This is a genomic window from Pseudomonas cedrina subsp. cedrina (assembly GCF_001983175.1).
GTDB classification, from domain to species: domain Bacteria; phylum Pseudomonadota; class Gammaproteobacteria; order Pseudomonadales; family Pseudomonadaceae; genus Aquipseudomonas; species Aquipseudomonas cedrina.
On sequence record NZ_MNPW01000003.1, the window covers coordinates 57672 to 170974 of the forward strand.

108 protein-coding genes (2 of these 108 cut by a window edge) are annotated in these 113303 nt (G+C 62.6%); 46 read left to right on the plus strand and 62 right to left on the minus strand.

Features of this window, described 5'->3' with window-relative positions:
• From BLL36_RS06035 to BLL36_RS06060, 6 genes are all read left to right on the plus strand, one after another.
• Positions 1 to 766, plus strand: partial view of a sigma-54 interaction domain-containing protein gene (locus BLL36_RS06035; protein WP_076950565.1) — the 3' portion only. Its footprint begins 641 nt before the window's first position; only the last 766 of its 1407 coding nucleotides appear in the window; its start codon lies off the left edge, out of view; the stop codon is at positions 764 to 766.
• A gap of 287 nt (positions 767 to 1053) precedes the next feature.
• Positions 1054 to 2445 carry a GntP family permease gene (locus tag BLL36_RS06040; RefSeq protein WP_076950566.1) on the plus strand — a complete coding sequence of 464 codons (1392 nt, stop codon included), beginning with the start codon at positions 1054 to 1056 and terminating at the stop codon, positions 2443 to 2445.
• Between the two features lie 7 nt (positions 2446 to 2452).
• A complete protein-coding gene (locus BLL36_RS06045) occupies positions 2453 to 3226 on the plus strand; it encodes a 3-hydroxybutyrate dehydrogenase (RefSeq protein ID WP_076950567.1) in 774 nt (257 codons plus the stop codon).
• Positions 3227 to 3347: 121 nt separating this feature from the next.
• Positions 3348 to 5303, plus strand: coding sequence for an acetoacetate--CoA ligase (locus BLL36_RS06050; protein WP_076950568.1), 1956 nt, complete (start codon positions 3348 to 3350; stop codon positions 5301 to 5303).
• A 138-nt stretch (positions 5304 to 5441) separates the two neighbouring features.
• On the plus strand, positions 5442 to 7937 hold the full coding sequence (locus tag BLL36_RS06055) for a PAS domain-containing hybrid sensor histidine kinase/response regulator (protein WP_076950569.1): 2496 nt from the start codon (positions 5442 to 5444) through the stop codon (positions 7935 to 7937).
• A 44-nt stretch (positions 7938 to 7981) separates the two neighbouring features.
• The gene (locus tag BLL36_RS06060) at positions 7982 to 8257 is read left to right on the plus strand and encodes a peptidylprolyl isomerase (RefSeq protein ID WP_076950570.1); all 276 of its coding nucleotides are present in this window, start codon (positions 7982 to 7984) and stop codon (positions 8255 to 8257) included.
• Positions 8258 to 8422: 165 nt separating this feature from the next.
• On the opposite strand, the gene BLL36_RS06070 is transcribed toward BLL36_RS06060, so the two are convergent.
• The 8 genes from BLL36_RS06070 to BLL36_RS06105 all read right to left on the minus strand — a co-directional run bounded on the left by BLL36_RS06070 (position 8423) and on the right by BLL36_RS06105 (position 14988).
• The gene (locus BLL36_RS06070; protein WP_076950572.1) at positions 8423 to 9328 is read right to left on the minus strand and encodes a sugar kinase; all 906 of its coding nucleotides are present in this window, start codon (positions 9326 to 9328) and stop codon (positions 8423 to 8425) included.
• 118 nt (positions 9329 to 9446) lie between these two features.
• On the minus strand, positions 9447 to 10655 hold the full coding sequence (locus tag BLL36_RS06075; RefSeq protein ID WP_076950573.1) for an amino acid deaminase: 1209 nt from the start codon (positions 10653 to 10655) through the stop codon (positions 9447 to 9449).
• Positions 10656 to 10663: 8 nt separating this feature from the next.
• Complete coding sequence (locus BLL36_RS06080; RefSeq protein WP_076950574.1) at positions 10664 to 11428, minus strand: IclR family transcriptional regulator; 765 nt, start codon at positions 11426 to 11428, stop codon at positions 10664 to 10666.
• A gap of 138 nt (positions 11429 to 11566) precedes the next feature.
• Entirely contained in the window at positions 11567 to 11956 is a 390-nt protein-coding gene (locus BLL36_RS06085; protein ID WP_010210958.1) for a RidA family protein, read from the minus strand.
• 15 nt (positions 11957 to 11971) lie between these two features.
• Positions 11972 to 12754 carry an amino acid ABC transporter ATP-binding protein gene (locus BLL36_RS06090; protein ID WP_076950575.1) on the minus strand — a complete coding sequence of 261 codons (783 nt, stop codon included), beginning with the start codon at positions 12752 to 12754 and terminating at the stop codon, positions 11972 to 11974.
• Entirely contained in the window at positions 12751 to 13413 is a 663-nt protein-coding gene (locus BLL36_RS06095) for an amino acid ABC transporter permease (RefSeq protein ID WP_076950576.1), read from the minus strand. The genes BLL36_RS06090 and BLL36_RS06095 overlap by 4 nt, the downstream gene beginning before the upstream one ends.
• A gap of 11 nt (positions 13414 to 13424) precedes the next feature.
• A complete protein-coding gene (locus BLL36_RS06100) occupies positions 13425 to 14087 on the minus strand; it encodes an amino acid ABC transporter permease (protein WP_010564617.1) in 663 nt (220 codons plus the stop codon).
• Positions 14088 to 14139: 52 nt separating this feature from the next.
• A complete protein-coding gene (locus BLL36_RS06105) occupies positions 14140 to 14988 on the minus strand; it encodes a transporter substrate-binding domain-containing protein (RefSeq protein WP_076950577.1) in 849 nt (282 codons plus the stop codon).
• 322 nt (positions 14989 to 15310) lie between these two features.
• On the opposite strand from BLL36_RS06105, the gene BLL36_RS06110 reads away from it, so the two are divergent.
• Together BLL36_RS06110 and BLL36_RS06115 are read left to right on the plus strand one after the other, a co-directional pair.
• Positions 15311 to 15559: a hypothetical protein gene (locus BLL36_RS06110; RefSeq protein WP_076950578.1), complete on the plus strand. Its 249-nt coding sequence runs from the start codon at positions 15311 to 15313 to the stop codon at positions 15557 to 15559.
• Positions 15560 to 15626: 67 nt separating this feature from the next.
• Entirely contained in the window at positions 15627 to 16016 is a 390-nt protein-coding gene (locus tag BLL36_RS06115) for a thioredoxin family protein (RefSeq protein WP_076950579.1), read from the plus strand.
• Here BLL36_RS06115 and BLL36_RS06120 read toward each other — a convergent pair.
• Complete coding sequence (locus tag BLL36_RS06120) at positions 15949 to 17511, minus strand: TerC family protein (protein WP_076950580.1); 1563 nt, start codon at positions 17509 to 17511, stop codon at positions 15949 to 15951. The genes BLL36_RS06115 and BLL36_RS06120 overlap by 68 nt on opposite strands.
• A gap of 479 nt (positions 17512 to 17990) precedes the next feature.
• On the opposite strand from BLL36_RS06120, the gene BLL36_RS06125 reads away from it, so the two are divergent.
• On the plus strand, positions 17991 to 18998 hold the full coding sequence (locus BLL36_RS06125) for a substrate-binding domain-containing protein (protein WP_076950581.1): 1008 nt from the start codon (positions 17991 to 17993) through the stop codon (positions 18996 to 18998).
• Between the two features lie 68 nt (positions 18999 to 19066).
• Positions 19067 to 20182, plus strand: coding sequence for an MDR/zinc-dependent alcohol dehydrogenase-like family protein (locus BLL36_RS06130; RefSeq protein WP_076950582.1), 1116 nt, complete (start codon positions 19067 to 19069; stop codon positions 20180 to 20182).
• 288 nt (positions 20183 to 20470) lie between these two features.
• Here BLL36_RS06130 and sohB read toward each other — a convergent pair whose 3' ends face one another.
• The gene (gene sohB, locus BLL36_RS06135) at positions 20471 to 21496 is read right to left on the minus strand and encodes a protease SohB (protein WP_076950583.1); all 1026 of its coding nucleotides are present in this window, start codon (positions 21494 to 21496) and stop codon (positions 20471 to 20473) included.
• A gap of 207 nt (positions 21497 to 21703) precedes the next feature.
• Between sohB and BLL36_RS06140 the strand changes: the two genes are divergently transcribed.
• Positions 21704 to 22414 carry a histidine phosphatase family protein gene (locus BLL36_RS06140; RefSeq protein ID WP_076950584.1) on the plus strand — a complete coding sequence of 237 codons (711 nt, stop codon included), beginning with the start codon at positions 21704 to 21706 and terminating at the stop codon, positions 22412 to 22414.
• A 56-nt stretch (positions 22415 to 22470) separates the two neighbouring features.
• A complete protein-coding gene (locus tag BLL36_RS06145; RefSeq protein WP_076950585.1) occupies positions 22471 to 22785 on the plus strand; it encodes an SCP2 sterol-binding domain-containing protein in 315 nt (104 codons plus the stop codon).
• 187 nt (positions 22786 to 22972) lie between these two features.
• On the opposite strand, the gene BLL36_RS06150 is transcribed toward BLL36_RS06145, so the two are convergent.
• Positions 22973 to 25609 (minus strand): MGH1-like glycoside hydrolase domain-containing protein, encoded by a 2637-nt coding sequence (locus BLL36_RS06150; RefSeq protein ID WP_076950586.1) that lies wholly within the window; start codon positions 25607 to 25609, stop codon positions 22973 to 22975.
• 244 nt (positions 25610 to 25853) lie between these two features.
• Between BLL36_RS06150 and hglS the strand changes: the two genes are divergently transcribed.
• On the plus strand, positions 25854 to 27230 hold the full coding sequence (gene hglS / locus BLL36_RS06155; RefSeq protein ID WP_076950587.1) for a 2-oxoadipate dioxygenase/decarboxylase HglS: 1377 nt from the start codon (positions 25854 to 25856) through the stop codon (positions 27228 to 27230).
• A 126-nt stretch (positions 27231 to 27356) separates the two neighbouring features.
• Here hglS and BLL36_RS06160 read toward each other — a convergent pair whose 3' ends face one another.
• Positions 27357 to 27581 carry a DUF465 domain-containing protein gene (locus tag BLL36_RS06160; protein WP_076950588.1) on the minus strand — a complete coding sequence of 75 codons (225 nt, stop codon included), beginning with the start codon at positions 27579 to 27581 and terminating at the stop codon, positions 27357 to 27359.
• Positions 27582 to 27755: 174 nt separating this feature from the next.
• Between BLL36_RS06160 and tkt the strand changes: the two genes are divergently transcribed.
• Entirely contained in the window at positions 27756 to 29819 is a 2064-nt protein-coding gene (tkt, locus tag BLL36_RS06165) for a transketolase (RefSeq protein WP_076950589.1), read from the plus strand.
• Between the two features lie 206 nt (positions 29820 to 30025).
• On the opposite strand, the gene uvrA is transcribed toward tkt, so the two are convergent.
• From uvrA to lexA, 6 genes are all read right to left on the minus strand, one after another.
• Positions 30026 to 32545 carry an excinuclease ABC subunit UvrA gene (gene uvrA, locus BLL36_RS06170; RefSeq protein WP_076950590.1) on the minus strand — a complete coding sequence of 840 codons (2520 nt, stop codon included), beginning with the start codon at positions 32543 to 32545 and terminating at the stop codon, positions 30026 to 30028.
• Positions 32542 to 34254: an ATP-binding protein gene (locus BLL36_RS06175; protein ID WP_076950591.1), complete on the minus strand. Its 1713-nt coding sequence runs from the start codon at positions 34252 to 34254 to the stop codon at positions 32542 to 32544. The genes uvrA and BLL36_RS06175 overlap by 4 nt, the downstream gene beginning before the upstream one ends.
• A 107-nt stretch (positions 34255 to 34361) precedes the next feature.
• Positions 34362 to 37454, minus strand: a complete 3093-nt coding sequence (locus BLL36_RS06180) for an error-prone DNA polymerase (RefSeq protein ID WP_197678470.1) — start codon at positions 37452 to 37454, stop codon at positions 34362 to 34364.
• The gene (locus BLL36_RS06185) at positions 37430 to 38842 is read right to left on the minus strand and encodes a Y-family DNA polymerase (protein ID WP_076950593.1); all 1413 of its coding nucleotides are present in this window, start codon (positions 38840 to 38842) and stop codon (positions 37430 to 37432) included. The genes BLL36_RS06180 and BLL36_RS06185 overlap by 25 nt, the downstream gene beginning before the upstream one ends.
• 7 nt (positions 38843 to 38849) lie before the next feature.
• Positions 38850 to 39464, minus strand: a complete 615-nt coding sequence (imuA, locus tag BLL36_RS06190) for a translesion DNA synthesis-associated protein ImuA (RefSeq protein ID WP_076950594.1) — start codon at positions 39462 to 39464, stop codon at positions 38850 to 38852.
• On the minus strand, positions 39464 to 40081 hold the full coding sequence (gene lexA, locus BLL36_RS06195; RefSeq protein WP_076950595.1) for a transcriptional repressor LexA: 618 nt from the start codon (positions 40079 to 40081) through the stop codon (positions 39464 to 39466). The genes imuA and lexA overlap by 1 nt, the downstream gene beginning before the upstream one ends.
• Before the next feature lie 201 nt (positions 40082 to 40282).
• On the opposite strand from lexA, the gene BLL36_RS06200 reads away from it, so the two are divergent.
• Together BLL36_RS06200 and BLL36_RS06205 are read left to right on the plus strand one after the other, a co-directional pair.
• On the plus strand, positions 40283 to 45055 hold the full coding sequence (locus tag BLL36_RS06200; protein ID WP_076951001.1) for an RHS repeat-associated core domain-containing protein: 4773 nt from the start codon (positions 40283 to 40285) through the stop codon (positions 45053 to 45055).
• Positions 45052 to 45462 (plus strand): hypothetical protein, encoded by a 411-nt coding sequence (locus tag BLL36_RS06205; RefSeq protein WP_076950596.1) that lies wholly within the window; start codon positions 45052 to 45054, stop codon positions 45460 to 45462. The genes BLL36_RS06200 and BLL36_RS06205 overlap by 4 nt, the downstream gene beginning before the upstream one ends.
• A gap of 156 nt (positions 45463 to 45618) precedes the next feature.
• Here the strand turns inward: BLL36_RS06205 and BLL36_RS06215 are convergent, their stop codons facing one another.
• Positions 45619 to 46206, minus strand: coding sequence for an NUDIX domain-containing protein (locus tag BLL36_RS06215; RefSeq protein WP_076950597.1), 588 nt, complete (start codon positions 46204 to 46206; stop codon positions 45619 to 45621).
• Between the two features lie 182 nt (positions 46207 to 46388).
• Between BLL36_RS06215 and BLL36_RS06220 the strand changes: the two genes are divergently transcribed.
• Positions 46389 to 47315: an alpha/beta hydrolase gene (locus BLL36_RS06220; protein WP_076950598.1), complete on the plus strand. Its 927-nt coding sequence runs from the start codon at positions 46389 to 46391 to the stop codon at positions 47313 to 47315.
• 176 nt (positions 47316 to 47491) lie between these two features.
• Here BLL36_RS06220 and BLL36_RS06225 read toward each other — a convergent pair whose 3' ends face one another.
• From BLL36_RS06225 to BLL36_RS06240, 4 genes are all read right to left on the minus strand, one after another.
• Positions 47492 to 48667, minus strand: a complete 1176-nt coding sequence (locus tag BLL36_RS06225; RefSeq protein ID WP_076950599.1) for an alpha-hydroxy acid oxidase — start codon at positions 48665 to 48667, stop codon at positions 47492 to 47494.
• A 95-nt stretch (positions 48668 to 48762) separates the two neighbouring features.
• Entirely contained in the window at positions 48763 to 49485 is a 723-nt protein-coding gene (locus BLL36_RS06230) for a DUF72 domain-containing protein (RefSeq protein WP_162279234.1), read from the minus strand.
• A complete protein-coding gene (locus BLL36_RS06235) occupies positions 49482 to 49913 on the minus strand; it encodes a DNA methylase (protein ID WP_076950600.1) in 432 nt (143 codons plus the stop codon). Before BLL36_RS06235 ends, BLL36_RS06230 begins: the two co-directional genes overlap by 4 nt.
• A 2-nt stretch (positions 49914 to 49915) precedes the next feature.
• On the minus strand, positions 49916 to 50140 hold the full coding sequence (locus BLL36_RS06240; RefSeq protein ID WP_076950601.1) for a hypothetical protein: 225 nt from the start codon (positions 50138 to 50140) through the stop codon (positions 49916 to 49918).
• 194 nt (positions 50141 to 50334) lie between these two features.
• Here BLL36_RS06240 and BLL36_RS06245 point away from each other — a divergent pair, with 194 nt between their 5' ends.
• Both BLL36_RS06245 and BLL36_RS06250 read left to right on the plus strand, forming a co-directional pair.
• Entirely contained in the window at positions 50335 to 50838 is a 504-nt protein-coding gene (locus tag BLL36_RS06245) for a DUF4142 domain-containing protein (RefSeq protein WP_076950602.1), read from the plus strand.
• A gap of 30 nt (positions 50839 to 50868) precedes the next feature.
• A complete protein-coding gene (locus BLL36_RS06250) occupies positions 50869 to 51429 on the plus strand; it encodes a type 1 glutamine amidotransferase domain-containing protein (RefSeq protein WP_076950603.1) in 561 nt (186 codons plus the stop codon).
• 135 nt (positions 51430 to 51564) lie between these two features.
• Here BLL36_RS06250 and BLL36_RS06255 read toward each other — a convergent pair whose 3' ends face one another.
• Positions 51565 to 51771 carry a PLDc N-terminal domain-containing protein gene (locus tag BLL36_RS06255; RefSeq protein ID WP_076950604.1) on the minus strand — a complete coding sequence of 69 codons (207 nt, stop codon included), beginning with the start codon at positions 51769 to 51771 and terminating at the stop codon, positions 51565 to 51567.
• 266 nt (positions 51772 to 52037) lie between these two features.
• On the opposite strand from BLL36_RS06255, the gene BLL36_RS06260 reads away from it, so the two are divergent.
• Positions 52038 to 52514, plus strand: a complete 477-nt coding sequence (locus BLL36_RS06260) for a hemerythrin domain-containing protein (RefSeq protein WP_076950605.1) — start codon at positions 52038 to 52040, stop codon at positions 52512 to 52514.
• A 91-nt stretch (positions 52515 to 52605) separates the two neighbouring features.
• Positions 52606 to 52896 (plus strand): hypothetical protein, encoded by a 291-nt coding sequence (locus BLL36_RS06265; RefSeq protein ID WP_076950606.1) that lies wholly within the window; start codon positions 52606 to 52608, stop codon positions 52894 to 52896.
• On the opposite strand, the gene BLL36_RS06270 is transcribed toward BLL36_RS06265, so the two are convergent.
• The 13 genes from BLL36_RS06270 to BLL36_RS06330 form a co-directional block, all read right to left on the minus strand.
• A complete protein-coding gene (locus BLL36_RS06270; protein ID WP_076950607.1) occupies positions 52885 to 53094 on the minus strand; it encodes a DUF3079 domain-containing protein in 210 nt (69 codons plus the stop codon). The two genes, BLL36_RS06265 and BLL36_RS06270, sit on opposite strands and share 12 nt — an antisense overlap.
• A 297-nt stretch (positions 53095 to 53391) precedes the next feature.
• Positions 53392 to 55011: a methyl-accepting chemotaxis protein gene (locus tag BLL36_RS06275; RefSeq protein ID WP_076950608.1), complete on the minus strand. Its 1620-nt coding sequence runs from the start codon at positions 55009 to 55011 to the stop codon at positions 53392 to 53394.
• Between the two features lie 67 nt (positions 55012 to 55078).
• Positions 55079 to 55774 (minus strand): anaerobic ribonucleoside-triphosphate reductase activating protein, encoded by a 696-nt coding sequence (locus BLL36_RS06280; protein WP_076950609.1) that lies wholly within the window; start codon positions 55772 to 55774, stop codon positions 55079 to 55081.
• The gene (gene nrdD, locus BLL36_RS31465; RefSeq protein ID WP_076950610.1) at positions 55771 to 55926 is read right to left on the minus strand and encodes an anaerobic ribonucleoside-triphosphate reductase; all 156 of its coding nucleotides are present in this window, start codon (positions 55924 to 55926) and stop codon (positions 55771 to 55773) included. Before nrdD ends, BLL36_RS06280 begins: the two co-directional genes overlap by 4 nt.
• A gap of 31 nt (positions 55927 to 55957) precedes the next feature.
• Positions 55958 to 57958 (minus strand): ribonucleoside triphosphate reductase, encoded by a 2001-nt coding sequence (locus tag BLL36_RS06290; RefSeq protein WP_076950611.1) that lies wholly within the window; start codon positions 57956 to 57958, stop codon positions 55958 to 55960.
• A gap of 166 nt (positions 57959 to 58124) precedes the next feature.
• On the minus strand, positions 58125 to 59111 hold the full coding sequence (moaA, locus tag BLL36_RS06295) for a GTP 3',8-cyclase MoaA (RefSeq protein ID WP_076950612.1): 987 nt from the start codon (positions 59109 to 59111) through the stop codon (positions 58125 to 58127).
• A 1-nt stretch (position 59112) separates the two neighbouring features.
• Positions 59113 to 60018: a peptidylprolyl isomerase gene (locus tag BLL36_RS06300; protein ID WP_076950613.1), complete on the minus strand. Its 906-nt coding sequence runs from the start codon at positions 60016 to 60018 to the stop codon at positions 59113 to 59115.
• Positions 60019 to 60028: 10 nt separating this feature from the next.
• Positions 60029 to 60706: a respiratory nitrate reductase subunit gamma gene (narI, locus tag BLL36_RS06305; RefSeq protein WP_076950614.1), complete on the minus strand. Its 678-nt coding sequence runs from the start codon at positions 60704 to 60706 to the stop codon at positions 60029 to 60031.
• The gene (narJ, locus tag BLL36_RS06310; RefSeq protein ID WP_076950615.1) at positions 60699 to 61454 is read right to left on the minus strand and encodes a nitrate reductase molybdenum cofactor assembly chaperone; all 756 of its coding nucleotides are present in this window, start codon (positions 61452 to 61454) and stop codon (positions 60699 to 60701) included. The genes narI and narJ overlap by 8 nt, the downstream gene beginning before the upstream one ends.
• Positions 61455 to 61457: 3 nt before the next feature.
• Positions 61458 to 62996 (minus strand): nitrate reductase subunit beta, encoded by a 1539-nt coding sequence (gene narH / locus BLL36_RS06315; RefSeq protein ID WP_076950616.1) that lies wholly within the window; start codon positions 62994 to 62996, stop codon positions 61458 to 61460.
• A gap of 1 nt (position 62997) precedes the next feature.
• Positions 62998 to 66771 carry a nitrate reductase subunit alpha gene (locus BLL36_RS06320; protein ID WP_076950617.1) on the minus strand — a complete coding sequence of 1258 codons (3774 nt, stop codon included), beginning with the start codon at positions 66769 to 66771 and terminating at the stop codon, positions 62998 to 63000.
• A 54-nt stretch (positions 66772 to 66825) separates the two neighbouring features.
• Positions 66826 to 68223, minus strand: coding sequence for a NarK family nitrate/nitrite MFS transporter (locus BLL36_RS06325; RefSeq protein WP_076950618.1), 1398 nt, complete (start codon positions 68221 to 68223; stop codon positions 66826 to 66828).
• Positions 68224 to 68225: 2 nt separating this feature from the next.
• A complete protein-coding gene (locus tag BLL36_RS06330; RefSeq protein ID WP_076950619.1) occupies positions 68226 to 69476 on the minus strand; it encodes an MFS transporter in 1251 nt (416 codons plus the stop codon).
• 311 nt (positions 69477 to 69787) lie between these two features.
• Here BLL36_RS06330 and BLL36_RS06335 point away from each other — a divergent pair, with 311 nt between their 5' ends.
• Both BLL36_RS06335 and narL read left to right on the plus strand, forming a co-directional pair.
• A complete protein-coding gene (locus tag BLL36_RS06335) occupies positions 69788 to 71590 on the plus strand; it encodes a HAMP domain-containing protein (RefSeq protein ID WP_076950620.1) in 1803 nt (600 codons plus the stop codon).
• Positions 71587 to 72234, plus strand: coding sequence for a two-component system response regulator NarL (narL, locus tag BLL36_RS06340; RefSeq protein ID WP_076950621.1), 648 nt, complete (start codon positions 71587 to 71589; stop codon positions 72232 to 72234). Before BLL36_RS06335 ends, narL begins: the two co-directional genes overlap by 4 nt.
• 137 nt (positions 72235 to 72371) lie before the next feature.
• On the opposite strand, the gene ubiT is transcribed toward narL, so the two are convergent.
• The 8 genes from ubiT to BLL36_RS06380 form a co-directional block, all read right to left on the minus strand.
• On the minus strand, positions 72372 to 72839 hold the full coding sequence (gene ubiT, locus BLL36_RS06345; protein WP_076950622.1) for a ubiquinone anaerobic biosynthesis accessory factor UbiT: 468 nt from the start codon (positions 72837 to 72839) through the stop codon (positions 72372 to 72374).
• Positions 72833 to 73723 carry a U32 family peptidase gene (locus BLL36_RS06350; RefSeq protein WP_076950623.1) on the minus strand — a complete coding sequence of 297 codons (891 nt, stop codon included), beginning with the start codon at positions 73721 to 73723 and terminating at the stop codon, positions 72833 to 72835. Before BLL36_RS06350 ends, ubiT begins: the two co-directional genes overlap by 7 nt.
• Positions 73724 to 73733: 10 nt before the next feature.
• On the minus strand, positions 73734 to 74729 hold the full coding sequence (ubiU, locus tag BLL36_RS06355; protein WP_076950624.1) for a ubiquinone anaerobic biosynthesis protein UbiU: 996 nt from the start codon (positions 74727 to 74729) through the stop codon (positions 73734 to 73736).
• Positions 74730 to 74738: 9 nt separating this feature from the next.
• Positions 74739 to 75965: a molybdopterin molybdotransferase MoeA gene (locus tag BLL36_RS06360; RefSeq protein ID WP_076950625.1), complete on the minus strand. Its 1227-nt coding sequence runs from the start codon at positions 75963 to 75965 to the stop codon at positions 74739 to 74741.
• Positions 75962 to 76516: a molybdenum cofactor biosynthesis protein B gene (gene moaB / locus BLL36_RS06365; RefSeq protein WP_076950626.1), complete on the minus strand. Its 555-nt coding sequence runs from the start codon at positions 76514 to 76516 to the stop codon at positions 75962 to 75964. Before moaB ends, BLL36_RS06360 begins: the two co-directional genes overlap by 4 nt.
• 82 nt (positions 76517 to 76598) lie before the next feature.
• Positions 76599 to 77246 carry a pyridoxamine 5'-phosphate oxidase gene (gene pdxH / locus BLL36_RS06370; RefSeq protein ID WP_076950627.1) on the minus strand — a complete coding sequence of 216 codons (648 nt, stop codon included), beginning with the start codon at positions 77244 to 77246 and terminating at the stop codon, positions 76599 to 76601.
• 99 nt (positions 77247 to 77345) lie between these two features.
• Positions 77346 to 77765 (minus strand): hypothetical protein, encoded by a 420-nt coding sequence (locus tag BLL36_RS06375; RefSeq protein WP_076950628.1) that lies wholly within the window; start codon positions 77763 to 77765, stop codon positions 77346 to 77348.
• 9 nt (positions 77766 to 77774) lie between these two features.
• Entirely contained in the window at positions 77775 to 78965 is a 1191-nt protein-coding gene (locus BLL36_RS06380) for an NnrS family protein (protein WP_076950629.1), read from the minus strand.
• 220 nt (positions 78966 to 79185) lie between these two features.
• Between BLL36_RS06380 and BLL36_RS06385 the strand changes: the two genes are divergently transcribed.
• Together BLL36_RS06385 and BLL36_RS06390 are read left to right on the plus strand one after the other, a co-directional pair.
• Positions 79186 to 79902 carry a Crp/Fnr family transcriptional regulator gene (locus BLL36_RS06385; RefSeq protein ID WP_269458655.1) on the plus strand — a complete coding sequence of 239 codons (717 nt, stop codon included), beginning with the start codon at positions 79186 to 79188 and terminating at the stop codon, positions 79900 to 79902.
• Positions 79899 to 80090 (plus strand): protein DnrP, encoded by a 192-nt coding sequence (locus tag BLL36_RS06390; protein WP_076950630.1) that lies wholly within the window; start codon positions 79899 to 79901, stop codon positions 80088 to 80090. The genes BLL36_RS06385 and BLL36_RS06390 overlap by 4 nt, the downstream gene beginning before the upstream one ends.
• Here BLL36_RS06390 and BLL36_RS06395 read toward each other — a convergent pair.
• From BLL36_RS06395 to BLL36_RS06420, 6 genes are all read right to left on the minus strand, one after another.
• On the minus strand, positions 80084 to 81925 hold the full coding sequence (locus BLL36_RS06395) for a nitric oxide reductase activation protein NorD (protein WP_076950631.1): 1842 nt from the start codon (positions 81923 to 81925) through the stop codon (positions 80084 to 80086). The two genes, BLL36_RS06390 and BLL36_RS06395, sit on opposite strands and share 7 nt — an antisense overlap.
• A gap of 94 nt (positions 81926 to 82019) precedes the next feature.
• On the minus strand, positions 82020 to 83441 hold the full coding sequence (locus BLL36_RS06400) for a cbb3-type cytochrome c oxidase subunit I (RefSeq protein WP_076950632.1): 1422 nt from the start codon (positions 83439 to 83441) through the stop codon (positions 82020 to 82022).
• A gap of 3 nt (positions 83442 to 83444) precedes the next feature.
• Entirely contained in the window at positions 83445 to 83885 is a 441-nt protein-coding gene (locus BLL36_RS06405; RefSeq protein WP_076950633.1) for a c-type cytochrome, read from the minus strand.
• 643 nt (positions 83886 to 84528) lie between these two features.
• Positions 84529 to 84759, minus strand: a complete 231-nt coding sequence (locus BLL36_RS06410) for a cytochrome C oxidase subunit IV family protein (protein WP_076950634.1) — start codon at positions 84757 to 84759, stop codon at positions 84529 to 84531.
• A gap of 7 nt (positions 84760 to 84766) precedes the next feature.
• Entirely contained in the window at positions 84767 to 85330 is a 564-nt protein-coding gene (locus BLL36_RS06415; protein ID WP_076950635.1) for a cytochrome c oxidase subunit 3, read from the minus strand.
• Entirely contained in the window at positions 85314 to 86090 is a 777-nt protein-coding gene (locus tag BLL36_RS06420; RefSeq protein ID WP_076950636.1) for a CbbQ/NirQ/NorQ/GpvN family protein, read from the minus strand. The genes BLL36_RS06415 and BLL36_RS06420 overlap by 17 nt, the downstream gene beginning before the upstream one ends.
• A gap of 195 nt (positions 86091 to 86285) precedes the next feature.
• Here BLL36_RS06420 and nirS point away from each other — a divergent pair, with 195 nt between their 5' ends.
• Genes nirS through BLL36_RS06475 form a run of 11 tightly spaced genes read left to right on the plus strand, consistent with a single transcriptional unit; the run spans position 86286 to position 95191 of the window.
• Positions 86286 to 87959 carry a nitrite reductase gene (gene nirS / locus BLL36_RS06425; protein ID WP_076950637.1) on the plus strand — a complete coding sequence of 558 codons (1674 nt, stop codon included), beginning with the start codon at positions 86286 to 86288 and terminating at the stop codon, positions 87957 to 87959.
• 24 nt (positions 87960 to 87983) lie between these two features.
• Positions 87984 to 88298 carry a c-type cytochrome gene (locus BLL36_RS06430; protein WP_076950638.1) on the plus strand — a complete coding sequence of 105 codons (315 nt, stop codon included), beginning with the start codon at positions 87984 to 87986 and terminating at the stop codon, positions 88296 to 88298.
• Positions 88299 to 88314: 16 nt separating this feature from the next.
• Positions 88315 to 88632, plus strand: coding sequence for a c-type cytochrome (locus BLL36_RS06435; RefSeq protein ID WP_197678471.1), 318 nt, complete (start codon positions 88315 to 88317; stop codon positions 88630 to 88632).
• Complete coding sequence (locus tag BLL36_RS06440; protein WP_076950639.1) at positions 88629 to 89798, plus strand: cytochrome D1 domain-containing protein; 1170 nt, start codon at positions 88629 to 88631, stop codon at positions 89796 to 89798. Before BLL36_RS06435 ends, BLL36_RS06440 begins: the two co-directional genes overlap by 4 nt.
• A gap of 1 nt (position 89799) precedes the next feature.
• Complete coding sequence (locus BLL36_RS06445) at positions 89800 to 90258, plus strand: Lrp/AsnC family transcriptional regulator (protein ID WP_076950640.1); 459 nt, start codon at positions 89800 to 89802, stop codon at positions 90256 to 90258.
• Complete coding sequence (gene ahbB, locus BLL36_RS06450; RefSeq protein ID WP_090220005.1) at positions 90255 to 90770, plus strand: siroheme decarboxylase subunit beta; 516 nt, start codon at positions 90255 to 90257, stop codon at positions 90768 to 90770. The genes BLL36_RS06445 and ahbB (BLL36_RS06450) overlap by 4 nt, the downstream gene beginning before the upstream one ends.
• Entirely contained in the window at positions 90763 to 91206 is a 444-nt protein-coding gene (locus tag BLL36_RS06455; protein ID WP_076950641.1) for an Lrp/AsnC family transcriptional regulator, read from the plus strand. The genes ahbB (BLL36_RS06450) and BLL36_RS06455 overlap by 8 nt, the downstream gene beginning before the upstream one ends.
• Positions 91181 to 91681, plus strand: a complete 501-nt coding sequence (gene ahbB, locus BLL36_RS06460) for a siroheme decarboxylase subunit beta (RefSeq protein WP_076950642.1) — start codon at positions 91181 to 91183, stop codon at positions 91679 to 91681. The genes BLL36_RS06455 and ahbB (BLL36_RS06460) overlap by 26 nt, the downstream gene beginning before the upstream one ends.
• 12 nt (positions 91682 to 91693) lie before the next feature.
• Positions 91694 to 92872, plus strand: a complete 1179-nt coding sequence (gene nirJ / locus BLL36_RS06465; protein WP_076950643.1) for a heme d1 biosynthesis radical SAM protein NirJ — start codon at positions 91694 to 91696, stop codon at positions 92870 to 92872.
• A 43-nt stretch (positions 92873 to 92915) separates the two neighbouring features.
• The gene (gene cobA / locus BLL36_RS06470; RefSeq protein WP_076950644.1) at positions 92916 to 93740 is read left to right on the plus strand and encodes a uroporphyrinogen-III C-methyltransferase; all 825 of its coding nucleotides are present in this window, start codon (positions 92916 to 92918) and stop codon (positions 93738 to 93740) included.
• Complete coding sequence (locus BLL36_RS06475; protein WP_076950645.1) at positions 93737 to 95191, plus strand: nitrite reductase; 1455 nt, start codon at positions 93737 to 93739, stop codon at positions 95189 to 95191. Before cobA ends, BLL36_RS06475 begins: the two co-directional genes overlap by 4 nt.
• A gap of 81 nt (positions 95192 to 95272) precedes the next feature.
• On the opposite strand, the gene BLL36_RS06480 is transcribed toward BLL36_RS06475, so the two are convergent.
• From BLL36_RS06480 to BLL36_RS06490, 3 genes are all read right to left on the minus strand, one after another.
• On the minus strand, positions 95273 to 96613 hold the full coding sequence (locus BLL36_RS06480; protein WP_083735264.1) for an oxygen-independent coproporphyrinogen III oxidase: 1341 nt from the start codon (positions 96611 to 96613) through the stop codon (positions 95273 to 95275).
• A 77-nt stretch (positions 96614 to 96690) separates the two neighbouring features.
• The gene (locus BLL36_RS06485; RefSeq protein ID WP_076950646.1) at positions 96691 to 97134 is read right to left on the minus strand and encodes a hypothetical protein; all 444 of its coding nucleotides are present in this window, start codon (positions 97132 to 97134) and stop codon (positions 96691 to 96693) included.
• A gap of 210 nt (positions 97135 to 97344) precedes the next feature.
• On the minus strand, positions 97345 to 98367 hold the full coding sequence (locus BLL36_RS06490; RefSeq protein ID WP_076950647.1) for a zinc-dependent alcohol dehydrogenase family protein: 1023 nt from the start codon (positions 98365 to 98367) through the stop codon (positions 97345 to 97347).
• Between the two features lie 154 nt (positions 98368 to 98521).
• On the opposite strand from BLL36_RS06490, the gene BLL36_RS06495 reads away from it, so the two are divergent.
• On the plus strand, positions 98522 to 99448 hold the full coding sequence (locus BLL36_RS06495) for a LysR family transcriptional regulator (protein ID WP_076950648.1): 927 nt from the start codon (positions 98522 to 98524) through the stop codon (positions 99446 to 99448).
• On the opposite strand, the gene BLL36_RS06500 is transcribed toward BLL36_RS06495, so the two are convergent.
• The gene (locus BLL36_RS06500; protein WP_076950649.1) at positions 99403 to 99834 is read right to left on the minus strand and encodes a winged helix-turn-helix transcriptional regulator; all 432 of its coding nucleotides are present in this window, start codon (positions 99832 to 99834) and stop codon (positions 99403 to 99405) included. The genes BLL36_RS06495 and BLL36_RS06500 overlap by 46 nt on opposite strands.
• A 91-nt stretch (positions 99835 to 99925) precedes the next feature.
• Between BLL36_RS06500 and BLL36_RS06505 the strand changes: the two genes are divergently transcribed.
• Entirely contained in the window at positions 99926 to 100840 is a 915-nt protein-coding gene (locus tag BLL36_RS06505) for an aromatic alcohol reductase (RefSeq protein ID WP_076950650.1), read from the plus strand.
• Here BLL36_RS06505 and BLL36_RS06510 read toward each other — a convergent pair.
• Positions 100815 to 101336 (minus strand): putative natural product biosynthesis protein, encoded by a 522-nt coding sequence (locus tag BLL36_RS06510; protein WP_076950651.1) that lies wholly within the window; start codon positions 101334 to 101336, stop codon positions 100815 to 100817. The genes BLL36_RS06505 and BLL36_RS06510 overlap by 26 nt on opposite strands.
• A 62-nt stretch (positions 101337 to 101398) precedes the next feature.
• Positions 101399 to 101782 (minus strand): DUF2946 domain-containing protein, encoded by a 384-nt coding sequence (locus tag BLL36_RS06515; protein WP_076950652.1) that lies wholly within the window; start codon positions 101780 to 101782, stop codon positions 101399 to 101401.
• A 181-nt stretch (positions 101783 to 101963) separates the two neighbouring features.
• On the opposite strand from BLL36_RS06515, the gene BLL36_RS06520 reads away from it, so the two are divergent.
• Complete coding sequence (locus BLL36_RS06520; RefSeq protein WP_076950653.1) at positions 101964 to 102572, plus strand: SCO family protein; 609 nt, start codon at positions 101964 to 101966, stop codon at positions 102570 to 102572.
• A complete protein-coding gene (locus BLL36_RS06525; protein ID WP_076950654.1) occupies positions 102572 to 103039 on the plus strand; it encodes a copper chaperone PCu(A)C in 468 nt (155 codons plus the stop codon). Before BLL36_RS06520 ends, BLL36_RS06525 begins: the two co-directional genes overlap by 1 nt.
• Before the next feature lie 22 nt (positions 103040 to 103061).
• On the opposite strand, the gene BLL36_RS06530 is transcribed toward BLL36_RS06525, so the two are convergent.
• Complete coding sequence (locus BLL36_RS06530; RefSeq protein ID WP_076950655.1) at positions 103062 to 103391, minus strand: DHCW motif cupin fold protein; 330 nt, start codon at positions 103389 to 103391, stop codon at positions 103062 to 103064.
• Between the two features lie 127 nt (positions 103392 to 103518).
• Here BLL36_RS06530 and BLL36_RS06535 point away from each other — a divergent pair, with 127 nt between their 5' ends.
• Complete coding sequence (locus tag BLL36_RS06535; RefSeq protein ID WP_076950656.1) at positions 103519 to 104007, plus strand: HIT family protein; 489 nt, start codon at positions 103519 to 103521, stop codon at positions 104005 to 104007.
• A gap of 601 nt (positions 104008 to 104608) precedes the next feature.
• Here the strand turns inward: BLL36_RS06535 and BLL36_RS06540 are convergent.
• Positions 104609 to 106519, minus strand: a complete 1911-nt coding sequence (locus tag BLL36_RS06540; RefSeq protein WP_076950657.1) for a sigma 54-interacting transcriptional regulator — start codon at positions 106517 to 106519, stop codon at positions 104609 to 104611.
• A 195-nt stretch (positions 106520 to 106714) separates the two neighbouring features.
• Here BLL36_RS06540 and BLL36_RS06545 point away from each other — a divergent pair, with 195 nt between their 5' ends.
• The 3 genes from BLL36_RS06545 (at position 106715) to BLL36_RS06555 (ending at position 109735) form a co-directional block, all read left to right on the plus strand.
• Positions 106715 to 107581: an NAD(P)-dependent oxidoreductase gene (locus tag BLL36_RS06545; RefSeq protein WP_076950658.1), complete on the plus strand. Its 867-nt coding sequence runs from the start codon at positions 106715 to 106717 to the stop codon at positions 107579 to 107581.
• A gap of 9 nt (positions 107582 to 107590) precedes the next feature.
• Positions 107591 to 108295, plus strand: a complete 705-nt coding sequence (locus BLL36_RS06550) for an RraA family protein (RefSeq protein WP_076950659.1) — start codon at positions 107591 to 107593, stop codon at positions 108293 to 108295.
• Positions 108296 to 108373: 78 nt separating this feature from the next.
• Positions 108374 to 109735, plus strand: coding sequence for a CitMHS family transporter (locus BLL36_RS06555; protein WP_076950660.1), 1362 nt, complete (start codon positions 108374 to 108376; stop codon positions 109733 to 109735).
• Positions 109736 to 109838: 103 nt separating this feature from the next.
• On the opposite strand, the gene BLL36_RS06560 is transcribed toward BLL36_RS06555, so the two are convergent.
• From BLL36_RS06560 to BLL36_RS06565, 3 genes are read right to left on the minus strand one after another with little or no spacing between them, the layout of a single operon-like run.
• Positions 109839 to 110309 (minus strand): GNAT family N-acetyltransferase, encoded by a 471-nt coding sequence (locus tag BLL36_RS06560; protein ID WP_076950661.1) that lies wholly within the window; start codon positions 110307 to 110309, stop codon positions 109839 to 109841.
• Complete coding sequence (locus BLL36_RS30340; protein ID WP_130925942.1) at positions 110236 to 110940, minus strand: hypothetical protein; 705 nt, start codon at positions 110938 to 110940, stop codon at positions 110236 to 110238. Before BLL36_RS30340 ends, BLL36_RS06560 begins: the two co-directional genes overlap by 74 nt.
• Positions 110941 to 110946: 6 nt before the next feature.
• The gene (locus tag BLL36_RS06565; RefSeq protein WP_076950662.1) at positions 110947 to 111435 is read right to left on the minus strand and encodes a hypothetical protein; all 489 of its coding nucleotides are present in this window, start codon (positions 111433 to 111435) and stop codon (positions 110947 to 110949) included.
• Between the two features lie 212 nt (positions 111436 to 111647).
• Here BLL36_RS06565 and BLL36_RS06570 point away from each other — a divergent pair, with 212 nt between their 5' ends.
• Positions 111648 to 112937: a flavin-containing monooxygenase gene (locus tag BLL36_RS06570; protein WP_076950663.1), complete on the plus strand. Its 1290-nt coding sequence runs from the start codon at positions 111648 to 111650 to the stop codon at positions 112935 to 112937.
• Between the two features lie 26 nt (positions 112938 to 112963).
• On the plus strand, positions 112964 to 113303 hold the 5' portion of the coding sequence (locus tag BLL36_RS06575) for a RidA family protein (RefSeq protein ID WP_076950664.1). Its footprint extends 71 nt past the window's final position; 340 of the gene's 411 nt are visible here — the first part of the coding sequence; the start codon lies at positions 112964 to 112966; its stop codon lies beyond the right edge, outside the window.

The following is a 113303-nucleotide window of genomic DNA, read 5'->3' on the forward strand; positions in this document are numbered from 1 at the left end:
CAGCGCTGCCATCCCCGCCGACCTGCTGGAAGCCGAGTTTTTCGGCACCGCGCCGGGCGCGTTTACCGGCGCCGACCGCAAGGGCCGTCCGGGCAAATTCCAGATTGCCCAGGGCGGCACGCTGTTTCTGGATGAAATCGGCGACATGCCCTTGCCACTGCAAAGCAAATTGCTGCGGGTGCTGCAGGAAAAGGAATTCGAACCCGTGGGCTCCAACGAGATGCTGCACAGCGATGTGCGGGTGATCGCCGCCACGTCCATGGACCTGGAAGCGGCGATCAAGCGCGGCGAATTCCGTGCGGACTTGTATTACCGGCTGAACGTGCTGCCGATCCAGGTGCCGCCGTTGCGTGAGCGCCTGGATGATATTCCGGCGTTGAGCGAGGCAATCCTTGAAGAACTGCGCAGCCAGCACGAGTTGGATCAGGACGCCTTGACCTTGCTGGCGCAGCATGCGTGGCCGGGCAACATCCGCGAGCTGCGCAATGTGCTGGAGCGCGCAGCCTTGTTGAGCGATGACCTGGTGTTGGACGCCCGGGAGATCCGCGCAGCGATAGGTACGTTTACCCCGGTGGCGCGCAACCCGCTGCCAGCCGTCGAGGGTGAGTCGTTCAGCGCGGCACGGGAGCGGTTCGATCGCCAGGTGATTGGTGCGGCATTGGGCGCGAGCGGCGGGAACGTGGTGGAAGCGGCCAGGCGGCTGGGGCTTGGGCGGTCGACGTTGTACAAGAAGATGGTGGCGCTGGGCATTAGCGAGTCTCAATAAAGAGACGATAATCTCCAAACAAAGACGGTTCCCTGTGGGAGCTGGCTTGCCTGCGATGGCGGTATATCAGTCAGCGATTAGCCAGCTGACCCACCGCTATCGCAGGCAAGCCAGCTCCCACAGTGGATCCCCACCAGTCTCAAAATAGAGACAAACTTTAGAAGACTCTACATCAACCAATAATATATTCTTAATTATCAATGACTTAGATATTTGGCACGCATCTCGCTATAGCCCTCCCCGCAGCCACACCCCACAAAAATAACAATCCAACCTGGAGACACACCATGAGTGTGATCATTGCCCTGGCGGCCCTCGCGCTGCTGATGCTGGCCGCCTACCGTGGCTACAGCGTTATCCTGTTTGCCCCCATCGCCGCGCTCGGCGCTGTGCTGCTCACCGACCCGTCCGCCGTCGCACCCGCCTTTACCGGCGTGTTCATGGAAAAAATGGTCGGTTTCATCAAATTGTATTTCCCTGTATTCCTGCTGGGCGCGGTGTTCGGCAAGCTGATCGAGCTGTCGGGCTTTTCGCGTTCCATCGTCGCCGCCGCGATCCGTTTGCTCGGTACGCGCCAGGCCATGCTGGTGATCGTGCTGGTCTGCGCCCTGCTCACCTACGGCGGCGTGTCGCTGTTCGTGGTGGTGTTTGCGGTGTATCCGTTCGCGGCGGAGATGTTCCGCCAGAGCAATATCCCCAAGCGCCTGATTCCCGCCACCATCGCGCTGGGTGCATTCTCGTTCACCATGGACGCCCTGCCCGGCACGCCGCAGATCCAGAACATCATTCCCAGCACCTTCTTCAACACCACCGCCTGGGCCGCGCCGTGGCTGGGTTTGATCGGCACAATCTTCGTGTTCTGCGCCGGCATGCTGTACCTGGCGCGCCAGCGCAACAAGGCGCAACGAGCCGGTGAAGGTTATGGCACCGAGTTGCGCAACGAGCCGGAAACCGCCGAGAACCTTACGCTGCCCAACCCTTGGATCGCAGTGTCGCCGCTGATCCTGGTCGGGGTGATGAACCTGCTGTTCACCCACTGGATCCCGCAGTGGTACGGCAAGACCCACAGCCTCAGCCTGCCGGGCATGAGCGCACCGGTGACCACCGAAATCGCCAAGCTCACCGCGATCTGGGCGGTGCAGGCGGCGTTGCTGGTGGGCATTCTCATGGTGCTGGCGTTTGGCTGGTCGGCGATCAAGAGCAAGCTCGCCGAGGGCAGCAAAAGCGCGGTCAGCGGCGCGCTGTTGGCGGCGATGAACACCGCGTCCGAGTACGGCTTTGGCGCCGTGATCGCCTCTTTGCCGGGCTTTCTGGTGCTGGCGGACTGGCTCAAGGGCATCCCCAATCCGCTGGTCAATGAAGCGATCACCGTGACCTTGCTGGCCGGTATCACCGGCTCCGCGTCGGGCGGCATGAGCATCGCCCTGGCGGCGATGTCCGAGAGCTTTATTTCGGCCGCCCATGCGGCCAATATCCCCCTTGAAGTGCTGCACCGGGTCGCGGCCATGGCCAGCGGCGGCATGGACACCCTGCCCCACAACGGCGCGGTGATCACGCTGCTGGCGGTGACCGGCCTGACCCATCGCGAAGCCTACAAGGACATTTTCGGCATCACGATCATCAAGACCCTCGCGGTGTTCGTGGTGATCGGTACTTTCTACGCCACCGGCATTGTGTGAGGTGTTCATGACGACATTGAATGGCAAGACCGCCCTGGTCACCGGCTCCACCAGCGGCATCGGCCTGGGCATCGCGCTGAGCCTGGCCAAGGCTGGCGCCAATCTGATTCTCAACGGTTTCGGCGACGCCAGCGCGGTGGTCGCCCAGGTGCAGGCATTGGGCGGCAAGGTGGGCCATCACCCGGCGGATGTCAGCGACCCGGCGCAAATCGCCGAGATGATCGCCTATGCCGAGCGCGAATTCGGTGGCGTGGATATCCTGGTGAATAACGCCGGAATCCAGCACGTGGCCGCCGTGGAAGACTTCCCGGCCGAGCGCTGGGATTCCATCATCGCGATCAACCTGTCGTCGGTGTTCCACAGCACGCGCCTGAGCTTGCCGGGGATGAAGGCCAAGGGCTGGGGGCGTATCGTCAATATCGCGTCGGTGCACGGCCAGGTCGGTTCGGTGGGTAAGGCCGCGTATGTGGCGGCCAAGCACGGGGTGATCGGCTTGACCAAGGTGGTGGGCCTGGAAACGGCGACCAGCAATGTGACGTGCAATGCCATCTGCCCCGGCTGGGTGCTGACGCCGCTGGTGCAGAAGCAGATCGATGATCGCGCCGCCCATGGCGTCGACCCGCAGCAGGCGCAGCAGGAGTTGCTGGCAGAGAAGCAGCCGTCGCTGGAGTTTGTGACGCCGCCACAGTTGGGCGAGCTGGTGCTGTTTTTATGCAGCGAGGCCGGCAGCCAAGTACGCGGTGCGGCGTGGAATATCGATGGTGGCTGGCTGGCTCAATAGTGATCGTTCCCACGCTCCGCGTGGGAATGCAGCCCAGGACGCTCGGCGTCCCAAGAGCGGACGCGGAGCGTCCAAAGAGGCATTCCCACGCGGAGCGCGGGAACGAGAAGAGGCAACATCAATGTCCGACATCCTCTGGCAACCCTCCCCGGAACGCATCTGCAACACGCGGATGGACCAGTTCCGGCGTTACATCAACGTGCGCCAGAGCCTGCAGCTCAACGACTACCCGGCCCTGCACCAGTGGAGCATCGACCAGCGCCCGGCCTTCTGGCAGGCCATCGTCGAATACTTCGATGTGCACTTTCGCAGCCCGCCCACGGCGGTGCTGGTCGAAGGCACCGAAATGCCCAGCGCCCAGTGGTTCCCCGGCGCGACCCTGAACTTTGCCGAGCACCTGTTGCGCCGTCGCGACGATCACACGGCGGTGGTGGCCATTGGCGAAGACGGCCAGCGCGAACAACTCACCTATGCCGAGCTGGCCGCACACGTCGCCGGCCTGCAAAACAGCCTGCGCGCCGCTGGCGTAACCCAAGGCGACCGCGTCGCTGCGTGTATGCCCAACACCTGGCAAACCCTGGTGGGCATGCTCGCCACCACCAGCCTGGGGGCGATCTGGTCGTGCTCTTCGCCGGACTTCGGCACCCAGGGCGTGATCGACCGTTTCGGCCAGATCGAGCCCAAGGTCCTGATCACCTGCGCCGGTTACCGCTATGCCGGCAAAACCATCGACCAGAGCGCCAAGCTCAATGAAATCCTCGCGCGCCTGCCGTCCCTGGAGCAACTGATCATCGTGCCCTACGCACGGCCACAGGCGCGGGTCGAGGACTATCAGACACGGGCCAGCGTCACTTTGTGGCAGGACTTCTACTCACCCGGCGGCGAGCCGGATTTCGTCGCGGTGCCCTTCGATCATCCGCTGTACATCCTCTATTCCAGCGGCACCACCGGCGTGCCCAAGTGCATCATCCACGGCACCGGGGGCGTGTTGCTCACCCATCTCAAGGAACACGGCCTGCATGCCGACTTGTCCAGGGACGACTGCCTGTTCTACTACACCACTTGCGGCTGGATGATGTGGAACTGGCTGGTCTCGGTGCTGGCCATCGGCGCCACGGCGGTGCTGTATGACGGCTCGCCGTTTCATCCAGGCCCCGAGCGACTGATCGACCTGATCGATGCGGAACGCATCAGCGTGTTCGGCACCAGCCCCAAGTTTCTCGCGACCCTGGAAAAAGCCGGGCTGCAGCCGCGCCTGAGCCACGACCTGGGCAGCCTCAAGGGGCTGATCTCAACAGGTTCGCCGCTTTCGCCCCAGAGTTACGATTACGTTTACCGCGAGATCAAGCACGAGTTGTGCCTGTCGTCGATGTCCGGCGGCACCGATATCGTCTCCTGCTTTGTGATCGGCAACCCGGTGTTGCCGGTGCGTCGCGGCGAAATGCAGTGCAAGAGCCTGGCGATGGCGATCGAGGTGTGGGACGACAACGGCCAGCCGCTGGTCGGCGAAAAAGGCGAGCTGGTGTGCACCCGGCATTTCCCGGCCATGCCCATCGGCCTGTGGAACGACCCGGATGGCCAGAAGCTGCGCGCCGCATATTTCAGCCAGTTTCCCGGCGTCTGGGCCCAGGGCGACTATGCCGAACAACGCCCGAATGGCAGCCTGCTGATCCACGGACGCTCCGACGCCGTGCTCAACCCCGGCGGCGTGCGCATTGGTACCGCAGAGATCTATCGCCAGGTGGAAAAGCTGCCGCAGGTGCTGGAGAGCCTGGCCATCGGCCAGCGCTGGCAGGACGACGTGCGCGTGGTGCTGTTCGTGCGCCTCGATGACGGCGTGGAACTGGACGAAGCGCTGCAGCAGCAGATTCGCCAGGTCATCCGCGCCAACACTACGCCGCGCCATGTGCCGGCCAGGATCCTGGCGGTCAGCGATATCCCCCGCACCATCAGCGGCAAGATCGTTGAATTGGCGGTGCGCAATGTGGTGCACGGCGAACCGGTGAAGAACACCGATGCCCTGGCCAACCCCCAGGCCCTGGAGCAGTTTCGCGACCGCGCGGAGCTGGCTGAATAATGAAAGGTTTCAGCGCCGACGTACGGAGGTGAAGAAAAACCCCCAAGGCATGCTATTTTTTGGGGGTAGTCACCCATTCCCGGCTCACGAGCTAATGGGTGTTGTCATCTTTCAAAGCGTTACGCTCAGGGCTTTTTCATGAATGGAACATCCACCGGCAGCGAAACCGCCGCATTGATTGCGCGGTTGGACTGGGCGCAAAGCCCCCTCGGTGAGGCCAATGAATGGCCGCAAAGCCTGCGCACCGCAGTGGACATCGTCGTGCATTCGCCGATGCCGATGCTGCTGCTGTGGGGCAAGCAGCTCACGCAACTCTACAACGACGGCTTCGCCCTGCTCGCCGGCAACAAACACCCCGAAGCGATGGGGCAGCCGACGCACCAGACCTGGCCGGAGCTGGAGAGCTTTACCGCGCCGATCTACGACGCCGTGTTCAGCGGCCAGGCGCGCACCTTCAGCGAGCAGCGTTTCGTGCTGCAACGCCATAACCGCGACACCGAAATCTGGCTGGACCTGACCTACAGCCCGATCCGCGACGAAAGCGCCAACGTGGCCGGTATCCTGGTTACCGCCATCGAAACCAACGAGCGCCGCAAGGCCCAGCACAACACCGAACAACGCCTGCAGCTCGCACTGGCGGCCACCGACGCGGTGGGCACCTGGGATTGGGATATCGGCGAAGACCGCTTCATCGCCGACGCGCACTTCGCCTACCTGCATGGCGTGGACCCCAGCGACGCGGGCCGCCTGCCGATCAGCGACTACCTGCAAGGCGTGCACCCCGAAGACCGTGGCATGGTGGCGCGCAGCATCAAGCATTGCATTACCTTCGGCACCGAATACGCCGAGGAATACCGGCTCTTGCAGGCCGACGGCCAAGTGCGCTGGGTATTTGCCCGGGGCCGCTGCTACAAGGATCATCAGGGCCGCCCCGCGCGGTTCCTCGGTGCCGCGCTGGACCTTACCGAGCGCAAGAACACCGAGCAGGCCCTGCGCCAAAGCCAGACCGAACTGCAACTGATCATCAACGCCATGCCGGTGCTGATCGGCTATGTCGATCATGAGGAACGCTTTCGCCTGAACAACAGCGCCTACCTGGAATGGTACGGCATGACTCCTCAGGAGCTGTACGGCAGGACCATCCGCGACGTGCTCGGCGAGCAGGTGTACGCCGGCCGTGCCGACAAGATCGCCGCCGCGCTCAAGGGCAAGGCCTGCAGCTTCATGACCGTCACACCGCACCGCGACGGCCGGCCGCGCCATGCCTTGATGAAGTACCTGCCGCGCTTCAGCAATGACGGCTCGGTGAACGGGTTCTACATTTTTGTGATCGATGAAACCGAACGCAAACTCACCGAAGAAGCCCTGCGCCACCTCAACGAAAATCTCGAAGAGCGCGTGGCACAGCGCACCCAGGCACTGGCCGAGGCCAACCAGCGCCTGCAGAACGAGATGTACGAGCGCGAGCGCGCCGAAGACGCCCTGCGCCATGCGCAGAAGATGGAGGCCGTGGGCCAGCTCACCGGCGGCATCGCCCATGACTTCAACAATATGCTCACCGGCATCATCGGCAGCCTCGACCTGATGCAGCGCTATATCGCCGCCGGGCGCAGCGAAGAGATCGGCCGCTTTACCGATACCGCCGTGTCTTCGGCCCGCCGTGCCGCCGCCCTCACCCACCGGCTGCTGGCCTTCTCGCGGCGTCAATCGCTGGATCTTCGCCCGCTGGACCCGAACCAGTTGGTGGCGTCCCTGGAAGAGTTGTTCCGCCGCACCAAGGGCGCGCACATCGACCTCAAGGTGCGACTGGGGCGCGATATCTGGCCGGTCAACACCGACGCCAGCCAGCTGGAAAACGCCTTGCTCAACCTGGTGATCAACGCCCGCGACGCCATGCCCGACGGCGGTGAACTCCTGATCGAGACCGCCAACAGCTACCTGGACGGTAGCGACATCACCACCCTTGAACCGGTCAAGGCCGGCGACTACGTGATGCTTGGCGTATGCGACAACGGCACCGGCATGGCGCCGAAGATCCTGGCCAAGGCGTTCGATCCGTTTTTCACCACCAAGCCCATCGGCCAGGGCACCGGCCTGGGGCTGTCGATGATCTACGGGTTTGCCCAGCAGTCCGGCGGCCACGTGACCATCCAGAGCGAGCCGGGCCAGGGTACGTGCGTGCGCCTGTACCTGCCGCGCCTGTTCGGTACGTCGCTGGAAAACAACCTGCCCGCCCACTTGAGCGAGGCGCCGCTGGCCCTGGCCGGTGAGGCGGTGGTGGTGGTCGAGGACGATCCGGCGGTGCGCATGCTGGTGGTCAATGTGCTCGATGAACTGGGCTACACCGCGCACCAGGCGGCGGACGCACGGGCCGCGTTGCCGCTGCTGGAGTCGGACCTGCGCGTGGACCTGCTGGTGACTGACGTCGGCCTGCCGGGTATGAACGGCAGGCAGTTGGCGGAAATTGCGCGCCAGCACAGGCCAGGCCTCAAGGTGCTGTTCATGACCGGCTACGCTGAAAAAGCCGCCGAGCGTCAGGGTTTCCTCGAAGAAGGCATGGACATGGTCGCCAAGCCGTTTTCCATCGATCTGCTGGCCACGAAAATTCGCGGCATGATCGGCGGGGCGCAATGAGTTCAGGCATAATCGCGCGCCGTCGCCCACCCGGTAGAGATTTTATGAAAGCCCAAGCCCGTCATATCCTGGTGAAAACCAGCGAAGAAGCCGAACAACTCAAGCAGCGCATCGCCAAGGGCGAAGCGTTTGATGTACTGGCCAAGAAGTTCTCCACCTGCCCTTCGGGCAAGCGTGGCGGTGACTTGGGTGAAGTGCGGCCTGGGCAGATGGTGGGGGCGATTGATGCGGTGATTTTCAAGAAGCCGGTGAAGGTGGTGCATGGGCCGATCAAAAGCAAGTTCGGGTATCACCTGGTGCAGGTGTTTTACCGCGATTGAGGGATTGGCTGCGTGATCGTTCCCACGCTCTGCGTGGGAATGCCTCACCGGACGCTCTGCGTCCGCTTTTGGGACGCGGAGCGTCCCTGCCTGCATTCCCACGCAGAGCATGGGAACGATCAACTGTGGGAGCTGGCTTGCCTGCGAACCGCCGCAGGCGGCCATTCACCTGGGAATCAAGGCCCCCGGCAGCTGAATCACCCGACTGGCCAACCGATGCCCGGCCAAAGCAGCCTCTTGCGGTGAACCGCCTTTAAGCCGACCGGCCAAATACGCCGCACTGAACGAATCCCCCGCCGCCGTCGTATCCACCACCTTCTCCACCTTCAGCGCCGGCACCGCAAAGCGCTCGCCCCTGCAACGGATCAGACACGCATCCGCCCCGCGTTTGAGCACGACCTCTTCAATGCCTGGATACGCCGCAAACACCTGCTCACTGTCGGCATAGCCAAACAACGCACGCTCGTCATCTTCGGTGAGCAAGGCGATATCCACCTCGTCCAACACTGAGCGATAAGCCAAGCGCGCCGCCTCGACATCGGCCCACAGGCGCGGCCGGTAATTATTGTCGAAAGCCACCTTGCCACCACGCCTGCGGGTTTCGATCAGCGCCTGCAGCAAACGCTCGCGGCCGACTTCACCCAGCACGGCCAGGGTGATCCCGCTCAAATACACCATGTCATAGTTCGGCAAGGCCGCCAGGATCGGTTCGGCCGCCAGCGTGGTGAAACACTCACGCACGGCGGCCTCGTTGCGCCAGTAAAGGAATTTTCGCTCGCCCTTGGCATCCGTCTGGATGCAGTACAACCCGGGTAAACGGCCAGGCAGGCGCTGGACCCTTGACAGGCCCAGGCCTTCTTGCGCCCAGTGTTTGCACATGGCATCGCTGAAGCTGTCGTCGCCCAGGGCGGTGACGTAGTCGACGCTGCCGTTATCGCCCAGCTCGCGGCGCAGGTACACCGCCGCGTTCAAGGTGTCGCCGCCGAAACTCTGGTGCAGGCTGCCGTCGGCGCGGTGTTGCAGTTCGATCATGCATTCGCCGATGAGGGCGATGTGGGGCTTTGGGTTCATGCCTTGGGTCTCTCGGTGTGCTGGAAGGCCTCATCGCAGGCAAGCCAGCTCCCACATTCAGACTTGTGAATGCATTCAAATGTGGGAGCTGGCTTGCCTGCGATGGCAGCGACTCGGTTCAGAAGCAGGTACGCAAACTCTCAACCACCTGCATCTGCTCATCCACCAAACAACCCACCTGCCACTTGTCAAAGGTCAGGCAAGGGTGCGAAGTGCCGAACGAAATAATGTCGCCAATGCGCAGCTCAACCCCTGGCGCCACGCTCATGAATGCATGCTGGTCCATCACCGCCGTCACCTTGCACGCGCCCACATCATCGCCTTGCGCCGGCAGAACTCCGGCCCTGTAGCGTTTGAGCGGCACCGGCAAACCGGCGTCGTACGCGACGTCGCGCTTGCCCAGGGCGATCACCGCAAAGCCAGGCTCAGGCAGCGATTGCACATGAGCCCAGACTTCCAGGGCCGGGCGCAGGCCTTCGCTGAGATCGCTGCGACGCTCGAGTACGCAGCATTGCGCCTCTTTGTAGATACCGTGGTCGTGGGCCACGTAGCTGCCCGGGCGCAGCACGCTGAGGAAGCGGCCGGCGGCGTTTTGCGCCTCGAACGATTCGGCGATCAGGTCATACCAGGCCGAGCCCGAGGCGGTGACGATGGGCTTGGGCAAGTCGAAAGAACCATTGTTCTGCAGGTCCACCGCCAGGCGCACCAGGCTGGCGGCGAAGTCGCGGATGCCGCTGATGGCGTGCTCGCCATGGATTACACCTTCATAGCCTTCGATACCGGTCAGGGCCAAGGCGGGTTGGGCCTTGATCGCCTTGGCCAGGTCACGCACCTGCTGCTCGCTGCGGCAGCCGCAACGGCCGCCGACCACGCCGTATTCGATCATCACGTTCAGGCGCAGGCCACGGGCCGCGAAGAACAGGCCCAGGTCGGCGACGTTGTCCGGGTGGTCGACCATGCAGTGGAAGTCGAAATCCTGGTCGGCCAGCAGGTCAGCGATCAACGCCATGTTCGGCGCGCCCACCAGCTGGTTGGCCATCAACACGCGACGGACACCGCCAGCATAGGCGGCTCGGGTCTGCACCGCGTTGGCCAGGGTAATGCCCCAGGCGCCCGCGGCGATCTGGCGCTGGAACAGTCCCGGCATCATGCTGGTCTTGCCATGGGGCGCCAGCTGCGCGCCGCTCTTGCTGACAAAGTCCTGCATCCAGCGGATGTTGTGCTCCAGGGCATCACGGTGCAGCACCAGGGCAGGCAGGCTGACGTCGCGGACCAGGTGGGCACCGACGGCGGCGGCGCCCTTTTCAACGGCGTTGATGGCAGACATGGAAACTCCTATTCGTTGATGCGCCGGGCCAGGTTATTGGCGCTGTCGATCAACACCCGGCGATAGCTGCTGTAGTTTTTGAGCGCATCGGCCCGTGGGGCGACGATGCACAGGGTCGCAATGCTGATGCCTTGCGCGTCCCGCACCGGGGCGGCAAAGCAGTGGGTAAAGGTGTCGGCCACGCTGTCGAAGGAAAAGAAGCCATCGAGGCTGGCCTGACGGATTTGCGCCAGGAAGGTGTCCAGCGCCAGGCGCTGGCCGTCCGGCAGGATAAAGTCATCGGGGTCGATCAGGTCGACGATCTGCTCGTCGCTCAAGTGCCCCAGCAACAGGCGCCCGGAAGCGGTCCAGGGGATCGGCGCGTTTTCGCCGATGTCCGAAGAAATGCGGAAATGCCGCTCGCCTTCGCGCATCAGCGCCACCGTGTATTTGCGCCCGTTGAGCAGGCACATCTGCGCGGTTTCGTGGGTCTGGCTGACGATCTCCTGCAAAGCGTGGTCGGCTTCGCGGGTCAGGTCGAAATGACGCAGGTGCGCCTGGCCGAGAAAGTACAGCTGGCGACCGAGGTAGACGTGACCGTCCTTGCCCACCGTTTCCAGGATGCGGCGTTCGAGCAGCGACGCGACCAGTTCGTAGACCGTGGATTTGGGGCTGCCGATGCCGCTGGCAATATCATTCGGGCGCAGGGGCTGGCCGATCTCCTTGAGAAAATCGAGGATATCGAATGCACGGTCCAGGCCTTTGGCACGGCGTTTGATGGTGTCTTCGGTCATGGCAATCGTCGGTCCTGTTAGATCGTTCCCACGCTCTGCGTGGGAATGCATACGGTGACGCTCTGCGTCACAACAGCGGACGCAGAGCGTCCAGGCGGCGTTCCCACGCGGAGCGTGGGAACGATCGATTTGGGGCATTTAGCCTTTTTTCTTGTAGGCCACGCAATCGATCTCCACCTTGCAATCGACCATCATGTTGGCCTGCACACAGGCGCGCGCCGGGGCGTGTTCCGGAGTGAAGTATTCGCCGAATACTTTGTTGAAACTCCAGAAGTCCCGCGGGTCTTCCAACCATACGCCAACGCGCACCACGTCCTTGAGCTCGTAGCCGGCCTCTTCAAGGATCGCCACCACGTTGCGCATGGTCTGGCGGGTTTGCTCGATGATCCCGCCGGTGATGATTTCGCCGTCCACCGCAGGCACTTGGCCTGAGACGTACAACCAACCGTCCGCTTCCACCGCACGGGCAAAAGGACGTGGCTGGCCACCGCCGGCTGTACTGCCGGCACCGTAACGCGTAATGCTCATACAATAGCTCCTTAATTAAAAACGAATGTTCTTGAGAAATTCCGCCAGCCGCGGCGACTGCGGGCGTTCGAAAATAGCCTTGGCGCTGCCCTGCTCTTCAATGCGGCCCTGGTTCATGAACACGATCTGGTCCGACACTTCATAGGCAAAGCGCATTTCATGGGTGACCAGCAACATGGTCATGCCCTCTTCCGCCAGGCCTTTGATCACGCTGAGGACTTCGCCCACCAACTCCGGATCCAGGGCTGAGGTGACTTCATCGAACAGCATCAGGCTGGGGTTCATGGCAATGGCGCGGGCAATCGCCACGCGCTGTTGCTGGCCGCCGGACAGTTGACCGGGGAAGTGATTGCGGCGCTCTAAAAGTCCTACACGATCGAGCCATTTTTCCGCCAATGCCACCGCCTCGTCCTTAGGCACTTTCTTAACTTTCAACAAGCCCAGGGTAACGTTCTGCAATGCCGTCAAATGCGGGAACAGGTTGAACTGCTGGAACGCCATGCCGGTCATCGCGCGGTGCTGGGAAATCACGCGTTCAGGATGACGCACGCGCTTGCCGGCGATGTCGCTGTAGCCGATGGACTCGCCGTCCAGGGTGATCTGCCCGCCCTGGAATTCCTCGAGCAGGTTGACGCAGCGCAGCAGCGTGGTCTTGCCCGAGCCGCTGGAGCCGATCAAGGTCACCACATTGCCGCGCTGCATGGACAGGTCGACGCCCTTGAGCACTTCGACCTCGCCGTATTGCTTGCGCAGGCCACGGATGTCCAGCAGCGGTGGGTTGGTTTGAGGTTGGTTCATGGCAAGGCCACCCGCTTTTCAATGTAACGCCCGAATAACTCGATGGCGTAGTTGATGACAAAAAACAGAAACCCGGCAAACAGATAGAACTCCAGGGTCATGAAGGTACGTGCGATCACTTGCTGGGTGCTCAGCAGCAACTCGGCCACGCCGATCACCGAGAGCAAGGTGGACGCCTTGACAATTTCCGTGGAGGAATTGACCCAGGTCGGCAGGATCTGACGCAGCGCCTGGGGCAACAGCACGTAGCCCAGGGACTGCGCAAATGTCAGGCCGATCGCCTTGCCCGCTTCCAGTTGCCCACGGGGAATGGCTTGCAGCGCACCGCGCACGATTTCGGCCACGTGGGAGCCGCAAAACAGCGTGAGGCCCACGGCGCCGGCCTGGAACGCGCTGATCTGCCAACCGAGCGCCGGCAGCATGTAGAAACACGCCAGCACCAGCACAAACACCGGCGTGCCACGGATCAGGTCGACATACAACCGGAACGGCGCGCGCATCCAGAACTTGCCGTAGGTCAGCACCAACCCGGCGACGATGCCGATCAGGGTGCCAAAGATAATCGCCAGCGCGGAGACGTACACGCTGGCTTGAAACCCCGCCCAGAGCGTATCCCGGGCGATCCACAATTCCTGCAGCCAGCTGGGGGATTGGTACATGCAAGCCGCTCCTAACGACGGATCGCCAGACGCTGCTCAAGATAACGGAGCAACATGGCAATGAGGTAACAGGCAGCCACGTAGAGCGCGGTCGTGACCAGCCAGGTTTCGATGACCCGGTAGCTTTCGACGTTGATCTTGCGGGCGTAATAGGTCAGCTCCGGCACCGCGATGGCGGCGGCCAGGGAAGTGTCCTTGAACAGCGAAATGAAATTGTTCGACAGCGCCGGCAGCACGTTGCGCAGCATCACCGGCACGGTGATGTAGGCGCGGATACGCCACTCACCCAGGCCGATGGCCAACCCGGCTTCACGCAAGCCCTTGGGAATGTTCAGCAGCCCGGCGCGGAACACTTCGGTCAGGTAGGCGCCGGCGTACAGCGACAGGGTGATGATGAACGAGGGGATCTTGTCCAGGCGGATGCCCAGGCTGGGCAGCGCGAAGTAGATCAACAGGATCAGCACCAGAATCGGCGTATTGCGCACCACCGTGACGTACACCGAGGCCAGGATGCGCAACGCGCGATGCCTGGACAGCATGGCGAACGCCATCAGCAGGCCGATCACGCAGCCGATGGCGATCGACAGCAATGCCAGTTCCAGGCCCAGCCACAGCCCCGCCAGCAGGGTGTCGAAATCACGCCAGACGGCGGCAAAATTCAACTGATAGTTCATGTTGGACAGTACCTGATGGAGGCGCCGCGCACGGCGCCCCGGTTTTCACGAATCACTTGAACTCGACAGGGAAACCAATCGCAGGCTCCGGCAAATCCACGCCGAACCATTGCTTGAACGAGGCCTTGTAGGTCGGGAACTCCACGCCGGTCATGGCTTCATGCAGCGCCGTGTTGACGAAGTTCAGCCAGTCCTGATCGCCACGCTTGACGGCGCACGCGTAGGTCTGCGGGCTCCAGGCGTAGCTCGGGCTGCGGTAGCGGCCCGGGTTCTGCACCATCAGGTACTTGACCGAAGACTGGTCGGTGGCGGCGGCGTCGGCGCGACCGGAGTTCACGGCCTGGTACATCAGGTCGACGCTGTCGTACTGGTCGACCTTGGCCTTGGGCAGCGCCTGGTGCACCAGTTCTTCGGCGTACACGTTTTGCAGCACGGCCACGGTGACGTCGTCGCCGGCCGCCTGCAGGTCTTCAATCTCTTTGTATTTGCTGTTGTTCGGCAGCAACAGGCCGACGCCTTCGCGGTAGTACGGCAGGGTAAACGCCACTTGCTGCGCACGGCTGGCGGTGACAGTGATGAACTGGCAACTCATGTCGACCTTGTCCGTCAGCAGGTTGGGAATGCGCGCGTCGGACGACTGCACCACGAACTCGACCTTGCTCGGGTCGTTGAACAAGCCCTTGGCCACGATGCGGCCGATGTCGATATCAAACCCTTGTAACTTGCCATCCGCTCCCTGGAAGTGCCACGGCGCATTGGTACTGCCTGTACCCACGATCAGGTGCCCGCGTTTGAGCACATTATCGAGCTTGCTGTCCGCCGCCTGCACGAGGCTTGCGAGGGAAGCCGATGCGGCGAAGAGAAAAACACACGCTTTGAACACGGAAGGTCGGTGATGCATGACAAGCACTCCAGGGGTTGTGTATTCCGCTATACCGGAACTTAGTATGTAACAACGGAATAGACAGCAGAAAGTGTGCCACAGGCAGTAATAGGAAAACAGGCAGACGGTAAATACGTTAGGAATCAGCTACATAAACACTGATAGCGAATAAGGCGTTGCGCCAGCATCTGGAATCAATTTGCTACCCAAGGCCCCACGCCGCCGTGACAGGCCCCACACGGGTGCGCCACTGCCGCGTTACCGTGCACGCCGGCGATGGAAAAATCCCCGCGCTGCGCTAGCCTTGGCGGAGACAGGTCGAATAAAGGACGACGCCTTGATGAAGTTCAGTCTCACCCTGCTTGTGCTCAGCTTCCTGGCCACGGGCAGCGCCTGGGCGAGCAATGATCGTCGCGAGTGCAAGGCAGAGCTGCGCAAGCTCAATGAAGCCTTGAGCACCAACTACACCAGCCAGAATCACCATGGTTATCGCCAGGCAAAGGCCTCAAGGGACAACCTGGAATACAAGAAATGCGCAAGCCAGGCGCGCAAGGCCCGTGAACGCGTGGAACGTAAAGGGGACCTGTGAAGGTTGACAGTAGACCAGGAGGCATTTCCACCTTAGCGTAAGCCAGGGAACGATACGGAGACGCCCGATGAGCTACGCCAACGCGGTGATTGAAGACAAGGCGGCATTCGAGCGTGCACTGGACACCCCCGAGCCGGTGTTCGTGGTGTTTTTTTCACACGATTGCCCAGCATGCACGGACGCGATGCCGCGCTTTATGCGCATCAGCAAGCGCTACGGAGCCCGGGTTAAAATCCTGATCCTTGACTGCTGCAATACGCCACGCCACCCCAGCGTCAAAAGCATTCCAATACTGCTGGTCTACCAGGACCAAACACTGCGTCAAACCATTCCCGGACTAGGGGAGGAAGCGCTTGAAATCGCCTTCAAGCGCTTCACTGGCGATTGCGTTACGCGGCAGGTATCGGCACCAGAACAACCTGCGTCACCCGCCGCTCCTCCACCGCCGCCACCTTGAGGCGCCACCCGTCGTAGTCCAGGCTATCGCCCACAACCGGCAGACGGTCCAACAGGCTCATCACCAAACCAGCCAAGGTCTGGTAATCCTCGGTCGCCTCGGCCTTGAAGCCGATGCGCTGTCGAACCAGATTCAGATTCAAGGCACCATTGGCACGGAAGCCATCGCCCTCCTCGACAATATCCGGGCCCGCGATCTCACTGGCGTCCGGCAACTCACCGGCGATGGACTCGAGAATATCGGTCATGCTCAACACGCCCATGAAGTCGCCGAATTCGTTGATCACGAACGCGATGTGAGTCGACTCCTGGCGCATCTGCTCCAAGGCATTGAGGATCGAAAAACTTTCCAGCAGGTTGATCGCCCGGCGCGCCAGGTGCGCAAGGTTCGGCTCGTTGCCGGCCAGGTATTCCTTGAGCAACTCCTTCTTGTGCACGAAGCCCAACGGCTCATCGACGGCACCGTTGCGGATCAACGGCAGCCGCGAGTAGGACGAATGCATCAATTTCAGGCGGATAGTCTCGGGATCATCCGCCAGGTCGATACAGTCGACGTTGGCCCGCGGCGTCATCAGGCTGCGGATCGGCCGTTCAGCCAGTTGCAGCACACCGCTGATCATCACGCGCTCACGTCGGTCAAACAGCGGGCCTTGCGCAGCATCCGGCTCGCCGAGCAAATCGGCAACCTCCTCGCCTACCTCTTCCACCGCCAGGCTACGCCCGCCGAGCAAACGCATCACCGCATGGGCCGTGCGTTCACGTACCGGCAACACGCCTTGCGCCGACTTCTTGCGCCGCGACCGAGCGATCTGGTTGAACACCTCGATCAGGATCGAGAAACCAATCGCCGCATACAGATAGCCCTTGGGAATATGAAAGCCCAGGCCTTCGGCGGTCAGGGCGAAACCGATCATCATCAAAAAGCCCAGGCACAGCATGATCACTGTCGGGTGCGCATTGACGAAACGGGTCAGCGGCTTGCTCGCGATAATCATCAGGCCGATGGACACGATCACCGCGATCATCATCACCGCCAGCTCGTCCACCATGCCCACGGCGGTAATCACCGCGTCGAGGGAGAACACCGCGTCGAGCACCACGATCTGCGCCACGATCGGCCAGAACATCGCGTAGGCCACGTTGCCTGAACGCTGGGCCACATGCCCTTCCAGACGCTCATGCAATTCCATGGTGGCCTTGAACAGCAGGAACACACCGCCAAACAGCATGATCAGGTCACGGCCGGAGAAGCTCTTGTCGAACACCTCGAACAGCGGCTGAGTGAGGGTCACCAGCCAGGAAATACTCGCCAGCAGGCCCAGGCGCATCAGCAAGGCCAGGGACAAGCCGATCAACCGCGCACGGTCGCGCTGCTCCGGCGGCAGCTTGTCCGCCAGGATCGCGATAAACACCAGGTTGTCGATGCCCAGCACCAGTTCCAGCACAATCAAGGTCAACAGGCCGAGCCAGGCCGTTGGATCCGCTAACCATTCCATTTATAGAGTCTCTTCAATCGATGTTCTGAATGCCGGGCACGGCAAGGCGCGGTCGATGGACCGGTACAAGGCTAGCAGTCGGAATACGGGATGCTTCAGAGGGAACAGCGGCAGCGGGTGTCCTGGAGAGAGACGACTGGGAGGCTCCGAGAGGGTGTTCATGCAAATCCTGCGATGACAAAAGGACTTGAATCGTACAGGCGAACAGGAAACTTCCCACAGTCCGAAACTATTACAAGATCTGTGAACGGACCCTACCGCCATCGATCATATGATCAATAGATGAAATTAATATCAGGCTAAATACAACAAAAAACATGCCAAACCCGGGCGGAACCGGCTTTTTATCAGGTGAAAAAGCCTATTTTGCCGTTTTTAGCGAAAGCGTTTGACTGATCAGAATTTCATTTGATAAACATATGATCACAACAAGGCAATGAACGAACGACTGACTACAACAATAAAACGGGGTTCTCATCATGAAACTTGGTACGACCTTCGCCGCCGCCGCGGCCCTCTCCCTCCTCGCCAGCAGCATCGCCCTGGCCGCCGACGGCAAGACCTACAAGGTCGGCGCCGCGGTCTATGGCCTCAAGGGCCAGTTCATGCAGAACTGGGTGCGCGAGCTCAAGGAACACCCTGCCGTGAAAGACGGCACCGTGCAGTTGACGGTGTTCGACGGCAACTACGACGCGCTGACCCAGAACAACCAGATCGAAAACATGGTGACCCAGCACTACGACGCCATCCTCTTCGTGCCCATCGACACCAAGGCCGGCGTGGGCACCGTCAAGCAAGCCATGAGCAACGACGTGGTGGTCATCGCCTCCAATACGAAAGTAGCCGATGCCTCCGTACCCTACGTGGGCAACGACGACGTGGAAGGCGGTCGCCTGCAGGCCCAGGCGATGGTCGACAAGCTCAACGGCAAAGGCAATGTCGTGATCATCCAGGGGCCAATTGGCCAGTCGGCACAGATCGACCGGGAAAAAGGCGAGTTGGAGGTGCTGGGCAAGCACCCGGACATCAAGATCATCGAGAAAAAAACCGCCAACTGGGACCGCGCCCAGGCCATGACGCTGACTGAAGACTGGCTGAACGCCCACCCCAAAGGCATCAACGGCGTAATCGCGCAGAACGACGATATGGCGCTCGGTGCCATACAGGCACTGAAATCCCACGGCTTGACCTCCAAAGACGTGCCGGTCACGTCCATCGACGGCATGCCGGATGCGATCCAGGCGGCCAAAAAAGACGAAGTCACCACCTTCCTGCAAGACGCCCAGGCCCAATCCCAAGGCGCACTGGATGTGGCCTTGCGCGCATTGGCCGGCAGTGACTACAAGCCGCAATCGGTGATCTGGCAGCGCTACGCCAAGGACGTGAAATGGGGCGACGGCACCGCCAAGAACTACATCCTGCCCTGGGTGCCGGTGACCAACGCCAACGCCGACGCGCTGTACAAGCAAGTCAGCGGCGCCAAATAAGCCGTTGCCGGTTGATCGCTCCCGTGCCCGCGCGGGAGCGATGAGTTCATCATGCTGCGAGGTCTGCCATGTCCACCGTTACCGAACGCCCGCAAGATCAACTGTCCCCGGTCATCCCGAAAACCATGCAGGCCGTGGTCTGTTACGGCCCGGAAGACTATCGCCTGGAAACCGTCGATGTGCCCACGCCCGGCCCCGAGGAGATTCTCACCAAGGTCGAGCTATGCGGGATCTGCATGGGCGACATCAAGACGTATCGCGGCGCGCCCTCGTTCTGGGGCGACGCCGAGCAACCGCGCTACGTGAAACCGCCGATGATCCCCGGCCATGAATTTGTGTGTCGCGTGGTCGCATTAGGCCCCGGTGCGGAAAAACGCGGGGTGAAGGTCGGTGACCGGGTGATTTCCGAGCAGATCGTACCGTGCTGGGGCTGCCGCTTCTGCAACCATGGCCAGTACTGGATGTGCCAGAAGCACGACCTGTATGGCTTCCAGAACAATGTGCAGGGCGCCATGGCCCAGTACATGATCTTCACCAAGGAAGGCATCGTGCATAAAGTCCCGGATTCCATCGCGCCGGACGAAGCCATCCTGATCGAGCCGCTGGCCTGTTCACTGCACGCCGCCGAGCGTGCCAATGTGGATTTTGACGACGTGGTGGTGGTTGCCGGTGCCGGCACGCTGGGCCTGGGCATCATTGGTGCGGTGCGCATGCGCAATCCGAAGAAGCTGATCGTGCTGGACATGAAACCCGAACGCGCCGCCCTCGCCCTGCGCATGGGTGCCGACGAAGTGTGGAACCCGGCCGAAGTCGACGTGCTGGCGAAGATTCGCGCAATCACCGACGGTTACGGTTGCGACATCTACATCGAAGCCACCGGCCACCACAAGGCGGTGAACCAGGGCCTGGCGATGCTGCGCAAGCTGGGGCGCTTCGTCGAGTTCAGCGTATTCAATGACGAAGCCACGGTGGACTGGTCGATCATTGGCGACCGCAAGGAGCTGGATGTGCTCGGCTCGCACCTGGGCCCCTACATGTACCCACGCGCCATCGACTTTATCGGCAACCGCAAGATCGACATGCGCGATGTGGTCACCCACAAATTTGCCCTGGCGGACTTCAAGGAAGCGTTTGCGGTGATGGAGCGTGGCGATAAATCGCTCAAGGTCGTACTCGAACCCTGATACCGCCGCAGAACAAATGTGGGGCATAGGTATTTGCACATCTTTGTAGTGAGCGGGCTTGCCCCGCGCTGGGCTGCGAACCGGCCCCAGATAACGCCACCGCGAGTCCAGATAGAAACAGGTCGCCTGGTTTGGGGCGGCTTCGCCACCCAGCGCGGGGCAAGCCCGCTCACTACAGAGAGGTTTTTCAACCTTTGAAAGTTGTGTAGATCCCTGTGGCCATCGCGGGCAAGTCGAATCGTCGCACCGCGGCTCCCACATGGAGCCACCTGCATTTTCAGCAGCGGCTTACCAGAACCGTTGCTGGGTCAACCGGCTCCACCAGGTCAGCAGCACCCGGTCCACCGAGCCGCTGGCCGCCAGGCCCACACGCTCCTGCAAGCTCTTGCGCTCGGCATAATGCAGGTGGAACACCTCGGCGGTCTTGACCTTGGTCGCCAGGTACTCGTCACTGGTTTGCAGCTCATCGACCAGTTGCTTGTCGAGCGCTGCAACACCCAGCCACACTTCTCCGGTCGCTACCTCATCGATTGCCAGCTGCGGGCGATAACGCGAGACGAAGTTCTTGAACAGTTGATGGGTGATGTCCAGATCTTCCTGGAACTTCTCGCGGCCTTTCTCGGTGTTTTCGCCAAACACCGTGAGGGTGCGCTTGTACTCACCGGCGGTCAGCACTTCGAAGTCGATGTCGTGCTTTTTCAGCAGGCGGTTGACGTTGGGCAACTGCGCGACCACGCCGATGGAGCCCAGGATGGCGAACGGCGCGCTGATGATCTTCTCGCCAATGCACGCCATCATGTAGCCGCCGCTGGCCGCCACCTTGTCGATGCACACGGTCAACGGCACGCCCGCCTGGCGGATACGCGCCAGTTGCGAAGACGCCAGGCCGTAGCTGTGGACCATGCCGCCGCCGCTTTCCAGGCGCAGCACCACTTCGTCTTTTGGTGTGGCCAGGCTCAGCAAGGCGGTGATTTCATGGCGCAGGCTCTCAGTGGCCGAGGCCTTGATATCGCCGTCGAAATCCAACACAAACACCCGTGGCTTGGCCTCGGCTTTCTGCTTGCCCTTCTTCTTTTCGGCCTTGCCTTCAGACTTGCGCAGGGCCTTGAGCTGGTCCTTGTCGAGCAGGCTCGATTCCAGGCGTTCACGCAGGCCCTTGTAAAAGTCATTAAGCTTGCTGACCTGCAATTGACCGGCGGATTTGCGACGACCTTTGCTGCGCAGCGCCGCGAAGCTGATCAGGACCACCAGAATAGCGACCACCAGGGTGACGGTCTTTGCTAAAAAGCTCGCATATTCGGCCAGGAAATCCATATTTCTCTCTATTCAGGACAATGATTTTGATGTGCGCCAGGCGCGCAATGGCCCAAGCATACCGACGGGGCCGCGTTCGGGCCAGTGATCAAACCGCCAGCAAGCCGGTCTCCAACAGGCTTTTAAAACAAGCGTATGTTTTTCCATTGACAGCTTGAAGGCATCCTCATAACCTCGCCTGACTTTCAACGTACCGGGTGAGCGGACGTGGGCAGCATCTATTTGATTCGACATGGCCAGGCCTCGTTCGGTGCAGACGACTATGACGTCCTGTCGCCCGTCGGCGTGGAGCAAGCGCAAGTGCTCGGTCGTCACCTGGCGGACATGGGCCTGGTGTTCGACCGCTGCGTGGCCGGCGACCTGCGTCGCCAGCAGCACACCGCCACCGCCACCTTCGACCAATACAGCGCCCTGGGCCTGCCGGTACCCTTGCTTGAAACCGACAGCGCCTTCAATGAATTCGATGCCGACGCGATCATCCGCGCCCTGCTCCCCGACCTGCTCACCACCGAACCCGAAGCCTTGGAGATCCTGCGCAATGCCACGCAGAACCGCAGCGAATTCCAGCGCATCTTCGCCCTGATCGTCGCGCGCTGGCTGGCCGGCACCTACGACCCGCCGGGGCTGGAAAGCTGGTTGGGGTTCGTGGAACGTGTCCAGGGTGGCCTGCAACGCCTTCTCGAAGCGGCGGACAACACACAGAAAATCGCGGTGTTCACCTCCGGCGGTACCATCACCGCCCTGCTCCACCTGATTACCCGAATGCCCGCCGCCCAGGCCTTCGAACTGAACTGGCAGATTGTTAACACCTCGCTCAACCAGCTGAAATTCCGCGGTCGCGAGGTGGCACTGGCTTCCTTCAACAGCCATACCCACTTGCAACTGTTGAAGGCGCCGCAGCTCATCACCTACCGATGAACCGCGGCCAACCGTGACCCCAAGGTCACTGGACTCCACCCAAAAGGATCGAAACCATGACTGACGTAGCCAAAGCTGTAGAAGCAATGAAAGCCAAATTCAACCCAAGCGCTGCCGAAGGCCTGGACCTGGTGTTCGGTTTCCGCATCGACGACACCAAGAACTTCTCCCTGGTCGTCAAGGACAAGACCTGCTCGCTGCAGGAAGGCGAAAACCCGGACGCCCAAGTGACCCTGGTCATGGACAGCGAAACCCTGGAAGGCATCGTCGACGGCTCCACCGACGGCATGCAGGCGTTCATGGGCGGCAAGCTGCGCACCGAAGGCGACATGATGCTGGCCATGAAGCTGAGCGAGTTGTTCCCTTCCTGATTCAGGGGCGACCTTGGATTTAAATCCCGCCTCTCAAGGCGGGATTTTTTTGTCCGCTATCTGGAATTTGACAGAGCCTCCTGTGGGAGCTGGCTTGCCTGCGATAGCGGTCGACCGGCCACATTGATGCAAGCTGGCACCACGTCATCGCAGGCAAGCCAGCTCCCACATCAATCTGTACAAGCCATCAGGTTTTTGGCTGCAGCAACAACGCCACCAACGCACTCCAGCCGGTCTGGTGCGACGCGCCCAGCCCACGCCCCGTCTCGCCATGAAAGTATTCATGGAACAACACAAGATCCCGACTCGCCGGATCTGCCTCCAACTGCGCATACCCCGCCATTGACGGGCGCAGGCCATTTTCATCGCGCAGGAACAACCCGGTCAGCCGCTGACTCAGGCTGTCGGCTACTTCTTCCAGGGGTGACAGATAACCACTGCCCGTCGGGTACTCCACCGAAAAGTTATCGGCATAGTAGCGGTGAAACTCGCGCAGCGATTCAATCAACATATAGTTGACCGGCATCCACAAGGGCCCGCGCCAGTTGGAGTTGCCGCCGTACAGGCGCGAGTCGGACTCCCCCGGCCGGTAACACGCGCTGAGGGTGTCGCCGTTCATCTTCAGCGCCAGGGGTTGTTCGGCGAAGGCTTTGGACAGGGAGCGCACGCCAAAGGTGGACAAGAACTCGCTTTCATCGAGCATGCGCCGCAGCAGGTCCTTGGTACGCTCGCCGCGCAACAATGCCAACAGCAGGCGATTGCCCTGCCCGGGCTCATTCCAACGTGAGACCAGCTTGGCCAGATCGGGCCGGTGCTGCATGAACCCCAACAGACGCTCGCGCAGTCCCTCCAGGCCTTCATGCTCGCGCTGTTCCAGCACCAGCACGGCGAACAGCGGCATCAGGCCGACAATGGAGCGCAGGCGCACGGGCTCGTTCTGGCCGTCGGGCCGGTGCAACACGTCATAGAAGAACAGATCCTGCTCATCCCACAGGCCTTCGGCGCTGTCATCGACACGGTTGATGGCCCCGGCGATATACAGGAAATGCTCGAAGAACTTCACCGCGATGTCGACGTAGACCACGTTGCGCCTGGCCAGCTCCAAGCCGATGCGCATCAAGTCCAGCGCGTAGGCGGCGACCCATGCCGTGCCGTCGGCCTGGTCCAGCTGGTAACCCGGCGGCAACGCAGCCGAGCGGTCGAACACGGCGATATTGTCCAACCCCAGGAAACCGCCCTGGAACAGGTTGCGCCCCTCGGCATCCTTGCGGTTGACCCACCAGGAAAAATTCAACAGCAGTTTATGGAATATCCGCTCAAGGAAATCCATATCGCCTACGCCCGTCAACGCCTTGTCCTGCTGGTACACCCGCCAACTGGCCCAGGCGTGTACGGGCGGGTTGGCGTCATCGAAGCGCCATTCATAGGCAGGCAACTGGCCGTTGGGGTGCATGAAGCGATCTTTCACCAGCAACAGCAGCTGTTGCTTGGCGTAGTGCGGGTCGATCAGCGCAATGGCCACCGCCTGGAAGCCTTGGTCCCACGAGGCGTACCACGGATATTCCCAGGTGTCGGGCATGGAAAGGATGTCGAAATTCGACAAGTGCCGCCAATGGGTGTTGCGGCTGTGCAGACGCTCGGGCGGCGGTGCGGGTTGCGCCGGGTCGCCGTCGAGCCATTGGTTGACATCGAAATAGTACAGCTGCTTGGACCATAGCAAACCGGCCAACGCCTGGCGCTGCACGTTGCGCGCATCGTCGTCGGCGATGCCGTGTTGCAGGGCGGCGTAGAAGTCATCGGCCTCCTGGCGGCGCTGTTCGAACAGGCGCCGGGCGCTGACCCGAGGCGCACCCACGGGGGCAAAACGCAGGTAGAGGGTTTTGCTTTCCAGACCCGCCAGCTCGAGGATGAAACGCGCCGCGACTTTGGTACCGAGGTCACGGCGAATCGCCGATTCAATTCCCTCGACCACGTAATCATTGATCCCGTCCTTGAACGGCCCCGGCGCCGGCTGCCCCTCCAGCCTGGGCACGTTGCTTTCGTTTTCGCAGAACAACCACTCCACCCCATCCTGACCCCAGGCGCAGAGATGACGGTCAGGCAGTTCGGCATGGCACGCCAGGACCTGGTCTGCGTCCATCTTCAGTTGCGGCTTGGGCGCATCGAAAGTCCAGCTCCAGTCATTGCGTGCCCACAACTGGGGCAGCACCTGCAAACGCGTCGGCTGGTCCGAACGGTTGTGCACGGTGACGCGCATGAAAATGTCATCGGGCTGATGCTTGGCGTATTCGACGCTGACATCGCAGTAGCGGTTGTCTTCGAACACCCCGGTGTCGAGAATCTCGTACTCGGCATCCTCCAGGCCGCGGCGCGCGTTCTCGCCGGTCAAGTCGTCGTAGGGAAAGGCCGCGTGGGGGTATTTGTAGAGCATGCGCATGTAGGCATGGCTCGGTACGCCGTCGACGAAAAAGTACAGTTCCTTGACGTCCTCGCCGTGATTGCCTTCGGCATTATTGAGGCCGAACAGGCGCTCCTTGATGATCGCGTCACGTTCGTTCCACACGGCCAGGCCCAGGCACCAGCGTTGCGCCTTGTCGCTGAAACCGGCCAGGCCATCCTCGCCCCAGCGGTAGGCGCGACTGCGTGCATGCTCATGGGGGAAGTAGGCCCAGGCGTCGCCGTCGGCGCTGTAGTCTTCGCGCACCGTGCCCCATTGGCGTTCACTCAGGTAAGGGCCCCACTCGCGCCAGCGTTCGACCTGCGGCATCGCCAGGCGCTGGCCTTCGGTGGTCTCAAGCAGTCGGGTGTCGGGTGTGGCCGTCATCGGGTCCTCCATCGCCTACCGGGTGAGCGGCAGTGTAGAGCCCAATGACGCCCGGTTGCACATGAAGCTTTGGAAGATGGCGTAGGTGTAGTTGAAGATCAGGCGGGCTGTTTTTGTCATATCCCGGTCATTTCATTCATTTGCAGAATGAAGTCCTGAGGATTCTTCGTTTGCAAGCAAGCCTCTGGCTCAACAAACTCAGGCAAAGGCTTTTTTCATCGCCGTCGCCATCAGGAATTTTTCTATGCACGCCACCGCACATGTCAGCCCGGACGAGATCCGCAAGGGCTTTTCCAGGGCCATGTCCGATATGTACCGAGAAGAGGTCCCCCTGTACGGCGCGTTGATGGAACTGGTGGCCGAGACCAATACCCGCGTGCTCGACACCGAGCCGCTGCTGGCGCAACAACTGCAACGCACCGGCGAAATCCGGCGCCTGGACATGGAACGCCACGGCGCCATCCGCCTGGGCACCGCCGCGGAACTGGCGACCATCAGCCGCCTGTTTGCGGTGATGGGCATGCAGCCGGTGGGCTATTACGACCTGACGCCGGCCGGCGTGCCCGTGCACTCCACGGCCTTTCGCGCGGTGCACGAACAGGCGCTGCAAACCAGCCCGTTCCGCGTATTCACTTCGTTGCTACGCCTGGAGCTGATCGAGAACCCCGAGCTGCGCGCCTTCGCCGAAACCGCCCTGGCCAAGCGCTCGATCTTCACCCCCGGCGCTCTCGCGCTGATCGAACAAGCGGAAAAGGACGGCGGCCTCAACGCCGTGAATGCCGATGAATTCGTGCGCCAGGCCCTGGAAACCTTTCGCTGGCACCCCAGCGCCACGGTCACGGGTGCGCAGTACCGGCAGTTGAGCGACCAGCACCGCCTGATCGCCGACGTGGTGGCCTTCAAGGGTCCGCATATCAACCACCTGACCCCACGCACCCTGGACATTGACCAAGTCCAGGCCGCCATGCCCGGCAAAGGCATCACGCCCAAGGCCGTGATCGAAGGCCCGCCGCGCCGCCATTGCCCGATCCTGCTGCGCCAGACCAGCTTCAAGGCCCTCGACGAGCCCATCGCCTTCACCGATGCCCAAGGCAGCCACAGCGCGCGCTTTGGCGAAATCGAACAACGCGGTGTCGCGCTCACGCCCAAGGGCCGCGCGCTGTACGACAGCTTGCTGAACGCCGCGCGCGATGAACTGGGCGCCTTCCCCAATGAGGGCAACGCCGCACGGTATACGCAATTGATGGAACACCACTTCCAGGCCTTCCCGGACAACCACGCGCAGATGCGTGAACAGGGCCTGGCGTATTACCGCTACTTCGCCACCGAGCAAGGCCTGGCCGCGCGGGGCAGCGCCGGTCAACCGCGCAGCCTGGACGCACTGGTCGCGGCCGGTCACATCGATGCGGAGCCGTTGGTGTATGAGGATTTCCTGCCGGTGAGCGCGGCGGGGATTTTCCAGTCGAACCTGGGGGATGTCGCGCAGAGCCACTACGCGGCCAATGCGAACAAGGCCGAGTTTGAACAGGCGCTGGGGCGTCGGACCGTGGATGAATTGACGCTGTATGGCGAGACGCAGCAGCGCTCGGTGGATGAATGCACCCAGGCACTGCTGGGGTGACATGAAACGTGTAGGAGCGAGCTTGCTCGCGAAAAACGTTAACGATAACGCGTGCATCCTGGATAAACGCGGTGCCTGTGAGTTCTTCGCGAGCAAGCTCGCTCCTACAGGGATTTTGCCTCGTGCTTAACCCAACTTCGCGACTATTTCGTCTTTGATCAACAGCCGTTTCTTCTTCAGTTTTTCCACATCCTCATCGCTGGCGCTTGCCGATTCCGCCTTCAGCACCTCCCCGTCGGCGGCGTCGTATTGGGTGAGCAGCGAGTCCAGGCGTTTGTCGCCCGCCCTGCGTTCGTGAACGGCTTCCTTGCTCAATCCCAAGTCCTGATACAGGTCGTGTTTCACTGGCATGGCGTACCTCCGCAGTTGATCTATGGCTTACGCCCTAGAAGCTAGACCATTGCGGGGGGTCTTGTCATGTGCGGGGTCGATTCATCCCCGTTCGTCGCAGCGCAGGCCTTTGGATCAAACCTTTGCGCCGCCCTGCCCTCCACTCTAGATAGCCATTCGAGGGAGACCGGTTTCATGACGCATGCCGCCACCGCAGTCGACACCCAATGCATCAACACGATTCGCACCCTGGCCATGGACGCCGTGCAGAAGGCCAATTCCGGGCATCCGGGCACACCCATGGGCCTGGCGCCGGTGGGCTATACCTTGTGGAGCCGCTTCCTGCGCTACCACCCGGAACATCCCGACTGGCCCAACCGCGACCGTTTTGTGTTGTCGGTGGGGCATGCGTCGATGCTGCTGTATTCGCTGCTGCACCTGGCCGGCGTAGTCGAGATCGACGCCCATGGCAAGCGCTCCGGCCAGCCGGCGATCAGCCTGGACGATATCAAGCAGTTCCGGCAGTCCGACTCGAAAACCCCGGGCCACCCCGAATACCGCATGACCACCGGCGTCGAGACCACCACCGGCCCACTCGGCCAGGGCTGCGCCAACAGCGTCGGCATGGCGATGGCCGAGCGTTGGCTGGGCCAGCGTTTCAATCGCGATGGCGAAGTGCTGTTCGACTACAACGTCTACACCCTGTGCGGCGACGGCGACATGATGGAAGGCATCAGCAGCGAAGCCGCGTCAATGGCCGGGCATCTCAAGCTTGCGAACCTGTGCTGGATCTACGACAACAACACCATCAGCATCGAAGGCCACACCGAACTGGCCTACAGCGAGGACGTGATCAAGCGTTTCCAGGCGTACGGCTGGCACACCTTGCACGTCACCGACGCGAACGATTTGCAGGCCTTGAGCACGGCGCTGGAGACCTTCCAGGCAAACACCGGCGCACCGACCCTGATCGTGGTCGACAGCGTGATCGGCTACGGCTCGCCGCACAAACACAACACCGCCGCCGCCCATGGCGAGCCACTGGGCGATGACGAAATCCGCCTGACCAAGGCCGCTTACGGCTGGCCGCAGGATTCGAGTTTCCTGGTGCCCGACGAAGCCCGCAGCGTATTGCAAGAGGCGCTGCTGGAACGCAGCCAGCCGTTGTACGACGCCTGGCAACGACAGCTGTCGCAGCTTGAGCACGACCGGCCGCAGCTGGCCGACGAGCTGCAACGCATGCGCGCCGGGGAAATGCCCGAGCAATGGCAAAGCGATCTGCCTCACTTCGACAGTGATGCCAAGGGCGTGGCCAGCCGCGCCGCCGGTGGCGAAGTGCTGAATGCGTTCGCCCGGCAGATTCCCTGGCTGCTCGGCGGTTCGGCGGACTTGTCGCCTTCGACCAAGACCAACCTCACCTTCGACGGCGCCGGGCGTTTCAGTGCCGACGACTACAGTGGGCGCAACCTGCACTTCGGCATCCGCGAACATGCCATGGGCGCGATTGCCAATGGGATGGCGCTGTCCTATCTGCGCCCGTACACCTCGACATTCCTGGTGTTCAGCGACTACATGAAACCGCCGATCCGCCTGGCGGCGATCATGGAGTTGCCGGTGATATTTGTGTTCACCCATGATTCGATTGGCGTGGGTGAGGATGGGCCGACGCACCAGCCAATCGAGCACCTCACACAGTTGCGCGCCACACCGGGGTTGCTGACCCTGCGCCCGGGCGATGCAAATGAAACCCTGGAGCTGTGGAAAGTGGCCCTGGCGCAGACCCATCGGCCCAGCTGCGTGGTGTTGTCGCGCCAGCCGTTGCCGACCTTGGACCGCACCCAATATGCGCCCGCCAGCGGAGCGGCCAAAGGCGCTTATGTGCTGGCGGGCGCGGATGAACCCCAGGTGATCCTGTTGGCGACGGGCAGCGAAGTCAGCCTTGCGGTGGCGGCCTATGAACAACTCAAAAGCGAAGGGATTGCCGCGCAGGTTGTCTCCATGCCCAGCTGGGAGTTGTTTGAAGATCAGGACCCGGCTTATCGCGACAGTGTCTTACCGCCTGTGGTGAAAGCCCGGGTGGTGGTGGAACAGGCCGGGCCGCTGGGTTGGGATCGGTATGTGGGGCAGACCGGGGCCAAGGTGGTGATGAACAGCTTTGGCGCGTCCGCGCCGCTGGCCAAGTTGCAGGAGAAGTTTGGGTTTACGGTGGAGAACGTGGTGGCGCAGGCCAAGGCGCAAATCCAACTGACTCAACACTGAGCAAACCTGTGGGAGCAGGATGGCCAAAAACATCTGTGTAGTGAGCGGGCTTGTCGAATCGTCGCACCGCCCGCGCTGGGTGGCGAAGCCGCCCCAAAGCAGGCGACCGGGTTCTGCCTGAAACTCGGCGGTGTCTTTATTGGGGCCGCTTCGCAGCCCAGCGCGGGGCAAGCCCGCTCACTACAGGGTTGTATAGATACGCAGGGTTAGATCAGTTCTCTGGCCAGGAATGGCGCGGTGCGGCTGGCCTTGCTCTTGGCAACGGTCTGCGGCGTGCCGCAGGCCACTACCTTGCCGCCCAGGTCGCCGGCGCCCGGCCCAATATCAATCACCCAATCACTCTGCGCCACCACGCGCATTTCATGCTCCACCACAACCACCGTATGCCCCGCCTCCACCAAGTGATTCAACTGGCTGAGCAAGCGGTCGACATCCCGTGGATGCAAGCCGGTGGTAGGCTCATCCAACACATACAAGGTGGCGCCCCGCGCATTGCGTTGCAACTCGGTCGCCAGTTTGATGCGCTGCGCTTCGCCGCCGGACAGTTCGGTGGCCGGCTGCCCAAGGCGCAGGTAGCCCAGGCCGATATCGCGCAACACCTGCAACGAACGCAACACTCCCGGTTGTTCGGCGAACACCTCGACCGCCTGCTCCACCGTCAAGCCCAACACCTGAGCGATGCTCAAGCCTTGCCATTTGATCGCCAAGGTCTCGGGGTTGTAGCGCGCCCCGTGACAGGTCGGGCATGGCGCATAGACGCTGGGCATGAACAGCAGCTCGACACTGACAAACCCCTCGCCTTCACAGTTCGGGCAGCGCCCCTTGGCGACGTTGAACGAAAACTGCCCTGCGTCGTAACCGCGCTTTTTCGCGGCCGGCGTGGCGGCGAACAATTTGCGCACGTTGTCGAACAGACCGGTATAGGTCGCCAGGTTGGAGCGCGGGGTGCGGCCGATGGGTTTCTGGTCCACCTGGACCAGGCGGCGGACCTGCTCAAGGCCAGCGCCGATACGCCCGCCACTGGTTTGCGGCACGTCGTCTTCCAGGCTCGGCTCTTCGTCGTTTTCCACCGCCCGCCCAAGGCCGCTGCCCACCAGTTCCAGCAGCGCCTGGCTGACCAGGCTGGACTTGCCCGAACCGGAAATGCCGGTGACCGCCGTAAAGCAGCCCAACGGGAAATCCACAGTCAAGTCCTTGAGGTTATTGCGCGTCACGCCTTCCAGTTTCAGCCATCCGGAAGGCGTGCGGCGCACCGGGTTCGGCATGCGCTTTTCGGCGAACAGATATTCACGGGTCTGCGACGCCTGCACCTGTGCCAGGCCGGCCGGTGGCCCGCTGTACAAGACTTGCCCGCCATGCTCACCGGCGGCCGGGCCGACATCGATCAGCCAGTCGGCGCGGCGCATGGTTTCCAGGTCGTGCTCCACCACGAACAACGAATTGCCCGCCGCTTTCAAACGCTCCAGCGCGGTGAACAGCGCCTCGCCGTCCGCCGGATGCAGGCCCGCCGACGGTTCGTCCAGCACATAGATCACGCCGAACAGCTGCGAGCCCAATTGCGTGGCCAGGCGCAGCCGCTGCAACTCGCCGGACGACAAGGTCGGTGTACTGCGCTCCAGGGACAGATACCCCAGGCCCAGCTCGGTCAAGGTGCTGACCCGCTCCAGCAGGTCCTGGGCAATGCGCTGCGCCGCCAGGCGTTTTTCCACCGACAGTTTCATCTTGTCCTGCCCGGCCGCCACCGGGCGCAGCAACTCGGCCAATTGCGCCAGCGACAGTTGCGACAACTCGCCGATATCCACCCCGGCAAACTTCACCGACAGCGCGGCCTTGGTCAGGCGCTTGCCCTCGCACAACGGGCAGGCGCTGCCCTGCATGAACTGCGAGACGCGCTTTTTCATCAGCGCGCTCTGGGTGTGGCTGAAGGTGTGCAGGATGTAGCGCCGCGCACCACTGAAGGTGCCCTGGTAACTGGGCTCCAACTTGCGTTTCAGCGCGTCGCGAGTCTGCGCCGGGGTGAAGCCGGCATACACCGGGACGGTCGGGGTTTCCTCGGTGAACAGGATCCAGTCGCGCTGCTTTTTCGGCAGGTCGCGCCAGGGGATATCCACGTCATAACCCAGGGTCACCAGGATGTCGCGCAGGTTCTGCCCCTGCCACGCCAACGGCCAGGCCGCCACCGCGCGCTGGCGAATCGTCAGGGAAGGATCCGGCACCATCAACGCCTCGGTCACTTCATACACGCGCCCCAGACCGTGGCATTGCGGGCAGGCGCCCTGGGGCAGGTTCGGCGAAAAATCCTCGGCGTACAGCATCGCCTGGCCCGGCGGGTAACTGCCGGCGCGGGAATACAGCATGCGAACCAGGCTCGACAGCGTGGTAACGCTGCCCACCGACGAGCGCGCGCTCGGCGTACCGCGCTGCTGTTGCAGGGCCACGGCGGGCGGCAGGCCTTCGATGCTGTCCACATCCGGCACGCCGACCTGGTCGATCAACCGTCGCGCATACGGCGCCACCGACTCGAAATAGCGCCGCTGGGCCTCGGCATACACCGTGGAAAACGCCAGTGACGACTTGCCGGAACCCGACACGCCGGTAAACACCACCAGGGCGTCGCGCGGGATATCCACGTCGACATTGCGCAGGTTGTGTTCGCGGGCGCCACGCACGCGGACGAAGCCGGTGGATTGGGCGGTGATCGGCGGGATGTTGCGCTGTGAAGTCATGGACAACCTTGTCGGGCGGTGAGCACGCTGCGCACCCGTTGCGTCAGGGCTTCGGGGCTGTAGGGCTTGCTCAGCAGATGAATATCGGGGGTCAGCAAATGGTTGCTGGACAGGATGTCGCGGGTATGGCCGGAAGTGAACAGCACCGGCACCGGCGGCGTTTGCTGGCGGGCCCACTCAGCCAGGTCGGTACTCTTGATGCGGCCGGGCATCACCACGTCAGTGAAGATCAGTTCCGGATGCAAACCCTCTTGCAGTTTGAGCATGGCCTGGTCGCCGTCTTCGGCCGTGAGTACGGTGTAGCCGGATTGTTCGAGCAGCTCCACCACGGTCAGGCGTACGCCTTCATTGTCCTCGACCACCAGGATGGTTTCCTGGCCGCCGCTGGGGGGCACGTGGTCTATATCCCCATCAGGGCATTCAGGCTCCAGGCTGTGGGGGAAATACATCTGCACCACCGAGCCTTTGCCCTCCTCGCTCCACATCTCCACATGCCCGCCGCTTTGACGCACAAAGCCGAACACCATGCTCAGGCCCAGGCCGGTGCCATGGCCTTCGCGCTTGGTGGTGAAGAAGGGTTCAAACGCACGCTTGAGGGTGGTCTCGGACATGCCGACGCCGGTGTCGATAACCGCCAGGCGCACGTACTCGCCGGGCTTGATGCTTTTACCCGCGCAATCGTCGGGGTTGAGAATAACGTTCTCGCCGGTGATACGAATCACGCCCTCGCCCTTCATGGCGTCCCGGGCATTGATCGCCAGGTTGAGCAGTGCGTTTTCCAGCTGGTTGCGGTCGACATTGATGCACCAGGAATCCTGGGGCAGTTGCACATCGATATGAATGGTTTCCCCCAACGCGCGTTGCAACAGTTCACCGAGGCCTGCGTAGATGCGTTGCGGGTTGTACACCGCCGGCGACAGCGGTTGGCGGCGGGCAAACGCGAGCAGTTGCGAGGATAACTTGGACCCGCGCTCCACCGCCGCAATGGCGGCCGCGACACGCCGCTGCACCTGGGTGTTCTCCGGTTCATGGCGGGCCAGCAGGTGCAGGTTGCCGGCGATCACTTGCAGCAGATTATTGAAGTCATGGGCCACGCCGCCGGTCAGGCCGCCGATGGCTTCGAGTTTCTGCGACTGGCGCAGCTGCTCTTCGGCGGCGGAGCGCGCCTGCACTTCCGCGGCCACGCGCTGCTCTAGATTGTGGGTGAGCTCCTGGCGCACCTGCTCGGATTTCACCAGTTCGGTGGTCTCCACCACAATCGCCAGCACCCCGGCGGGTCGCTGGTCGTCGCCGGCGACGGGGCTGTAATACAGATCCAGCCAGACGGTTTCCGGCTTACCGTTGCGCGACAGGACCAGGTCTTTGTTGTTGAAAGACAAGGTGCCGCCGGCCAGGCAAGTGTCGACCACGTGCCGGTTGAAGTCAGCCACTTCCGGCCAGCCCAGCTCGACCGGCATACCCAGCAGCTTCGGGTGTCGGCCGCCGGCGAATACCGAATAGCTGTCGTTGTAGATCATGTAACCCGCCCGGCCCCACAGCATCACCATCGGCACGGGAGAAGCGAGCATCATCTGCACGGTACAGGCCAGGCTGGTGGACCAGTCTTCAATGGCGCCCAAGTCGGTGGTAGACCAATCGAAGGAGCGAATACGCCGGGCCATTTCTCCGGCCCAGCCTTCACAGCCGTGAGGGTTGGATAAAAACTGCATAGTAAACTCTGCGCGGGGGAAGACAGTCGCCAAATTTGGAGCGCGTCAGACGCGGATGGTTTCATCTCTTATAATTTATGGGCTTACGACTGCACAAGTCACCTGTCTCAGTGAAAATCCCGACTGCGCACGTTTATCCCTTCCAACAACGGCGTCAGGTCGGTGAGTCGCCCGGCAATCAGGTGCCGCACCTCGCCCACGGCCTCCCAACGTCCGTCCACTTTCAACAGGCGCGAACCCACCAGGGCCTGGCGTTGACGTTCGGCCAGGTCGCGCCAGACCACCACATTGAGGTTGCCGAATTCATCTTCCAGGGTCACGAAGGTCACGCCGCTGGCGGTGCCTGGGCGCTGCCGACCGGTGACCAGCCCGGCGACGCTGACATTGCGCCCATGCTCGACCTGCATCAGCTCCTGTGAACTGCGGCAGCGCCGTTTGCGCAATTCAGCCCGCAGCAACGCCAACGGATGGGGGCCAAGGGTAGTACCGACCGTGGCGTAGTCGGCGTGCAGGTCCTCGCCCACCGTCGGTGCCGGTAATTGCACCACCGCTTCTTCCGGGCTGGGCAGGCCGGCAAACAGCCCGAGTTGTTTGTGCACGCCCGCCACTTCCCAGCGTGCCGTGTGCCGGTTGCCGGCCAGGGCGCGCAAGGCGCCGGCGTCCGCCAGCAACGCCTGGGCGCGTGCCTCCAGCCCGGCGCGCTCGTCCAGGTCGGCAATGCCGCTGAACGCGCGACGCTGGCGTGCGGCTTCGATGCGCCGCGCATCCTCTTCGCGAAACCCCGAGATCATGCGCAGGCCCATGCGAATCGCCGGCTGCGCGCCGTCGATGGGCTCCAGGCTGCAATCCCAGTCGCTGGCCTGCACGTCCACCGGGCGGATCTGCAAGCGATGGCGGCGCGCGTCCTGCAGGATCTGGTCCGGGCTGTAGAAACCCATGGGCCAGCTGTTGATCAGCGCACAGGCAAACGCCGCCGGTTCATGGCACTTGAGCCAGCAACTGGCGTAGGTCAGCAAGGCGAAACTGGCGGCGTGGGACTCGGGAAAGCCATAACTGCCAAAGCCCTTGATCTGCTCGAAAATCTGCGCGGCGAAGGCTTCGGTGTAGCCGTTTTCCAGCATGCCGGTGCGCAGGCGTTGCCGGTGCGGTTCCAGACCGCCGTGGCGCTTCCAGGCGGCCATGGAGCGGCGCAACTGGTCGGCCTCGCCGGGGCTGTAGTCGGCGGCAACCATGGCGATCTGCATCACCTGTTCCTGGAACAAGGGGATGCCCAGGGTCCTTTCCAGCACGGCCTTGAGTTCCGGCGAAGGGTAAGTGGTTGGCTCTTCCTTGTTACGCCGGCGCAGGTACGGGTGCACCATGCCGCCCTGGATCGGCCCCGGGCGCACAATCGCCACTTCGATTACCAGGTCATAAAAGGTCTGGGGCTTGAGCCGGGGCAACATCGCCATTTGTGCCCGCGACTCGATCTGGAACACGCCGATGGTGTCGGCCTTGCTGATCATTGCGTAGGTGGCCGGATCTTCCTTGGGGATGCCGGCCAGGGACAGGTCCCGATTGCGATGGCGGCGCAGCAGGTCGAAGCAGCGGCGGATCGCGCTGAGCATGCCCAGGGCCAGGATATCCACCTTGAGCAGGCCGACGGCATCGAGGTCGTCCTTGTCCCACTGGATGATGGTGCGGTCGGCCATGGCGGCGTTTTCCACCGGCACCAGGGTGTCCAGCGGGTATTCGGAAATCACGAAGCCGCCGGGGTGCTGAGACAGGTGCCGGGGGAAGCCGATCAGCTGCTGGGTGAGGGTGAGCACGCGGCGCAGGATCGGGCTCTGCGGGTCGAAACCGGCTTCACGCAGGCGCTCCAGGGGCGGCGCGTCGTCGCTCCAACGCCCGCAACACTCGGCCAGCGCGTTGATCTGGTCCGGCGGCAAGCCCAAGGCCTTGGCCACATCGCGCACCGCGCCGGTCGCGTGGTAAGTGCTGACCACCGCCGTCAATGCCGCGCGGGTGCGGCCATAGCGCTGGAACACGTACTGCAGCACCTCTTCGCGGCGTTCATGCTCGAAATCCACGTCGATGTCCGGGGGCTCATTGCGCTCTTTGGACAGGAAACGCTCGAACAACACGTTCGAAAGGCTCGGGTCGATCTCGGTGATGCCCAAGGCAAAACACACCGCCGAGTTGGCCGCCGAGCCACGGCCCTGGCAGAGGATCGAACGGCTGCGGGCGAACTGCACGATGTCATGCACCGTGAGGAAATAGCTTTCGTAGCCCAGCTCGCTGATCAGTTGCAGTTCTTTGTTGATCTGCTGCAAGGTCTTGGCGTCGACACCTTGCGGCCAGCGCCGGGCCATGCCTTCTTCGGTCACGGCGCGCAACCAGGTCCTGGCGTCGTAGCCGGCGGGGACCAGTTCGCGCGGGTAGTGGTAACGCAATTGGCTGAGGTCGAACGTGCAACGCCGCGCGATGACCTCGGTTTGCTCAAGCAGCGACGCGGGATACAGCGCCTGCAACGCCTCCAGGCTGCGCAGATGCCGCTCGCCATTGGGGTGCAGGCGCGTGCCGGCGTCGGCCACCGGCACGTGATGACGGATGGCGGTCATGGTGTCCTGCAGGGCCCGGCGGCCGCGCGCATGCATATGCACATCGCCACAGGCCACCGCCGGGATGCGCAGGCTGGCGGCCAGGCCCAGGCGTTGCTCCAGCAGGCGCGCATCGTCCTGGCCGCAATGCAGGTGCACCGCCAGCCACAAGCGCTCGGCGAAGGTGCGGCGCAGCCACTGGATCGAGGCCTGGGTGTCGCTGTCTTCGGCAACCCACAGCGCCAGCAGGCCAGGCAGCGGTTGCTCGAAGTCCTCGCGCAGCAGGCGATAGCGGCCTTTTTCGGCACGTCGCCGGGCCAGGGTGATCAAGCGACACAGGTGTTGGTAGCCGCTGAGGTCTTCGACCAGCAGCACCAGCTTCGGGCCGTTCTCGATGCGCACCTCGCTGCCGATAATCAGCGGCAACTGCACCGCCTTCGCTGCCTGCCAGGCCCGCACGATGCCCGACAGGGTGCATTCGTCGGTGATCGCCAGGGCGCTGTAGCCTTGACGCTTGGCGCGTTCGAACAACTCCAGCGCACTCGACGCGCCGCGCTGGAAGCTGAAGTTGGACAGGCAATGCAGTTCGGCGTAGCTCATGCAAACCAGCCTTGCAGCCACAACCCATCGTATTGGCCAACGTTGCGGAACGCCCAGCCTTGCTGGCCGGCGCGGGTCTGGATCAGGTAGTAGTCGCGGCGGATATCGGCACCATCCCACCAACCGGATTCGATACGTTCCGGGCCCATGAGTATCTGCACACCGTGGTCGGCCAGGAGCACGGGTTCGTTCAGCAGCCAGCCGGGACGTTGGACGGGGCTCAAGGCCGGGCACGGGTGTTTATCCGCCGCCGCTTGCCAGGCGCATTCGGGGCGATGGTCAGCATGGAAGCGCAGGCCCTGCACCGCCTCATCGCCCAAGCGGGCGCGCAGGCGTTCGCGCAATTGCTCCCACGGCAGGGTCTGGTGCGGGCGGTCGTCGAACAGGTCCTGGCGCTGCGGCACGAACACCGGCAAGTCCTGCGCCACCAGGCGAAAGCCGCGCACCGGTGAAGTGACTTGCACCTGCTCGAGGCGGCCTCGGGCCAGTTCAAACAACATCGCCGGTTCGCGCTCGGCGCTGAGCAGGCCGACCTTGATCACACTGTCCGGGGCCTGGGCGTGTTCCAGGTGCAGGTCGAAGCGCTGCACGCCACTGTCGCGGCCACACAAAAACGCGGACAAATCACCGGTCAGACGCCTTAGAGGAAACAGCAACGCCTGGTGGGACTGCACGTCGAAATTAAGCTCGATGCGCGCATCGAAGCGGTCCGGCAGTTGATAGAACGCCAGGGCCAGTGGTCGCTGCCCGACCAGGGCATCGAGGTGCTTGAGCAGGCCGGCATCGAAACGCCGCGCCAAGGTATGCCGGGGCAGCGCCTGCACCTGGGCCAGGCTGCGCAGGCCCATGCGTGCCAAGGCAGTGGCGGCCTGCGGGTCGAGACCGGCGCGGTCGATCGGCAACGGCGCCAGGGCCTGCGGCAAGCCGTCATCCTGCACCGCCAGGCCATCGTAGAAATTGGCCAGCACCCGCGCCGCGGCCGGGTTGGGCGCGGCGACGATGCGGTGGTGAAAACCCAGTTCGGTCAATTCCTTGCGTAAGCGCGCTTCGAACCGTGGCCAGGGCCCGAACAGGCCCAGGCTCGATTCGATCTCGAACAACAAGGCGCGCGGATAGTACAGGCTGACCTGGGAGCTGAACTGGTAGGCCCATGCGGCCAGAAACTGTTGGCTGCGTTCAATCTCGGCGGGATCGTATTCGGCGCAGGCAAAGGTCTTGGCCAGGGCATGCGCCGCCGTCAGCGACTGGCCGGGGCGCAGGCCCAGGGCGCGGGCCGCGTCATTGACGGTCTGCAGCACCCGCCGCTGCGGCGTGCCGGCCAGCAGGGCCAGCGGCTGGTCCGGCTCGGGGTGCACACGCTGCACCCCGTCCAGCGCCAATTGCGGGAAGACAATACACACCCAGCGCATGGCAAGCTCAGTGCCCCGCCAGCGCAATCGGCGCCGGATGGGCCAACCCGCCCCGGCACTTGAGCACGCGCACCTGGGCAGGCCTGGCCTCCACGGCCAGGCGCAAGGCGGCGGGCGATGCATTGACCGCCTCACTCAAGGCGCGCCAGGCAAACGCCAGGGTCTGTCCGGTTTCCGCCGCCACTTGCAGGCGCCGCAGCGCACGGTCATCGGCCTTGCGCGGCCAACACAACACCGCGCCACAACTGCCGGAACGCAAGCACTGCTCCGCGGCCCACAAGGCGTCGCGCTCCTGCGCCTGGACCACTGAAAGCAGGCGCAAATCCACCCCGGCGTTCTGCCAGGCGTGGGGATACGGTGTATAGGGCGGCGCCACCAGCACAATGCGCTCCCCCGCCTTTGACAAGCGCGCCAGGGTCGGCAGCACCAGTTGCAGTTCGCCCACGCCCTCCCTGGCCATCAGGATTTCACTCAAGGCCGCCTCCGGCCAGCCGCCCGTGGGCAACACCGCGTCCAGCGCCGCCAGCCCGGTGGGGTGTACGCTGGCCGGCGGCGCGGCGGGCCGGCCCTTCCAGACACGCCCGCCATTGAACAGCGTGTCCAGGGCAACCACGGCGCCCATCAGCCTTGCCTCACCAGGCCGCAGAACACCCCTTCGATGGCCAGGTCCTGATCGGGCCCGACGACGATGGGTTGATACGCGGGGTTGCGCGGCAACAGGCGCACGCTGTCGCCGTTGCGTTCGAAACGCTTGATGGTCACTTCGCCATCCAGGCGCGCCACCACGATCTGCCCGTTCAAGGCCTCGGCATTGCGGCGTACGCCAACCAGGTCACCGTCGAGAATGCCGTCTTCGATCATGGAGTCGCCCTGCACCCGCAACAGATAGTCCGGGGTTTTGGCGAAGGTCGACGGGTCCAGCTGCAGGCGGCTGTGCACTTCGGCATCGGCGCCGATGGGCAAGCCGGCAGCGACGCGCCCGAGCACCGGCACATCCAGCCATTCCGGGCGCACCGGTTGGTTGAGCAGGCGAATGCCTCGGGCCTGGTGGGGGTTGACCTCGATAAACCCGGCTTCGGTCAGCGCGAGCACATGCTTGCGCGCCACGCTGCGCGAGGCAAAGCCGAACGCCTCGGCGATCTCGGCGAGGCTGGGGGGCTGGCCTTGCTGCGCGATGCGGTCGCGGATGAAGGTCAGGATGGCGGTACGGCGGGGCGTTAGAGTCGTCATGGAGTACATTTGTACTCCTGTAGGAAATTTCTGACAATAGCCGCCAGTCGCTTGGGGGAGGACGAGCGATGTCGAAGCGTCCCACGTTACGGCCGGATTAGCTCTACTGCCCTGCTCCGGGAACCTCTGCAAAGTCCCTCGCCTGAATACACAGTGCGAGGGATTGCAGATGATGTTTTTTGTATGGGCCCCGGTGGGTGGGGCTGCCTCTTGATTCCGGTTATCGGCAAGTTCGTCCTGTCCCCCATGGACGCCAAGAAGCCGGACGTCGGCAGCGTTTTTCGCGACTTGCGCCAGTGCCTGAACACCTTTGACGCATGGGCCGAGAGTTTCTGGACGGGTTCGGCGCTGGAAGTGGAGCAGGTGTTCAAGGTGGGCGACGAGGTCTCCCTTGTCGCTCCCGCGTCGTCTAAAGAACCCAGTCGCACGGTTGCACAGTGCAAGGCTCAGGGCTCGCTGACGCTGGTGCACATGTTCGAGAGCACGCGGTTTGTGCCCATCGGCAACACGCCGGTGATGCTGCAGGCAATTGCTGCGGATGGCAGTCCGATAGGTGCGCCGCTCCATCGAATGATTGGCCCCAGCGGCATTCTTCACATCAACGATTGCACCCGCGATCAGCCATACCAGATCACCTTTTATCCCAACGTTTCCAAGGATCACGTCAAGGCGCTGTATGCGTCTTATCAGTCGCTGATCGCGGGGCTGGACGAGCGTCTGCGCGAAGAATGGAAGAAGACCTTCAAGCCGCAATGGGACGAGTTTGCCAACGCCACGCCTTTCGAGCGCAGCGCCATGCAAGGGTTGGCGTTCTCGACCGGGATTGGCAAGGCGCTCTACCACCTTTGGGACGATCTCACGCAGCTGTATGAACTGCTGGCGGACCTCAAGGCGAACAGCGAGAAGCTGCTGCATTACCTCTCCCAGGCCGAACTCGATGAACTGCTGAAGCTGGGCAAGGACGCCGTTGCCAAAGGCCTGCTGGTGCTCAGCGATGAGCCGCTGTTGTTCATCTACCTGTCAGCCATGGTGGCCTGGATACGCCTGCTGCCGCCGCCGCAGATGTACGAGTTGCTGGGCGAGATCACCGGCGAGGTGCTGATCAATCTGTTCCTGGCCTGGGCGACGCGGGGCATGGGGGTGCAGGTTCGGCTGGGGGTTCAGACGCTGGGGCCTATCAAGTCCGGGTGGGTGCGCACTTGGTTGCAGAGGTTGGCGGATCAGCTTGTGGGGCCTGGGTTGGAGCCGCATGTGGAAGTGGCCAAGCCGTTGCTGCTGGGGAGCGCGGCGACGCCGATCAAGGCCGTGCCGGTTGCGCCGTTGAAGGCTGGGGATCAGCTGGTTTCCAACCCGGTGCCGGTGGTGCGCAACAAGTCACAGCGGACGGTGTTGGTGCGGCAGGAACATGTCGACGATGTGCCTGCTGTTGCTAAGAATCCGGCGGGGGATGCGGCTGATTCTTCGGATAAAACCGTGACCAATGGCTGCCCGGTGTCGATGGTCACGGGCGAGGAATTGCTGACGCTGACCGATGGGGTGCTGGACGGGGTTTTGCCGTTTGAGTGGACACGCTTGTACCGCACCAGTGCGGTGGAAATCGACTGCGGGTTGGGGTTTGGTTGGAGTCATTCTTTAGCGCATCGGCTTAGTGTTTCCGGTGATTCGGTGGTGTGGGTCGATCATGAGAACCGGTCGACCACCCTGCCCTTGCCGTCTGCTGCTCGGCCGGCGATTACCAATAGCCTGGCGGAAGCTGCGATCTATTTGGGGGCGTTGCCAGGTGAATTGGTGCTGGCCCAGGCATCGCGTTTCTACCACTTTCGCGACGGCGTACTGACGGCGATCAGCGATGCGTATGACAACCGGCTGCGGATTTCCCGAGATTTTTTGGGGCGCATTGAGCGGCTGGATAACGGTGTCGGGCGGTCGTTGTTTTTGCGCTATGCGTCGGGCCGCATCGTGGCGGTGGATTACCAGATTGAGCGGGCGGTGGACGACGGTCCGTTTGTCTGGGTGACCGAACAGAACATTGTTTCCTACGCCTATGACGACCTTGGACGGTTGGTTTCGGCGACCAATGCCGTAGGCGAAAGTGAGGTTTATCGGTACGACGAGCAGCATGTCATTCTTGAGCGTGGGTTGGCCGGTGGAGCGAGTTTTTACTGGGAGTGGGAGCGGACTGGCAAAGCGGCGCGGTGTGTCCGGCACTGGGCAAGTTTCTCGCAGATGGACACGCGGTATGTCTGGGATGACAACGGCAGCGTCACGGTGTTTAACGCCGATGGCAGTCAGGAAGTCTACCTGCACGATGATCGTGCGCGGCTGGTGCAGCGCATCGACCCGGATGGCGCCCAACACTTCAAATCCTACGATGACAAAGGTCGGCTGGCGGTTGAGCAAGACCCGCTCGGAGCAATCACGGCGTATCAGTACGACGACGCCGGGCGTTTGGTGGCGTTGTTTCCAGGAGATGACGAGCCGACGACCTACGAGCATGACAACGGTTTCGTACGGGTGGTGCGACGTGGCGAAGCGGTTTGGAAATATGAGCGTAATGACCACGGCGACGTTACGCGCAGGACCGATCCTGACGGCAATTGCACGTACTACACCTACAACAAACACGGCCTACTGATTGGCGTGTGGTACCCCGATCACAGCTGTCATCGCTTGGTATGGAATGCGCGTGGCCAGTTACTTGAAGAGCAGTTGCCCGATGGCGACATCAAGCGTTATCGCTATGACGACCTGGGCCGGAAAGTCGCATCTGAGGAAAAATACGGCGCCCTGACCCGCTACCAATGGGACAGCGTGGGAAGGTTGATTCGGGTGGCGCTGCCGGGCGGTGCAACGCGCAAATACAGCTACAACCCCTACGGAAAAATCACCTCCGAACGCGATGAACTGGATCACGTCACCCGCTACGAATATGCCGACGGTTTACACCTGATCAGCCGCCGCATCAACGCCGATGGCACCCAGGTCACATACCGTTACAACAACGCCCGGCTGTTGCTGACCGAGATCGAAAACGAAGCCGGCGAGACCTACCGACTCGATTACCACGCCAACGGCCTCATCCAACAGGAAGTCGGGTTTGACGGGAAACGCGCCACCTACGTTTACGACCTCAACGGCAATCTGCAGGAAAAGACCGAACACGGCGACGACGACAGTCAGCTAATCACCCGCTACGAACGCGACCATGCCGGACGCGTCGTCAGAAAAACCCTGCCCGACGGCAACATCATCGATTACGCCTACGACCGCCAAGGCAATCTCCTCAGCGTCGACGATGGCCACTGGGCGCTGGCCTACGAATACGACCCGCAAAACCGCCTCACCGCCGAACACCAAGGCTGGGGCACCCTGCGCTACGGCTACGACGCCTGCGGCCAACTGAAGAACCTGCGCCTGCCGGACAACAACCGACTGGCGTTCAACTACAGCAAAGGCGGCCAGCTCAAGAAAGTAGCGCTAAATGGCCAAGCACTCACCGAGCACCAATTCGATGCTGGTCGAGAACGCAACAGAGGCCAAGGCAAGCTGCTCAGCAGCTACCAATATGACGACCAGGGGCGCTTGTTCAACCACGGCCTGTGCGACATAGACGGTGCGGTTTGCCAACGCCAATACGACTACGATAAGCACGGCAACCTCACCCGCCTGCGCGACAGCCGTAAAGGCGAACACCGCTACCACTACGACCCTCTAAACCGTCTAACCCGCGCCGACCATTCACAGGGCGAACAGGAACGCTTCGCCCACGACCCGGCCGGCAACCTGCTCATGCAAGACCGCCCCGGCCCCGACATCGTCGCCGGCAACCGCCTGATGATCCAGGGCGACCGTCATTACGACTACGACGCCTTCGGCAACCTCATCCGCGAACGACGCGGCAAAGGCCAACAACTCGTCACCGAATACCGCTACGACTGCCAGCACCGGCTGATCAGCATCACCCAACCCAACGGAAAAACCGCCAGCTACCGCTACGACCCGTTTGGCCGCCGCATCAGCAAAACCGTCGACGGCATCACCACCGAGTTCTTCTGGCAAGGTGACAAACTCATCGCCGAACACCACGCGGACCGCCACCGCAGTTACCTCTACGAACCGGACAGCTTCCGGCCGTTGGCCCTACTGGAAGGCTTCGGCCCAAAAGAAACCAAGCCCTACCACTACCAACTCGATCACCTCGGCACGCCACAGGAACTCACCGCGCCGGACGGCGAAATCGTGTGGTCCGCGCATTACCGTGCCTATGGCGAAATTAGCCGCCTAGACATAGGAAAAGTCGACAACCCGCTGCGCTTCCAGGGTCAGTACTTCGATCAAGAAAGCGGCCTGCACTACAACCGCCACCGCTACTACAATCCGGACATTGGTCGCTACCTGACGCCAGATCCGGTGAAGTTGGCGGGTGGGATCAACGCTTACCAATACGCGCACAACCCTACGGGCTGGGTTGATCCACTGGGTTTGAGCCCCTGCCCAGGCGGGGACGGATGCAAACCGCAATCAACGGTAGAGAACCCAACCGAGCAATTGAGCGTTGATGAGCGGTCTCCATCAATACCTCAGCAAAAACGAGGATATCTGTATCGCGGGGATTCAAGAGAACCCGATGAAATATTTGAAACCGGATTCGAAAGCAGAGGGACGAGTACTGATCTCTATCTGCACTCTTTAAACAATGCCAGTCCTCCCAGCAACTTCGTCCCCACCTCCACCTCGAGGGCGCAGGCATTGGTATTTGCGTCAAGCTACGGGTTTGAAGAGGGATTTCTCTACACGCTTAAAAAAATCCCAGGAAGAGACGTAAACAAAGAACTTGGGACACGCTCCAAACACAAAAATGAAGCAGAAATTGCAGTTCCGGGGCGTATAGAATCAAAAGACATTTTAGGGGCATCACCCGTCAATGAAGATGGCACCTTCAAGGGGTACACGATATTGAATCCTAATAGGACATACCCATGAAATCACGTGAGATCACCCTCATCAAAAACGGTATCCGTGAAAACGCAGTGGTCGAATACGAAGCGGGCAAGCCAACCCTTAACTTACTGCTGAACAACGGGCTGCGTAAAACCTATACCGCACTCGATCTGTACGACAGCTTCGGCCTGATGAGAGCCGATTTGAAAGACATCCAATTCTTGTGCAAGGGCGCCAGGATCAATGTGCATACATCCGGCATGTCTTCCCATATGTCAAATGGCCTTGTCGCTTATGAGCTGACGATGGGACAGCCAGACGGTGAACTTGTCCATATCTTTGCCTACGAAGAAGTTGATCTGACCAACGACATACAGGAGCAACATGACTTCTGTCTGCGCTGGGCAGAATCGTTCCAGGAACAGCGATATGGTTCAGGGTCTATGTAGTAAGCATTCCATGTGATCGTTCCCACGCTCCGCGTGGTAACGCATCCCGTGACGCTCTGCGTCACACGGCGGGACGCGGAGCGTCCCAGGCGGCATTCCCACGCGGAGCGTGGGAACGATCAATGGCAACGCCGGTTTGCCCGGGAGAATACGGGTTTACCATCCCTCTTTGAGCATCCGCAATTCCAGGTGTTGCAGGAGCATGATGGTCTTCCCATCCACAATTTCACCGCCCTGCACCATGCCCAACGCCTGCTCGAAACCCAACTCCAGCACCTCGATATCCTCCCCCTCTTCCGCCAACCCGCCACCGCCGCCAACCCGATCCCCAGGTTGATATTCACCGATAAAAAAATGAACCCGCTCCGTCACCGAACCCGGGCTCATGAACGCCGCGTAGACCTTCTCCACATGCCTCACGCGGTAGCCGGTTTCCTCTTCCGCTTCCAGGCGGATACGTTCCTCGGGGCTGGCATTGTCGAGCAACCCGGCCGCCGCTTCGATCAGGTAGCCGTGGTAATCATTGACGAAGGTGGGCATGCGGAACTGGCGAATCAGCAATACCGTGCGCTGCTCGCGGTTGTACAGCAGGATGGTCGCGCCATTACCGCGGTCGTATACCTCGCGGGTCTGGGCTTGCCAACTGCCGTCGCGGCGGCGCAGGTCGAAGCTGTATTTTTTCAGCAGGTACCAGTTTTCCGAGAGTGTCTCTTCGGCAGTGATGCGAACGGGGCTGTTGTCCATGATCAGTCCTTGGCTCAAAGGAGCCAGAGCATGTCGTGGGGGCGGCGTCAGCGTCAAGGTGACGGCTCGCTTGCGAAGCTGTAACACTTTGCAAGCAATCCCCGTATACGGCTGTCGTATTAATTCCTGCCCGTGGGGGCCATCTGGTAAAACCCCTGCTTCACCTTTTCCCTGGAACCTTCATGTCCTCTCGTTTTTTCTCGCGCCTGAGCCTGCGCTGGTTTCCCCTCCTGTGCATGGCATTGTTGATCGTCGGCCTGCCGGTGGGCTGCGCCATGCTGCAGCACAAGGAGCGTGAACTGGTGTTTCGCATCGAACCGGGTAACGCCAGTTGGTACAGCGGCTTGCCCAAGGCCGTGCAGGAATTCGAACTGAAGCCGGCCAGTTTCAAGTCGGGGCAAACGATTCATGGCTGGTGGTACCCGGCAGACAACAAGGACGCACCCGCCATCCTCTACCTGCACGGCGTGCGCTGGAACCTGACCGGGCAGTTGTTCCGCATCGAGCAATTGCACGCCCTGGGCTATTCGGTGCTGGCCATCGATTATCGCGGGTTTGGCCAGAGCCACGGCGAGCTGCCGTCGGAAACCACCGTGTATGAGGACGCGCGCATCGCCTGGGAACGTTTCCAGGTGCTGCAGCCGGACCCCGGCAAACGCCTGATCTACGGGCATTCCCTGGGCGGCGCGGTGGCCATCGACCTGGCTGCCGAGCTGGGCAGGCAAACGCCGCTGCCGGTGCGCGGGCTGGTGATCGAATCCACTTTTACTTCCCTTGGAGACGTGGCCACGGCGGTGGCAAACACCTCGCTGCCCGTGCGTTGGCTGCTGTCACAGAAGTTCGATTCCATCGACAAGATTGCCGATATCCATATGCCGCTACTGGTGGTCCACGGCCTGGACGACCGCTACGTACCACCGCGCTTCAGCCAGCAGCTGTTTGAAGCCGCCCAGGAACCCAAGCGCCTGCTGTTGGTGCCCGGCGCCAGCCATAACAACAGCATGAGCCTGGCCGGCCGCAGTTATGGCCAGGCGCTGGACAAGTTGATGCACGTGAAGATGCCGCCTGACGTGGTCACGCACTCCAGAAGCCGCGACGGCGACTCGTAAAACGCTTTTCGGCACTGGGTTCGCGCTTGCCTGTCAAGCTCAAACCCAGCCCATGCTGGGTCAAAACAAAAGTTGATCAAATAATGACCTCGGCTTAGATCGCCAACCCTGCCGGGGCTTCACAAAGTTATCCACAGAGATACCCACGGTTTCCGTGGACAACTCTTTTTATATTTTTACGATTTTTTTGCTCGGTCAACCGTTTCTGGAAAGGTACCCGGCAACAAAATCTCGCGATTCACATCGCGTATATCGTTATACCCACACAGCGCCATCGACACGTCCAACTCACGGGCGATGATGTCAAGTGCCTTGGTCACGCCCGCCTCGCCCATCGCACCCAAGCCATACAGGTGCGCGCGGCCGATCATGGTGCCTTTGGCACCCAGGGCCATCGCCTTGAGCACGTCCTGGCCGGAACGAATGCCACCATCAAGCCACACCTCAATGCGCTCGCCCACCGCTTCCACGATCGCCGGCAGTTGGCTGATGCTCGACGGTGCACCATCCAGTTGGCGCCCACCGTGATTGCTCACCACCAATGCATCGGCACCGGAATTGGCGGCCAGGCGCGCATCGTCCACATCGAGGATGCCCTTGATGATCAACTTGCCGCCCCAGCATTTCTTGATCCACTCCACATCGTCCCAACTCAAGCGCGGGTCGAACTGTTGAGCGGTCCAGGAAGACAGTGAGCTCATGTCGGCCACCCCTTTGACATGCCCGACGATATTGCCGAAGCCATGGCGCCGGGTGCCGAGCATGCCCATCACCCAGCGGGGTTTGGTGGCCATGTCGAGGATATTCGGCAAGGTCAGTTTGGGCGGCGCCGACAGCCCGTTGATCAGGTCCTTGTGGCGCTGCCCGAGGATCTGCAAGTCGAGGGTCAGCACCAAGGCATCCACGCCGGCCGCCTTGGCGCGTTCGATCAATTGCTCGATAAAGGCACGGTCACGCATCACATATAGCTGGAACCAGAAGGGCTTCCCGACGTGTTCAGCAATGTCTTCCAGGGAGCAGATGCTCATGGTCGACAAGGTGTAACGCAGGCCAAAGGCAGCGGCGGCACGGGCGGTGAGGATCTCGCCGTCGGCGTGCTGCATACCGGCCAACCCGGTCGGCGCCAGGGCCACCGGCATGGCCATGTCCTGGCCGATCATCGTCGCGCGGATCGATCGTTCATCAATATTGCGCGCCACCCGCTGGCGGAATTTGATACCGGCGAAATCGCTTTCATTGGCGCGGTAGGTGCTTTCAGTCCAGGAGCCGGAATCGGCGTAGTCGTAGAACATCCGTGGAACACGTTTTTGCGCCAGCCTGCGTAAATCTTCGATGGTGGTCATCAACGACATCGAGGTCACCTCTCCCTGAACTGAACGCTGAGAGTAGCCGCCCATCGGCTGCGCAACCAGCCATTACGCTCATATCGTTTAGACGACGTGGACGCCTATGAATGAAGGTCGAGTAAGCACAGGCCGTCGGACGTTGCATGGCCGCTGGCGGTGTTGTCGAAGATGCACCAAGTGGGAACGGAGTCCTGCACAGACCGGCTCAACAGCCGCGACAGTGCCTGCACCCGTTGCGGTCCATAAGCACTGTGGTAGATACGCGGCGATCCATGCAGGCGCCAATACCGCACGCCCTGCCAACCGGCCGGCGCGTCGCCCGTTTCGATCACCGGCGGGTCGGCGGCCACGCGGCCTATTTGCAAGTCCTGCAGCAGGCCTTCAGCGGCCAGCCAGCTCGGATGACGCGGTTCGAGCACCACATCGCCGGTAAAGCGCTGGCGCAAGGCCCTGAAAAAAACACTGGCCACCACCGGTTCGAAGTGCAGCGAAGGCGGTAATTGCACCAACAGGCAGCCAAGTTTCGCGCCCAAATGCACGCATTGAGCAAGAAACTCATCCAACGCTGTTTCGCAGCGCTGCAAGCGCAATTCATGGGTGATGCGCTTGGGCACCTTGACTGAGAAACGAAACGTCGGGGGCACCGATTGCCCCCAGCGCTCATAGGTCTTGGCCAAGTGCGGGCGATAAAACGAACTGTTGATTTCCACCGCATTGAAGCGTGAAGCGTAGCGCTGCAAGTGCGTGCCTTCACCGGCAAAGGCCGGCCAGGATTCACGCGGCAGGCTCCAGCCCGCACAGCCAATGTAAAGCGGTGCGGTCAAAACAGCACCTTGGCCGCATCGCGCATGAAAATCTCGATGGTCTTGGGCCCGACGCCGTCAAATTCAGCCAGGCGTTTTTCAAAGGCTTCAGGACTATCGCTGGCGTTGCGCATCCGGATGATGCTGCCGGCGTATTCGGCGTTGAGCTTGGCGCTGAGGTCGAGCAGGCGTTGCGCCGTGGTCTCGTCATAGCGCACGTAATGCGCACGGCCGAGCATGGCCACCAAGTCACGCGAGGTGCAATGCTGCAGTTTGCGCGCGGTGTCGCAACCTTGTTCTTCGACGATCACCTTGTAGGCCTGCGCCGCAATCGGCGCCTGGATACGCTTGCCCATCAGGAAACTGGCGATAAACCACTTGAACAGGCTGGCGTCATCTTCGCGCTGAAGCTCGATGCCCAGTTCGGACGCCGAAATAGCCTTGGCCATGTTCAGCGGTCCAGCTTGCGCTCGGCCTTGGTGGCCTGTTCATTGATCGCGTCGGTCTGGCGCTCGGTGTCCTTGATCGACGTGGGCGTGATCACTTTGTCGACGGTTTTGGTATCGGGATTCGGGTGTTCCAGGGTCTGCCCCTTCGACGGACGCTCGCTGCCTTTTTGCGTCTGCTCGGAGCTGATGGGGTCGGGGGTTTTGTCGGCGCGGTTGTGATCGGTCACGGTGCATCTCCTGGCAGTCAAAGCCCGCTAAAACAACGGGCAGCTATTGAGCAGAGCCCGGAGCATTTCGATAGTTCAAGTAAATTGCCCACCCCACCACTGGCGAAAAAAATCCAAAAAAAATTAAACCTTTTGCACAGCCCCCCGCTCAATTTTCAGGTAACGACATCACGTCATCCACAAGGAGATACACCATGACTACCAAGCTGATGAAACAGATGGGCCTGACTTTCGCACTGGTCGCCGGTTCGATTTCCGTCGCCATGGCGGCCACCTCCAATGACTTCGTCGACGAGGCGGCACAAAGCGGTATCACTGAAATCGAAGCCGGCAAGCTCGCGCTGCAAAAGAGCGGCTCGGCTGACGTGAAAACCTTCGCCCAGCACATGATTGATGACCACACCAAGGCCAACCAGGCGCTGATGGCGTTGGCGAAGAAGCACGACCTGGAAGTGCCGGACGAAGCAGCGCTGATGGACAAGGCCAAGAAAGCCATCCTCGAAATGCGCGACGAATCGTTCGACAAGGCCTACGCCAATAACCAAGTCAACGCCCATGAAAAAGCGGTCGAACTGTTCAAGAAAGAGTCCACTTCCTCGGACAACGCCGAGCTGAAGGCTTTCGCAACCGAGAAACTGCCGACCCTGGAACAGCACCTGCAAAAAGCCAAGGAGCTGCAAAGCAAGTACGCCAAGTAATTTCATTCACTGCACAGGAGGCATCCGAACATGAGTGCGCAACTCAACGGGAAGAAAATCCTGATCATCACGTCCAACACCGGCATCGAGCGCGATGAATTGCTCAAGCCCCTGGAAGCGCTGCGCGGTTTTGGCGCCACCGTGACCCATGGCTCCAGCAAAGGCGGGACTACCCAGACCTTTGTCGGCGACACCGAAAAGGACCAGACCGTGGAGTCCGACGTGCAATTGTCGGATGTGGTCAGCAAGGACTTTGACGCCCTGGTTATCCCAGGCGGGACGGTCAACGCCGACACCTTGCGTCAGGACGCAGCGGCGCTGCGCTTGATCAAGGACTTCGCCGAGGCCGGCAAGCCCATTGCCGCCATCTGCCATGGCCCGTGGACGCTGATCGATGCGGGCGTGGTCAAGGGCAAGACGCTGACCTCCTACAAGAGCGTACGCATCGACCTGGAAAACGCCGGCGCCGCCGGTTGGGTCGATGCCGAGGTCAAGCTGTGCACGGCCAATGGCTGGACGCTGATCACCTCGCGCACGCCGGACGATCTGCCGGCGTTTAACGAGGCGATTGCCAAGGCACTGGTTGGCTGAGCCGGCTGCGATGGAAAAACAACGCCCCGAATGATTCGGGGCGTTGTGCGTTACAAGCTGGCTGCAACCGAAACGAAACAGGCTCCGCATCTTGCGATACGGAGCCTGTTTGCAGGTTGCCGGGCGGGGCTTGCCTCAGCTCCTGCGGTGTTCCGGCATTTCACGCTTGGGCCCGAACATCGCCCAGGCAATCAGGCCGAACAACGGCACGAAGATCAATATGATCAGCCACAACCCTTTGGTCTCCCAGCCACCAGTGCTGCGCAAGACGACATTGATCGCCCACAATTCCAACAACAGCAGAATCACTGCCAAACCAATCCAGATATAGTGGATTTCCATGCTTCACCTCCTAGGTCGTATGCATTAGGTCAAATATTTGCCGCCAGGGTTCCATTAAATTTGCGACACCGCCGCTTCGTTGTGGAATGCAATGTCCCGCGCGGCCAACCATGCAACCTGCACGACCAGCGCCGCCTCAACACGAACATATCTAATTGATTTTAATGAATATTTATAAATAGGCAGAGTTGGTACACCTGATGCAGTACTCCCATGGACGAGGCGTGCATTTCGACACGCCCTGAGTTTTCCGTGAGGTGTCACCCATGAATGCCATTGACCTGCTCATCGCCGACCACGAACGCGTGAAGGCCCTGTTGACTCAATTGAGTGAGTCGACCGAACGCGGGGTTAAGAAACGTACTGAGCTGCTGGCCAAGCTGGAGATGGAAATCACCCTGCACACCAAGCTTGAAGAAGAAATCCTCTACCCGGCTTTCCGCAAAGCCGGCGGCAAGGAACAGGACATCATGTACCACGAAGCCAAGGAAGAGCATCGCACCGTGGACTCCCTGGTACTGCCGGACCTGAAGCAGACCGACCCGTCCACCACCGAGTTCTCGGGCCGCGTCAAAGTGGTCAAGGAGCTGCTCGAGCACCATATCGAGGAAGAGGAAAGCGAGATGTTCCCGCAGGCTAAAAAGCTGTTGGGCAAGGCGCAACTCGAAGAGCTGGGTGCCGAAATGGAAGCCATGAAGGCGGCGTACAAAAAGTCGCAGTCGGCCAAGCCGTTGGCGGCGTGACCCAGGCATGACCGGGGCCTGGAGATGATCCAGGCTTCGGGGCTATCCGAGTGTTATCAGACGAATTATCTACACGATAGGGGATTGCGTCATGAAGACCAGATCGTCCCAACGGATTTTGCTTATCGTCGGCCTGTCAGCCCTGCTCACCGGCCCCGCCCTCGCCGCCTTTGGCGACAACCCTGAACCTGCCGCGAACCTCTTGAGTGGTGACAGCGCCACCGGCTCCGCGCTGCCGCCGGGGAATTTTCCCAGCAGCCCCTCGGACAGCGACAAGAAAAGCAAAGACACCGACGAGCAGCCGCGCAAACCGGCTGAGCCGGCCCAGCCCCCTGAAGATTCCGAACAAGACAGCCAGTCAAAAACCCGATCAGGCAGCTGACGGCTCATCCGCAGTCGGCGGCTCGGGCGCGAGCCCCCAGTCGCCGTGTTCGTACCAGTCGTCACCAAGCATCTCTACCGGGTGCATGGTGCGGTCCGCGCCGTTGCCGCAGGCCAGGTCGGTCGCTGCGCAGTAGCGGTCACACCCCCAGCAGATGCGCTCGGGGTGTTTGGGATGCAAAGGAAAAGGCTTGGCCATGATGGGAGTCCTTGCCGGCGAACGGTGTGTTCACTTTAATCATGCAGCGCATGCCTGGCCTTGATCCGCGTCAAGCCAGGGCGATCGCGCACTGTTTCGGCCCTTTGGTTTGGTGTTGGCGCCTCAGGGTGGTGCGGCGCTGTCGATGTAGTGAGCGGGCTTGCCCCGCGCTGGGTGGCGAAGCCGCCCTAACAAAGGCACCTCCGTGTTGCAGCTATAACCGAGTCGGCTGGTTTTGGGGCGGCTTCGCCACCCAGCGCGGGGCAAGCCCGCTCACTACAGTTTGGAGAGTCGCCGCTAGACTTTGAACCGCCCCACCATCTGATGCAGTGTCCCCGCCATTCCGGCCAGGTCCTGCCCCGCCGTTTGCGTATGCATCGCCCCCTGCAACACTTGCTGCGACAGGTTGCGAATGCCCACCAGGTTGCGATCCACTTCCCGCGCCACCAGCGCCTGCTCTTCGGTGGCGCTGGCGATCAGCAGGTTGCGCTCATTGATCTGCGAGATGGACCGGGTGATTTCATCCAGTGCCTCGCCGGAGCGCTGCGCCACGCCGAGGGTGGCCTGGACCCGCTCGCTGCTGCTGTGCATGGCGGCCACCGCGTGCTCGGTGTCCTGGCGGATGTTGCCGATCATCTGTTCGATCTCCTGGGTCGACGCCTGCGTGCGATGCGCCAACGCGCGCACCTCATCGGCCACCACCGCGAACCCACGCCCGGCCTCGCCGGCACGGGCCGCTTCGATGGCGGCGTTGAGGGCCAGCAGGTTGGTCTGGTCGGCGATGCTGCGGATCACGTCCAGCACGCTGCTGATGTCCTGCACGCGCCCGGCCAGTTGCTGGATACGTTCGGAGGTTTCCACTACGCCGCTCGCCAGGGTGTTGATCGACGCCACGGTCTCCTGCACCTGGGCCCGGCCGCGGTGGGCGGTCTGTTCCGACAGGCGCGAGGCCTCGCTGGTGCTCACCGCATTGCGCGCCACTTCGTCCACGGCGGCGGTCATCTGGTTCACCGCCGTGGCCGCCTGTTCGATTTCCTGGCCCTGGGCCTGCAAGCTGCTGCTCGTCTGGCCGCTCACCGCACTCAGTTCTTCGGACGAACTGGCCACGCCGTCCACCGAGGCTGCGATGTGCCGCACCATCTGGTTGAGGCTCTGCTGCATCTGGTGCAGGTTGCGCATCACGCTGCCTTCGGCGCTGTTGCCCAGTGGCACCACAACGGTCAGGTCGCCCTGGGCAATATGGCTCAGCACGCGGGCGGCTTCGTCCGGCTCGCCACCCAAGGGCCGGATCACGCTGCGCGTGACGATCACGGCGGCAGCCACCACCAGGGCCATGCACAGCAGGAACAGCCCGAGCATGTTGCGCCGGGCCTCGTCGTACAGCACCTGCGCCGCCTGCTCGCGCTCGGCGAACAGGCGCCCTTGCATGGCCATCAACGCGTCCAGGCTCTTGAACACTTCCAGCTCGGCCGGCATCACCTGTTGCTTGAGCTGGGCCAGGCCCTGCTCGCGGGCGCCCTGTTTGATCAGCGCCTGCACCTGGGTGAAGGCGGCCACGTAGGTTTCGCGATGCGCCTTCAAGGTCGCGTAGGCGGCCTTGCCTTCGGCGGTGTCGAGCAGCGGCTCGAGGGTGGCGAACGCCTGGGTGATGCGCTGCCGCGTGGTGCCGATGGCTTCCTGGGCCTGGCTGTTGTCCTGGTCGATCAGCAGGTCGCGGGTGTTGCGGCCGTTATCGCGCACACCGGTGGCGATCACCATGATCGGTGCGATCCGGGGCCAGTCCTGCTGCACGATCTGCTCGGATTGCTGCTTGAGGGTTGCCAGGTCGTGCAAGGCATAGAACACCAGGCCGACCAGGGCCAACGGCGCAATCGCAAAGCCGATGACGATGCGTTGTGCCGTGGTTAACTGTTTCATTCTTAACATTCCTTGATGAACACCTGCCCAGCGTGGGCAGCATCTATTAACTCGCTGAGGGCACTGATCACCCACGCAATACAAAAGCGGGAAACAATTCGCGCAAGCGGCCCCATAACTCCGGCAATGCGGCCTGTAGCGGTGCACTCGGCAATTGCGTGTCGAGCATGCTGGCCGTGCGCACCATCTGCACGGCGAAGCGTTGCACGCCAAGGGCTTGCAAACGTTGGGCCAGCAGCAACAGGCGCGAGGGGTCGATCAGGTGCCAATGCACCGTGGTGCGGCATTCGTACTCCACGCCACTGGCAAGCAAGGCATCGAGGCTGCGCCAGTTGGCGGCGCCGCTGCCCCTGACTTGCGTAATCGACTGGCAGTCTTCGGCCAGCGCCTTGACGTCAAACCCGACCCAGTCGGCATGGCGCAACGCATGGGCAAACCCGCCCGGCTTGATTCCCGCGCTGTGCAGGCCGATGTGAAAACCCATCGCGCGCACTTCGTCCATGGCCGCCGGCAGGCCTTCCTGCAACGTCGGTTCACCCCCGCTGAACACCACCGCGTCGAGCAAGTCCCGGCGCCGTTGCAGGAACAGCAACACCCGGCGCCAATCCACCTCGGTGCTCGCGCGCGGCGGGATCAGGCCAGGGTTGTGGCAGTAACGGCAGCGCCAGGCACAACCCTGGCAGAACAGCACACAGGCGAGCATGCCGGGGTAGTCGAGGGTGGTCAGGGGCACCATGCCCCCGACCCGTAGCGCTCGACTCATTGGCGCCCGGCCGCAGCCGCCGTTTCAGTGAAGTGCACGCGCTCCTTGTGCTCGGACTGCTTGCCGGGGTTGAACGCCGACACCGGCCGGTGGTAACCCATCACGCGGGTCCAGATTTCGCAGCGCTGACGTTGTGGCTGGGATGCTTGCATGGTGGAACTCCTTGCGGGTTGGAAAATCGGTTCAGGCGTGCGCGGCCAGGGCCAGCACGTCATCGCACTTGGGGCAGAACTCATGCTCACCGGCGAGATAGCCGTGCACCGGGCAGATCGAGAACGTCGGGGTGACCGTGAGGTACGGCAGGCGGAACCGCCCCAGCGCCTTGCGCACCAACTGCTTGCAGGCCTGGGTCGAGGAAATCTGCTCGGCCATGTACAGGTGCAATACGGTGCCGCCGGTGTATTTGCATTGCAGCTCGTCTTGCAGTTCCAGGGCTTCGAACGGGTCCTGGGTATAGCCCACCGGCAGTTGCGATGAGTTGGTGTAATACGGCGCGACGGCGCTGCCCGCTTGCAGGATGTCCGGGTAGCGCTTGCGGTCTTCCTTGGCGAAGCGGTAAGTGGTGCCTTCGGCCGGGGTTGCCTCGAGGTTGTAGAGGTGGCCGGTTTCTTCTTGGAAGCGCAGCAAAGTGGCGCGCACGTGGTCGAGCAACCTGAGGGCAAACGCGCGCCCCTGTTCGGTGTGCATGCCCTGCTCGTCAGCACTGAAGTTACGCAGCATCTCGTGCATGCCGTTGAGGCCGATGGTGGAGAAGTGATTACGCAGCGTGCCCAGGTAACGCTTGGTGTAAGGGTAGAGGCCGGCGTCCATGTGATGCTGGATCACCTTGCGCTTGACCTCCAGGCTTTCCATCGCCATTTGCATCAGGCTGTCCAGACGCTGGAGCAAGCCTGAGGTGTCGCCTTTGAACAGGTAGCCCAGGCGCGCGCAGTTGATCGTCACCACGCCCAGGGAGCCGGTCTGCTCCGCCGAGCCGAACAGGCCGCCGCCGCGCTTGAGCAATTCGCGCACGTCCAGTTGCAGGCGGCAGCACATCGAACGTACCTGGTTGGGCTGCATGTCCGAATTGAGAAAGTTCTGGAAATACGGCAGGCCATAGCGTGCCGTCATCTCGAACAGGCGGTCGGCGTTGTCGCTGTCCCAGGGGAAGTCGTGGGTGATGTTGTAGGTCGGGATCGGGAAGGTGAACACCCGACCCTTGGCATCGCCGGCCTGCATCACTTCGATGTAGGCGCGGTTGATCAACTCCATTTCCACTTGCAGGTCGCCATAGGCAAACGGCATTTCCTCGCCGCCGATCACCGGGATTTGCTCGCGCAGATCTTCGGGGCATACCCAGTCGAAGGTCAGGTTGGTAAACGGCGTCTGGGTGCCCCAGCGCGACGGCACGTTGAGGTTGTAGATGAACTCCTGCAGCGCCTGGCGCACCTGGACGTAACTGAGCTGGTCCTTGCGTACATAGGGCGCCAGATAGGTGTCGAACGAACTGAACGCCTGGGCGCCGGCCCACTCGTTCTGCAGGGTGCCAAGAAAGTTGACCATCTGCCCCAGCGCGCTGCCCAAGTGCTTGGGCGGCCCCGCTTCGACGCGACCCGGCACGCCGTTGAGCCCTTCGTGCAGCAACGTACGCAGGGACCAGCCGGCGCAATAGCCGGCGAGCATGTCCAGGTCATGGATATGCAGGTCCGCCTCGCGGTGCGCCCGGCCGATCTGCTCGCTGTAGACCTCATCCAACCAATAATTGGCGGTGACCTTGCCCGCCACATTCAGCACCAGCCCACCCAGGGAATACCCCTGGTTGGCATTGGCCTGCACGCGCCAGTCTTCGCGGTCGAGGTATTCGTTCATCGAAGTGGCGACTTCGATCAGCGTCTTGCGGTCGCGGCGCAAGCAGCCATGTTGTTCGCGGTAGACGATGTAGGCGCGCATGGACAGGAAATAACCGGCGTCCATCAACACGCGCTCGACGCTGTCCTGGACTTGCTCTACATCCAGGTGTTCGATGCCTCTGAGCCGTGCGAGGACAGCGCCCAGCAACAGGTCGACGTCGCTGGCTTGATATTCGCCGGTGGCGGTACCGGCGGCGATCAGCGCCTGGCGGATTTTTTCGGGGTTGAAAGGGACTAGATTGCCGTCGCGCTTTTGCAATCGGGTACTGACCAGCGGGCTGAGGGTGCTTTGCATTAGGGGGGCTCCAAACACTACATATAGATATTTTTAGTTCTTTAAACACAATATGCAGTGAGACTACGATCAATCACTTTGCCAGCCATTGACCAGGATCAAGTCCGGGCGAAGATCAAAATGTGGGAGCTGACTTGCCAGCTCCCACAGTTGACCGAGTTCGGCGTCAGCCACCGCTCATGTTCATGAACCGCACCACCTGCACTTCTCCCGCCCCGGTGAAATCATGGCGCAATGGCTTGCCCTTCAATGCCCCGTGCAAGGCTTCAACCAGCGGCCCATCGTCGAATGGATAACGCCTGAGCAACCCCCGAAAATCCACCGCCCGCTCCTGCCCCAGACACAGCAGCAACTGCCCTTCCACGGTCATCCTGACCCGATTACAACTGCCACAGAAATTATGCGAATTAGGCGAAATAAACCCGATGCGCGTCCCCGGATGCCGCGCCAACCGCACATACCGCGCCGGCCCGCCGCTGTTCTCGGTGCTGTCCACCAACCCATGTTCCCGCGCAATTACCGCGCGCACCTCATCGCTGGCGCAGAACGTCTCCCCCCGCGAACGCCCCACATCTCCCAGAGGCATTTCCTCGATAAAACTGATGTCGATGCCCTGCTCGATCGCATACCGCACCAACGCCGGCACCTCATCGAAATTGCGCCCTTTCATCACCACGCAGTTGAGCTTGATCCGCTCGAACCCCGCGTCCCGCGCCGCCTCGATACCGTCGAGCACCCGGCGCAAGTCACCGTTGCGGGTAATCGTCCGAAAGCGCGCGGCATCCAGGCTGTCGAGGCTGATGTTCATGCGCTTGACCCCCGCCTCCATCAGCGGCCGGGCCAAGCGCGCCAGCTGCGAGCCATTGCTGGTCATCACCAGCTCGCGCAAGCCGGGCAATGCGGCGATGTTGCGGCACAGCTCGACAATGCCCGGACGGATCAAGGGTTCGCCGCCGGTCAGGCGGATCTTGCGCACGCCCTGCCTCACAAACAGCCTGGCCAGGCGTTCCAGCTCTTCCAGGCTCAACACCTGTTGGCGCGGCAGGAAGGTCATGTTTCGCGCCATGCAATACACGCAGCGAAAATCACAGCGATCGGTCACCGACAAGCGCAGGTAATCGATTGAACGGCCGAGCCCATCCACCAGGCTCATGTCACTGCACCAACGGCGAGTCGGCGCCCTGCAACGCAAGCCCACGGATGTCCGCCGCGCCGATCAGGGTTTGCAGGTACTGCACCAACGCCTTCTGCCACACGCCTTGCTGCAACTGGGTGCGGATGGAACCGGCCACGGCTTCATAGGGCAGCGGCTGGCCTTCGATGCGCTGGTCGATGCTGATCACGTGCCAGCCGTAACGGCTCTCCAACGGTTTGCCGGCCAGGCCCGGCGCCAGGGTGAACAGCTGGCGCTCCAATTCCGGCACGGTCTGGCCCTTGCTGATCTGGCCCAGCGAGCCGCCCTGGGCCTTGGACGGGCACGCCGAATACCTGAGGGCCAATTCGGCAAACTGGCCTGGCTGCTCCTCCAGGCTCAGCAGCAAGACTTCTGCCTGGCTGTGCGCCAGATCCCGCGCCTCGGCGTCGTCCGGCGCGCATTCGAGCAGGATGTGCCGCACCGCCAGCAACGGCGCACTGTGGAAACGCCCACGGTTGTTCTCGAAATAACGCTCACAGGTGGCCTCGTCACACTCGGGCACCTTGACCTCGCGCTCCAGCAACAAGCGCGTGGCCGCTTCCTCTTGGTTTTCGCCGGCGGCGATCTCCACCGCCAGGCCCAGCGCGGCGATGCGCTGCTGCAGCAACTCGCGAATCACCAGGGCGCGAGCGGCCAGGTAAACCGCCGACTCGCGGCTTTCGGCCGGGTGATACTGCAACTCCAGGGCCATCGCTTCGGGCGTGACCGGCACGCCGTTGACGCTGACGATCGGCCATTCCTGTTCACTGCTGGCGATCAACTCAGGCTCAAGCGGCACCGCGACTTCAACCACCGCCTCTTTGGCCGATGAACCGCAACCGCCGCTGCCGCCATTGCCACCACCACATCCGCATCCACTGGTCATGCTGTTCTCCTCACTTCTGCCGCACGATTTGATAACGACGCCCCAGGTACCAGACCGGCGCGCTGACCATGTGCACCAGGCGGGTGAACGGGAACAGCACGAACAGGGTCAGGCCCAGCGCCACATGCGCCTTGTAGATCAGCGACACCGGCGCGATCGACGCCGCCGCTTCCACCGGCCGCAACAGCACCACGTTCTGCGCCCAGTCGGCGAGCATCACCATCACCGAACCGTCCATATGGCCGGTGGAAGCAACAATAGTCAGCAACCCCAGCAACAATTGCGCGAGCAGGACCAGCAGGATCAGAATGTCCGACGGGCTTGAGGTCGCCCGCACGCGCGGGTCGCTCAGACGACGCTTGACCAGCATCAGCAAGCCCACCAGGCACAGCAGGCCGAAGAAGCCGCCGGAGACCATCGCCAGCAACTGTTTGTTTTCAGTACTGATCACATGGTGGTAGATCGACGCCGGGGTGAGCAGGCCGACAAAATGCCCGGCCAGCACGAACAGCACGCCGACATGAAACAAGTTGCTCGCCACGCGCATGCCGCGGTTATTGAGCATCTGGCTGGAACCGGCCTTCCAGGTGTATTGCGACAGGTCGAACCGCGCCCAACTGCCCAACAGGCAGATCGCCAAAGCAACATAGGGATAGACCCCGAATACCAGCAAATTCCACTTAGACATTACCCACCTCCCCGGCCGGCACGCTGGCCTGCCCTTCTCGCTGAAAATCCACCCAATGCAACGGCACCGCGCTTTCTTCGCGGGCCTTGCCCGGCGCGCTCGGTAACGAACTGCAACGGTCCTGCTGCTCGGCCTGCATAAAGTCCACCGCCTCTTCTTCCCAGATCTTGTCCAGGGCTTCGAGGGAGTCGTCGCGCGGCTCGGCGGCGACCTGGGCACGCAGCTCAGCCACCGCCTGGTGCGGCTCGGCGCCGGCGATCTGCAGCAGCGCACGGAAGCAGCTGGCATAACCGCTCTCACGCTCGTCCAGCCGTGCCGCGAGCAACGCCAGCAAGTGCGCCACATCCGCCAGGCCCTCGCGGGCTTCGATGTCTTCGCGGGTGGACAAAAACTCCAGGTACAGCGGGATATAGTCCGGCAGCTCCTTGACGCCGATGGCAAACCCGGCGGCTTCGTACTGCGCCATCATGTCGACCATTGCCTGGCCCCGGTCACGGGACTCGCCGTGCACATGCTCGAACAACAACAGCGACAGCGAACGCCCGCGGCCGAACAACGCGCCGTAGTGTTCCTGGCCGTCCATCAAGTCATTGGCGCAGATCAGCTCCAGCAACTCGAACAACGCACCGCGCTGCTTGGGGCTGATTTCCCGAGATTCGAGAATCGCCTGTTCCAGCTCGTCGCGGCCGTTCACCAGGGTTTCAGTGGGGTAGTCCAGCAACAGTGAGATCACTTTAAGAATGCGCATGGCTCAGTCCTCCCATATCTGTACGGTTTTGAGCACGTCGCGGCGGTTGGCCTTCTTGGCGCCGAACATGTTGGTGTCGGAACTGCCGCTGCAGCCGCTGCCAAAGCTGAAACCACAGCCGGAACGCTCGGCAAACGCGTCGCTCATGGCGTCTTCACGGTGGGCACTGGGCACCACAAAACGGTCTTCGTAGTTGGCGATGGCCAGGTAGCGGTACATTTCTTCCACCTGGCTCACGCTCAGGCCGACGTCTTCGAGTACTTGCAGGTCTTCGACGCCGTCCACTTGCTGGGAACGCTTGAACGCACGCATCGCCAGCAAACGTTTGAGCGCACGCTTGACCGGTTTTTCATCACCGGCGGTGAGCATGTTCGCCAGGTAACGCAGCGGAATGCGCAAGCTGTCGACATCCGGGATCACCCCGTTCATGCCCACGGTACCGGCGGCTGCCGCGTTCTGGATCGGCGAGAGTGGCGGCACGTACCAGACCATCGGCAAAGTGCGGTATTCCGGGTGCAGCGGCAGTGCGAGTTTCCAGTCCACGGCCATCTTGTAGACCGGCGAGCGCTGGGCCGAATCGATCACCGACTGCGGCACGCCATCGGCCAGGGCCTGGCGGATCACCGCCGGGTCATTGGGGTCGAGGAAGATCTCCAGCTGTTTCTCGTACAGGTCATGCTCGTTGGCGGTGCTGGCCACTTCGCTGATGCGGTCGGCGTCGTACAGCAGCACACCGAGATAACGAATCCGGCCAACGCAGGTTTCGGCGCACACGGTGGGCATGCCGGCTTCGATACGCGGGTAGCAGAAGATGCACTTCTCGGACTTGCCGCTCTTCCAGTTGAAGTAGATTTTCTTGTACGGGCAACCGCTGATGCACATGCGCCAGCCCCGGCATTTTTCCTGGTCGATCAGCACGATGCCGTCTTCTTCACGCTTGTAGATCGCGCCACTGGGGCACGATGCCGCGCACGCCGGGTTAAGGCAGTGCTCACACAGGCGCGGCAGGTACATCATGAAGGTGTTTTCGTACTCACCGTAGATGTCGGCCTGGATCTGGTCGAAGTTCTTGTCCTTGCGGCGCTTGGCAAATTCGGTGCCGAGGATCTCTTCCCAGTTGGGGCCCCACTCGATCTTCTGCATGCGCTTGCCCGACACCAGCGAACGCGGGCGCGCAGTGGGTTGGTGCTCGCCCAGGGGCGCGGTGTGCAGGTGCTGGTAGTCGAAGTCGAACGGCTCGTAATAGTCGTCCAGGCTCGGCAGGTCGGGGTTGGCGAAGATGTTCGCCAGCACGCGGAACTTGCCGCCGATACGCGGGTTGATGCTGCCGTTGGCGTTACGCACCCAGCCGCCCTTCCACTTGTCCTGGTTTTCCCATTCCTTGGGGTAGCCGATGCCGGGCTTGGACTCGACGTTATTGAACCATGCGTATTCCATGCCTTCGCGGCTGGTCCAGACGTTCTTGCAGGTGATCGAGCAGGTGTGGCAGCCGATGCATTTGTCCAGGTTCAGCACCATGCCGATCTGTGAGCGAATCTTCATCTCAGTTCTCCTCGATATCGGTCGGCAATGGGCGCGGCAGGTCATCGCCGCTGGAGCCATCGAGCCAGTCGACCTTGGCCATCTTGCGCACCACGACGAATTCATCGCGGTTGCAACCGACCGTGCCGTAGTAGTTGAAGCCGTAGGCCTGCTGGGCATAGCCGCCGATCATGTGGGTGGGCTTGAGCACCACGCGGGTCACCGAGTTGTGGTGGCCGCCACGGGTCTTGGTGGTTTCCGAACCCGGCACGTTCACGATGCGTTCCTGGGCGTGGTACATCATCACCATGCCTTCCTTGACACGCTGGCTGACCACCGCGCGGGCGGTGAGCGCGCCGTTGACGTTGAAGCACTCGATCCAGTCGTTGTCCTCGATGCCCGCACGCTTGGCGTCGATTTCCGAGAGCCACACAATCGGGCCGCCACGGCTCAGGGTGAGCATCAGCAGGTTGTCGCTGTAGGTGCTGTGGATGCCCCATTTCTGGTGCGGGGTGATCCAGTTCAGCACGATCTCGGTCTCGCCGTTGCTGCGCTTGCCCTTCACGCCTTCGATGGTGCGGGTGTTGACCGGTGGCCGGTAGCTCATCAATTGCTCGCCGAACGCCTGCATCCACGGGTGGTCCTGGTAGAACTGCTGGCGGCCGGTGATGGTGCGCCATGGGATGTTTTCATGGACGTTGGTGTAGCCGGCGTTGTAGCTCACGTGTTCATCCTCAAGGCCCGACCAGGTGGGGCTGGAGATGATCTTGCGCGGCTGTGCCTGGATGTCGCGAAAGCGAATGGCTTCGTGCGCCTTGGAGATCGCCAGGTGGCTGTGGTCGATGCCGGTGAATTGCGACAACGCGGCCCAGGCTTTCAAGGCGACCTTGCCGTTGGTCTCCGGGGCCAGGGACAGGATCACTTCGGCAGCGTCGATGGCGCTGTCGATCTTCGGCCGACCGTGGCTGATGCCGGCGTCGCCTTCGTGATGGTTCAGCTCACCGAGGAACTCGACTTCTTCATCGGTGTTCCAGTTGATGCCCTTGCCGCCGTTGCCGAGTTTTTCCAGCATCGGGCCCAGCGAGGTGAATTTCTTGTAGATGTTCGGGTAGTCGCGCTCCACCACCGCCATGTTCGGCGCGTTCTTGCCCGGTACCGGCGCCACGCCGGCGCTTTTCCAGTCGGTGCCGCCGAACGGCTGGGCCAGCTCGCCGACGCTGTCGTGCATCAGCGGGACCGTGACCAGGTCTTGCTCAACGCCCAGGTGGCCGACCGACATGGCCGAGAACGCCTTGGCGATGCCCTTGTAGATTTCCCAGTCCGAGCGCGACTCCCACGCCGGGTCGATGGCCGCCGACAACGGGTGGATGAACGGGTGCATGTCCGAGGTGTTCATGTCGTCTTTTTCGTACCAGGTGGCGGTCGGCAAGACGATGTCGGAATACACGCAGGTGGACGACATGCGAAAGTCCAGGGTGGTCACCAGGTCGAGCTTGCCGATGGCGCCATCGTCGACCCACTCGGCTTCGGTGGGCTTGCTCTCGCCGCCAAAGCCGATGTCTTCGTTCATCACGCCGTTCTTGGTGCCTAGCAGGTACTTGAGCATGTACTCATGGCCCTTGCCCGACGAGCCGAGCAGGTTGGAACGCCAGATGAACATGTTGCGCGGGAAGTTCACCGGGCTGTCCGGTTGTTCGCAAGCGAAGCGCAAGGTGCCGTCCTGCCAGGACTTGACCACGTAGTCTTTCGGGTCCATGCCCGACGCCGCCGCATCACGGCAGATATGCAGCGGGTTGGTGTTGAGTTGCGGCGCGCTGGGCAGCCAGCCGGCGCGTTCGGCGCGGATGTTGTAGTCCAGGGCGTGGGTGGGGAACTGCGACTTGTCGGCCAGCGGCGAGAGCACGTCGTGCATGTTCATCTTCTCGTGGCGCCACTGTGAGCTGTGGCCGTAGAAGAAGCTGGTGCCGTTCATCTGGCGTGGCGGGCGGTTCCAGTCCAGGCCGAAGGCCAGGGGCAGCCAGCCGCATTGCGGGCGCAGTTTTTCCTGGCCGACGTAGTGGGCCCAGCCGCCGCCGGTCTGGCCGACGCAACCGCAGAGCATGAGCATATTGATCAGCCCGCGGTAGTTCATGTCCATGTGGTACCAGTGGTTCATCGCCGCGCCGACGATGATCATCGAACGGCCACGGGTCTTGTCGGCGTTGTCGGCGAACTCACGGGCGATCTGGATGGCTTTCTCGCGGCTGACGCCGGTGATCGCCTCCTGCCACGCCGGGGTGCCGGGCACGCTGGCGTCGTCGTAGTCCTTGGCTACGTTATTGCCGCCCAGGCCACGGTCGATGGCCAAGTTGGCGGCGGACAAGTCGAACACCGTCGCGACCTTGGCCACGCTGCCGTCCGCCAGGGTCACGTTGTGCACCGGCACGCGACGGAACTGCACCGCCTCGCCGGCCACGTGCTGGAAGTGCTCGTGGGCTTCGCCGGCAAAATACGGGAAGGCCACTTCGGCGACGTCGTCACCGATCAGGCTGAGTTTCAAGTCGATGGCGCGACCTTCACCGCCCTCTTTGGCGAGGATGTTCCACTTGCCCTTCTCGCCCCAGCGGTAGCCGATGGAGCCTTGCGGAGAGACCAGCTCGCCGCTTTCATCGAGGGCGATGGTTTTCCATTCCGGGTTGTTGTCCTGGCCGAGGTTGCCGGTAAGGTCCGAGGCGCGCAGGAAGCGGTCCGGCTGGAAGCCTGCACCTGGCGCGAAACCGGTCATCGGCTTGAGCATCACCAGCACCGGCAAATCGGTAAAGCGCTTGGCGTAGTCGGTGAAATACGCGCTCGGTTTATCCAGGTGAAATTCCTTGAAGATCACGTGGTTGAACGCCTGGGCCAGCGCGGCGTCGGTGCCCTGCTTGGGGTTGAGCCACAGGTCGGTGAGTTTGGCCACTTCCGAGTAGTCCGGGGTGATGGCCACGGTCTTGGTGCCCTTGTAGCGCACCTCGGTGAAGAAGTGCGCATCCGGAGTACGGGTCTGCGGGACGTTGGAACCCCAGGCAATGATGTAGTTGGAGTTGTACCAGTCGGCCGATTCCGGCACGTCGGTCTGCTCGCCCCACACCATCGGCGAGGCCGGTGGCAGGTCGCAGTACCAGTCGTAGAAACTCAGGCACACGCCGCCGATCAGCGACAGGTAACGCGAGCCCGCCGCGTAGCTGACCATGGACATGGCCGGGATCGGCGAGAAGCCGACGATGCGGTCCGGGCCGTACTGCTTGATGGTGTAGACGTTGGAGGCGGCGATGATCTCGTTCACCTCCTCCCAATTGGAGCGGATGAAACCGCCCATGCCGCGCTTGCTCTTATAGGAGTCGGCCTTGACCTTGTCCTCGACAATGCTCGCCCAGGCTTCCACAGGCGCCATCGTCAGGCGCGCTTCACGCCAGAGTTTGAGCAGCGGCTTGCGGATCTTCGGGTACTTGAGCCGGTTGGCGCTGTAGATGTACCAGCTGTAGCTGGCGCCGCGCGGGCAGCCACGGGGTTCGTGGTTGGGCAGGTCATTGCGGGTGCGCGGGTAGTCGGTCTGCTGGGTTTCCCAGGTGATCAGGCCGTTCTTCACGTAGATCTTCCAGGAGCAGGAACCGGTGCAGTTCACCCCGTGGGTGGAGCGCACGATCTTGTCGTACTGCCAGCGCGAACGGTAGACATTTTCCCAGTCGCGGGACTCTTTACGGGTCTCGCCGTGGCCTTCGGAGAACTCGTTTTGCTTGCGGTTGAAGAACCGCAGTTGATCCAGTAAGTGACTCATGGTGCTTTCCTCATCAGGCGTGCGGGGTGCGTTGCCCCGCGAATTCGGGTCGGACTAGCAGGGTGTGGCGCAGCCTTTGCGGGCGTACCACCACCAGGTCACGACGATGCAGCTCAGGTAGAAACCGACAAACAGGTAGAACGCCATGGCCGGGCTGCCGGTGGCGGCCATGGACGTGCCGAAGGACTTGGGAATGAAGAACGCGCCGAACGCGCCCATGGCCGAACTGAACCCCAGCACGGCGGCGGATTCCTTGCCGGCGTCTTTGAGGGCTTGTTCGCGCACGGCCGCGGGTTTGCCGGCGCTGGCTTTTTCATGAAGAGTGCGGAAGATCACCGGGATCATGCGGAAGGTGGAACCGTTGCCCACGCCCGTGGTGATGAACAACAGCATGAACATGCCGAGGAAGCCGTAGAAGCTGCCGCCCTGGCCGTTCTGCGGCAGAAAGTGCAGCACGCCGAACACCATCACGATCATCAATACGAAGTTCCACAGGGTCACCCGCGCGCCGCCCAGCTTGTCCGCCAGCCAGCCGCCCAACGGGCGTACCAGCGCACCGACCAGCGGGCCGAGGAAGGCGAACTTCAGCGCCACAACCTCCGGGAACGAAGTCTTGATCAGCAGCGGGAATGCCGCCGAAAAGCCGATGAACGAACCAAAGGTCGCCAGGTACAGCCAGCACATCAGCCAGTTGTGCTTGCGCTTGAAAATCACCGCCTGCTCGCTGAACGACGCACGCGCGCTGGACAGGTCATTCATGCCGAACCAGGCCGCCACGGTGACGGCGAGAATGAACGGCACCCAGATAAACCCGGCGTTCTGCAGCCAGAGTTGACTGCCATCCGGCAAGGTTTGCGGTTGACCGCCCACCAGGCCGAACACGCCGAAGGTGATCACCAGCGGCACGCAGAACTGCATCACCGACACGCCCAGGTTGCCCAGGCCGGCATTCAAGCCAAGGGCGGTGCCCTGCTGGGCCTTGGGGTAGAAAAAACTGATGTTGGACATGCTCGAGGCAAAGTTGCCGCCGCCGAAACCGCAGAGCAAGGCGATCAGCACAAACACGCTGTAGGGCGTGCCCGGATCCTGCACCGCGAAGCCCATCCACAGCGCCGGCAGCAGAAGCGACGCGGTGCTCAAGGCGGTCCAGCGGCGCCCGCCGAAGATCGGCACCATGAACGAATAGAACACGCGCAAGGTGGCGCCGGACAAACCCGGCAACGCGGCCAACCAGAACAACTGGTCGGTGGTAAAGCTGAAGCCGATGGCGTTGAGGCGCACGATCACCGTGCTCCACACCATCCACACGGCAAAGGCCAGCAACAGCGCGGGGATCGAGATCCACAGGTTGCGGGTGGCGGTCTTCTTGCCGCTGGCGCCCCAGAACGCCGGGTCTTCGGGGCGCCAGTCATGGATCACCGGGCCCGAAGCGGGCTTTTGCGCGATGGACATGATCATTCTCCTTGGAGAGCTTGTTTGCCGAGCAACGGCTGTTGGCGGATTTCGCTGAGGTACATCCAGGTCAGGGAGACCCAGACCACGCCGTACATCAACATGAAGCAGGACGAGCGCACGCCGGTGAGGTCCACCAGGGCGCCGAACAGGATCGGCAGCACAAAGCCGCCCAGGCCACCGGCCAGGCCGACGATGCCGGACACCGCGCCCATGTTTTGCGGGTAGTCATTGGCGATGTACTTGAACACCGAGGCCTTGCCGAACGCGAAGGCGATTCCCATCACAAACAGCAGCACGGTGAACAGCGTGGCATTGAGGCCGATATGGAAATCGAGGGGGCCGTTGACGGTGGTGATTTGCAGCTGGGTCTGCGGATAGCTGAGCAGGAACAGGCAAACCCAGCTCACCCACAACACCCACCAGGTCACGCTCTGCGCGCCCCAGCGGTCGGACATCCAACCACCGACGGCGCGCAGCACGCCGCCGGGCAGCGAGAAACACGCAGCCAGCAGCGCGGCGCTTTGCAGGCTGAAACCGTATTCCTGCACGTAGTACTTGGTCATCCACAGCGCCAGCGCAACGTAGCCGCCGAACACGATCGAGTAGTACTGGCAGTAGCGCCACACGGCCGGATCCTTCAGGCACAGCAGTTGCTGGCGCAGGGTCGCGCCGCCGGCACTGCGGTGCGCCTTGTTCTCGCTGGTGAGAAACCAAAACATCAGCGCGGTGATAAACAGGATCGCGCTGAACACCTTGGGTACCAGGTGCCAGGTGCCGAGAGCAATCAGCGCCGGCGCGAGGAATTTGGTGACCGCCGCGCCCGCGTTGCCGGCGCCGAACACGCCCATGGCAAAACCCTGGTTCTCTTTGTCGAACCACTTGGCGACGTAGGCGATGCCCACCGAAAACGAGCCGCCGGCCAGGCCGACAAACAGGCCCAGTACCAGGAACTGCCAATAGGCGGTGGCGTAGGTGATCAGGTACAGCGGCAGCACGCAGGCGAGCATCAGCAGGAAGAACACGATGCGCCCACCGAAGCGGTCGGTGAGCAGGCCCAGCGGCAGGCGCACCAGGGAGCCGGTCAATACCGGGGTGGCCGCGAGCAGGCCGAACTGGGTTTCGTTGAGTTGCAGCAGGTCTTTGATCGGCACGCCAAGCACGGCGAACATCATCCACACCATAAAGCAGACGGTGAAGGCCAGGGTGCTCATGCCCAGCACCAGGCCTTGTCTCATACGGGGTTGAGTCACGGTATGCGCTCCAGAAAGTGATTCCATGAGCGCATGGTTAGGGGCCAGCCCCCCGTGCCGCTTGACCCAGATCAACGTGCGCCTGGGGGGTATGGGGCTATGCTGGGCCTGTCTACCTCCAAGGAGGTAGCTGCAACAACAGAAGAAAAGCTTTATTTATCAATGGACTGCTCTGTTGTGCCGGTTTTTATCCGTGGGAGGGTTCGCCGGCAATTCTTTAGAGGTAGTGCGCCAGGGACGGCAGTGTTTACCCCCCTTTCCCGCTTCAGGTGCAACCATGCCGCTGCCTTGCCCGCTTCGATTGCGCCGTCATGCTTGACTGGCTGCGCAGCTCCCTGCCCGCCCGCGCCGGCCTGGCGGTGATCCTGATCGCCATCCTGGCCCTGGCCAGTTCCCTGAGCGCCGGGCTGATCGCCTGGTTCAGCCAGGGCGATGCCGCCGCGATCAACACTGCAGGCTCGGTGCGCATGGAGACCTACCACCTCAGTTGGAAACTCGCCGCCGGTGCGCGACCGGATGAAGTCGCCGACGTGAGCCACAGCCTGCAACGGCGCCTGGACAGCGAGTCGCTCAGGGCGGTTTTGGAAGACGGCCCCCAGAGCGCCCTGCTGCAGAGTTACCAGCAGATCCAGCAGCGCTGGAACGACGAGCTGCGCCCGGCGCTGATGCGCGGTGACGCGGCGCTGTTCCAGGCGAGCGCGCCGGCGTTTGTCGAGCAGCTCAACCAGTTCGTAAACCTGTTGCAGCGCCAGAGCGAACGCAAGCAAGGCTGGCAGCAAGGCATTCAGGGCCTGGCGTTGTTCAGCACCTTGATCATCCTGTTGATCGGCCTGTACGAGCTGCAATACGGCGTGGTCAACCCGCTGGAAGAGCTGGTGCACGCCACCCGGCGTTTTCGCGACGGCGACTTCAAGATCCGGGTCAACCACCGCTCCGAGGACGAACTGGGCCAACTCGCACTGAGCTTCAACGCCATGGCCGAGACCATCGAAGCGTCGCACCGCACCCTGGAAAGCCAGGTACAGCTCAAGACCCTCAACCTGCAACAAGCCAACGCCGCCCTCGAATTGCTCTACCAAAGCAGCCGTAGCTTGGCCACGCGCCTGGCCAATGCCGAGGGCCTGGATGAACTGATCCGGCGCTTCCAGAAACGCCTGCCGGGCCTGCGCCTGTCGCTGTGCCTGCAAGGCCACTTCCTGGCGCCGGCCCAACAGATGCTGGCGCTGCATGGCGAGCACAGCCGCAACGTTTGCGCGATCGGCGATTGCGCGACGTGCGAGCGCCATCACGCCGCGCCGCCGCAGGTGTTCAGCATCAGTAACCAGGGCACGGAGCTGGGCGAACTCAAGGCGCACTTCCTCGACGGCCATGCGCCCCAGGACTGGGAGAAACCCTTGATCCAGGCCCTGGCCAACCTGATCGGCACCTCACTGTCGCTCAAGCGCCAGCGCGAACAGGACCACCGCCTGTTGCTGCTGGACGAGCGCACCATCATCGCCCGCGAACTGCATGACTCCCTGGCCCAGGCACTGTCGTACATGAAGCTGCAAGTGAGCCGCATGCAAACCCTGATCCGCCGTGGCGAGCCGGTGGAAACCCTGGCCACCGTCACTGGCGAACTGCGCGAGGGTCTCAACAATGCCTACCGCCAACTGCGTGAACTGCTGACGACGTTCCGCCTGCAGATCCACGACGCCGGGCTGGTGCATGAGTTGCAGGATACCGCCGAAGAGTTTTCCCGCCGTGGCGAATTCCAGGTGCACCTGCACGTGGACGCCCTGGCCTTCCAGCTCTCGGCCAGCGAACAGAACCATGTGCTGCAGATCACCCGCGAGGCGCTTTCCAACTGCCTGCGCCACGCCCACGCAGAAAATGCCTGGCTGCAACTGCGCCAGGTCGGCGAGACCGTGAGCCTGAGCATCGAAGACGATGGCCGCGGCTTTTGCGGCGACGTCGACAGGCGCGAACACCACGGCCTGACCATCATGGACGAGCGTGCGCGCAGCCTGAACGGCGCCCTCGACATCAGCCCGCGAGAGCCCCAGGGCACCCGCGTGCAACTGCGCTTCCAGCCGGAATTCCTCGGCCACTCCCTACAAGGCACCGCCCCATGACCGCTCCTTACCGCCACCGCATCCTGCTGGTCGACGACCACCCGATGATGCGCCACGGCATGCGCCAGATCCTCGAACTGGAAGACGACCTGCACGTGGTCGGCGAAGCCGGCAACGGTCAGGAAGCCCTCGACCGGATCGACAGCCTGCAACCGGACCTGGTGTTGCTCGACAACAACATGCCGCACATGAACGGCCTGGAAACCCTGCGCCGCCTGCGGGCCATGGACTATGCCGGGAAGGTCTTGCTGTTTACTGTGTCCGACGCCGAAGACGACATTCGTGATGCGCTGCGCCTGGACGCCAATGGGTATTTGCTCAAGGACATGGAGCCGGAACAGGTGGTGGAATTCATCCGCGATGCGTTGCACGGCGCCTTGGTGATCAGCCCCGGGCTGACGCGGGTGCTGGCCCAGGCACTGCGTTCACCGCAGCCGCATGCGGCGGTCGAGTTGACTGAGCGTGAGCGGCAGGTGCTGAAGACCATCGCCGGGGGGTTCAGCAACAAGGTGATCGGGCATAAGCTGGGAATTACGGAAGGGACGGTGAAGGTGCATGTGAAAAATGTGCTGCACAAGCTGGGGCTGCGCTCGCGGGTAGAGGCAGCGGTATGGGCAATGGAGCATTTGCGGCAGGCGGGGTGAGACCCTGATCGTTCCCACGCTCTGCGTGGTAATGCATCCCGTGACGCTCTGCGTCACCTGTACGCGTTGAGCTGTTCGGCGGGACGCGGAGCGTCCCAGGCGGCATTCCCACGCAGAGCGTGGGGACGATCATCGCGTCAGGTCGCCAGACCGCGCCCTGCCCGCTCGAGATTGCGCCACAACCACGCCGGCAACACATCCGAATCCAGACTGTCGATCAGGTTCTTCAGCCCCAGCCCCAACTCGGTATCACCTTCAATCACTAGCCGCCGCCGAAAGAACAAGGTGTCCGGATCCTCCTGCCGGCTGGCCAGCAACAAAAACTCGCGCCAGTTGCCGCGGATGCTCACCTGGGCTTCGGCTTTTTCAGCAATACGCAAGCCATCACGCGTCAACGTCAGGTACCAGCACAACCCCAGGTCGGGGATGCGCAGGCACATCCAGCGCCCGCGCAGCAGGTCGAAACCGCCGTCGCGCAGCGGTTCGGCCAGGCAGCGGTTGAGCGCCTGTTGCAAGGCCAGGCGCTGCACGCGAAAGGGAACGCGGCGCACCAGCGGCAACAGGCGATCGGCGCTCTTGAGCAACCACTGTTTGCGACTCAACACAGCCCCACCTCCTCGACCCGCAACATGCCGGCCTGGCCATGCCAGTAGCCGTTGCAGCCGTCGACGAACAGCGGCGGCGTGGCGCCCTGGCGCACCCGATCAAACGCGCGCACCACCTCGACCATGCCTTCGGCACGCGGGCTCAGGCGCAGCAGGTCGGCGCCACCGTTGACCAGCGCGGGGTAGTCCGCGAGCAGGTTGGTGACCTCGGCCGACATCGTCTGAATGCCGTTCAAGGTAAACAACGCCTGCCCTTCCTGACTGCTCAACGCCATGCCATCCGGGTAGTTGATGCAGCAGAACTGGCAGTCATCCTTGGGCCGGTTTTCCGCGCGGGCGGTGAAGCAACGCGCTGAATAGGCCAGCGGCAAATGGCCGTAGGCGAAGATTTCCACTTCGGGCAACGGTCGGCCCAGTTCACGCACCTGCGCCAGCACATCGGCGATCAGGCCCTGGGAGCACTCCACAGGGGGCACCCAGCGCTGCATGCCCGCGTCGAGCAGTTGCACCAGGGCGTGGCCGTTATACAGGTTGAGCGCCGGGCCGCCGACAAAGGGCAATTTGCGCTCGATCAACATCTGCACGGCGCCCATGTCGTTGGCCTCCACCAACAGCTCGCCGTTGTCGCACAGGCGGCGCAGGCTCGACAGTTCGGAGGCGGCTTCGATCAGGGTCAGGCTCGACAGCACCACCTGCGCCGAGCTGCACGCTTGCAGCTCCCGGCCCAGGCCCAACCAATGGTCGAGGGAGAACGCACGGCGTTTGGCGCACACGGTTTCGCCCAGGTAAATCACGTCCAGAGGCAAACCGGCCATGTCCGCATAGAAGCGGCCCAGGTGTTCCTTGTCCCAATAAAACAGCACCGGTCCCAGGCTGAGTTTCATCTGTGTCTCCTCACTGCCATGCACGATGGTAGGCGCCGAGCGTGGTCTGGCTGCCTTCGGATAACCCGGCCAGCACCTGGCGCCATTGGTCCTTGACCACAAAGCTGGCCGGCGCGCGCTGGTGGGCGTCCAGCGCGGCGCGCCAGACACGGGTGACTTGTTCCACATAGGCCGGGCCGCGTTGCCGGCCTTCGATCTTGACCGCTGCCACGCCTATCGCGCTGAGTTCGGGCAGCAGGTCCAGGGTGTCGAGGCTGGTAGGTTCTTCCAACGCATGGAAGCGCTTGCCGCCCACCAGGAAGCGGCCCTTGCACAGGGTCGGGTAGCCGGCGGGCTCGTCGGGGGTGTAGCGGTCGATCAGCACTTCACTGAGGCGTGCGCTCAGGCCGTCGGCGTCGTCGCTCCAGCGCACCGCCTTGGCCGGCGAACACACGCCGCACAGGTTGGGCGACTCGCCGGTGATATAGGACGACAGATGGCAACGCCCCTCGGCCATGATGCACAGGCTGCCAAAGCCGAACACTTCGATCGGTACCGGACTGCTCGCGGCCACCTGCTTGACCTGGGCCAGGGACAGCACCCGTGGCAATACCGCACGGCGAATGGCGTAGCGCTCGGCATAGAACTTCAGCGCCGCCGCGTGGGTGGCCGAGCCCTGCACCGACAGGTGCAACGCCATCTGCGGGTGCTGGCGGCTGGCGTAGTCGAGTACGCCGGGGTCGGCGGCAATCAGGGCATCCACGCCGTGGTCCGCCGCGCGGTCGACCGCACGTTGCCAGCGTGCCCAAATCTTCGGCTGCGGGTAGGTGTTGACCGCCACATACAGCTTGCGCTGGTGCTGGCGAATAAAGTCAACGGCACCGTCGAACTGCTTGTCGTCCATGTTCAGCCCGGCGAAATGCCGGGCGTTGGTGTCATCGCGAAAGCCTACGTACACCGCATCGGCGCCTTGGCGCACGGCGGCTTTGAGCGCAGGCAGGTTACCTGCCGGGCAGACCAGTTGCATGAGAGTTCCTTATTCAAAACCGGCAAAGGACAGGAACGGCACCGCCGCGCCCTTGAGCACTTGCTGCTCGCGCTCGACGATCACCAGGCCATCGGCCCAGCAGGCCGGGACGAGCATCGCCGAGCTTTGCTGGGGGTGCAGGGTCGCGCGCAGTTGCCCATCGCTGCCTGGGCTCAAACGTGCGCGCAGGTACTGGCGGCGCTTGTTGGGTTTGCCCCATTCAAAAGCGGCCGGCACGCTGACGGGCACCGGCAGTACCCGCTCCGTGCCCTGGGCCCGCAGCAGGAACGGGCGCACCACGATCAGCGCCGTGACCAGCGCGGCCGTCGGGTTGCCCGGCAGGCCGATCCAGGGTTTGCCCGCCACTTGGCCAAACGCCAGGGGTTTACCCGGCTGGATCGCCAGGCGCCAGAACTCGACCTTGCCCAGGGCCTGGATGGCCTGTTTGAGGTGATCTTCTTCGCCCACCGATACGCCGCCGGTGGTCAGCAGCACGTCGCATTCGGACGAAGCCAGCAGCAGCGCATCGCGGCTGGCCGCCAGCGCGTCGGCCATCACGCCGTAGTCATGCACCTCTACGCCCCAACCGCGCAGCAACGCCGCGACGAGGTAGCGGTTGCTGTTGTAGACCTGCCCCGGCGCCAGTGACTCGCCCGGCTCGCGCAGTTCATCGCCGCTGCTGAGCAGGCACACCCGCAGCGGCCGATAGACCTTGACCCGGGGGATGCCCGCCGCTGCCAGCAAGCCGATTTCCTGGGCGCGCAGGCGCTTGCCGACGCTCAACACAGGCTGTCCGCGTTGCAGCTCTTCGCCGCGCTTGCGCACGTGTTCGCCCAGGCGCAACGGCGGGCACCAGATACGCTGGCCATATGATCGGCAACGCTCCTGGGGCACCACGCTGTCGGCGCCGTGGGGCAGTGGCGCGCCGGTAAAGATCCGCACGGCTTGCCCGGCCTGCAACGGCACGTTACTGCTGTGCCCGGCAGCGATGCGCCCGCTCACTTCCAGGTAACCGCCCTGCTCCGGCACGTCGAACGCACGCAGGGCATATCCGTCCATGGCGCTGTTGTCCCAACCCGGCAGGTCGAGGGGTGAGAACACTTCTTCGGCGGTCACCCGCCCGAGGGCCTGAGCCAAGGCGATCACTTCGGTGGACGGCGGCGGCGGTGCCTTGGCCAGCAACTGTTCAATGGCCTCCTCCACCGGCAGCAGGTCGCCGCTGTCGCACACGTTCATGAGCGTGTCTCACAGGCGGCGAGCGCCTGGTCGGTCTGCGGCTTGAGGTGTGGCGCGAAGTTGCAGGGACCGGTGCGGCTGTCCAGTTGGCCGACCAGAATCTGATCCCACGCCGTGCGACAGGCGCCCGGCGAGCCCGGCATGCAGCACACCAGCACGCCATTGCTGAGGCCGGCCAGCGCGCGCGATTGCAGGGTGGACATGCCGATCTCCGCCAGGGACACCTGGCGGAACAATTCGCCAAATCCGTCCACCTGCTTGTCGAGCAACGGCAGCACCGCCTGAGGCGTGTTGTCGCGCGCAGTGAAGCCGGTGCCGCCGGTCATCAGCACCACTTGCACCTGAGGGTCAGCGATCCACTGGGAAACGCGCGCGCGGATCTGGTAGATGTCGTCCATCACAATGGCGCGGTCGATCAAACCGTGGCCGGCGCGCTGCAGGCGGTCCACCAGGGTTTGCCCGGAGGCGTCGGTGGCGTAGGTGCGGGTGTCGCTGATGGTCAGCACCGCGATGTTCAGGGAAACAAAACTGCGTTGGGTCAGATGGGCCATGATCCAGGCTCCAGGCATTGAAAAGTGCGCTCAGCCTGCACCGCAATGGGCGCAGGGCCTATTCCTCCGAGGAGGTATGCCTTCAGGGGGCCAGGCGCGTGCGCTGCCACTCGCCGTCGTGCAGGCGGAAGTCGAGGCGGTCATGCAAACGGTCGGGCCGGCCTTGCCAGAATTCGATGCGCTGCGGTTGCAGGCAGTAGCCGCCCCAGTGTTCGGGCCTTGGCGGTTGCCGGCCGGCAAAGCGCTCGGTGACCTCGCGCAAGCGGCTTTCCAGCTCGCTGCGATGGGCCAGGGGCTGGCTTTGGGGCGAGGCCCAGGCGCCCAATTGGCTGGCGGTCGGTCGCGCGTCGAAATAGTCGTCCGACAGCTCAGCGTTCGCCCGCCCCACCGGGCCTTCGACGCGCACCTGGCGCTCCAGGCCCGGCCAGAAGAACGTCATGGCGGCGTGGGGGTTGTCCGCCAGTTCCTGGCCTTTGGCGCTTTGGTAATTGCCAAAAAAGAAGAACCCGTCGGTGCTGAAGCCCTTGAGCAACAGGATCCGGCAATGGGCATGGCCCTGGCTGTCCACGGTGGCCAGGGCCATGCTGTTCGCCTCGGCCGGAGGGACTTCGGTCTTGCGTGCCTGCTCCAGCCATTGGCCGAACAGCACCAGCGGGTTGTCCTGCGGGGCGTCATCGCGCAGGCCATAGAGGGTGTAGTTGCGGCGCAGTTGCGCGAGGGACAAGGGCATGGGGCGGTCCTCCAGGAAGTTCGGCACAGTGTGGGAACTACCGCCGTGTTATCCCTTGACCGCGATCAACATTCGTCCGCGGCATGACGCCGCACAGCACTACCACAGCGACTTGGCCAGGATCACGATCAGCACCATGTGCGCCAGGATGCTGCGCCGGATCCACGCCGCCCGTTTGGGGCTCAGGCGTTTGTGGGTCAGCCAGTACGCCAGCAACAGGTAGTGGCCGATGATGCTCAGGGCCAGCGTGATTTTCAGGCTCAACAGCAGCGCGAATCGCCCGGTCCACGGCATGCCCCAGTAGTGCCACGCCAGGCCGAAGCCCGCGCCGTACAGCAGCACCACCACGCCATGCAGCACCTGGCGCGAACGCCGGGCAATCGCGTGCTCGGCGGTGAACTGCGCCGACCAGGCCAGTTCCTGCCGGGCGCTGTGCCAGATCACCACTTCAAAAAACAGCGTGCCGATAAAAGCGATGGCCGCCAGCAGATGCACGATCAATAACCACGAATACAGCATCGGTCTCTCCTAGCCGGGGTGCCCATCGACGCGCGACTGCATCAGCATCGGCCCGTAGCGCCACAGGTACAGCCCAAGCCCGACGGACCAGCACAACCCGGCCAGCCACAACCCCGCCATCGGCCACACCGGCACCAGCAACACCCGGCACACACAGGCCAGGTTCAGCAGTGCAAAGGCCAGGGTCATCCCGCCCGGCGGCTGCAAGGGCCGGCCGGTATGGCCCAGGCTGACCCGCGCGATCATCGCCAGGATCAAGCCGCCCATCGCGCCGATGGTCAACGCATGCACCGCCAGGCTGGGATTGAGCGGCGCACCGAAATGCCACAGCGCCATGCCAAGGCAGGCCAGCGCCAGCCAGGCATACGCCAGGTGCAACGACCACAGCAGCGGCACGCGCCAAAGACCACGATCATGCCAACGGAACAGGCGGATCAGGTGCCCCAGCCCGAGGGCAGCGAACAGCAGGCCGATCCACGGGCTTGCGCCCAGTGCAGGCCCGACGGCATACAGCACGGCGATCAGCAGCGAGCCACCGAGCAACGCAAGGTCCAGCCACGCCCAAGGCTTGACCGCCTCGACCCGGCCCAACCCGCGCTGGGTGAAAAACGGAATCACCCGCCCGCCGATCAGCCCCATCATCGCCGCCACCAGCCACAGCCCGGTCAGTACCGACTGGCGCTGCAGGCCCGCGTCGTTGCGCAGCAAACCATACAGCGACAGGGCATCGGCCACCGTCAACAGCGCCAGCACCAGCACGATCGGGTAGTTGCGCTTCTGCTTTACCTGCCACAGGCTCCGCCCCATCACAGCGGCGACGGCCAGGGGAAAGGTCAGTTCCAGCACCGCCAGCAGCGGCCAATGCAAGTTGACCAGCCACCCCAGACGCGCCGCCAGCCAAAGCCCGGCGAGCAACGCCAGCGCTTTGCCGCTGATGCCTGGGCGGCCGGTCCAGGTCTGCACCGCCGTGAGCAGGAACCCGGCGATGATTGCCAGGCCAAATCCGAACAACAGCTCATGACGATGCCACGCCAGCCAACCGCCGGCGGGTTGCCAACTGCCGGTGCGCCCGCCCAGGGCCAACAGCCATAAGGGGATCGCCAGCGCCGCCAACACACAGGCGCCGAGGAAGAATGGCCGGAAAGCCAGGCGAAACACCGGGGTAATCGACATGGCCTTGCGTCGATCGAGCACTTGCATGACACGGTCTCCCTTGAAGGACTGCGGCAATCTTGCGCCGATGCCTGCGCGTTGCCCTTGTCGCAGATCAAGTCGCATACCCACCGCAACGCTTACGCTTGCGCCTGCAACTTTTGCCGTGCTCTGGAGCCATGATGAAAAACGCCTATGTCCCCCTCGCCTGGTTTGTGATCCTTGGCTCCATGCTGGCCGCCGCCAGCGGCCTTTCACTGGTGCTGGTGTGAACGCCCCACTGCTGTTCAAGGAGCCGGGCGCGGTGCTGCACCGCGTGCACCACCAGATCCTGCGCAGCCACCACTTGTTTGAGCCGTTGAGCGAGCAGGAGTTGGACGAGTTGATGGGCAGCAGCCAATTGCTGAGCATCGACAAGGCCGAGCCGCTGTTCCGCCAGGGCGAACCGGCCGATGCGTTTTACTTCGTGATTGCCGGTGCGGTGAAGATCTACCGCCTGACCCCCGATGGCCAGGAGAAGGTGTTTGAGGTGATCGGCGAACGCCAGACGTTCGCCGAAGCCATGATGTTGATGGACACGCCCAACTATGTGGCCTGCGCCGAAGCGGTGTGCCCCACCCAGCTGTACCGTTTGTCCAACGCCACTTACATGCGGCTGCTGCACAGCAACAGCCGCCTGACCTTCGCCCTGCTCGGCACGTTGTGTGTGCGCCTGCACCGGCGAGTCAACGAGATCGAGACCCTGTCGCTGAAAAACGCCACCCACCGCGTGGTGCGCTACCTGCTGACCCAACTGATGCGCCTGCACAGCACCGCCGCGACGTTCGAACTGCCGATGGCCAAGCAACTGATTGCAGGGCATCTGTCGATCCAGCCGGAGACCTTTTCGCGGATTATCCGGCGGCTCATCGACGAAAAAATCATCACCCAGGACGGGCGTCAGATCGCCATTCTCGACCGGCCGCGCCTGGAGCAATTCGAGTGAAGACCTGCCTGTACTGCCAGCAGCGCAACGCCGACGTGCGTAAAGAATGTGCCGGCTGCGCAACGCCCCTGCCGGCTGCGGATGCCGACCTGCAAGCGCACCGGGTACGGCGCTTCCAGTGGTTCTGCCTGGGCCTGGCGGTGTTTTGCATCGCGATGTTCTTCTGGTTGCCACGCAACTTCTACTGACCTTCGGTCAACTGCCGATACAGCTGGGGCAACCGCAGCGGCAGCTGCTCCGGCTGACGGATCAGGGTGTAGCCATGGGCGCCGAACATGTACGGCAGGTAATCGCCGGCCTGTTTGTCGATGGTGATGCAGAACGGAACCAGGCCCTGGCGCCGCGCCTCGACCACCGCCTGGCGGGTATCTTCGACCCCGTAGCGGCCTTCATACACGTCCAGGTCATTGGGTTTGCCATCGGTCAGTAGCAACAACAACTTGCGCCGCTGTTTGCACCCTCCCAGCAATTGGGTGGCCTGGCGAATCGCCGCGCCCATGCGTGTGTAGTAGCCCGGTTTGAGTGCCTGGATACAGCCGCGCGTGCGATCGTCATAGGCTTGCTCAAAGGTCTTGAGCGCTTGTAGCCGCACTTGATGGCGACGCAGGGACGAGAAACCATACAGCGCAAACGCATCCCCCAGCCCAGCCAGGCTTTCACCGAACAGCAGCAGGCTGTCGCGGATCACGTCGATGACCTTTTGCGTGTCGTTCAGGTGCGCGTCGGTGGACATCGACAGGTCCGCCAGCAGCAGGCAGGCCAGGTCGCGCCGTGTGTGCCGTTGCTCCTGGTACAAGCCGCGCTCGGTGCAGGCGCCGTGTCGGCGTTGCACGTGGAAATCCACCCAGGCTTGCAGGTCCGGTTCCGTGCCTTGGGGTTGCTGGCGCAACCATTGGCGGTCGGTACGCAGTTGCTGGAATTGACGGCGCAGACGCTGGGCCGGGCCTTGCAATCGGGCCGGTAAAGGTTGCGGCGCGTCGGCACGTGGCCGCATGAGTTGTAGGTTGACAAAATCTTGTTGCAGGCACTGTTGGCGGTAGTCCCACTCAGGCAGCTTGATGCCTTCGCCCAAGGGGATGTCATCCACATCGGCGGGCGGCAGGTCCAGGTGCAGCTTGAGGCCGCCACTCTTGCGCACGCGCTGGCGCGATAAGCTCAACTGGTCGAGGTCTTCGGCGACGCGGGCGGCGTCCGGGTCTTCGCTGTCGTCGGCCCAGCGATCAAGGTCGACGTGCTCGGTCCAACTGAACAGGTTTTCCAGGCGCACCACCAGCAGGCCGCCGTCGCGGCTGTGGTCATCCACACGGCTGGCGCGCTTGGGCGCGCCCTGCTGCTCGCCAGGTTGGGTGGCGAGGTCGTCGCCGTCGTCGTCAAGGTCCAGAAGCTGGGGCGTGTCCAGATGCAGCGGCGGGTACAGCCACAAGGGCAACGGCCAGGCCGCCCGCTCGCTGCGCGGCAACTGGCGTACGCTGCCGGGTTCGCGCAGGGCCTTGCGCAAGGCGTTTTCCAGGGCCGCCTCACCAGGTTTGAGGCTGGCCGGGGCGGGCCGCAGCGTCAGATGGGCGTCCACCAGGCGCTGATAACTGGGCAACAACGCGGGGTAGCGTTGCAGCAACAGCCAGGTCCAGCGTTGGTTGTCGCGGGCCCAGTGGGTCATGGGGCCCGCATGGGCCGCCAACAGCGCCAGCCAGCGGTACAACTCCAGGTTCAACGCGACGGTGGGGTACACCGCCAGGCTCGACGGCAGACGCAGGCGGTTGCCATCGCAAGAAGCCAAAGGCGCGTGCTTGCAGGTGCCGGCGATGCGCATCAACAGGTTGCGGCGCAGCAGCAGGTCGCGCTCGCTGGCGGCCTCCAGGGCGATCCCGCTGGCACCGCCCAACGCACGAAACAGCATGGCGAGGCTGCGCTGGCGGTCGACCAACTCGACCCGCGCAGCCGGAAAATCGGCACTGGCGCGGCGGGTGATAAAGCGGTGCCAGGCACTGCCGACCCACTCTTCCAGCTCCAGGGTAAAAGCCATGGGAAGTACTCCAACTGCTCGGTAGTTGACAGGCACACCGCCGTCCAAATGTGGGAACGGGCAAGCCCCATCCCACATTGGAGTTGGGGTACCGTCAGTGGACGATCGGTACCCCAACCCCTACTCGGCGGCGTCTTTGCCGGAAGCTGAACAAGTAGCAAAGCAACCCGAACAGGAACACCACACCGCTGACCAACCGGGCCCAGAACAGCCCCTGCAAATGGTCCACCGTGGCCATGAACGGCAAGGCCACACCGTCCACTTGCCAGCGTTGCAGCCACACCTGCACGGCGCCGGCGGCAGTGAGGAACAGCGTGATCATTACCATCGACAACACCATCATCCAGAAGCCCCAGATCTCCATCGTCTGCGAACGCGAGTCCGGCGCTTCACCGATGCCGCGCAGGCGGGGCATGGCGTAGCTGATCAGCGTCATCACTATCATCGCGTAGGCACCGAAGAACGCAAGGTGGCCGTGGGCGGCGGTGAGTTGGGTGCCGTGGGTGTAGAAGTTGACCGGTGCCAGGGTGTGCAGGAAGCCCCACACCCCCGCGCCGAAGAACGCCGTGACCGTGGTGCCCTTGGCCCACAAGGTGGCCGCGCGGTTGGGGTGCTGGCGGCGCCGCTGCTTGACCATGGTAAAGGCAAATATCACCATCGCCAGGAACGGCAGCGGCTCCAGCGCCGAGAAGATCGAACCGACCCACAGCCACACCTCGGGCGCACCGATCCAGAAGAAGTGGTGACCCGTGCCGATAATCCCGGTGATCAAGGCCATGGCGATGATCACGTACAGCCATTTCTCTACCACTTCGCGGTCGACGCCGGTGACTTTGATCAGCACGAACGCCAGCATCGAACCCATGATCAATTCCCATACGCCTTCCACCCAAAGATGCACCACCCACCACCAGTAGAACTTGTCCCGCGCCAGGTTGCCGGGGTTGTAGAAGGAGAACAGGAAGAACACCGCCAGGCCGATCAGCCCGGTCATCATCACCATGCTCACGGTGGTCTTGCGGCCTTTGAGCAGGGTCATGCCGATGTTGTACAAGAAGCCCAGGCACACCACCACGATGCCCATTTTGGTGATGGTCGGTTGCTCCAGGAACTCGCGCCCCATGGTCGGCAACAGTTCGTTATGGGTCAGCTTGGCCAACGCCGCATACGGCACCAGCAGGTAGCCAAGGATGGTCAACACCCCGGCGGCGGCGAACACCCAGAACAGTACAATCGCCAGTTTCGGGCTGTGCAGCTCGCGATCGGCCTCCTCGGGTATCAGGTAGTAGGCGGCGCCCATAAAGCCGAACAGCAGCCAGACGATCAGCAGGTTGGTGTGCACCATCCGCGCCACATTGAAGGGGATCAACGAGAACAGAAAATCGCCGATGACGTATTGCAGGCCCATGATCAAACCGAACAGCACCTGACCCAGAAACAGGATCAGGGCGAACACAAAGTAGGGTTTGGCCACGGCCTGGGATTGGAATTTCAAGTATGGATTGGCACTGCGCATGGCTCAGCCCTCCTTGTTCGGTGGCCAGTTATTGGTATCGATCTTCGAGCTCCATTTGAGAAACTCGGCCATATCGTCCACCTCCTGGTCACTGAGATTGAACTGCGGCATGGCCCGTCGCCCCGGTACACCCAGGGGCTGCATCTTCATCCAGGCATGCAGGAACGGCTTGAACCCTTCCTCACCGCCCCGGCGCTTGAACACATTGCCCAACTCCGGCGCGAAATACGCGCCCTCGCCCAGCAAGGTGTGGCAGCCGACACAGTTGTTGCGCTCCCAGACGCCTTTGCCGCGAACGACAGATTCGGTGAGCTGGTCGACATTGCTGCGGGCGGGAAAGGTTTGTTCGGTGTGGTAGGTCAGGGCCAGGAAAATCAGGAAGAAGAACACGCTTCCCCCGAAGTAGATATTCCTGGCCATGCCCTTGGTGAAGGTCTCTGACATGGTCGCTTCCTCATTGCTTGACCAGGGGATGATAGGGAGGCGGGGGGTGAAAACGGCTTGATGGCGATCAAGAAATGTTGATGGTTTTGGTGGGGTATTTTTGGGCAGACCCAACGGTAACCACGATGCGAAGCGAGCCGCTCTTGATCTTGCGCTGTTGCTGTTGCTGTTGCTCTGGCTTTCGATCTTGATCTCAGGCGCCCCGTCAAACACGCTGGCCGGAATTCGACATTGATTTGGGGGGTAAACCGGCAGGGATGCCGGTTTAGCCGCCCCGCGCCATGGATGGCGCGTGGCGGCGGCCCCGCAAATCAATGTCGGATTACGGGCACACCGAGCCTGGGCGAGGTGCCGAGTGTTGGGGCAAGAGCGCTTGGGTTACTTTGCCGCTTTTGCAAAGTGACACGCCGTAAGGGCGTAACCCTAAGTGGCCGTTACCGCAGAAACGGATATGTACTCGGTCAGATCCAACATCCTGGTCGGCTGTCAGGCCGCCATCGGGGGCAAGCCCCCTCCCACATTTGAATCGCGGGCCATCAGTCAGATACGCGTCGGCTATCAGGCCGCCATGGGCGCAAGCTCCATCGCCACAGGTTCAGGGCCACGCCAAAGTTGTGTAGAGCCCCGTGCCGTAATGAGAGGCCTACCGAAGCAACGGATAGACACTTAACCCCATCACCACAAACGCCCACCCCAACATCATCCCACGCCACAACCTGGGCGCATGCCGCAGCTCCATAAACCCCTCGACTATCACCCAAGCCTTGGCCACCGCCAGCAACAACACGCCCCACCAAAACCCGGACGCACCCGCCAGCAACGTGCCCACGCTCAAAACAATCAACCCCAGCCAACACACCACCAATCCCGTCATCGCACCCTCAGCCCATCACATAAACCACTGGAAACAGCACTACCCACACCAGGTCCACCATGTGCCAATACAACACCCCCGACTCCACTGTGCTGACTGTCATCCCACGGCGCCAACATGCCACCGCCAGCCATCCCAGAATCACCATTCCCAGCAGCACATGCAGGAAATGAAACCCGGTGAGTATCCAGTACAAGGTGAAGAACCGGCTGTGCTCCACGCCCAACCCGGCACCCGCCAGGTGGCTGTACTCCGTCAGCTTGACCCCCACATACAGCGATGCCACCAGCAACGCCGCCACCAATAAGCCGGCACCCCGCCGCGGGCAACCCTTGCGTACGTGCTGCAAGGCCTGCGCGGCGAGCAGGCCGGCTGTCAACAGGCTCAAGGTCATCGCCAGTCCGGTAGAAGTGTCCAACTGCGCATGGCCTTCGGCGAACACGTGGGGTGCCAACAGCCGGGCGACCGCAAACGTCAGGATCAATAGTGCAAACACCGTCAACTCGGCAAGGATAAAAAACCACATCGCCAGATCCCCTGGCAGCCGGCGCACGTCAGACAAAGTGCACATCCACCACGTCCATCAGAGCCGCCACGGTCTGCGGGTCGTCGCTCAACGCTTCGGCCAGGCACGCCAGGCAGGCTTCGCGCGGGCTCATGCCGGCGCCGATAAGACGTGCGGTGAAGATCAACAGGCGTGTGGAGGCAACTTCTTCCAGGTCGTGCCGATCAAGGCGACGCAATGCCTGGCCGAGGCGCACCACCTGGGCGGCCAGCGCGCTGTCCACGCCGGCTTCGCGGGCGACGATGCGCTCCTCGTCAGCCACCGGCGGGTAACCGAAGCGCATCGCCACAAACCGTTGGCGCGTGCTGGGTTTCATGCCCTTGAGCAGGTTCTGGTAACCGGGGTTGTAAGACACCACCAGCATGAACGACGACGGCGCCTTGAGCACTTCGCCGGTGCGTTCCAGGAACAGTTCGCGGCGCTCATCGGCGATCGGGTGCAGCACCACGGCGGTGTCCTGGCGCGCTTCGACCACTTCATCCAGGTAACAGATGCCGCCTTCGCGCACGGCTCGGGTCAGCGGGCCGTCCTGCCACCAGGTGCCGTCGGTGCCGATCAGGTGGCGGCCGAGCAAATCGGCGGCGCTCAGGTCGTCGTGGCAGGCAACGGTGTACAGCGCCAGGTTCAAGCGGTGCGCCATGTGCTGCACAAAACGTGTCTTGCCACAGCCCGTGGGGCCTTTGATCAGCACCGGGAGGTGGTGGCGCCAGGCGTGTTCGAACAGTTGCAGTTCGTTATCCAGCGGTTGGTAGAAGGGCTCGCTCATCACAGGTACTCACAACGGGTTCGACGCCCACGCTAAGGGCCCCTGCGACAACCTGGCAAGTGCTACCCAAGGCAAACTTGATCGCCGTCAAGCGAGCATTGCACCGCGCCAACATAGTCTTGGCCGGCACTAAGAACCTGCGCTCTACCCAGCCTTCGCCGGGCACCGCAAAGGTCTTGCCTGAGGAGAGATGGAATGCTGACTCGCACTAGAAAACCCTGGGGCCTGGGCCTCGCCGGCTTGAGCTGCGCCCTGGCCCTCGCACTGCCCCTCACCGCCCATGGCGACACGCCGGCTGGCATGGTGAAAACCGCAGGGGCCCCGGATATCAGCCAGGCCGACTTCGACACTTCCAAGCAGATTTACTTCGAACGCTGCGCCGGTTGCCACGGTGTGCTGCGCAAAGGCGCTACCGGTAAACCCCTCACACCGGACATCACCCAGGCCCGTGGCCAGGCCTACCTGGAAGCGCTGATCACCTACGGCTCGCCGGCCGGGATGCCGAACTGGGGCACCTCCAATGCGCTGACCAAGACACAGATCAGCAGCATGGCCACCTTCATCCAGCACACCGCGCCCACCCCGCCGGAATGGGGCATGGCCGAAACCCTCAAGACCTGGAAAGTCCTGGTAAAACCCGCAGACCGGCCGAAGAAACAGCTGAACACGCTCAACCTGGAAAACCTGTTTTCCGTGACCCTGCGCGACGACGGCAAGATTGCCCTGGTCGACGGTGACACAAAGCAGATCATCAAACTGATCGACACCGGCTACGCCGTGCATATCTCGCGGATCTCCGCCTCAGGCCGCTATCTGCTGGTGATCGGTCGCGACGCCAAGATCGACATGATCGACCTGTGGCCTGCCGAGCCGACCAAGGTTGCCGAGATCAAGGTGGGCATCGAAGCGCGCTCGGTGGAAACCTCCAAGTTCAAGGGCTACGAGGACAAGTACACGATCGCCGGCTCCTATTGGCCACCACAGTTCACCATCATGGACGGCGAAACCCTGGAGCCCAGGCAAATCGTGTCCACCCGCGGCATGACCGTGGACAAGCAGGAATACCACCCCGAACCGCGCGTGGCGGCAATCATTGCCTCCCACGAATGGCCGGAATTTATCGTCAACGTCAAGGAAACCGGCAAGGTGATGCTGGTCAACTACCAGGACATCAAGAACCTCACCATCACCACCATCGACGCCGCGCCGTTCCTGCATGACGGCGGCTGGGACAGTACCCACCGCTACTTCCTCACGGCGGCCAACAACTCGAACAAAGTGGCGGTGATCGACTCCAGGTTGCGCACCCTCACCGCGCTGGTGGACGTTGGTAAAACCCCGCATCCCGGCCGTGGCGCCAATTTCGTTCACCCGCAATACGGGCCCGTATGGGCGACCAGCCACTTGGGCGACGGCGGCATTTCGGTGATCGGCACCGACCCGATCAAGCATGCGCAATACGCCTGGAAGCAGGTGGCATCGCTCAAAGGCCAGGGCGGCGGGTCGCTGTTTATCAAGACCCACCCCAATTCCCATCACCTCTATGTCGACACCACGCTCAACCCCGACGCCAAGCTCAGCCAGTCGGTGGCCGTGTTCGATATCAACAACCTCGACAAAGGCTACAGCGTGCTGCCAATCGCCGAGTATTCCGGCATCAAGCAAGGCGCACTGCGCGTAGTGCAACCGGAATACAACAAAGCTGGGGACGAGGTGTGGTTCTCGGTGTGGAACGGCCAGAACGAGGAGTCGGCGCTGGTGGTGATCGACGACAAGACCTTGAAGCTCAAGCAGGTGATCAAGGACAAGCGCCTGATTACACCGACGGGCAAGTTCAACGTCTTCAACACCCAACACGATATTTATTGAGCCCCATCAACATGAGGTCACCCAATGAAAATTAGTCTTCTCGCACTGCTGGCATCCGCCGCTGCGCTCAGCCTGCAACCGGCGCTGGCGCAAGACGGGCCCGCGCTGTTCAAAAGCAAACCGTGCGCCGCCTGCCATTCCATCGACAGCAAGCTGGTAGGGCCGGCATTGAAGGACGTTGCGGCCACGAATGCCGGCGTGAAGGACGCAGCCACGACCCTGGCCAGTCACATCAAAAACGGCACCCAGGGCAACTGGGGGCCGATTCCAATGCCGCCAAACCAGGTCACGGACGATGAAGCCAAGGTATTGGCCACCTGGATCCTGACCCTGAAATAACCCTGAGGAGCGCGCCATGAAAGTCTCGATGATCGGTTCGGCCGTGGCGCTGCTGCTACTCATTCCCGGGCCCGCAAGCGCTGCGGTGGATGCCCAGCGCTTGGAGCATCTGCTGACTCAGGATTGCGGCGCCTGCCACGGCCTGTTTCTCACCGGCGGCCTGGGCCCTGCGCTCACGCCCCAGGCCCTTGCCGGGCAGAGCCGCGACAGCCTGATTGCCACCGTGACCCATGGCCGCCCTGCCCGTGCGATGCCCGGCTGGGCACCGCTGCTCAGTGCCGGCGAAATCGCCTGGCTGGTCGACCGCCTCTTGCAAGGAAGCCCCGCACCATGATCCGTCCCACACTGCTAGCCGCTTGCCTGTTACTCGGCGCCTGCGCCCAACCCGCGTTGCGCGGCACCGGCGACCTGGGCGTGGTCATCGAACGTGCCAGTGCCAGCGTGCAAATCATTGAGTCCACCGGCATGAGCGCACTGGCGCGCATCGACGGCCTGGGCGACCTGTCCCACGCTTCGGTGGTGTTTTCCCGTGACCAGCGCCATGCTTATATTTTCGGCCGCGACGGCGGCTTGACCAAGGTCGACCTGCTGGGCCAACGCATTGAAAAACGCGTGATCCAGGGTGGCAACAGCATCGGCGGCGCCATCAGCCAGGATGGCCGCCTGATTGCCGTCTCCAACTACCAGCCCGGTGGCGTCAAGGTGTTCGATGCCCGCACCCTGGCACTGCTTGCGGACATTCCGGCCACGCCGCTGGCCGACGGCAAGCGCTCGCGCGTCGTGGGCCTGGTGGACGCGCCCGGCCAGCGTTTCGTGTTCAGCCTGTTCGATAGCGGGGAGATCTGGAGCGCGGATTTCAGCCAGGGCAATACGCCGGCGATCACCCGCTTCACCGGCATTGGCGAGCAACCCTACGACGCGCTGATCACCGCCGATGGCCGCTATTACATGGCCGGCCTGTTCGGTGAAGACGGCATGGCCCAGCTGGACCTGTGGCACCCGGAAAACGGCGTCAAGCGCGTGCTCGCCGACTACGGCCGCGGCCAGGCAAAACTGCCGGTGTACAAAATGCCCCACCTTGAAGGGTGGGCCGTCGCCGACAACCAGGCGTTCGTGCCCGCCGTGGGCCGTCACCAAGTGCTGGTGATGGACGCACGCACTTGGCGGCAGACCGCCGCGATTGCCGTCGCCGGCCAGCCGATCTTCGTCACCGCACGGCCCGACGGGCGCCAACTGTGGGTCAACTTCGCCTACCCGGACAACGACCGCGTACAGGTGCTCGACAGCGAGACCCACCAGATCGTCGCCGACCTGCGCCCCGGCTCCGGTGTGCTGCACATGGAATTTACCGGGCGTGGCGAGCAGCTGTGGCTGTCGGTGCGCGACGGTGAGCAGGTGCAGGTCTGGGACCCGTATCGCCTGACCTTGCTCAAGACCTTGCCGGCCTTGAGCCCAAGCGGAATTTTCTTCAGCAGCCGTGCGCAAAAAATGGGGTATTGAGATGGACCTTGACCTGCTCAGCCAGCAGTTGATCGAACGCTACCAGCACGGCATGCCGCTGTGCGCCGAACCTTACCGGGAAATGGCCCAGGTGCTGGGCTGCAGCGAAGCCGAGCTGATGGCCTGCCTGCAACGCCTGGAACTGGCCGGCGCCCTGTCGCGCATTGGCCCGGTGTTCGAACATACCCGCGCCGGTGCCAGCACCCTCGCCGCGCTGGCCGTACCCGCCGAGCGCCTGGAACAGGTGGCGCGACGCGTCAGTGAATACCCGGAGGTCAACCACAACTATGCGCGCGAGCATCACTACAACTTGTGGTTTGTACTGACCGGCCCGCACCGCCAGCACCTGAAGCAGATCCTCGACGAACTGGAGAAGGACACCGGCCTGCGCCCGCTGGATCTGCCGATGCTTACAGCCTACCGCATCGACCTGGGTTTCTCCCTGGGAGCGCACCCGTGATCACGCCGTTGAGCCACGAACAGATGCTCGACCTGCGCCAGTGCCTGGAACGCGGCCTGCCACGGGTGGCCCGGCCTTATGACAACCTTGCCGAACAGATTGGCGCCCATCATGACCAAGTGCTGCAGCAGATGCGCCAATGGGATGAACAAGGCCTGTTCCGACGCGTCGGCCTGGTGCTCAATCACCGCGCCCTGGGGTTTGTCGCCAATGCGATGCTGGTGATCGATGTGCCGGACGCGCTGGTGGATGAGGTGGGCATGCGCCTGGGTCGCGTCGCCGGCATCAACCTGTGTTACCAGCGCCCTCGGCGTTTGCCGCAATGGCGCTACAACCTGTTCTGCATGGTGCACGGCCGCGAGCGTGCGGCCGTGACCGCGCACATCCAGGCGCTGCTGCAACAGCAGCAGCTCAGCGACCTGCCCCACCAACTGCTGTTCAGCACCCGCGCCTTCAAGCAGTGCGGCGGGCGTTTTGCACCACCACCGTCGCAGGTACGGGCTCATGGATGATCTCGACCGCCGCTTGATCAACCGCCTGCAACACGGCCTGCCGCTGGTGCGTCAGCCCTGGCGGCAGGTGGCCGAGGAACTGCACAGCCATCCGAGCGAACTGCTCGACCGCCTGCATGATTTGCTCGAAGACGGCGTACTCACGCGCTTCGGTCCGATGTTCGACATCGAGCGTCTCGACGGCGCCTTCACCCTCGCCGCGCTGGCCGTACCGGAGGCGCAATTTGACACCGTCGCCGCACAGCTCAACGCGTTGCCTCAGGTCGCCCACAACTACCGCCGCGACCATCGCTGGAACATGTGGTTCGTGCTGGCCTGCGCCAGCGAGGCGGAACTGGCCGCCACCCTGTTTCGCATCGAGGCCCTGACGGGGCTGGCGGTGCTCAATCTGCCGAAGGAGCAAACCTACCATGTCGGTGTGTATTTCCCGGTCTGACAACACCCTGGCCCTGCACCTGGTCGCCCTGACGCAAAGCGGCCTGCCGCTGGTGGAAGATCCGTGGGCGTGGCTGGCGGAGCAATTGGGCATCAGCGCCGAATCGACCCTCGACCTGCTCAAGCGCCTGCAAGCCGAAGGCGCGATCCGGCGCATCGCCGCCGTGCCCAACCACTACCGCCTGGGTTACCGGCATAACGGCATGACCGTGTGGGACGTGGCCGATGAGCAGATGCCACACCTCGGCGAGCTGCTCGGCGCGCAGCCTTTTGTCAGCCATTGCTACCGGCGTCCACGCAGGCCCGACTGGCCCTACAACCTGTTCGCCATGGTGCATGGGCGCAGCCGCGAGGAAATCGACAGTTACCGCGAGCACCTGCGTTATCTGCTGGGGGACGCCTGCCGCGCCGATGAAATGCTGGTGAGCAGCCGCATCCTGAAAAAAACCGGCCTGCGCCTGAGCCCGTCGCACTAGAAGGAGCGCCCCATGCTGCGCATCAGTCAGTACCTGCGCACCCTGGCGGGCCAGTGCCCGCCACCCCGTACCGCGCCGCCGGGCAGCGAGCGCCCGCCGGTGGTCATCTGGAACCTGCTCAGACGTTGCAACCTCACCTGCAAACATTGCTACGCCACCAGCGCTGACAGCGTGTTTCGCGATGAACTGGACACCCAGGCCGCTTTGCGGGTGATCGATGACCTGCACGCAGCCGGGGTGCGCGTGCTGATTCTGTCCGGGGGCGAGCCGTTGCTGCGCGAAGACCTGTTCCAGCTCAGCGCCTACGCCCGCGATAAAGGCTTCTTCGTTGCGCTGTCGACCAACGGCACGCTGATCGACGAGCAGAATATCCAGCAGATTGCCGATGCGCACTTCGATTATGTCGGCATCAGCATCGACGGCCTGGAGGCGACCCACGATGCGTTCCGCCAGTTGCACGGCAGTTTCCAGCGCTCGATGCACGCCATTCGCCTGTGCCGCCAGGCCGGAATCCGCGTGGGCCTGCGCACCACCTTGACCCAGGAGAACCACGCGCAGTTGCCGCAACTGCTGGGGTTGATGCGTACGTATGACGTACAGAAGTTCTACCTCTCGCACCTCAACTACAGCGGACGCGGCAAGCGCAGTCGCGGGCTGGATGCCCACCGGCAGATGAGCCGCGAGGCCATGGCGCTGATTTTCCAGCAAGCCTGGGGCGACATACAACGCGGCGTGGACAGCGATTTCGTCAGCGGCAACAACGACGCCGATGCCGTGCTGTTGCTGCAATGGGTTCACCAGCACCTGCCCGAACACTACCCACAGCTGGAGCAACTGCTGCATGACTGGGGCGGCAACGCTTCGGGCAGCGGCATCGCCAATATCGACAACACCGGCGAAGTGCACCCGGACACCTACTGGTGGCAGCACTCGGTGGGCAATGTGCGCCACACCTCGTTCCGCCAGCTCTGGCGGGACCAGCCCGACCCGCTGCTGCTGCGCCTGCGCGAACACCCGCGCAGCATCGGCGGGCGCTGCGCCGAGTGCCGCTGGCTGGCGATCTGCAACGGCAATACGCGTACCCGTGCCTGGGCCGATGGCGATCTCTGGGGGCCCGACCCCGGTTGCTACTTCAGCGACGCCGAGATCGACCGTCAGCCCGCCCCGTTGATCCCTTGCACCACCCGGTGACACAACCGGGGGCGCTTACCTGATGATGAACCAAGGATGTCTCATGCATACAGTCACCGCCCTACCCGCCATTCTGCACAGCCCCTTGCACCCCGGCGAAGTCGCTTTGGTCGGTGCCGGCCCCGGAGACCCGCGCCTGCTCACCCTGCGCGCCTGGAGCCTGTTGATGCAGGCCGACGCAGTGGTGTTCGACCGCCTGATCAGCGCCGAACTGCTGGCGTTGATCCCGCTGACCTGCGCCCGCCATTACGTGGGCAAGGCCAGCGGTTACCACAGCCTGCCCCAGGACCAGCTCAACGAACTGCTCGCGGAACTGGCCGAACAAGGCCAACGGGTGGTGCGGCTCAAGGGCGGCGACCCGTTTATCTTCGGGCGCGGCGCCGAGGAACTGGAGTACCTGCTCGCACGGGACATTCCCTGCCAGGTGGTGCCGGGCATCACCGCCGCGTCCGGTTGCAGCGCCTATGCCGGCATCCCGTTGACCCACCGCGACCTGGTCAATTCGTGCCGCTTCGTCACCGGCCACTTGCAGCGCGACGGTGCATTGAAACTGCCCTGGGCCAGCCTCGCCGAGCCGAGCCAGACCCTGGTGTTCTACATGGGCTTGTCGAACCTGGCGTTGATCGCCGAACACCTGATGGCCGCCGGTTTGCCGGCGGACACCCCGGCGGCGCTGATCAGCAATGGCGCCCGGCCCGACCAGCATGTCGCCCGTGGCACCTTGCGCCAGTTGCCCACCCTGGCCGCCGACTGTGAACCGGGCGTGCCCACCCTTACGGTGATCGGCCAGGTGGTGAGCCTGTTTGCCGACGCGCGCCTGCACTACCCCGCCAGCCTGACGGCGCCGCGCCGACCGGTGGCGGTATGAAAAGCCTGCCGCTGGTCGCGCTGCTGTGGGCCGCTGCCGCCCACGGCACACCCGCCGCGGATTACCAGCAGTATTGCGAAAGCTGCCATGGGCTCAATCGCATCGGCGCCACTGGCCCGGCGCTGCTTGCGGAGAGCCTGGGAAGGATCAAGCCGGACGAGGTGCGCAAAGTCATCGAGCAAGGCCGCCCGGCCAGCCAGATGGCCGGGTTTTCAGCGCAACTGAGCGCGGCGCAGATCGACGGTCTGGCGAGTTTCCTGCAGCAGCCCCCCGCCACGCCGGCAACCTGGAGCGAACAGAACATCCGCGGCAGCCACCGCCTGCTGGCCGACCTGAGCCAATTGCCGAGCACGCCGCAACACCACGCCGATCCGCTCAACCTGTTTGTGGTGGTCGAATCCGGCGACCATCACATCGACATTCTCGACGGCGATCACTTTACCGTGCTGGACCGCTTTGCCAGCCATTTTGCGGTGCACGGCGGGCCGAAGTTTTCCCCGGACGGGCGCTTTGTGTACTTCGCCTCGCGGGACGGCTGGATCAGCCTGTACGACCTGCACAACCTCAAGCTGATCGCCGAAACCCGCGCCGGGCTCAACACCCGCAACCTGGCGGTGAGCAAGGATGGCCGCTGGGTGCTGGTGGGCAACTACCTGCCGGGCAACCTGGTGGTGCTTGACGCCCGTGACCTGTCGCTGGTCAAGACCCTGCCCACCGGCTCGCGGGTCAGCGCCGTCTATACCGCGCCGCCGCGCAACAGTTTTGTGGTGGCGCTCAAGGACGTGAATGAAGTCTGGGAACTGCCCTACGCGGCCGCGCAGCCCAGCTGGGAACCCCGGCGCATCGCGGCGCGTGATGTGCTCGATGACTTCTCGTTCAGCCCCGATTACCGCCAGTTGCTCGCCACCTCGCGCAAGGCCGGTGGCGGCCAGGTGATCGACCTGGATTCAGGCGCGGTGATCAGCGATATTCCCCTGGCGGGCATGCCGCATCTGGGCTCGGGCACCTATTGGCGGCGCGATGGAAAGTGGGTGTTCGCCACCCCGAATATCAGCCAGGGTCATATCAGCGTGCTCGACCCCGTCACCTGGAAGCTGATCAAGCAGATCCCCACACTGGGCCCGGGCTTTTTCATGCGCAGCCATATCAACTCGCGCTACGTGTGGAGCGATGTGTTTTTCGGGCCGGACAACGATGCAATTCACCTGATCGACAAGCAAACCCTGCAAATCGCCCACACCTTGCGACCCGTACCGGGCAAGACGGCGGCGCATGTGGAGTTCACCCGGGACGGGCGCTATGTGCTGCTGAGTATCTGGGCCACCGACGGTGCATTGATCGTCTACGACAGCCAGACGCTGGAAGAGATCAAGCGCCTGCCCATGAACAAGCCGTCGGGCAAGTACAACGTGGGTAACAAGATCGAGTTTGCCGAGGGGACTTCGCACTGATGCATGGGTGTGGTGACTGAGTGCGGTCGACTGTAAACAGGATCAAAATGTGGGAGCGGGCTTGCTCGCGAAGGCGCAGTGTCAGGCACCGGATTGGTCGACTGATCCACCGCTTTCGCGAGCAAGCCCGCTCCCACATTCCGGATCCGGTTCACTTCGGGCAATAGGCAGCTCGAACAAACCGCACAACTCATCCACCCGCGTGCGCCCCGCCGGCAGCACGCACAAGAACTGCGCCGACAATTCAATCAGCCCCTCACGGTTCCACTGCTCCAGCAGCGGCCAGATCGTCGAGAAATGCCGTGCGAACATCACCCCATAACGCCGCTCGATGGCCTGGATATCCAGCTCCAGGTCACAGGCCAGGCGCTCTGCCACGTACTCGCGCAGCGCATCGCCGGTGTCGCGCTGCCAGCCCTGGCACGTGGCGAGTTGGCCGTTGCCCAGCGCCTGCGCGTAGCGCTGTTCGTCCGCGGTGTTCTGCGCGCACAGCGTATCGATCTGGCTGATGGCGCCCAGGCCCAGCCCGATGTGATCGCAGTAACCATGCAGGGTGAAGCCTTCGCACGTGCGGCTCAGCCGGCCGCGTTCCTGGGCCTGGGTAAGGTCATCGTCACCTCGGGCGAACTGGCCCAGGCCGATGTAGTGGTAACCCGCTGCGTCCAGGCGTGCGAAGCACAGCTGGCGCATGGCGGTTTTATCCGCCGCGCTGCACAGGGCCTGGGCCGGTTGCGCCGGGTAGCGGCATGGCGGCGTGGCGTAGTCGAACACCTGCAGGCGGTCCGGCTCCAGGGCGATCAGGCTGGCCAGCTTGGCCTCGAAACTGGCCAGGGTCTGCCAGGCGCTGCCGTAGCCCAGGTCGACACTGACCGAGCGGAAGTCGAAGGTCCGCGCGGCATCGATCAACGACTCGATCGGCGCCGGGTCGCGGCAGTACGCCCGGGAATAGTCGTCCTCGGCACGCGCATCGGGCACGCCAATGCACACGCGATTGAACCCCAGTTCGCGCAACACGCCGACGCTGGCCCAGTCGGTATGCCGGGGGTCGAGGTCGATGCCGTAGTCGCCGCGGTCATGCTCAAGGAAATGCAGGCGCTCGAACAGCGGCGCCATCAGCGCCTGCACATCGCCGACGGGCGCCGGGCCACGCCACTGGAAGTAGTCCACCGGTTGGCGGCTGCCGAGGTGACAGCCGACCAAATGGATTTCCTGGGCCAGGCTGCGTCGGTAAGCCTCAGGCGCGCTGGCCGGCCAGCGCAGGGTCAAGGCCAGCGGGCGTTGCCGCTGGCGGCTGCCGCGCAACGCGCGCAACACATCCAGAGAGCCGACGCCCGCGTGAAACCTGCGAATGTCAGCCTGCCCATTCAGGTCCAGTACGCCTTGAGCGTGGCGTGCACGTGCGAGAGGAATAACGGTGTGCATGACAGGCTCCGGGGCCGGCGGCGGTCAGCCATTGTCCGGTGCGACGCCACGGCGCACCTTGATATGCATCAAAGGCCTTACCAACTGAGGTAAAACATGCTCTTGGCCAACAGCACAATCGCGACCATATGACCGAACAGGCTCAGGTGGATAAACCGCACGTAGCCCGCACTCACCCGACCACGGCGCATGCGCAGCATCGTCAGCACAAAGTGCAGCAGCACACTGGCGGCGAGGATCAGCTTGAGCATCAGTAATGTGCCGAACGACGAGCCAAAAGGCGCCGCCAGTACCGGCAAGTAACGCAACCAGACCATCCCCACCCCGGCACCGAACAACACCAGCAGCACCCACGGCATCAGCGCCCGGGCGCGCAGGCCAATACCTTGCTCCACCAGGAGGATCACGCGCGCGGGCAATTGCCGATGCAGGCGCCCCAGGATCAGCACTTCGAAAAACACCGTGCCGATAAAGATCAGCGCCGCGAACAAGTGGGCGAGCAGAAACAGCAGGTAGAGCATGGTGGCCTCGCAGGTCGCGTTGAGGCTTCAGTGTGGCGGCCTCAGCGCGATGGGGCCTTGATGCTGATCAAGCTAGACGCGGCAAACAGGCCTATCAACCAGCCCGCCTGGGACACGCTGATACCGAAACGCTCGACGATCATCGGCAAGATACCGACCAGACCGAACTCCAGCGTGTACAGGCCGAACAGCCCAAGAAAATGATGTAGATCACGGGTTGACCTCGATCACCACTTTACCGAAGGCGCCGCGCTGCAAATGGGCGAAGGCTTGCGGCGCTTCGGCAAAGCGGTAGACATGGTCGATCACCGGCTCAAGAGTGTGTCGCTCGACCATGCGAATCAGGTCTTCGAGGGCGCGACGGGGCCCCACTGCAACACCGACGATGGTGGCGCGCTTGGCTAGCAGGCTCATCAGCGGCGCGCTCAATTGGTCGTTCTCCAGCAGGCCGATCACCGAGACACGCCCACCGTTGGCCACCGCTTGCAGTGAACGCCCCAGGTTATCGCCACCGGCCATTTCCAACACGTGTTCGGCGCCGCGCCCGCCCGTCAGTTCCAGCACAGCCGTGTGCCAGTCCCGCACGCGGCCTCGGTGAATGCCATGGGTGGCGCCCAGTTCGATTGCGCGGTCGATTTTGTCATCGCTGCTGCTGGTGATGATCACGCGAGCGCCATGGGCCGCCGCCAACTGCACGGCAAACAGCGAGACACCACCGGTGCCTTGCACCACCACGGTCTGGCCGGCGTGCAGATGGCCGAGTTCGATCAGGGCCATCCAGGCGGTCAACGCGGCCACTGGCAAGGTACTCGCCTGGGCGGCATTCAAGGACTGCGGCGCGAGCACACACCAATCGGCCGGTGTAGCGACGTATTCGGCCAGCATGCCAGGGGTCGGGCCACCCTGTGGCGGCGCCTCGCTCCAGGACAACGGCATACCGTCGACCCAATCGGTGAAGAAGCTCGACAGCACCTTGTCGCCCACTCTGAACCGACGCACACCCTCGCCCACGGCCACCACCGTACCGGCCATGTCGGAGGCCGGCGTAAACGGGAATTGCAGGCTGGCGCCCATGCCGTTTTCTATCACTTCTGCGTCACGGTAATTGAGCGCAACCGCAGCGACGCGAACCAGCACTTCCCCGGCCTTGGCGACCGGGCGCGGCACGCGAGCCAGGCGCAAGGTGTCGAGGCCAAACATCGGTATTTCCCAGCGTTGCATCATATCGGTCATGTTCAGGTCTCTCGTGAAGGGCTTTGCGCAAGGATAAGAACCTTGTCCCACAGGATTAAGTAGGGGCCAGCTCCTGTGTCTGCGGAGCTTTCATTCCGCAATGCCGACAATTGCGCTAGGGTACCGAGCCTTCCAGTCGCCAATGGGTGCATCGATGGACAGCCTCACTACCCTGAATGCGTTTGTGCAGGTCGCACAAACCCACAGCTTCGTCGCCGCCGGGCGCGTGCTGGGCGTCACGGCGTCGGCGGTCGGCAAGAGCGTGGCGCGCCTTGAAGAACGCCTTGGCGTCAGGCTGTTCCACCGCAGTACACGCAGCGTGACACTGACCGCCGAGGGCGAACTGTTCCTGGAGCGCAGCCGACGCATCCTGCTGGAAATCGAGGAGGCCGAAGCGGAGTTGTCCCAGGTCAGCCAGGCGCCACGTGGCCGCCTCAAGGTCAGCCTGCCGCTGGTGGGGCATCCGTTTCTGCCGGTATTGGCGGACTTCAGGAAGGCCTACCCAGACGTCGAGCTGGACCTGAGCTTTACCGACCGCCGCGTGGACGTAGTCGAGGAAGGTTACGATGCGGTGTTGCGCAGCGGCGAAGCGCCGGACTCGCGCTTGAGTTCGCGGCTATTGGGGGAGTACCGGATGATTGCCGTGGCGGCCCCCGCTTACCTGACCAGTCGCGGCACGCCGCTCAAAGCGCGGGACCTGGCGGCACACAGCTGCATCCTGTTTCGCTTCCCCAACACCGGTAAGTTGCAGCGCTGGTCGCTGCGCCAGGATGGCGTCGAGCTGGACCTGCTGCTGCCTGCGGCGATGATCTGCAACAACCTCGAAGCCAGGGTGTGTTTTGCCGTGCAGGGTATTGGCATTGCGTACCTGCCGGATTTTGCTATTCGCGAATGGCTCGACAGTGGCCAACTCGTGCAAGTACTGGAAGACTGCGCCGAGCACGGCAGTTTTCGCATGATGTGGCCGTCAAGCCGCCATCCCTCGCCCAAGCTGCGGGTGTTTATCGACTTTCTCAAGGAGCGGCTGTTTCCCGATCAGCTCTCGGGCGGCACCCGCACCGACTGCCGACCCACGGGCTGATCAAAACGCTGCCGCGCCTGGCGAAAATCCTCGCCCTTCTCCACCACCCAGGTCCAGAGCGGGATCATGTGCACCAGCAGTTCCGTGCCCAGGGTCGACAGTTCGTATTCGACCCTGGGTGGGACTTCATGGAAGTCATGGCGCAGCACCAGGCCGTCGCGCTCCAATTGACGCAAGGTGCGGGTCAGCATGCGCTGGGTCACGCCGTGCATGCGCCGGCCAATCTCGGCATGGCGCTGACGGCCGCTCACCCCCAGCACGTGCACGATACCCAATGACCAACGGTTGCCCGCATGGGTCAGCACCTCGCGTTTGAGGCCGTCATCGTCGGCGCTCAGGGCGTCGCAGGCGGCTTGGGAGCGGCGAATGATTTCTGCGTTATCCATGGCGCTGACTCGGTATCACGGGTGTGCCTTCTTATGCAGGGCGATTAATTCTGCAAGCATGCCACGACTTTCACCACAGACGGAGCTTCCTATGACCCCCTCTTCCATCTTGGTACTGGGCGCCGGCGAACTGGGCATGGCCGTGTTGCAAGCACTGGCCGATCTCGCTGCACCGCGCGGCACGCGCATCGCCGTATTGCTGCGCCCCGCCAGCGTGCAATCGGCGGCGGCCAATAGCTTGCTTGATCGGGGTATCGAGTTGATACCCGGCGATTTGCAGAATGACAGCCAACGCACCCTCGCCGGCATTTTTGCCGCGTTCGATAACGTCGTTTGCTGCACCGGTTTTGCCGCTGGCGCCGGCACTCAGCGCAAACTGGCGCTCGCCGCGATCCAAGGCGGCGTGCGGCGTTATGTGCCCTGGCAATTCGGCGTGAACTACGATGTGATCGGCCGTGGCAGCCCGCAGGATCTGTTCGACGAACAGCTCGACGTACGTGACCTGCTGCGCGACCAGCAAGGCACGCAGTGGCTGATCATTTCCACCGGGATGTTCACCAGTTTTCTGTTCGAACCTTCGTTTGGCGTGGTTGACCTGGCGCAAAACACCGTGCGCGCCCTGGGCGACTGGGACACGGCGGTCACCGTCACAACGCCCGAGGATATCGGCCGGCTGACCGCACGCATCGTGCTGGCTGAACCGACGCTGAGCAACCAGGTGGTATTCACCGCGGGCGACACCCTGACCTATGGTCAACTGGCGAATACCGTCGACGCCACGCTTGGCCGCACGCTTCAGCGCGAGGTGTGGTCTGTACCGATGCTGGAGGCCGAGTTGGCGGACGATCCAGAGGACAACCTGAAGAAATACCGTACCGTGTTTGCCCAGGGCAACGGCGTGGCCTGGGACCCCGCCGTGACGTTCAATGCACATCAACACATCGCCGTGACAGACGTTGCGCAATGGATTCGGCAGAATCTCAAGGCACCGGCAACCATCCCCTGAAGCCACCCGGCGCCGTCAACGGGCACCAGGCAAAATCCCAGGGTGGGATTGGCAATGCCAGGTACTCAGCATCGATCAGCCGTGCGTCTTTCCAATCGAAAACCGTTGATGAGCGCCATGCCAGGACCACGCCCTCGGCCTGGCTGTCGTCCGTATTGACCCAGCACGCGGCCGCCGCCGCCATGAACGCCTCGATGAGTTCGTCGTCGATCTGCGAGCGATACACCGAGCCCAGCAGCCAACGGCAGACGTTCAGGTGGTAGGTCCAGTCCTGCGGCGGACGGTTGTGGTAGGCCCAGGTCATGAAGCTGCGAAACAGGTTCAAGCCCTCGGGCGGGTCCAGCTTGAGCAGCGCCGGGCAGATGTCGAACAGGCTGTGCCAATACGGCAGCAGGCGTGCATCCAAGTGCACGAAGCTACGGCAATTGCTGGGGTATTCAGGGCACGGCGGTTCCGCGTGCAGGCGGTTGGCGCCTGCGGGCAACAGGTGGTTCATGGGATGCACTCACAGTCATGACGATGGCACGCCTCCCGGTCAAGGGAGGCCCAAGGCATACGTCAGGCTGCGGGGGAAGCGCGGGGGTTGGCCGAGGGCCAGGCGTAGCGCGGCGGCGCCTTGTTGCGTTGTTCATGGGCCGGGCGCGGGGATTGGCCCAAGCCCAACAGCCAGGCCAGGCCGACAAGGAACACCAGGGCGACGGTCAAGGCGGCGCACACCGGGCAGGCAAAGTAGTTCGAGATGTTGCTGGAAGCCGCGTCGTTCAACCCTTTGTCGGAAAGTGGCGCCTGTTCGCCGCTCACCGAACAGAACGCCCCGCCAATGCCGTTGAGCACCTGGCCCGTCATCTGCCCATGCCCCAAACCGCAGACGAACAGGTTCATCAGCACGCAGAAGTACAGGGCCCAGGCGATCAGCGAACGGTCGGGGTGGCTCGATTTCATGGCGGCGACTCTACCACCGCCGCCGCAAAAGCATGAAGCGCGCCGCGCCCCCTGTGGCAGAACGTCGCAGATTCCGCGCCGCAGCCAGGGTTGGTAGACTGGCGCCCTGCTCCTTTACTCCTTTTCAAAGCCTGATGTGTAGATCCAGAGCAATGCAGGCGTTTCACAGGACGCACCGCTGATGAGTACGTTATTCACCCGCCGCAAAGTGCTGACCGGTATGGGCCTGCTGGGCCTTGGCGGCCTGCTGGGCGGCTGTGACTACAGCCCCAAGCTGGATTTCAAGTACGGCAAGGACCTGAGCGACAAGATCATGGGTCGCACCTTCAAGCTCAAGAACACCGACGGCGAAACCGTCACCCTGAGCTCGTACCGTGGCCTGATGCCGGTGGTGTTTTTCGGTTTCACCCAGTGCCCGGCCGTGTGCCCGACCACCCTGGCACGCGCCGCACAGGCCAAGAAACTGATGGGCCGCGACGGCGAAATCATGCAAGTGGTGTTTATCACCCTGGACCCGGAACGCGACACCCCCGAGATGCTCGACAAGTACGTCAAGGCCTTCGACCCCAGCTTCGAAGCGCTGTACGGCACCCCGGAAGAAATCGCCGTGGCCGCCAAGGAATTCGGGATCTTTTATGAAAAGATTCCTGCCGGCGACACCTATACCCTGTCCCACACCGCCACCAGCTTCGTGTTCGACACCCGTGGCAACCTGCGCCTGGGCCTGCAGGCGTCCCTTACCGCTAAAGAGTGCGCAGAAGACCTGCTCACCGTCATGGAGGTCTGCTAATGACTGCCGTTCAACACCTCAAACGCACCCTGATCGGCCTGACTCTGCTGGGCCTCGCCGCGCACGCCAACGCCGAGGTCCGAGTGACCGACGCTTGGGTACGTGCCACTGTGCCGGGCCAGCCGTCCAGCGGCGCGTTCATGACCGTCACCGCCGACAGCGACAGCCAACTGCTGAGCGTGGCCTCGTCCGTGGCCAAGGACGTGCAGATCCATGAAATGAGCATGAAGGACGACGTGATGCGCATGGGCCCGGTGGATGCGGTGGCGCTGCCGGCCGGCAAGGCCGTCACCCTCGACCCCAACGGCTACCACGTGATGCTGATGGGCCTGACCGGTCAGATCAAGGAAGGCGACCAGGTGCCGCTGACCCTGACCGTGCAAGACGCCAAGGGGCAGAAGCAGACGATCGAACTGAAAGCGCCAGCCCGTGGGCTGGATGGGATGGATCACAGCAAGATGCATTGATCGGGGGGTATGTGTTTTTTGCTCAATCCACGATAAACAACCTCGCCCCGACACGCGTCGATGAGCGATGGCCCTCCATCTCATTGCCCACCTGGTAACTCATTCCCGCCGTCAGCGTGAACTGGCGGCCGTCCTCCAGTTCCGTGTGCAACTCGCCTTCAAGGCACAGCAGGACGTGCCCTCTCCAGCACCAGTGATCCGCCAGGTAACCGGGCGTGTACTCGACCATGCGCACGCGGGTGGTGCCGAAATGGCAGGTGCGCCACACCGCATGGCCGGTAGCGCCTGGGTGGGTTGTGGGCTCGACCGTTGACCAGTCGGTAGTGCCAAAGGGGACAGCGGTCAGGTCCATGATGGGCTCGGTGGTGGTGGTTAATGTGGCTTGAGGCTATCGGGCTGGAACGACGGGTGATAGACACAGATCGAATGCTTTTGCGGGATACAGGTATTCTGCGGGCACTGCTCCTGGGGATGCTCTTATGCAGATCGACCCTGCTTACATCGTTTACGAAACCGAACACTGGTTGCTCAATCATCACCTGGCTTCGGCACTGCCGGGCTACCTGATGTTGGGCGCCAAGGCGCCCATTCATTCCCTGGCCGCTATGCCGGAAGCGGCGCTGGCCGAGTTGGGTGGGTTGCTCGCAAAGACGCAACGGGTGATGGAGGCGCAACTCCAACCCAAATGGCTGTATATCAGCCGGTATGGGCACATGCCGGGATTCGCGCTGCATTTTCATTTCATCCCGGTGTATGAGTGGGTGGAAGAAGCATTTTGGCAGGATGAGCGATATCGACTGCTGCAAGGGTTTGGCGCGCAGCCTATGGCAAAGACGCTGACCGACGGGGCCGAGTTGACGTTGTTCGTATGGCGGGAGTTTGGGGAAAGCGCCACACCGCCGAAGGTTCAGGGGGAATCAGTCGACCAAGTGACCACACGGCTGCGCGCAGCTTTCCGGTCGGGGTGATGGCACCTGTGGGAGCTGTCGAGCTTTAGCGAGGCTGCGAAAGCGGTGGGTCGGGCGATGGACATGCCAGCAGTGCCGGCCCCTTCGCAGCCTCGCTGGGGCTCGACAGCTCCCACAGGGTTCGGCGCTGTGGCCGACATTTCAGCAGCCATGGAGATCGAGTGTGAGAGCTGTCGAGCTTTAGCGAGGCTGCGAAGGCGGTGGGTCAGGCGATGAAAGTGCCAGCAGTGCCGGCCCCTTCGCAGCCTCGCTGGGGCTCGACAGCTCCCACAGGGATCGGCGCTGTGGCCACCCTTTCAGCAACTACGAAGATCAAATGTGGGAGCTGTCGAGCTTTAGCGAGGCTGCGAAAGCGGTGGGTCAGGCGATGAAAATGCCCGCAATGCCGGCCCCTTCGCAGCCTCGCTGGGGCTCGACAGCTCCCACAGGGATCGGGCTGTGCGCCAATATTTCCAGCAGCCATGGAGATCAAATGTGGGAGCTGTCGAGCTTTAGCGAGGCTGCGAAGGCGGTGGGTCAGGCGATGAACTGCCAGCAATGCCGCCCCCTTCGCAGCCTCGCCGGGGCTCGACAGCTCCTACAGAAAATCCCCTCGCCCCCATCAGTACCGTGCACTGTCAAAACACCCTGGGTCTTCATCCAGGTATTTCTTCATGCGCCGCCATAAAGTGGTGGTGCTGATGTGCAGACGCCTGGCCGCTTCTTCGCGGTTGCCGCGTACGCTGGCGAGCGCTTCATGCAAAAGCGCCAATTCACTTTTGATAGGGGCGTGCGGTTCATTCGTCACGCCCTCGCAGAGATCTTCCAGCACATCCTCCAGCCACGGCTGCGCAAACGGCTGGCCCTGGCTCATCACCGCCAGGCGTTCGACGATATTGCCCAATTGCCGGATGTTGCCCGGCCATGGGTAAGCACTCAGGCGCGCCAGCAGTTCTTCGGATGGCTCGGCGGCGTCGATCGGCAGGCTGCGCAGCAGGTGGCGCACCAGTTCGGGGATGTCGGCGCGGCGTTCACGCAGCGCAGGCAGGTGCAGCTTGAGCACGCAGATGCGGTAGAAGAAGTCTTCGCGAAACCGCCCCTGGGCCACCAACTGCGGCAGGCTTTTGTTGCTGGCGGTGATGATGCGGATGTCGACGGGCGTGACCTTGTCATCACCGATACGCACCACCTTGCGCTCCTGCAGCGTACGCAGCAGCTTGACCTGGATATCGGTGGAGGTCTCGTTGATTTCATCGAGGAAGATAGTGCCAGTGTGCGCCAGTTCGAACACGCCCGCCTTGCCTTCGTTGAGTGCACCGGTGAACGCGCCCTTCACGTAGCCGAACAGCTCACTCTCGAGCACGCCCGGCGCAAACGCCGCGCAGTTGATCGCCACGAACGGGCCTTGCCTGCGGCGCGAAGCGTTATGGATGCTCTGGGCGAACAACTCTTTGCCGGTGCCGGTGTCACCTTCGATCATCACCGTGCTGTCCACCGCCGCGTAGGTCTGGGCCAGGCGCTTGGCTTTTGCCAGTGCCGGGCTGGTGCCGATGATGTCATCGAAGGTTTTTTCGGCCAGATGCTGGCGCGCCAGCACGCGCCGCATCTTGCGTTCGATAGCGGTGATTTCAGTCTGACTTTGCAGGGTGGCCACGGCGCCGATCACCTGGAGGCCCAGCGTGATCGGCGCAATGCTCAAGGTCAGCGACAGGCGCCCCAAGGTAATCAGCGCCCCACGCACCGGGCGCCCATGATTGAGCACTTGGCTGAAGTAGTCCTGGGCCAGCAGGCCGTCGATGCTGTCGCCGACGCCCAGGCTGCCCAGGTAGCCGGTGGCCACACTGTTCATATTGGTGACGGTACGTTGGCTGTCGACACTGAAAATGCCCTCGGACACGCAGTTAAGGATCGACTGGATCATTTCATAGCGGCTCTGCAGCTCCAGGCTTTTGAGCCGCCGTTCTTCCTCGATCTGCAAGAGGTGAAGCGCTTCATCGATGGCCTCATCGGCCGCATCCGCGTCGGCCTCGGACATGATGTAATGCATGCCCCGTGCGAGCACCGCCTGGCGCAACGAAAGACCGCCAATCGCCACCTCGATGCCCTCGGCCAGCAAACGGTCGAGCTGCGCTTCGGTGGCCTGGTTGCTGCCCAGCGGATCGATCAGGCAGATCGATACCCAAGGCATGAATGGCCGGGCTTTCTCCAGGATCGTCGCGTAGCCTTCGGACGTCGCGAGAAAGGCGATCTTCCACGAGACCTGCTGCGCCCGATGATAGGCATTGATGCAGTCGAAGAACGTGTGCTTGACCTCGACGATCGGCACGCGCAGTTGCTCACGCAAAACGCTGGCGGTGCGGCCACGGCTGATGATCACGCTGACGCCGTCCTCGATCAACTGGCGAGCCTTGAGCGCAGCGTCTTGTTGGGCCGCTTCGACCACCACCAGCGACAACCCGCGCTGTTCAAGGATGCCGCGCATCACGGCAGTCAGGGTACTTGAAGGGGAAATGACGGCGATGGTGCCTTGCATGGCAGGTCTCGGATAACGCGAACGGGGATTGCAGACTATTTCACATCGTTATTATTTGAAAGATCCTGAAATCAACACGTGAACCATCAGTTTCGATAATCCGCTCTAACACTTTGTTTCTGAAAACAATTTAAGTCATGGCACAGCGCTTGCTCTTCCTTCATCAATAAAAAAGACAATGAAGGGAAACACTGCATGGATATCGTCTTCATCGGGTTTGGCGAGGCCGCCTACCACCTCTGCGCGGGCCTGCGCACCACCGGCGAGCTACGCATCGGCGCATTCGACGCCAACGTCAGCCCGCAACTGCAGCAACGCGCCGAACAACTGCACGTCACCCTCTTCGACTCACTGGAACACGCCTGCCATGGCGCGCGCTTCGTGGTATGCCTGACCAGCGCCAGCAGCGCGCTGGGCATCGCGCAGAAGGTCCTGCCGCTTCTAGTGGCCGGGCAAACCTATGTCGACATGAACTCGGCCGCGCCCACCGTCAAACAGGCCATCGACCAATTGCCTCGCCCCACCGGCGTGGACTTTTGCGACAGCGCCGTGATGGGCACCGTGCCCGGCAATAACCACCGCGTGCCGATGCTGCTGGCCGGCAGCGGTGCTGCGGCGTTCGCCGAAGCCTTCACGCCGCGGGGCATGCGCTTGACCGCGCTGGAAGCCGAAGCCGGTGCCGCCTCCGCGATCAAGATGCTCAAAAGCGTGGTCATGAAAGGCCTGCCGCAATTGCTGCTGGAAGCGTTCCAGGCCGGCGAGAAATTCGGCGTGCTGGACAAGCTGGTCGCGTCTCTGGGCGACTCGTTGAACGGCAAGACCGTGGAGCAACTGGCGGATACCTTCACCGCGCGCACGCTGATCCACGCCAAGCGCCGCAGCGCGGAAATGATTGATGCGATCGCCACCCTCGAAGCCGCCGGCGTCGACGCTTCCATGACCCGTGCCACCCAGGCCCAGCTGGATAGGTTGGCCGCTACCGACTGGGCCAGCCTGCTCGGCCCCGGCGGCAGCGACATGGATTTTCGCACCGCCATCACCCGCCTGACTGCCCACGACTGAGAGCCTGCCATGAACACTGAACAGTATTTTCCCCTGCCCGATCTGATCCCGGCCGATCTGCTGGAGCGCTTTCGCCAGCTCAGCCCGGCGCAACTGTGCGACGGCATGCAAAGCCTCGGCATCCCGCGCAACGGCTGCATGGACGCAGACCTCATGCCCCTGGATGAAAGCAAGGTAATGCTCGGCACTGCCTACACCGTCGACACCGAAGATGGCGACAACTTCCCCATCCACGTGGCCGTGTACCAGGGCCAACCGGGCTACGTGCTGGTGGTGGCCGGCAAGGCCTACCCCGGCCGCGCGTACATCGGCGACCTGATGGCCGGTGCCGCCCAGGCCGTGGGCCTGGCCGGCATGGTCATCGACGGCTGCGTGCGCGACAAGGTGCCGTTGGCGCAGTTGGATATCCCGATCTACGCCAAGGGTTTCATGCAGCGCAGCCCCGGCAAGCAAGGCCCCGGCAAGATCAACGCCACCGTGACCTGCGCGGGTGTCGACGTGGCGCCGGGCGACCTGGTCTTCGGCGATTACGACGGCGTCACCGTGGTGCCCCGCGCGCGCTTGCTGGAAGTGCTGGAGGCCTCCGAGAAAAAAAGCGCCTATGAAAACCAACGCCGCGAGGTGATCGACGCCTACACTCGCGCCCGAGACAGCGGCCAGCCCTTGCCGGCGCTGGCCCCGGCCTGGGTCACCCAACTGCTGGAAGGCCAGTAACGCCCGAGGCTGTACCCGGGGCGCGTCGCGCCCCAACCTGCTGCGCTCACTATAAAAATAAAATGTGGAGACGTTCAGATGCTGACCGTTCTGGGCTATGTGTTGATCACCTCGTTTCTGTGGCTGGTCATCAAGCAAAAACTCTCGCCGTTCACCGGCTTGATCGTGGTATCGCTGGCCGTGGGGGTGCTGGTGTGCCTGATCAGCGGCGTGCCGATGGGCACCATCATGACCTGGGTGCGCGAAGGGCTGTTCTACTCGCAGAATGAGGCCGGCAAGGTCTCCCTCGGTACGGTCAACCCCACGGTGATGATCCTGTTTGCCGTGTTGTATTTCAGCCTGATGATGAACGTGGGGCTGTTCGATCCGCTGTGCACCTTCCTGATTCGCAAGGCCAATGGCGACCCGCTGAAAATCATTCTGGTCACGGCCTTCACCTCCGCCGTGGTCACTCTGGACGGTGACGGCACCACCACCATCCTGATTATCACCACGGCGTTCCTGCCGCTGTACAAGCAGATGGGCATGAAGCTGTCGAACCTGGCGATGTTGATCATCCTGCCGTGCGGCCTGGGCAACTGCCTGCCGTGGGGCGGGCCGTTGGCGCGGGCGGCAGCGGTGCTGAACGTGGAGGTCAATACGCTGTTCGTGGCGATTTTGCCGATCCTCGGCGTGTCGTTTCTCTATGTGTTTCTCATGGCGTACCTGATGGGGATCAAGGAGCGCAAGCGCCTGGGTTTCGTGAAGGGGGAAAAAGGCATCGTGACGCCCGAGCAGATTGTGCAGATGGTCAATGTGATCAAGGACCACGACAAGGCACTCAAGCGTCCCAGGATATTCCTGTTCAACCTGGCCCTGACCCTGGGCATGCTGGTCATCCTCATCGCCGGCTGGGCCAGCGGCGCGGTGGTGTTCATGCTCGGCACCGCAATTGCGCTGACCGTCAACTACAGCGCCGTGGAACAACGCGAGCGCATCACCGCCAACGGCGGCGACGCCGTGGCCGTGGCCTCGATCATCCTCGCCGCCGGCTGCTTCCTGGGGATCTTCAACGGCAGCGGCATGGCCGGCGCCGTGGCCGAACACATGGCCAGCCTGATCCCGGACTCCATGGGCAGCCATACCGCGCTGATCTTCGCCTTCCTCGGCGCCCTGGCCTGCTACGCCTTGCCGGTGGATGCCTACTACTTCGGCATCCTGCCGGTGGTGGCCCCCATCGCCTACAAGTTCGGCATCAGCCCAACCGAGATCGGCGTGGCATCGTTCATGGGCCAGTCGCTGCGTTACGCCAGCCCGACGGTGGCCTGGTTGTTCCTGTTGATGAACCGCACGGAGATGACATTCGGGGAGTACCAGAAGGAATTCTTCAAATGGTCGATCCCGATGTTTTTCATCTTTTTGATTACGGCGATTGTGACGGGGGAGTTGCCGGTGGGCTAATGGCTGAATGATCCATGTGGGGGCTGGCTTGCCTGCGATTTCGGTGTGGCAGCGAAACCGCCATCGCAGGCAAGCCAGCTCCCACAGGCTGAACAGTGTCCAGTCAGTGATTCAGTCGTTTGGTCATCGGGACACACGCCAACGCCAACCCCGACGGCGAGTGATAAGTCGCCTCTTCATCCCCCACATACCCGCAGGCCCGGTAGAAACTCGCCGCATTCAACGTCGCATCGAGCACCACGGTTTCAACCTGCAGCCCGCGCGCAACGTGCTCAAGGTGATCGAGCATCGCCTTGCCATAGCCGCGCCCGGTGAATTCGGGGAGCACAAACAATGCGCCGACTTCGTTGTTGTCCAGGTCGAGCATTCCGGTCACCACCGGTTGGCCCTCCACACTCCCCACGTAAAACAACTTGTCCATCAGGGCGCTGTACCCGTCCTCGGCTTTACCCTGTGTCCATCTCATCATTTGCTCGCGCGTATAGGCGCCGATGCATTGGCTACGGATAGCCTGCAAACGAATGTCGAACGCCACCTGGGCATCCTCCGGGGTAGCCCGTTTTATCTCCAGCATTTGTGTCTCCTTCCATGACCATATCGTTGTTGCGCACTCCGGTGGTGCAATATGAGCGTCCCGGATGTAGGCCATGGATGTCAGAATCCCTTGAAGTCCGAGGTAGCTTGACGCCATTTTTCCTGATGCTGTCCAGGCGCTCGTAGATGTAACTGAAGTTGAACTGTTGCAAAGACGCGCGCCCATGCGCCAGAGAATTGCGATCACCATACAGGCCACGCAGCTCGGCTAAATAGTTCTTGAAATAGCTATCGCGCCCCAACATCCCTTGCCAAGCATCAATAATGCGTCCCAGGGAAACATGGCCATCGTCACGACTCAACCGTTGAAACCGTCGATAACGGGTGTTCGCGTTATGACTCACTGCACCGCGCCACGCACAGTCCCTGCGAATACCACCTTCACATGCCGCAAGCAACGCTAATGACGCAAATGCCTCATGCTCGTCTTCCTTGCGCCGAACGAAGTCTTTCCACTCCTTCTCCGTCATGAACATGATTTGGTCGAGTGTGTCTTTCGAGATGTGTTTGGATTTTGCGCCATCCGCTATCCGCTTCAGATGCCGCAGGCCATCCAGACTAAAGAAGTACCAGTTCCTGGCTTCATCGATAGTGGGAAATCGCTCCGTCATCGGCGTTCACTCCCCGACAATCGATTCGAACAGTCGTACCAAACCTACATCGTCAAAATCGAACCCCTTCCGTACACCAATACCTGGGTAAACCCGCCACAACCAGTCGCGCCTGCTAACATCGGCAGACACGCCCTCAGGTTGCTGGGCAATCAATTTGACCCTGTTGCCACGGCCGGTCTCTTCGACATCCACCCTGCCAAGACCGCCGATGATCACACTGGCTATCGGCGTGAACTGAACCACACCCGCGGGCATTTGAACACGCAACCCAGGGGCCGTGTATGAACCCAGCGTGTCTTCTGAAATAAGGTGGGACGTTGATACAAAGGCAGACGGGTCGAGGCCAGCGTCGATCAATGAATGGCGGATATGCAAAAAAAGCTGTTCAAGCTCATCAAGCCAGCGCTTCTTGCGCTCCTCCCAGCCGACATGCCGCTCCCGAGAGTGCTTTTTTGCCTGCTGCTCGCTGATAAATCGTTTCAAATCGGCCATGAGCGTTCTCCTTGGCTGAAGCCTACCCCAGTTGGCATTGTGCCGATAACCACCATTAAGTAACTGCATGCAATCGGCCTTAACCCACCTCCCTTGCATCCGATATTTATGCTCACTTCCCAGCTTAATAATATTTTATTTATAGCCCCCCTCCCCCTAGCCTTGAAGTCATGCCAACGCTGAATCCAACTGCATGATGCAAGGACAGAGACATGACTCAAGCAATAACAAAAACAGACACCCTGGTGGTGGGCGCCGGTCAAGCGGGCGTGGCCATGAGTGAGCATCTGAGCAAGCAAGGCGTGCCGCACCTGGTGCTGGAGCGCAGCCGCATCGCCGAGCGCTGGCGCACCGGGCGCTGGGATTCGCTGGTGGCCAACGGGCCGGCCTGGCATGACCGGTTTCCCGGCCTGGCATTCGACACCGTCGCCCCGGATGGCTTCGCGCCCAAAGAACAGGTGGCCGATTACTTTGTAGCCTATGCCCGCAAGTTCAACGCGCCGATCCGTACCGGCGTCGAGGTGCTGTCGGTTGTACGCAATATTGGCCGTCAAGGCTTCACCGTGCACACCAGCGAAGGCGTGATTGAGGCCAACCGCGTCGTGGCGGCGACCGGGCCGTTCCAGAAGCCGGTGATCCCGGCCATCGCGCCCACCGACACGGCGCTGCACCAGATCCATTCCGCCGACTATCGCAACCCTGCGCAACTGCCGGCCGGCGCCGTGCTGGTGGTGGGTGCGGGCTCGTCCGGTGTACAGATCGCCGATGAGTTGCAACGCTCCGGCCGCCAGGTGTACCTGTCGGTCGGTGCCCACGACCGCCCGCCACGCGCCTACCGCAACCGCGACTTCTGCTGGTGGCTCGGCGTGCTGGGCGAATGGGACCAGGCGGCGATGAAGCCTGGCCGTGAGCACGTGACCATCGCGGTCAGCGGCGCCCACGGCGGCAAGACCATCGACTTCCGCGAGTTGGCCCAGCAAGGCATGGTCCTGGTCGGCCTCACGCAAGCGTTCAACGGCAGCGTCGCCTCGTTCCAGCCGAACCTGGTGGAAAACCTGGCGCGCGGCGATGAAAACTACCTGGCCCTGCTGGATGCGGCGGATGCCTACATCGAGCGCAACGGCCTGGACTTGCCGCCGGAGCCCGAAGCGCGCCGTGTGTTCCCGGATGCGCAGTGCATCCAGCAGCCGATCCTGGAACTGGACCTGGCCACGGCCGGTGTCACCACCATCATCTGGGCCACCGGTTTTGCGGTGGACTACAGCTGGCTGAACGTCGCGGCCTTCGACACCGCCGGCAAGCCGCAGCACCAGCGCGGCGTGTCCAGCGAAGCGGGGATCTACTTTCTAGGCTTGCCATGGCAGTCACGTCGCGGCTCGTCGTTTATCTGGGGGGTCTGGCACGACGCCAAGTACGTGGCCGACCACATCGCCATCCAACGGCAATACCTGGAATACCGCGAACCCGCCCCGCTGGCTCACCCATCCCCTGTCAGCGCCTGATCCCTCTATTGCCGGAGTTTTTTTCGATGCCTACTCACACTCGCATCCGCATGTTCAACACCAAGGTAACCTACCCCAACCAGAGCCTGGACAACGACCTGTGCCAGGCCGTGCGCGCCGGCAACACCGTGTACGTACGCGGCCAGGTCGGCACCGATTTCGACGGTAACCTGGTCGGCCTTGGCGACCCGCGCGCCCAGGCCGAACAAGCCATGAAAAACGTCAAGCAACTGTTGGAAGAAGCCGGCAGCGACCTCAGCCATATCGTCAAGACCACCACTTACCTGATCGACCCGCGCTACCGCGAGCCGGTGTACCAGGAAGTCGGCAAATGGCTCAAGGGCGTGTTCCCGATTTCCACCGGGC

What these genes read in the sequence shown, in the direction of transcription:
- BLL36_RS06245 (WP_076950602.1), top strand. Translation starts at nt 50,335, where the DNA reads ATGACTACCAAGCTGATGAAACAGATGGGCCTGACTTTCGCACTGGTC.
- BLL36_RS06430 (WP_076950638.1), top strand. Translation starts at nt 87,984, where the DNA reads ATGAAAATTAGTCTTCTCGCACTGCTGGCATCCGCCGCTGCGCTCAGC.
- nirS (WP_076950637.1), top strand. Translation starts at nt 86,286, where the DNA reads ATGCTGACTCGCACTAGAAAACCCTGGGGCCTGGGCCTCGCCGGCTTG.
- BLL36_RS06095 (WP_076950576.1), bottom strand. Translation starts at nt 13,413, where the DNA reads ATGTACCAATCCCCCAGCTGGCTGCAGGAATTGTGGATCGCCCGGGAT.
- BLL36_RS06485 (WP_076950646.1), bottom strand. Translation starts at nt 97,134, where the DNA reads ATGCTCTACCTGCTGTTTCTGCTCGCCCACTTGTTCGCGGCGCTGATC.
- moaA (WP_076950612.1), bottom strand. Translation starts at nt 59,111, where the DNA reads ATGAGCCTGGTGGATGGGCTCGGCCGTTCAATCGATTACCTGCGCTTG.
- uvrA (WP_076950590.1), bottom strand. Translation starts at nt 32,545, where the DNA reads ATGACTTCACAGCGCAACATCCCGCCGATCACCGCCCAATCCACCGGC.
- BLL36_RS06475 (WP_076950645.1), top strand. Translation starts at nt 93,737, where the DNA reads ATGAAAAGCCTGCCGCTGGTCGCGCTGCTGTGGGCCGCTGCCGCCCAC.
- BLL36_RS06480 (WP_083735264.1), bottom strand. Translation starts at nt 96,613, where the DNA reads ATGCACACCGTTATTCCTCTCGCACGTGCACGCCACGCTCAAGGCGTA.
- moaB (WP_076950626.1), bottom strand. Translation starts at nt 76,516, where the DNA reads ATGGCCCATCTGACCCAACGCAGTTTTGTTTCCCTGAACATCGCGGTG.
- BLL36_RS06550 (WP_076950659.1), top strand. Translation starts at nt 107,591, where the DNA reads ATGAACACTGAACAGTATTTTCCCCTGCCCGATCTGATCCCGGCCGAT.
- BLL36_RS06505 (WP_076950650.1), top strand. Translation starts at nt 99,926, where the DNA reads ATGACCCCCTCTTCCATCTTGGTACTGGGCGCCGGCGAACTGGGCATG.
- imuA (WP_076950594.1), bottom strand. Translation starts at nt 39,464, where the DNA reads ATGGGCGCCGTGGTTGCCCTGGACACGCTGTTCAATGGCGGGCGTGTC.
- BLL36_RS06275 (WP_076950608.1), bottom strand. Translation starts at nt 55,011, where the DNA reads ATGAAACAGTTAACCACGGCACAACGCATCGTCATCGGCTTTGCGATT.
- BLL36_RS06235 (WP_076950600.1), bottom strand. Translation starts at nt 49,913, where the DNA reads ATGGCCAAGGCTATTTCGGCGTCCGAACTGGGCATCGAGCTTCAGCGC.
- BLL36_RS06320 (WP_076950617.1), bottom strand. Translation starts at nt 66,771, where the DNA reads ATGAGTCACTTACTGGATCAACTGCGGTTCTTCAACCGCAAGCAAAAC.
- BLL36_RS06490 (WP_076950647.1), bottom strand. Translation starts at nt 98,367, where the DNA reads ATGACCGATATGATGCAACGCTGGGAAATACCGATGTTTGGCCTCGAC.
- BLL36_RS06395 (WP_076950631.1), bottom strand. Translation starts at nt 81,925, where the DNA reads ATGGCTTTTACCCTGGAGCTGGAAGAGTGGGTCGGCAGTGCCTGGCAC.
- BLL36_RS06100 (WP_010564617.1), bottom strand. Translation starts at nt 14,087, where the DNA reads ATGAACTATCAGTTGAATTTTGCCGCCGTCTGGCGTGATTTCGACACC.
- BLL36_RS06415 (WP_076950635.1), bottom strand. Translation starts at nt 85,330, where the DNA reads ATGTGCACTTTGTCTGACGTGCGCCGGCTGCCAGGGGATCTGGCGATG.
- BLL36_RS06525 (WP_076950654.1), top strand. Translation starts at nt 102,572, where the DNA reads ATGACTGCCGTTCAACACCTCAAACGCACCCTGATCGGCCTGACTCTG.
- BLL36_RS06565 (WP_076950662.1), bottom strand. Translation starts at nt 111,435, where the DNA reads ATGGCCGATTTGAAACGATTTATCAGCGAGCAGCAGGCAAAAAAGCAC.
- BLL36_RS06400 (WP_076950632.1), bottom strand. Translation starts at nt 83,441, where the DNA reads ATGCGCAGTGCCAATCCATACTTGAAATTCCAATCCCAGGCCGTGGCC.
- BLL36_RS06455 (WP_076950641.1), top strand. Translation starts at nt 90,763, where the DNA reads ATGGATGATCTCGACCGCCGCTTGATCAACCGCCTGCAACACGGCCTG.
- BLL36_RS06150 (WP_076950586.1), bottom strand. Translation starts at nt 25,609, where the DNA reads ATGACGGCCACACCCGACACCCGACTGCTTGAGACCACCGAAGGCCAG.
- BLL36_RS30340 (WP_130925942.1), bottom strand. Translation starts at nt 110,940, where the DNA reads ATGACGGAGCGATTTCCCACTATCGATGAAGCCAGGAACTGGTACTTC.
- BLL36_RS06375 (WP_076950628.1), bottom strand. Translation starts at nt 77,765, where the DNA reads ATGCTGTATTCGTGGTTATTGATCGTGCATCTGCTGGCGGCCATCGCT.
- narJ (WP_076950615.1), bottom strand. Translation starts at nt 61,454, where the DNA reads ATGCGCATTCTTAAAGTGATCTCACTGTTGCTGGACTACCCCACTGAA.
- BLL36_RS06105 (WP_076950577.1), bottom strand. Translation starts at nt 14,988, where the DNA reads ATGCATCACCGACCTTCCGTGTTCAAAGCGTGTGTTTTTCTCTTCGCC.
- pdxH (WP_076950627.1), bottom strand. Translation starts at nt 77,246, where the DNA reads ATGCCCTTGTCCCTCGCGCAACTGCGCCGCAACTACACCCTCTATGGC.
- BLL36_RS06050 (WP_076950568.1), top strand. Translation starts at nt 3,348, where the DNA reads ATGTCCGACATCCTCTGGCAACCCTCCCCGGAACGCATCTGCAACACG.
- BLL36_RS06145 (WP_076950585.1), top strand. Translation starts at nt 22,471, where the DNA reads ATGACTGACGTAGCCAAAGCTGTAGAAGCAATGAAAGCCAAATTCAAC.
- BLL36_RS06125 (WP_076950581.1), top strand. Translation starts at nt 17,991, where the DNA reads ATGAAACTTGGTACGACCTTCGCCGCCGCCGCGGCCCTCTCCCTCCTC.
- BLL36_RS06300 (WP_076950613.1), bottom strand. Translation starts at nt 60,018, where the DNA reads ATGACCAGTGGATGCGGATGTGGTGGTGGCAATGGCGGCAGCGGCGGT.
- BLL36_RS06260 (WP_076950605.1), top strand. Translation starts at nt 52,038, where the DNA reads ATGAATGCCATTGACCTGCTCATCGCCGACCACGAACGCGTGAAGGCC.
- BLL36_RS06445 (WP_076950640.1), top strand. Translation starts at nt 89,800, where the DNA reads ATGGACCTTGACCTGCTCAGCCAGCAGTTGATCGAACGCTACCAGCAC.
- BLL36_RS06070 (WP_076950572.1), bottom strand. Translation starts at nt 9,328, where the DNA reads ATGAACCCAAAGCCCCACATCGCCCTCATCGGCGAATGCATGATCGAA.
- BLL36_RS06205 (WP_076950596.1), top strand. Translation starts at nt 45,052, where the DNA reads ATGAAATCACGTGAGATCACCCTCATCAAAAACGGTATCCGTGAAAAC.
- BLL36_RS06280 (WP_076950609.1), bottom strand. Translation starts at nt 55,774, where the DNA reads ATGAGTCGAGCGCTACGGGTCGGGGGCATGGTGCCCCTGACCACCCTC.
- BLL36_RS06060 (WP_076950570.1), top strand. Translation starts at nt 7,982, where the DNA reads ATGAAAGCCCAAGCCCGTCATATCCTGGTGAAAACCAGCGAAGAAGCC.
- BLL36_RS06520 (WP_076950653.1), top strand. Translation starts at nt 101,964, where the DNA reads ATGAGTACGTTATTCACCCGCCGCAAAGTGCTGACCGGTATGGGCCTG.
- BLL36_RS06495 (WP_076950648.1), top strand. Translation starts at nt 98,522, where the DNA reads ATGGACAGCCTCACTACCCTGAATGCGTTTGTGCAGGTCGCACAAACC.
- hglS (WP_076950587.1), top strand. Translation starts at nt 25,854, where the DNA reads ATGCACGCCACCGCACATGTCAGCCCGGACGAGATCCGCAAGGGCTTT.
- BLL36_RS06220 (WP_076950598.1), top strand. Translation starts at nt 46,389, where the DNA reads ATGTCCTCTCGTTTTTTCTCGCGCCTGAGCCTGCGCTGGTTTCCCCTC.
- BLL36_RS06115 (WP_076950579.1), top strand. Translation starts at nt 15,627, where the DNA reads ATGAGCTACGCCAACGCGGTGATTGAAGACAAGGCGGCATTCGAGCGT.
- nirJ (WP_076950643.1), top strand. Translation starts at nt 91,694, where the DNA reads ATGCTGCGCATCAGTCAGTACCTGCGCACCCTGGCGGGCCAGTGCCCG.
- BLL36_RS06545 (WP_076950658.1), top strand. Translation starts at nt 106,715, where the DNA reads ATGGATATCGTCTTCATCGGGTTTGGCGAGGCCGCCTACCACCTCTGC.
- BLL36_RS06265 (WP_076950606.1), top strand. Translation starts at nt 52,606, where the DNA reads ATGAAGACCAGATCGTCCCAACGGATTTTGCTTATCGTCGGCCTGTCA.
- lexA (WP_076950595.1), bottom strand. Translation starts at nt 40,081, where the DNA reads ATGTACTCCATGACGACTCTAACGCCCCGCCGTACCGCCATCCTGACC.
- BLL36_RS06225 (WP_076950599.1), bottom strand. Translation starts at nt 48,667, where the DNA reads ATGTCGTTGATGACCACCATCGAAGATTTACGCAGGCTGGCGCAAAAA.
- BLL36_RS06075 (WP_076950573.1), bottom strand. Translation starts at nt 10,655, where the DNA reads ATGTCTGCCATCAACGCCGTTGAAAAGGGCGCCGCCGCCGTCGGTGCC.
- cobA (WP_076950644.1), top strand. Translation starts at nt 92,916, where the DNA reads ATGCATACAGTCACCGCCCTACCCGCCATTCTGCACAGCCCCTTGCAC.
- BLL36_RS06090 (WP_076950575.1), bottom strand. Translation starts at nt 12,754, where the DNA reads ATGAACCAACCTCAAACCAACCCACCGCTGCTGGACATCCGTGGCCTG.
- BLL36_RS06290 (WP_076950611.1), bottom strand. Translation starts at nt 57,958, where the DNA reads ATGCAAAGCACCCTCAGCCCGCTGGTCAGTACCCGATTGCAAAAGCGC.
- BLL36_RS06350 (WP_076950623.1), bottom strand. Translation starts at nt 73,723, where the DNA reads ATGAAACTCAGCCTGGGACCGGTGCTGTTTTATTGGGACAAGGAACAC.
- BLL36_RS06250 (WP_076950603.1), top strand. Translation starts at nt 50,869, where the DNA reads ATGAGTGCGCAACTCAACGGGAAGAAAATCCTGATCATCACGTCCAAC.
- narL (WP_076950621.1), top strand. Translation starts at nt 71,587, where the DNA reads ATGACCGCTCCTTACCGCCACCGCATCCTGCTGGTCGACGACCACCCG.
- ubiU (WP_076950624.1), bottom strand. Translation starts at nt 74,729, where the DNA reads ATGCAACTGGTCTGCCCGGCAGGTAACCTGCCTGCGCTCAAAGCCGCC.
- BLL36_RS06420 (WP_076950636.1), bottom strand. Translation starts at nt 86,090, where the DNA reads ATGAGCGAGCCCTTCTACCAACCGCTGGATAACGAACTGCAACTGTTC.
- tkt (WP_076950589.1), top strand. Translation starts at nt 27,756, where the DNA reads ATGACGCATGCCGCCACCGCAGTCGACACCCAATGCATCAACACGATT.
- BLL36_RS06130 (WP_076950582.1), top strand. Translation starts at nt 19,067, where the DNA reads ATGTCCACCGTTACCGAACGCCCGCAAGATCAACTGTCCCCGGTCATC.
- BLL36_RS06185 (WP_076950593.1), bottom strand. Translation starts at nt 38,842, where the DNA reads ATGCGCTGGGTGTGTATTGTCTTCCCGCAATTGGCGCTGGACGGGGTG.
- BLL36_RS06160 (WP_076950588.1), bottom strand. Translation starts at nt 27,581, where the DNA reads ATGCCAGTGAAACACGACCTGTATCAGGACTTGGGATTGAGCAAGGAA.
- BLL36_RS06080 (WP_076950574.1), bottom strand. Translation starts at nt 11,428, where the DNA reads ATGACCGAAGACACCATCAAACGCCGTGCCAAAGGCCTGGACCGTGCA.
- BLL36_RS06335 (WP_076950620.1), top strand. Translation starts at nt 69,788, where the DNA reads ATGCTTGACTGGCTGCGCAGCTCCCTGCCCGCCCGCGCCGGCCTGGCG.
- BLL36_RS06540 (WP_076950657.1), bottom strand. Translation starts at nt 106,519, where the DNA reads ATGCAAGGCACCATCGCCGTCATTTCCCCTTCAAGTACCCTGACTGCC.
- BLL36_RS06040 (WP_076950566.1), top strand. Translation starts at nt 1,054, where the DNA reads ATGAGTGTGATCATTGCCCTGGCGGCCCTCGCGCTGCTGATGCTGGCC.
- BLL36_RS06110 (WP_076950578.1), top strand. Translation starts at nt 15,311, where the DNA reads ATGAAGTTCAGTCTCACCCTGCTTGTGCTCAGCTTCCTGGCCACGGGC.
- BLL36_RS06270 (WP_076950607.1), bottom strand. Translation starts at nt 53,094, where the DNA reads ATGGCCAAGCCTTTTCCTTTGCATCCCAAACACCCCGAGCGCATCTGC.
- BLL36_RS06560 (WP_076950661.1), bottom strand. Translation starts at nt 110,309, where the DNA reads ATGCTGGAGATAAAACGGGCTACCCCGGAGGATGCCCAGGTGGCGTTC.
- BLL36_RS06055 (WP_076950569.1), top strand. Translation starts at nt 5,442, where the DNA reads ATGAATGGAACATCCACCGGCAGCGAAACCGCCGCATTGATTGCGCGG.
- BLL36_RS06570 (WP_076950663.1), top strand. Translation starts at nt 111,648, where the DNA reads ATGACTCAAGCAATAACAAAAACAGACACCCTGGTGGTGGGCGCCGGT.
- BLL36_RS06555 (WP_076950660.1), top strand. Translation starts at nt 108,374, where the DNA reads ATGCTGACCGTTCTGGGCTATGTGTTGATCACCTCGTTTCTGTGGCTG.
- nrdD (WP_076950610.1), bottom strand. Translation starts at nt 55,926, where the DNA reads ATGCAAGCATCCCAGCCACAACGTCAGCGCTGCGAAATCTGGACCCGC.
- BLL36_RS06440 (WP_076950639.1), top strand. Translation starts at nt 88,629, where the DNA reads ATGATCCGTCCCACACTGCTAGCCGCTTGCCTGTTACTCGGCGCCTGC.
- BLL36_RS06435 (WP_197678471.1), top strand. Translation starts at nt 88,315, where the DNA reads ATGAAAGTCTCGATGATCGGTTCGGCCGTGGCGCTGCTGCTACTCATT.
- sohB (WP_076950583.1), bottom strand. Translation starts at nt 21,496, where the DNA reads ATGGATTTCCTGGCCGAATATGCGAGCTTTTTAGCAAAGACCGTCACC.
- BLL36_RS06405 (WP_076950633.1), bottom strand. Translation starts at nt 83,885, where the DNA reads ATGTCAGAGACCTTCACCAAGGGCATGGCCAGGAATATCTACTTCGGG.
- BLL36_RS06515 (WP_076950652.1), bottom strand. Translation starts at nt 101,782, where the DNA reads ATGAAATCGAGCCACCCCGACCGTTCGCTGATCGCCTGGGCCCTGTAC.
- BLL36_RS06215 (WP_076950597.1), bottom strand. Translation starts at nt 46,206, where the DNA reads ATGGACAACAGCCCCGTTCGCATCACTGCCGAAGAGACACTCTCGGAA.
- BLL36_RS06360 (WP_076950625.1), bottom strand. Translation starts at nt 75,965, where the DNA reads ATGAACGTGTGCGACAGCGGCGACCTGCTGCCGGTGGAGGAGGCCATT.
- BLL36_RS06530 (WP_076950655.1), bottom strand. Translation starts at nt 103,391, where the DNA reads ATGGACCTGACCGCTGTCCCCTTTGGCACTACCGACTGGTCAACGGTC.
- BLL36_RS06120 (WP_076950580.1), bottom strand. Translation starts at nt 17,511, where the DNA reads ATGGAATGGTTAGCGGATCCAACGGCCTGGCTCGGCCTGTTGACCTTG.
- narI (WP_076950614.1), bottom strand. Translation starts at nt 60,706, where the DNA reads ATGTCTAAGTGGAATTTGCTGGTATTCGGGGTCTATCCCTATGTTGCT.
- BLL36_RS06325 (WP_076950618.1), bottom strand. Translation starts at nt 68,223, where the DNA reads ATGTCCATCGCGCAAAAGCCCGCTTCGGGCCCGGTGATCCATGACTGG.
- BLL36_RS06410 (WP_076950634.1), bottom strand. Translation starts at nt 84,759, where the DNA reads ATGACGGGATTGGTGGTGTGTTGGCTGGGGTTGATTGTTTTGAGCGTG.
- BLL36_RS06510 (WP_076950651.1), bottom strand. Translation starts at nt 101,336, where the DNA reads ATGAACCACCTGTTGCCCGCAGGCGCCAACCGCCTGCACGCGGAACCG.
- narH (WP_076950616.1), bottom strand. Translation starts at nt 62,996, where the DNA reads ATGAAGATTCGCTCACAGATCGGCATGGTGCTGAACCTGGACAAATGC.
- BLL36_RS06535 (WP_076950656.1), top strand. Translation starts at nt 103,519, where the DNA reads ATGCAGATCGACCCTGCTTACATCGTTTACGAAACCGAACACTGGTTG.
- BLL36_RS06380 (WP_076950629.1), bottom strand. Translation starts at nt 78,965, where the DNA reads ATGCAAGTGCTCGATCGACGCAAGGCCATGTCGATTACCCCGGTGTTT.
- BLL36_RS06085 (WP_010210958.1), bottom strand. Translation starts at nt 11,956, where the DNA reads ATGAGCATTACGCGTTACGGTGCCGGCAGTACAGCCGGCGGTGGCCAG.
- BLL36_RS06255 (WP_076950604.1), bottom strand. Translation starts at nt 51,771, where the DNA reads ATGGAAATCCACTATATCTGGATTGGTTTGGCAGTGATTCTGCTGTTG.
- BLL36_RS06500 (WP_076950649.1), bottom strand. Translation starts at nt 99,834, where the DNA reads ATGGATAACGCAGAAATCATTCGCCGCTCCCAAGCCGCCTGCGACGCC.
- BLL36_RS06175 (WP_076950591.1), bottom strand. Translation starts at nt 34,254, where the DNA reads ATGCAGTTTTTATCCAACCCTCACGGCTGTGAAGGCTGGGCCGGAGAA.
- BLL36_RS06045 (WP_076950567.1), top strand. Translation starts at nt 2,453, where the DNA reads ATGACGACATTGAATGGCAAGACCGCCCTGGTCACCGGCTCCACCAGC.
- ahbB (WP_076950642.1), top strand. Translation starts at nt 91,181, where the DNA reads ATGTCGGTGTGTATTTCCCGGTCTGACAACACCCTGGCCCTGCACCTG.